The following is a 97,169-nucleotide window of genomic DNA, read 5'->3' as shown; positions in this document are numbered from 1 at the left end:
CAGACAGGCCCAGCTTCCAGGCCACCAGCGCTTTGACCGAGCGCGCCCCGGTGATACCCCACGACCGCTCACGTTCAATCTGAGCAACGATGTCCACGATGCGCCCATCGATGGCGTTGCGTTGACCGGCCAACTCCTCGAGCGCAGCGAACTGCGCCCCCAGGCGCTCATCGGGCGAGAGCTCCTCAGCCTCACAAGGCGCGGCGGTCAACGTCATAACCGCATCATCACACCCACCACCGACAAATTCCGGCCCCCCAAAGTCCACCTCGCCAAGATTGTGCACAAAATGCCGAAAACTGCTGCAGTCGAGTCGATTCCCGACAAAAGATGGTCAGTCGAGGCGCGGACCCTAGCTCGCGGTGCTCAAACCCGCGAGCTTCTGGATGAAGCGAATCTCGTTATCGTCGTGCGCCCGACCGTCGGGGTGGATCAGATCGCTGAACCACGTCTCCGGAAGCGTCGTGTACGGATCGTTCCAGGAGTCCCACGGAAGGTACGTCTGCGTCCGCCCGGCGACGAAGCCCCAATTGTAGGCACCGACGTTGCGCCGCTTGGCAATCGGCAGGATGCCCTCGACCGTGCTGCCGAGGTTGCGGGCGAGGTACTCGGTGCACAGGATCGGCCGGCCCAGCGGGACGAGCTCGTCAATGCGGTTCTCAAACTCGGACGGCTCGGCGTAGCTGTGGAAGCTGATGATGTCGGAGAGCTCGAGCTGCAGGCTGACGATTTCACTGCGGCTGCCGGGGTCGCGCCAATGGCCCTGCCACACGCCACTGGTCAACGGTTGGATCGGCTTCACCGCTCGCACCCACTGGAACACGTGTGGCAGGAACGCCGCGACCAGCTTCAGCTTGTCTGCGTGCTCGACCTTGCGGTAGTCCTTCGCGGGGTTGTCCGGCTCGTTCCACACGTCCCACCCCAGAACCCGCGGATCGTTTCGGAACTGGCCGACCACGCCGGTGACATAGCTCTGCAGCACGCGGGTGTAGGCCGGATCCTCCAGGCGGTGAGCGCCGGGACTTTGCACCCAGCCCGAGTTATGCACTCCCTTGATCGGCGCGCGTTGAGGGCCGGCCTTGGGCAACGGATCCCAGCACGAATCGAACAGCACGAACAGCGGTTTGATGTTGTGGCTCGCCGCGATGGAGACGAACTGGGAAAGCCGCTGGCTGAATCCGGCCCGGTCCGTCGCCCACAGCTGGTCGTGCAGGAACACCCGCATGGTGTTCATCCCGATCCGCCTGGCAACGCTGAGCTCACCGGAGATGCGGCGTGGATCGTAGGTGCCCGCCTGGAACATTTCGAGCTGGTTGACTGCGTTCGAGGTGACATAGTTGGCGCCCAGCAGCCAGCCCTGCTCCCCGTACCAGGCATTGGCGCGGTCAGCCGACCACCGCCCCGTCTCGGCCGCAGCGGCGGACGGCAGCTTGGTCAGCGCCGCGGCGGCTGCAAAGTACAGCGGGAGTTTGAGGGCGGTTCGCCGGCGCACCTTGTGAACATAGTGTTCACAGCTGACCTGTTTGGTCCTCGTGTCTCATCTTGCAACGCAACAGGTTTCGAATCGTTATCAACCAGGTGACGCAAGTCACGCCTGACGAGACAGGCTCAGACCGTCAGGCCGTCGGCGACCCGCGGCACCCGCTCGGCCTCCGCGCCGTCGAGCACCATCGCCGCAACCCGGTCCCTGTGCTCCTCGGTGCTGCCCAGCAAAACCGCGTTCGTCGCGGCGCGCTTGTAGTAGAGATGCGCCTGGTGTTCCCAGGTGAACCCGATGCCACCGTGCACCTGAATGGTGTCGTTGGCGACGTGGGTCAGGGCGCCCGAGCAGACCGCCTGGGCGATGCTGGTGGCCAGTGCCGGATCGTCGGATCCGTCCGCCAGCGCCCAGATCGCGTGATAGGCAGCCGACCTCGCGTGCTCGACGTCGACGAGCAGGTTCGCGAGCCGGTGCTTGACCGCCTGGAACGACCCGATCGGCCTGCCGAACTGCAACCGCGACTTCGCATAATCCACTGACAGGTCGAGCAGATGCTGAGCGGCGCCCACCTGCTCCACCGCAAGCAGCGCCGCACCGACCTGCAGCGCATGGTCGATCACCCGGCTGGCTTCCTCGGCCCCGGCGATCACGCGGGCAGGCGCATCGGTGAACGTCACGTTCGCCTCGGAGCGGGTGAGGTCGAGCGTGGCCAGCGGTGTGCGCTGCACTCCGTCGGCGGTGCCGTCGACGGCATACAGGACGACGCCGTCACCGTCACGTGCGCCGACCAACAGGACATCGGCGATGCCGCCGTCAACAACCTGAGTCACCGTGCCCGACAACGTATCTCCGGAAGCCGACACCGAGACGATATCCGGATCGAACGCGCCGGCGCGGTCCACCACGGCGAACGCAGCTGTGCGCCGACCCTCGACGAGGTCATTGAGAAGCTCGTCGCGCACCGGCCCTGATGAGGCGGCCACCAGGGCCGGGATCGCCAGGTACACCGTGCCGAACAGCGGCCCACACGCCAACCGTGCCCCGAGCTCCTCGATGGCCACAGCCTGATCGATGACCGTTCCGCCGACTCCGCCGTCGGCCTCGGGCACCGACAGACCCAGCACGCCGAGCTCGCCGCCGAGTCGGGCCCAGACCTTGGGATCGAACGGCGGGTCGGACTCCATCAACCCGCGGACGGTCTCCTCGGAGAAGTGTTCGGCGCTGAACTTGCGCACCGCATCGCGCAATTGGCCCTGTTCCTCGGTGAATTTGTACTCGGCCTGCGAGGCTGGGCTGTCAACCACGGGGAATCTCCTTCCACGGCATGCCGGCGTCGGCACGCAGGTCACCGGGCAGCCCGAGGATGCGTTCGCCGAGAATATTCCGCATCACCTCAGACGTCCCGCCTTCGATGGTGTTGGCGCGGCTGCGCAGGTACCGCTGCTGGATGGGCCCCTGCCAGTCGCTGTCCCTTTTTGCGACCAGGTGCCCGCTACCCTGCTTATAGCCGTGATACAGAATCCCTTCTGGCCCAAGGAAATCCATACACCACTGGTAGATGTCCTGGTTGAGCTCGGCGCCGACCAACTTGCCGACCGACCCTTCCGGGCCGGGTCCGCCGACCGTCGCGGCTGCGCGTGAGCGTTCGGAGGTGAGCCGTTGCGCCTCCGAGCGCAGCCACAGCTGTGTGAGCCGGTCCCGCAGCACCGGGGTGTGGCGCTCGGGTCGCGACGCCCACAGCCCGGTCGCATCGGCGATGGTGCCTGCGCCGCGCCTGCTGCCGCTGCCGCCGAGTGCGGTGCGTTCGTTCATCAGCGTCGTCATCGCCACGGCCCAGCCGTTGTCGACCTCGCCGAGGCGGTGCTTGTCCGGGATGCGGGCGTCGCTGAAGTAGACCTCGTTGAACTCGGCCTGGCCCGTCATCTGGCGCAGCGGTCGCGTCTCGACGCCGGCCCCGTGCATGTCGATAACGAAGTACGTCAGGCCCTTGTGCTTGGGCACATCGGGATTGGTGCGCGCGAGCAGCAGCCCCCAGCGCGCTCGGTGCGCGAGGCTCGTCCACACCTTCTGGCCGTTGATGACCCAGTCGTCTCCGTCGCGCACGGCCGATGTGGCGAGCCCGGCCAGATCGGAGCCTGCGCCCGGCTCGGAGAACAGTTGGCACCACAGATCGTCGGTGGTTGCCAACGGGCGCAACCAATTTCGTTTGACGTCATCGGTCTGGGCGTGTTCGCGGATCGTGGGCGCGGCCATGCCGTAGCCCATCGGGTTGAGCCCGAGGGGCACCGGGCCGCCCGCGCCCTGCAGGATGCGGTCCGCGACGGCCTGCAGACCGCGGGACACCCCGAGCCCACCGAGGCCTTCGGGAAAGTGCACCCAGGTCAGACCGGCGTCGTAGCAGGCGCCGAGGAATTCGGGAATCGGCACGCTCTTCGGGTCGTGGTCGGCGACGACCCCACGCGCCAGTTCGGCGACCCGACCGGCATCAGCGTCATTGCTCATGCAGTCACGATAGAAACTCGACGCGCGTCGAGAATCGGCGGGCTCCTCAATTCGGGCTCTGCTTGCGCGCTTGACGTGTACGAGCGACCGCCTTTGTACGTCTTTTTACGGCGTGTCGCCGTACAGACGCGGTCGCTCGCGCTGACTTGGCTCGCGCTGAATTAGCCGCGCTGACTTAGCCGCGGTACTTGGCGACCTTGTCGGCGTAGTCGTCGAGCAGTCGCAGCGACTCGTCGCGCGGTTTGGTGGGTAGCAGCAGGTTCGCCTGCCGGTAGCCGAGGTCCTCGAGCGCGCGCCAGTAGTCCGGATTCGCAGGCGTTCCGAACGTCGTCAACGGGACGTCATGGCCCGCACCCTCGCGCATCTGGTCGATGCGTTTGGCCAGCCTCTCGACCGGCAGTGGATTGGAGATCCAGCCTGCTTTATGACGGATCACCCGCTTGACCGTGGCATCGGAGTCGCCGCCGACCACGATGGGCGGATGCGGTTTCTGCACCGGCTTCGGACGCAGGAACGAGGAGTCGAAGTCGACGAAGCGCCCGTGATACTCGGCGGGTTCCTCGGTCCACAGCGCTTTGATCGCCTCGATACGTTCGTCCAGCAGCGCACCGCGGGTCTTGGGGTCGGTGCCGTGGTGGCGCAACTCCTCGATGTTCCACCCCGCGCCCACACCGAACACGAACCGGCCGTCCGAGATCACGTCGATACTGGCCGCTTCCTTGGCGGTGGTGATCGGATCGCGCTGGATCAGCAGCGCAATCCCGGTGACCAGCTGGATCGTCGTGGTCACCGCCGCCGCCGCGGCCAGGGTCACGAACGGATCCAGGGTCCGGTAGTAGACCTTCGGCAGGTCCCCGCCCATCGGATACGGCGACTGCCTGCTGGCCGGGATATGGGTGTGCTCGGCGACCACGAGTGCGTGAAAGCCCCGCTCCTCGATGGCGCGGGCCAACGACACGGTGTCGATCGTGTCGTCATTGACGAAGGTCGAAATCCCGAAGTCCATGCCGCTCTCGCTTCCGTCGATGCGCATGCCAACGCCGGCGAACGACGCGGCTATTCCTCAGGCCAGCGGTTCACCGAACTTGGTCAGCACATGCCATTCCCCGCCGAACATGTCGAGTCCCTGCCCGTTGGCGTCCCTGTCGGTCTGATCGCCCGCATACCGGTAGAGGGGATGGCCGCGGTACGTCACCTGCTCGCGGCCGTCGCGACGCGGCACCGTCCTGGCCGATGCCACGTCGATACCGACACCGCCGGCCGGATCGGCATCCGCCAACAGCGGCAGCCAGGTGTCGGCGCATTCGCCGTAGCAGGTCGGTTCGTTCGGAGCGTCCTGGGAGAAGACGTACAGCGTGCGGCCGGTGCTGTCGACGATGATCTGCCCCAGGTCACCGCGGTCGTCGATCCCGAGCGAGACGTCCCCTATCGGCAGCTTCCGATCGACCGACGGGGGCGGATTCGGCGCCGGGGTACGCGGCTCGGTGCGCGGTGCGGCCAACGGCGTCTGGGTGCCGGACTCTGCCGTCGCCGTACTGTGGGTCTCCTTGTTCTCGAGCGCGGCGCAACCGGTCAGTGCCATCAGGCTGACCATCAGGATCGACGCGCACGTCGGCGACGTTCGTGGCGTGGGCATGATCAATCCATTTCCTTCGGTGTCAGCGCTCAAACGTGTCAGCGGCCCGCGCTGCGCGCCAACTCGATCACGTACTGGTTGACGAAGTCACCGGCGGGCGGGTCGCCCTTGCCGCATGTCCCGTCGGATTCGCCGGGTCGCTTGATCCACAGGTAGGCGTCGGCGTGCGGACCCGCGGTGGCCGTGGTGGGCGCGACACCGAGGGCCCGTCCGCTGGGGTTGCACCAGTAGAGCTCGCCCTCGGCCGGACCGTTCCCGTTGCGGGAGGTGTCGATCACGTAGTGCTTGCCGTTCGTCAGGCCCGAGATCGCTTCGCCGTAACCGATTTCATCTTCGGTGGTGAAGAAGTTCGCGACGTTGAGGCTGAACCCCCGCGCCCCGGCGACACCGGCCTGGTTGAGCCGAGACGCCATCTCCTCCGCGCTGTGCCAGCGCAGGTGGCCCGCGTCGACGTACACCGCGGTCGACGGGTTACGGGTCAAGGTGTCCACTGCGTAGCGGATCAGGTCGAAGCGTTCCTGACGCTGATCCCCGGACAGGCAGTCGGCCATGGCGAGCGCGTCGGGTTCCACGATGACCGCCGCGGGCACCGGGCCGATGTCGGCGGCGATGCCGTCGATCCACTGGCGATACGCCTCACCGGATCCGTGGCCTCCCGCGGCGAAACTTCCGCAGTCGCGGTGGGGAATCCCGTAGATGGCGAACACCGGTAGGGCACCGGCGGCCTGCGCATCGCCCGCATACTTCGCCACCGTCGACGCCGACGAACCCGGCACCAGCCAGTAGGCCTGCGGGGTGTTGGCGACCGCGGACAGTTCGGGGCTGGGCGGGTCCGCAGCTTGCGCGGCGCGCATCGCCTTGGACGTCGGGTTGACGTAGAAGGGCTTGCCCGCCAACGGGTTGCCCTCGCTGGCCAACCGCACCGTCGGCGCCGGACCCGGCGATACCGGGCCGGCGAGGAGCCCCGCTGAGGCGACGACCACCAGGGTGACGACGGGTGCGGTCATTCGCGAGACGGCGCGAACAGCTGAGGACATCACCCCAGGGAAATTAATGGCTCACGGTCGGCCCCGCCAATCCGGCCCTGGTAACCGACCGTGCAGCCTGCGGCCATGCTCGGCGAGGGCTCGAGGTTTGCGCGCGTTAGTGTGCTGGGGTCGGCCTTACCGACAAACCGGCAGAAATGATGAGCAGATCTATGACCGCAGCACCTGAGACGTCGGCTATCGAAGCGCGGGTCGGCCATTGGTACCGGATGGCCGACCCCTATCTCGTCGGCCGCGAGAAGGTGCGCGAGTACGCCCGCGCGGTGCAGGACTACCACCCCGCGCACTGGGACGTGGCAGCCGCCGCTGAGCTGGGATATCCGGGTCTGGTGGCACCGCTGACGTTCACGTCGGCGCCGGGTATGTCCTGCAATCGCCAAATGTTCGAGCAGGTCGTGGTCGGTTACGACACTTACCTGCAGACTGAGGAAGTCTTCGAGCAGCACCGCCCGATCGTTGCCGGTGACGAACTGAATGTCGACGTCGAGCTGACATCGGTGCGCAGGATCGCCGGCAGGGACATGATCACCGTCACCAACACCTTTACCGATATGGCCGGCGAGCGGGTCCACACGCTGCACACCACCGTGGTCGGCGTCACCGCCGAAGACCTCGACCCGGAAGTGAAGACGGCAGTACAAAAGGCGATGATGCACGACGTCGACTTCTCCGGGATCGGCACCTTGGATGGTGAATACCACAAGACTGTCCGGCCCGAGGGCGAGGCCCGGATCGCCGACGGTTCGGACCGCCCACCGGGGACACCGTCGTTCGACGAGGTGAAGGTCGGCGACGAGCTCCCGGTGCGCCATACCCGGTTGTCCCGCGGGGATCTGGTCAACTACGCCGGCGTCGCCGGGGACGCCAACCCGATCCACTGGGACGAGGACATCGCCAAGCTGGCCGGGCTTCCCGACGTCATCGCCCACGGCATGCTCACCATGGGCCTCGGTGCCGGATTCGTCTCGGCCTGGTCCGGTGACCCGGGCGCGGTGACCCGCTACGCGGTGCGGCTGTCCGCACCCGCGATCGTCTCCGCCGAGGAAGGCGCCGACATCGAGTTCACCGGGAGGATCAAGTCGCTGGATCCCGCGACCCGATCGGGTGTGATCGTGGTGGCGGCGCGATCCGCGGGGAAGAAGATCTTCGGCCTGGCGACGATGAACATCCGCTTCCGCTGAGGCTCGGCGCGGCTCAGCTGTCGGCCCGCGCGTCGCGCCCCTGCGGCCTACGCAATCCGAGGGTGCGGCGACCGGCAGCGATCAGCTTCTCGCGCAGTGCCTCGTCGGGGATGTCGCCGTAGTCGAGGCCGGCCGCGGAGGCGATCCCGGACATCAGGACCGCGGCCTTCACCTGGCCCCCGAGACCGGGTTCGACGCCGGCGAGCAACGCCATCTGCCGCTCGACCACCTCGCGCCATTCGGCGCGTGCGCGCAACAACTCGGTGACTCCGGGGTCGCCGGTGAGCAGGGGCAGGAGTTCGCGGTTCGAGGCGGCGATCGCGGCGTAACCGACGAGCATGTGGTCGGCGCGAGCGCGCGGACCGCGGTGCGCCTCGGCTGCTTCGACGAGTGCGGCCACCTCGTGCACAACCGGTTCCATCACGGCGCTCAACAGTTCGTCACGGGTTCGGAAGTGGTGGTAGATCGCGGACTTGGTGAGCCCGAGCTCGTCAGAGATCATCTGTAGCGATGTGCCTGCGACGCTGTGCCGCTTGAACAGCTCGATCGCTACGTCGATGAGCCGTTGCCGGGTCGGGCCGCCGGTTTCCGTCGGATGGTCACTCACACGGGTCTCTCTGTCGGACTGCTTACAGCCGCCCACTCTAGCTGACCAACCGTACAGGAGTGTGCTGTACGGTTGGTCAGGGGCTAGCTTTACGCTTGGTCAGGAAACCTAAGGCTTACGGAAGCTGTCGCGAGCGCCGCGCAAAAGAGGAGAACCATGTCAACTGATTTCGATCGCCCAGATCGCACGGCGTTCGACCTGTCCGGCAAGGTCGTCGTGGTCGTGGGTGCGGGGCAGAGCGCAGGCCCCGGCATGGGGAACGGACGCGCCATCTCGATTCTGGCCGCGCGCCACGGCGCAGAGATCGTGGCTGTCGACCTCAACCCCGCGGCGATGCAGGAGACGGTCGAGATGATCACCGCAGAAGGCGGTCGCGCCTACGCCGTCGAAGCCGACGTCGCCGACAAAGGTGACTGCCAGAACATCTTCGACACGGCGATGGCGACCAGCGGCCGCGTAGACGGGATGGTCTACAGCGCGGCCACCAATCCCCCGTTCGATTTCGACTCGAACTCGATGACCGTCGAGAACTTCAACTACGGCATCAACGTCAACATGCTCGGCTGCTACCACTGCAATCTCTTTGCCGCCCAATGCATGGAGAAGAATCCCGGCGACACCACCGGGAGCATCGTCAACATCTCGTCGATCGCCAGCGTCAAGAACGAGCTCGGGCTGAACATCGGCATCATGCCCTACGCACTGGGCAAAAGCGGTCTGAACCACATCACCGAACTGGCCGCCGTCCAGTTCGCCGAAGCCGGAATCCGGGTCAACACATTGATGTTGGGTCCCATCGACTCCGTACTGGCCAACCGGGAGTCGCAATCGTTGTTCGGATTGAACGCCGACGAGGCGACCGAAAGGCACAGCGAGGTCGTCAAGCTGAAAATGGGCCGCGGCAGCGTATGGGAATCCGCCTACGCCGCCCTCTATCTGCTCGCCGACGAATCACGGTTCATGACCGGACAACAGATCCGCCTCGACGGTGGAGCCACCCTGGTGCGGTGACGCGGGACCGCGCGTTTCAGCAGAGCCGGAGTAGCGCGCGGCTGACGATGTCCATCGCCGCGCCGGTCGAGATGCCGAGGTCCGCGCTGATCATGTTGACCATATCCGGCGCCAGCACACCGACGCTGCTGGCCGCGCAGGCCCGGTAGCCCTGTGTGAGCAGCTCTTCGGACGTCAGGAAGGAATACCGGGATTGGAGCTCGCGCAGGAACTCGTCCTCGGTCGCTCCGGCGGGTGCGGCCAGGACGACTGCGAGGGTGGCGACTCCGACCCCGAGACGCATCACGGGAAACATGTCGAACCTCCATCGGATCGGGTGTTTCCACCATCGACGGATCCCATTCGTCAGGCAGGTCGATGGTATGCCCGCGACGATGCGCCCGGGGCGCTTTCAGCAAACCTCCTTCAGGGTCGCGGCCGGCTACGCGAAACCGTCAGGGCAGGACCACCCGATCCCACACCCGGTGTTGGCCGAGCGCATTGAGCAGTGACTGAACCAGCGTCGCCGTATCGGAACCGGAGAACAGCCCGGGCCCGTCGGTCGGAACCGCTACGGTGCCAGCAAGCTCAGTTCCTTCCGGCAACATCGCGATCGCCTTATGGTGCCGGTACATTTCGTCGACGATCGTCTTCGCCTTGGCGTTCGCCGGCGATCCCGCGATGAGAATCGCGTCGAACTCCACCGAGCGGGCGGTCGCATAGGTGCGCGACACCGGGATGGCGCCGCCGTCGTGCTCGAGGGTGCCGCCGTGCGTGGCGACCACGAACGGCACGTTCTTGGCGTTCGCGATCGCCATGACAGCGGCCGCGACGCCGGCGAGGTCGGACTCCGGACCCGTGAGGATGCCGATCTGGCGGCCCTCGACGGGCCACTCCTGTCCGACTTGCGACAACGCGGGACTGAGCACCTCAGGGTCCGCGGGGACGACCGTGGGGGCAGGCGCCGCGAGGCCCAACCCCTCGGCCACCGTCGCGCACAGGTCCGGGTCGATGTTCGCCAGCGCCACCAGTTGGCGCTCCTTGATCGCCTGCTCGTAGCACTTGCCGAGTTCGAACGTGTACGCCTCGGCGACGTGCTCCTGTTCGGCCGCACTCAGGCTGCGGTAGAACAAGGTCACCTGGCTGAAGTGGTCGTCGTAGGTGGCCGGTGCGTCGCGCCGTTTCGTCGATTCGGGAACGACGGTGGGCACCTCGATGAACGCGCCGGTGTCCGCTCCAGCGAGGAACGGGCAGCCGCCGTCGAGGGAGTTCGGCTTGTACGGAGCCACGCCGGGATGCACACCGTGCTGGTGGAACCCGTCGCGGAACATGTCGTTGACCGGAGCGTGCGGGCGGTTGATCGGGATGTGGCTGAAGTTCGGACCCGCCAGCCGGGTGATCTGCGTGTCGAGGTATGAGAACAGCCGCGCCTGAAGCAGCGGGTCGTCGGTGATGTCGATACCGGGCACCAGATGGCCGGGATGAAAGGCGACCTGCTCGGTCTCGGCGAAGAAGTTCGTCACGTTGCGGTTGAGCTGCATCGTTCCGATGACCTCCACCGGCGCCAGTTCCTCGGGCACGATCTTCGTCGGGTCGAGGAGGTCAATGCCCTCGAACATCTGCTCCGGGGTGTCCGGGAACACCTGCACCCCGAGGTCCCACTCCGGGTAGACGCCCTTCTCGATCGCGTCGGCGAGGTCGCGTCGATGGAAGTCGGGATCGACCCCGGCGGTGATCTGCGCTTCTTCCCAAACCTGGGAGTGCACCCCGAGGCGCGGCTTCCAGTGGAACTTCACCAGCGACGTCGATCCGTCCGGCCCGATCAGCCGGAACGTGTGCACGCCGAACCCCTCCATCATCCGGTACGACCGCGGAATACCGCGATCGGACATGTTCCACATGGTGTGCGCCTGGGCTTCGGTGTGCAGCGACACGAAATCCCAGAAGGTGTCGTGTGCGCTTTGCGCCTGCGGGATCTCGCGGTCCGGATGCGGCTTGGCGGCGTGCACGACGTCGGGGAACTTGATGCCATCCTGGATGAAGAACACCGGGATGTTGTTGGCGACGAGGTCGAAGGTGCCTTGCTGCGTATAGAACTTGGTGGCGAACCCGCGGGTGTCACGCACCGTATCGGCCGAGCCGCGATTGCCGAGCACCGTCGAGAAGCGGACGAAGACCTCGGTTTCCTCGCCGGACTTCAAAAACTGTGCCTTGCAGATTTTCTCGGCGGCGCCATTGCCGCGGAAGACACCGTGCGCGCCGGCGCCGCGGGCGTGCACCACCCGCTCCGGGATGCGTTCGTGGTCGAAGTGCGTGATCTTCTCGCGAAGGTGATGGTCCTGCAACAGGGTCGGCCCGCGCTCACCGGCCTTCAGCGAGTGGTCGGTGTCGTACAGCCTCGCGCCTTGTGCGGTGGTGAGGTACGCGCCCTGCTGTCCGCGGGCGGTCAGTGGTCCGTCGGCGATAGTGCCCGTCGCGGTCCGCAGTTTGGGCGCCGTCTGATCGGGCTTCGGCGGCAGCGGGTCGCGCGAGGCCGTCGGCTCGTCGACCGACGGCGCCTCCGGACCGGGCGCGCCGGGAATGTAGGACGGATTGTGCTGTTCAGCCTGGCCTTCGCGCTTGAGTTCTTCGTTGCCGAGCAGCGTCCCGGCCGCTTCCTTGGCCTTGCCCTTGGCCTCCTCGACCATGCCCTTAACGGCTTCCTTGGGTGCGCGGTCATCCGCCATCGATCTCTCCCTATCGCGACTGTTCGGTGCCGATAACCGTCATCGACGACGGCAGGCTTCCTCGCGGCGGCGGGTTTCCCATGCACGGCCACTTGAAACGTGCACGAGGCCCGGATGGCCGACACCGGCGGAAACCCACAGGCTTTCCATGAGCCCGGACAGTGCGCAGCGACGGTCGTGTCGGAGCCCGGCTACAGCTGGGTCCTCACAGTGGGACTGTCGGGTGAATCGGGTAGAGGCGCGCTGCCCGCGGGCGAGGCAAGATGCCACGTGTCGAACGCCATCGCCAACATCGCGTAGGTGCCGACGACGAAGATGAGTTCCATCGCCTGATGCGTTCCGAGTTCCTCGGTGAGGCGCCGCCACGTCGATTCGTCGGCGCGGCCTTGACGGAGCAGTTCGTCGGTGGCGTCGAGCACCAACCGGTCGGCACCGGCGAAGCCGTCGTTGCCCTTGACGAGGCGGGCGAGGTCTTCCTCAGGGACACCGCCTTCCGTCGCAACCTTGAAGTGCTCTCCCCAGAAGAACGCGGACCGCCGGGTGATCGCCACCCGCAGCACCGCGAGTTCGCGTAGGCGCAGGGGCAATTCGCCGCGCTGGAGCAGCCAGCCGTTGAAGGTCAGGAACCGCCGGGCCATCTTCGGGTGGCGGGCGAGCAACCCGATGATGTCGAACATGAGTGGGTCGGCGGCATGACCCGACCCGGCGCGCGGCACCTTCTCGCCCGGCAAGCCCATCAACGCACCGAATGCGGAGTACTCGTCGTCTCCCCATTCCTCGGCAGTCAGCGGTGCGAGGAGCGGCCGCGAATCATCCGTGCCACTCACGTTCGCCGGCCCCCGTTGACAGGGATGATTTGACCAGTGATGTAGGAGGACTCGTCTTGGCACAAGAAGATCGCCGCGTTGGCGATGTCCTCGGGTCTACCCGCCCGCCGGACCGGCGTGATCTTGGCGAAATGCTCCAGCGATGCGGTGAACCGACCCTCCGCAATCGCCTTTTCGAGCATCGGGGTGACCACCATGCCGGGCGGAATCGTGTTGACGGTGATGCCTTTTGGGCCCAACTCCAACGCCAGGCTTTTGGTGAACCCGATCACGCCGGCCTTGGAACTGACGTAGGCCGCCATCCGGGACTGTCCACCCTGTGCACTAGAAGATGAAATGTTCACGATCCGGCCCCACTGTGCGTCGAGCATGTCGGGCAGCACGACCTGGGTGCAGATGAACGGTCCGCGCAGGTTCACCGCCATCACGCGGTCCCACTGCTCGTCGGTGATCTCGGCGAACTTGCCGAACTGCTCGATGCCTGCGTTGTTGATCAGCATCAGCACCGGGCCGAGGTCCGCGCGAACCTGCGCGACGGCGGTTTCTACCGCGACACGGTTCGAAACGTCCACGACATAGCCGGCGACCTTCGCGCCTTCGCGACGCAGGCGGTCGACTTGTGTTTCGATCTCGTCGGCGGTGATATCGAATATCGCGACCTTTGCACCACGCGAAGCGAGCGCCTCGGTGATGGCCAGGCCAAGACCTGCGGCACCGCCGGTGACGATGGCGGTGGTGTCTTCGAAGGGCATGTCCGGGGAACCCCTATGAGAACTCGATGTGCAGGCGGGTCAGCCCGCGCAGAATGAAGGTCGGCAGGTAGGAGTAGCGGCGGTTGTCCGCGGGGCCGTGCTTCTCTTCGTCGATCCGGATGTCGGTGGTTCGGTCGAAGAGTCGCTCGAGGCTGATGCGGCCTTCGGCACGGGCCAGCGGGGCGCCCGGGCAGGCATGCGGACCGCGACCGAACGCCACATGGCTGCGTGCGTTCGTCCGACCGATGTCGAAGGTGTCGGGTTCGGGAAACCTGCGCGGGTCTCGGTTCATCGCGGCGTTCAGCAACATGACGGTTGTACCGGCGGGCAGGTCAACCCCCCCGACGGTGACGGGACATTTCGACATCCGAAAGTCGCCACGCACAGGGCTTTCGAGACGCAACGCCTCTTCGATGAAGCCAGGGATCAGGTCCCTGTTCGCGCGCAGCTTCGCCTGCAGCTCAGCGTCTTCCGCGATCAGCATCACCGCAGCGCTCAACAGCCGAACCGTCGTCTCCTGTCCGGCGGCGAACAGGTTCGCAGCGACCCGCACCGCGTCGATCACCTCTGGGACGCTGCCGTCCGGAAACGTCGCCGCGGCAATCCCGTTCAGCACATCGTCGCGTGGCTCATTCCGGCGGCTCTGGATGTATTCACTGAACTTGCCGTAGAGATACTCCAACGGCGAGTGATGCATCTCCTCGCCTTCGCTGCTGCCGATCGTGCCAGCTGAGGTCAGCAGGGCATCGCGGAACTCGTCGTGATCGGACTCCGGGACGCCTAGGAGATCGGCGATGACCAGCATCGCGAACGGCGACGCGAAATCGGCGATGAATTCACAGCGGCCACCGGTGAGCGCGTGGCCGAGTTGGCGGTCGGCCAGCCGCCACATGAAGTCCTCGTTCTCCTTGAGCCGCTTCGGGGTGAGCATCCTCGACAGCAACGCACGGTGCGCGGTGTGCACCGGCGGATCGAAGGTCGGCAGCTGATCGCTGAACGGCATCTCGTCGCGGTGCCGGGCGATCAGCTCGGACACCTGATCTTCTTCCAAGTCATCTTCCAGCGGCACAGGAAACCCCGGGAATGGCCCGGTGACCGAGATACACGACGAGAACCGCGCGGTGTCGTTGTAGATGGCGACACCCTCGTCGTACCCGGTGACCATGACCACGTCGTGGTGGGGTTCACGGCGCAGCGGGCACTCCTCGCGCAGTGCGGCGAGGTAATCGTATGGGTCGTGCAATAACTCGTTGTCGTTGAAGAAGTCCACGGCGTCCAGGTCAACGCCGCCGGTCGTTGTCTCCGGCTTGGTCACCCCTCTGCCCCACCGTCGTCGAAGCTAGGCATAGGTGCGCCGCTGGACATCTCCATCTGTAGATAGACGGCGATGCGCCGCACCTTGTCGTCGGCGTCGAACTCGTAGACCGACACAGTGTTGACCACGCTGCTGAAGTCACCGATGCGGCTACGTTCTTCGAGTTCGAGGAACACCAGATCCGTTGTCTCTGTGATCCTTTGGAACGAACAGTCCCAGTCCGATGACATGGCCCAGTTCGTCAGGAACTCGGTGTACTGGTTCCAGTCCATCACCTCCTTGAACGGACCGACGCGGACGAACTCGTCGATGGCGATCAGTTCTCCGAGCGGTGCCCAGCTTTCGACGGTGAAGCCGGGCTGCTTGGCACTGTCGACCAATCGCTTGGTGATCTGGCTGTACTCGAGCACGGTCCGGGACCGCCCCGTCGCTGTCGCAAGGACCTCTGCGATCGTCAATTCTTCCTTCTTTCAACAGGTCCGGGTTGCTGCCGCAAGTCACTTGCTCGCGGCGTCGGCCATATAGCGGTCGATCACCGAGTGGAAGTGCGCAATCACGACTTCCTCCTTGACCAACGACATGTGGTCGAGGCGATCGTTGCGCAGACCCTTCTGCTGGCGCGGCATCTGCTCGTAGTCCTGCTGGAGCGCCTCGAAGTACTTGTGGCTGCCGGGCGTGTCCACCACGATCGCCTCGGCGCGCACGGCGTCACGGAACTCCTCCGGCACGTACATGTAGCTGGCCACATGCCAGATGCAGCGGTTCGGGTCACCGTCGGGGTGTGGTCTCGACATGATGACGTGGCATTCGCCCGCCCGAACGGTCATGAAGTAGTTGGGGAACAGCACCCAGCCCTGGTTGTCGACCATCTGGCTGTCTGTCAGACCGCTGACGTCGAGGCCCATGCCGGTCAACACCTCTCGGGTGGCCTGTTGCAGCAGGAGGCGAGGGGTGACGTCGTCCGGGAACGTGACCTTTCCGTCCTCGTCCTGATATGGCGCGAGGAGTTCCTGGAACCGCGGGATCACCGCGACGGTCCCCGGGAAGGTCTCCGGCAGCGCCAGCATTCCTTCGACCTGCTCCTGTGCGCTGGCACCGGTGACCTCGAACGGCGCCATTGCGACACTGTGGTTTTCGAAGAACCGATAACGCGCCGTCCTGGGATTGATGTGCAGCACCTGCAACAACTGGGGATGGATGCCGTTGATGTGGTAGCCCTCCTCGAAGGCGTCCATCACGACCTTCCAGTTGCACTCGATGGCCTCTGTGACATCCATGACGGTGGTGAACTTGTCGATGTTGTAGGGCTCGAGCAACGTGACCACGTCCTCGCCCAGGTACTCCCGCAGCGGCTGCGCCTCGGGATCGGGGTTGAGGAAGACGAAGCCGGCGAAGGTGTCGACCGACACCGAAAGCAGGGAGTTCTCGGTCTTGTCGATCGGCCCGGCGAGGTTCTCCCGCAGCAATCCCTTGAGCCTGCCCTCGAGGTCATACGACCAGAGGTGGTACTGACACAGGAAGCCGCGCTTGGCGTTTCCGGTCTCGGCGATGCACAGCGCGTTGCCGCGGTGCCTGCACGCGTTGACGAAACCGCGGAGTCTCTCGTCCTTTCCGCGCACGATGATGAACGACTGATCCATGATCTCGTACTTTTTCCAGTCGCCGGGTTTCGGCAGATCTTCGACGCGTCCCGCGATCTGCCACGCCCGCATCCAGATCGCCTCCCGCTCACCCGCGGCGTAGGCGGGACAGGTGTAGCGGTCGGTGCTGATCGTCGTGTTGAACGTGTCCGGCTGGATGTCTTCCAGTCCGAGACCCAGCCCGGAGTCCGGGTCGAGCCATTCTCCTGGTCGCGTCGCTGGCATCAAGGGAGTCCTCCTCATTCGGCGAGAGCACGCGGGGTGCCGGTATCCGATGCCCGACGGGGCTTCGACGGCCCCGTCTTGGCTGTGGCATGAATCCGAGCGGCCACCGCATGTGACGTGATTCACCATATACACGAACGTATTGGAGATACAACCATGTATAAAGGTGGTCGGGATCACACCTCGGGAGCGACCAAGGAGGCTGGGACGTGAGCAACTACCGACTTGACGTAGTCAGCGCCACCGTCGCCGACGCGGTGCGCCACGCCGGCGGACTGATGTTCGACCGCGTTCGTGCGGGATGGCGGGTCGTCGTTGTCACCAATGACTCGGCTGACTCAACAGCGTTGACCATCCTCGGAACCCACACCCAATCCCCTGGGGAGCCCGAGGAAATACCGGCGAAGTCGGGTCGGGTGGTCCGCACCCGAATCATGCCTGCCGATTCACTTTTTGTGGACCGGCGCCCTGCAGGGGTGCCGCTAAACCGGGCCGAGCCGGGTTCACAGCTTCTGTTCTGGGGACCGCGCGTCAACTGCGAACCGGCTGGGCCCGTGTACCCCGTCCGCCATGAGCTGAGCCCCGCGGCCCGAAGATTCAAAGCCCATGCACTCCACGCCGCTGGACTTGCCACTCACGTCGAGCCATCGGAAGAGTTCTGGTCGAACGAGGTCGTCGATGCAGATCTCCTCGTCGACGTCTGGCTCGACTCGCGAATCCACGCTGTCGAGTCGGTTGCGCGGTCTCCCTCGCCCGACTTGGTGGGAGGATGACCCCGTGGCCGAGCGGTGGACGAAAGAGCGGCGTGCCGAGCACACCCGGCAGATCCTGTTGGACGCCGCGGAGGAGGTCTTTGCCCGCAAGGGTCTGACCGGTGCTGCGTTGGAGGAGATCGCCGACGCCGCCGGATTCACTCGCGGCGCCATCTACTCGCAGTTCGGCGCCAAGGAAAAGCTGTTCCTGGCGGTCGTGGACCGTCAGCGGCAACGCTTCCTCGACGGGTTCATCGAGGTGATGATGTCGTTCCATCGCCTCGATGACGTCGATGTCGACGAGTTGGCCGACCGGTGGCGTCAGCTGAGCAGCGGAACGGACCGGGCGGCACTGGGATTGGAGTTGAAGCTGTTCCTGCTGCGCAATCCCGAGGCTCTCGAACGCGTCGCCGCTCAGCGGCTCGAAACGATTCGTGCGCTTGGCGATTTCATCAGCAAGAACGTCGCCCGCATCGGCGGGACCATGACCATGGAGGCCGAGACGCTGGCCCGAGTTATCCTGGCCGCCAATGACGGGATCACCCTGGACAGCCATCTGGACGGCGAAGACCTCTACCGCCCGTATCTGCAATTGGTGATGTCGAGCATCGAGACCTCACAGTAGCCGTGCCCGGGACGAAAGCTGACGAGTTCAACCGCCACGGAAACCGACTCGTTAGCCTCCGAGTGAGCGCGCTACTCGCCCGCGGCGCCGGGATCCGGAGGAACACTTGTGAGCACTTACCTGCCGGATCGCGCCGTCGAAGACAGGACGCTGACCAAGGTCACCTGGCGCCTCATCCCGTTCCTCTTCTTGCTCTACGTCGTCAACTATCTCGACCGGGTCAACATCGCGTTCGCCGGACCCAACGGCATGAACGACGACCTCGCGATGAGCGCCAAGACGTTCGGCTTCGCCTCGGGGATCTTCTTCCTCGGCTACCTGTTGCTCGAAGTGCCCAGCAACATCGCCCTGAACAAGTTCGGCGGCCGGCGTTGGCTGGCGCGGATCATGGTGAGTTGGGGAATCATCAGCGCGGCAATCGCTTTCGTACCGAATGCGCAGACGTTGATCGTCCTGCGCTTCCTTCTCGGCGTGGCCGAGGCCGGCTTTTTCCCCGGCATCATCTTGTACCTCACGTTCTGGTTCCCCGAGAAGCAGCGGTCGAGGGCGGTTTCGCTGTTCATGGTCGCCGTACCCGTCTCGACCGCGGTCGGATCGACGATCTCGTCGTTGATCATCGACTGGGGACACGGCTTCTTCGGGTTGGCCGGCTGGCGTTTCATGTTCCTGGTCGAGGGGCTTCCCGCGGTCATACTGGGCGTGATCTGCTGGTTCTATCTCACTGATCGGCCCGGTACCGCGGGCTGGCTGCATAACGACGAAAAGGATTGGCTGCAAACGACATTGAACCAGGAGCGGGCCGCTGCCGAGCGCAGTGGTCACTGGCCGCTGAAGAACGCGCTGACCCATCCGCGCATTCTGGCCCTGGCGTTCATCTACTTCGGGATCACCTACGGGCTGTACGCGGTCGGGTTCTTCCTGCCCACCATCGTCGCCGGCTTCCAGGAGGAGTACGGCGTACATCTGGGGGTCATCCAGCGCGGACTGGTCACGTCGATTCCGTATGCCGTGGCCGCGATCGTGATGGTGCCATGGGCCTGGCACTCGGACCGGACCGGCGAGCGAGTCTGGCACGTCGCGATCCCGGCGATCGTGGGCGGTGTCACCATCCCGGCAGCCCTGTACATGACCGACGTCTACCTTGCGATGCTGGCCGTCACGCTGTGCACGTGTGCCGTCATGTGCGCGTTACCCGTGTTCTGGTCTCTGCCATCGTCTTTCCTCACCGGAGCGGCCGCCGCCGGCGGTATCGCACTGATCAACTCGCTGGGAAACCTGAGCGGGTTCGGTGGCCCCTACATCACCGGCTGGCTCACTGACCTGACCGGTAACAGCAAGGTCGCGCTGTGGGTGGTCGGCACGCTGTCGTTGACGGCGGCCGCTCTGGTCGTCGCCTTGGGCAGCAGGCCACGATCCGCCGACAAGGAATGAGGCCCGAGATCAGCAGTCGGTTGCAGGAAGGCCGGCGAGCACCCCGTCGATGATCTCCGCTGCGGTCCGCGCGGCCCGGTCGGCGTCACCGGCGGCGATGTGGTCAAGCAGCACACCGTGATCGACGACCTCCACGGCCGCGTCCTGGCCGCTGGCGACGCTGGCGGCGATGGCTTCCATCAATCCCCGATACAGCTCCGTCAGCGTCGCGTTGTGCGAACTGCGGACCACCGCGAGGTGAAATTCGGCGTCGGCGCGGGCGAATTCGTCGGTGTCCCCGTCGGCCAGACAGGCGTCTCGACGCGCCAACAATGCGCGCAGCTCGCCCAGATCGTCCTCGGTTCGGCGGCGCGCCGCGGCCCTGGCGCCCTCGACCTCCAGCGCGCGCCGGACCGCAAGCACGTCGCGCCACTCGGCGCCGCAGAGCCGGCGCAGCGCACCCGACACCTCACTGGTGGCCCGGACATAGGTGCCGTCACCCTGCCGCACCTCGAGGATGCCGGCGTGGGCCAGCGCCCTGACGGCCTCGCGCACGGTGTTGCGGCCGACGCCCAGCGACGTGACCAGGACCGTCTCATTGGGTATGCGCTCCCCGACCGGCCATTCGCCGCGCGCGACCGAGTCCCGCAACTGCTCGATGACCTGGTCGACGAGGCCCGACCGGCGCGCGGTGACCAACGGCACAGGGACATCCTTTCAACCAATCATGGGATGTATGGCAGATTAGCAGGATGCGTGTCGGGCGGCGGGATGATGAAGCAGACCTGTCGCCGACGCAGCTCAACGTGGGCGTCGAGGACTCCGCCGAGGCTGACCGCGCCCCCATTTCGGTGGTCGCTGGCGGTGCGTTGCTCGCGCTTGCCGTGATTTTGACCGCGCTCAACCTGCGCCCGGCCGTGACCAGTGTGGCCCCCCTGCTCGGGGAGATGCGCGCAGAACTCGGCGTCTCAGCGACGTGGGCCGGTCTCCTCACCACGGTCCCCGCATTGTGTTTCGCGGTCGCGGGGCTCACCGCGCCCCGGCTCGCCGCGCGCATCGGGCTCGGTCGCACCATCTCCGCCGCGTTGGTTGCGCTCACCGTTGGTCTGCTCGCCCGCACCGTCGGCGGTCCCCACACCGTGATCGCCGCGACGTTGATCGCCTGCGCGGGGATCGCGTTGGCCAACGTGTTGATCCCCGTGGTGATCAAGGGGTCGTTCCCCGCGCGGGTCGGGCTGATGACCGGGATCTACACCGCTGCACTGCAAGGCGGTGGTGCGTTGGGGTCGGCGGTGACTCCCGGGCTCGAGGACCCGCTGGGAGGGTGGCGCGCCGCGCTCGCGGCGTGGGCGGCGGTTTCCTTCGTCGCGCTCGTGGCGTGGCTGCCCACGTCGCGACGACACGCAGGCACGTGGGCGGCGAACACCGCCCCCGCCGGGGGCAGACGCTCACTGCTGCGAAACCGGTTGGCGTGGACGGTGACGCTGTTCTTCGGCTGCCAGTCGCTGATGGCGTATATCGTGATGGGTTGGCTGCCAGAGGTTTTCATCGACAACGGCGTCGACAAGACCCAGGCCGGTCTGCTCGTCGGGGTCACATCGCTGGTCGGTGTGCCTATCGCGTTGGTGATCGCGCCGCTGGCCGCGCGCAGCCGCGGACAGAGCGCATGGATCGTGGGTCTGGGCGCCGTGGGCCTGGTCGGCACGGTCGGCCTGATGCTCGCCCCCGGCGCGCAGCCGTTGCTGTGGAGCGTGCTGATCGGAGTCGGTATGGGTGTGTTCGCCCTGGCGCTCGCCGTCATCGCACTGCGGGCCCGAAACGCCGAGGACACCGCGCAATTGTCCGGTATGGCACAGGGATTCGGCTATTTGATCGCGGGCGTGGGCCCGTTCCTGTTCGGGTTGCTGCACGACCTCACACACGGGTGGACGGTGCCGTGGATGATGTTCCTCGGTGTCTACGTGGTGCAGATCGCGCTCGGTGCGCTGGCCGGTCGCCCGCGCTACGTCTGATCCCCGCGCTTCAAGGCCGCGTCGAAGAACGCCAACTCCAGCCGCATCGCGCGCCGGTAGGCAACCCGGGCGGCGGACACATCGACGGCCTGCCGATCGAGCAGCCGCTCCAACAGTGAGGCCACCTCGTCGAAACCCGGATCGGCGTACGTCTGCACCCACTGCGCATACGGGCCCGCGGTGTCGGCGTCGAGCGTGACCCCGACGTGCGCGTACAGCCGCATGCACGGCGTCATCGCCGCGCACACCACGCCGACGTCGGCGGTGGCGGCGGTGGCCAGCAGGAACTCGGTGTAGGCCAGCGTCGCCGCAGCGGGTTCGACGCCCGCCATGTCGATCCCCCACGACGCGGCATAGGACGCGTGCAACCCGAGCTCTTCGCGCACGCCTGCGAGCAGATCGGCGAAGGTCAACAGGGTGGCGGTATCCGGACTCCTGGAAAGCGCCAGACCGTATGCACGAGCGAACGATTCGAGGAAGAACGCATCCTGCGCGATGTAGCCGGCGAACAGATCTCGATCCAGCGAGCCGTCTCCGATTCCCCGAACGAACGGGTTGGCGAGCACCTCGGCCACCACATCGGCGTTCTCCGTCCACAACTGCGCTGCCAGTGACATGCCCACGGACTCTAGTCGCGGCCCGCTCGGCATTGGTCGGCACCAGCCCTTGGCGAGGCCGTCGGGTAGTCCGCGGCGCGGATGGGTACTCCGCAACCCATGACAGACAGGGAATCTCGCGGCGACAAATCCGACGGCGGCTCCGCCGTCGTCATCTTCGCCCCGCTGCCCGTGCTCACCGTGACGGTCGAGAACCGCTCCGGTGAGGCCGACATCCACGTCCACGCCGGAGGCCAGGGTGTCTGGCAGTCACGCATGATGTCCTCGCTCGGCGTGCCGGTCGTGTTGTGCTCGGCGCTCGGCGGCGAAACGGGCGACGTCCTCGGCCACCTTCTGCCCGCACCGAACATCACCGTGCAGACCGTGCCGGTCAGCGCGCGCAACGGAGCGTACGTGCACGACCGCCGATCCGGCGGCCGCGAGGTGATCGCGGAGGCTGAAGGCAGCCCGCTCGACCGCCACGAACTGGACTCCCTCTACGAGCTCACCCTCACCGAGGGTTTGACGCATGGCCGGGTGCTGCTGTCGGGCCCGCAGGAAGACGATGTACTGCCCGCCGACCTGTACCGCCGCCTGTCCACTGATCTCGGCGCCAACGGCTGCAAGGTGGCGGCGGACCTGTCCGGTGAGCGGCTTGAGGCGGTGCTCGCCGGCGGACCGGACCTCATCAAGGTCAGCCACGAAGAGCTGCTCGACGACGGCCGGGCGAAATCGGAGGACGCGAAGGATCTGGTCGCCGCCATGCACAAGATGCGTGACGAAGGTGCGAACATCGTCGTCGTGTCCCGCTCCGGCGACGCTCCTGCCCTGGCCCTGCTCGGTGAGGACGACGACGACGACGTCGTGGAGATCACGATGCCCACGTTGGAACCGGCCGATTCGGCGGGTGCCGGAGACTCGATGACCGCGGGCATCGTCGCCGCGCTGACCAGCGGCCGGCCGCTGCGGGAGGCTCTGCAGATCGGGGCGGCGTGCGGTGCGCTCAACGTCGTGCGGCACGGGCTGGGCACCGGCGGTGCGCGCGCCGTGGAGACGCTCGCCGAACGGGTGGAGTTGCGCCCGTTGAAGTAGCGGGCATCGCACTGGAGGAGGTTGACGCGTGCCGCGCGCACTGGTGACCAACGACGACGGGATCGACTCGCCCGGCCTGCATGCGCTGGCGAATGCGGCGCTCGACGCCGGGCTGGAGGTGATCGTCGCCGCCCCCGCCGAGCAGGCCAGCGGGGCGAGCGCCGCGCTGAGCGCCGTGCGCCGCGACGGCCGAACGGTGGTAGAGCCCCGAGAAATACCCGCCCTCGACGGTGTCGAGGCGTGGGCGGTGCAGGCCCAGCCCGGACACATCGTCGCCGCCGCACTCAACGGCTGGTTCGACCCGCGACCGGACCTCGTGCTGTCCGGAATCAACCACGGCGCCAACGTCGGCCGGGCCATCCTGCACTCCGGCACGATCGGTGCGGCGCTCACCGCGAAGATCAGCGACACCCGCGCCCTGGCGGTGTCGCTGGACGTCGCGCTGCATCCCACGGGCGAGCGGTACTGGGAGACCGCCGCAGGTCTGCTGGCGCCGGTGCTGGAACTGTTGCTCGACGCACCCGACGGCACCGTCCTGTCACTGAACGTCCCCGACCGGCCCGCCGACGAGGTCGGTCCGCTCCGCCACGCGCGGCTGGCCCGGGGCGGGGCGGTGCAGACGCGCGTCGAAGAGGTCCGCGACGGCGGTGTGCGCCTGAGCGAGGTGGAGGTACCAGATGATCCGGAGGAGGACACCGACAGCGCGCTGCTGGACGCCGGTCATCCGACGCTGACCGAGCTGCGATCGGTCGAGGCACACGACGGTGAACTCGTGCGCAAGTGGTTGGCCGACGGACCCTAGGCCGGCGGCATCAGGTCCGGTCCGACCACCGGAACAACGCAAGGCAGCCGATCAGCCCGGCGATGCTCCACGCCGCCAACACGACGAAGATGCGCCAGTGCTCCCAGCTGCCTGCCGGTTCGAACGCGACCATCTCGGCGGGCAGCAGCACCGACCGGAAACCTTGGGCCATCCACTTGACCGGGAAGAGGGAGCCGATCACCAGCATCCACGCCGGCAGGATCATAAGTGGCACGTACGTGCCCGAAACGAACTGCAGCGCAACCGATGGGCCATTGGTGATGACAGCGGCGGACACGGCGTTGCTCGCCAGGTTGCTGATGAAGATGCCCAGCAGTGAACAGCTGACGATGCCCAGGACCGATACCCACGCGAGCGTGAACCACCCGTAGGCGTCGGTCGGCAGGCGCAGTCCGAAGACCAGCACCCCCACCCCCAGCAGCAGGACGGCCTCGGCGAGGCTGACCACCGCGACGAGCACGATCTTGCCGACGAAGTACGACGACGCCGTTGTCGGCGTACCCCGAAGCCGCCGCAACGCGCCGGTGTCGCGGTCGGCGGCGATGCTGGTGCCGAGGTTGACAAACGACGTCGACAGGATGCCGTAGGCGAGCATGCTCGCCGCGATCACCGCACCGGTGCTGGTCTGACTCCCGGGCAGTTCCGCGGAGAAGATCGAACCCAGCAGCAGGCAGATCACCGCGGGCATGGAGAACGTCAGCACCACCTGTTCGGGCCGCCGGTAGAACATCTTCAGTTCGGGAACGACCCGCGACAACCCGATGCGCAGCGGCGACGGGAGCGCAGCTCGTGCGGTGGCGCGGTGTCGCGGCGGCGATGGGACGATGACGTGTTCGATATCGGTCATGGCTGGCCGATCAGGTGGAGGTACGCGTCTTCGAGTGTCGGCCTACTGATCGTCAGCTGCGCCAGTTCCGCACCATCCCTGCTGTGTCGACGGACGAACTCAGTCGGGAAATCCGTTGTCTCCACCCGGATTTGACCGCCCTCCATCCATCGCACCGTGGCCGCCGAGCTGACGTGCTCGGTCAATCGCGTCGGCGAGTCGACGGCCACCACCCTGCCGTCCGCGATCACCGCGACACGGTCGGCCAGAGCGGCGGCCTCTTCGAGGTAGTGGGTGGTCAGCACGATCGTGGTGCCGTCGGCGGCCAGCAACTTGATCAGCTGCCAGAACTGCCGCCGCGCTTCGGGGTCGAAACCCGTTGTGGGTTCGTCCAGGAACAGCAGTTCGGGCTTGCCGATGATGCCGAGCGCGACGTCGAGGCGGCGGCGTTGACCGCCGGACAGCGCCCGCACCCGGGAGTCCGCGACGGCGTCCAGGCCGACGAGCTCGAGCACGTCGGCGGGTTCTCGAGCGGTGCCGTAACAGCTCGCGAACATCTGCACGGTCTCGTGCACCGACAGCATCCCGGCGTCGCTGACCTCCTGCAGCACGATGCCGATCCTGGCCCGCCAGCTTCGTCCCGCCGTCCCGGGGTCCTCACCCAGTACTTGCACAAGCCCGGCGTCGCGAGTTCTGTTGCCCTCCAGGATCTCTATCGTGGTGGACTTGCCTGCGCCGTTGGGACCGAGGATGGCGAAGACCTCGCCGGAGGCGACGTCGAGGTCGAGGTTTGCAACGGCCTGGGTCGGTCCGTAGGCCTTGTCGAGTCCCCGCACGTGCACCGCCGTCGAAGCCGCCTCGGTCACGGCGCAGCGCCGCCTTCGAGTTCGGTGAGGAGTTCGCGCAGATCGGCTTCTGACATATCGTCGATCAACCGATCGACGTCATCGCCCATGGGCGGCTCGGTCGGGGGCGCGGCTGCCGCGGCGGGTGCCTCACCGTGGATTGTGCGCAGTTCGTCGAGCACCCGGGCGGCCAGCGAGTCGACGCTGACGCCCTTGAGAATCTCCAGCACCGGAAGGTCGATCGAGAACGTGGTGTTGATCCTGACCCTGAAGTCCATCGCCATCATCGAGTCCAGCCCGATGTCGTCGAGCATGTCGTCATTCGCGAAATCGGTAACCGCACAGTCGAACACCGCAGCTACGAGGCGCTCGATCTGATCGGTGATCACGTTGAGACGCTCCGCTTCCGGGGTCTTCGACAGCACGTCGAGCAACGACCCGTCCGCTCCGGCCTCCGCCGGCGAGGCGATGGCGGCGTCGAGGTCGGCGAACATCTTGGGAAGGTGTCCGCCGAGAAGCTGGCGGGCACGGTTCCAGTCGGCGCTGATGGCGATGACGTTCGGAGCGGTCTGGTTGATCAGGCGGTCGAGGATCAACGCGCCCGTCGCCGGGGTGATCAATTCGATTCCGCGCATGGCGTAGACGTTTTCGAGGTTGAGGTCCTCGACCATCCCCACCGACCAGGGCCCCCACCCCACGGTGAGGGCCGGCAGTCCCTGTGCCTGCCTCTGATGAGCGAACGCGTCGAGAAACGCGTTGGCGGCGGCGTAGTTTCCCTGCCCGGGTGAGGCGATGACCGACCCGGCGGAGCCGAACATCACGAAGAAGTCGAGTTCTTCGGCGGCGAAGGCGGTGTGCAGCGCCCGCGTCCCGGTGACCTTGGGCCCCAGCACTTTGAGGAAATCGTCTTCGCTGACATTGACGAGTAGTTGGTCGTGGACTGCGCCTGCGGCGTGGATGACTCCGCGGACCGGCCGGTCTCCGGTGCGGTCGTGGTCGGCCAGCCAGGCCGCCACCGCATCGGCGTCGGTGATGTCGACGCTCGCCGCACTGACCTGTGCCCCGAGGCGTTCGACGGCCCGGACGGTGTCAACGGCGGTGAACTGCGGGTCGTCGCGAGTGATGTTCGGCCACCGGTCGCGTGGTGGCAGCCCGCTTCTGCTCAGCAGCGCGATGTGTCGCGCACCGTGCTCGGCCAGATAGGTGGCGACCGTGCGGCCGAGCGCGCCGGTGCCGCCGGTGACGACGTAGGTGGCGGTGGGAGAAAGCTTGGTGGGAAACGGTTTTGTGAGGTTCGCGGTGTGTCGCAATCGCGGGACCAGCGTCACCTCGCCGCGGAAAGCCACCTGATCCTCGGACGTGGAATCGAGGATGTGCCGACAGACCCGCGCAGCGGTGTCACCGACGTCGTCGGTGTCGTCGATGTCGATCAGGCCGCCCCAACGTTCGACGAACTCCTGATGACCGACGACCCTGCCGAGCCCCCAGACCGTGGACTGATCGACGGCCAGCGGTTCGGTGCCCAGCGCCGGCTGAGCGTTGGCGGTGACGACGTACATGCGCGGCCTCACGCTGTCATGTGCGGCCAGCGCTTTGGCGATGCGCAGCAGCGTGAGGACGCCGAGGTGGTTGGCACTGTTTCCGTCGGACGCCTGCGGCTCAACGACGAGATCCATTGACCAGCAGTCGATGACGCCGGTGAGTTCGCTGTGTTCGTTAAGGTGTTGGTCGAACAGCTGGCCGACGTGCTCGGGGCGCCGTTCGTCGATGGCGTATCCGCCCTCGACCGCGGTGACGGTGTCGACAGGGCGGTGTGCGACGGTGCACACGCGATGGCCGCCGTGGCGCAATCGATCGGCGAGCACCGAGCCGAACCCGGTTTCGTCGACAAACACCAGCCATGAACCGTGGCCGGCCGGCTCCGCACCGTCCTCACCGCTCGGGTCCGTCGCGGGAACCCACTGGAGTTCGTAGAGCCCCTTGTCGATTCGTTCCGGCGACATGCGGGTCGAGGCGCTCAGCGATCGCACCGTGAAGCCCTCGAAGACGGCGAGCCGCTCACCGCGATGGTCGCAGATCGTGATGTCGCTTTCGATCTCCTCGGCGGTCGCGGACCTGACGGCCAGTCGTACGGTCATGTCGCCTTTGGGTGTGCCGTACACGGCGCTGCGCCGGATCCGGGTGGGCAGGTACGGGCTTTCGGCGGCACTCCCGCCGGGAAGCGGTGCGCCGAACAGAGTTTGGAAGGCACCGTCGATCAGCGTCGGGTGGAACCGATAGTCGTCGAGCTCGGCTGCGATCGGCGCCGGAATCTCCATCTCGGCGACCACCCAGCCGTCGCCTGCGGTGAGGCCGGTGACGACCCGGAACGCCGCCCCGTAGTCGAATCCGATGGCTTCGGTGAGGGCGTAGAACTCGTCGCCGCTGAGAGCGTTCGCGGGCGCCGCCTCGGCCATCGGAGGCGGGGCACCCGCCGATTTCGGCAGCGTGGTGAGTTCGGCCGTGGCGGTGATCGTCCACTTGAGCTCACCGTCGGGGGTCGCGGTGTGAGCGGCGAACTCCAGGGCGCCGGTGTCCTGGTTGAGGGTGGTCCGCAGGAGGGGGTCGCAGGTGTCGTCGAGGATGAGCGCGCGGTGCAGCACCAAGTTGTCGACGGTGAGGTTCACGCCGTAGGTTTCCGTCGCCGCGGCCAGCGACAGCTCGATGTAGACCGCGCCGGGTACGACGACGCTGCCTTGGACCCGGTGGTCGTCGAGGAACGGCACGAGCGCGGTGCTCAATTCGATTTCCCACGTGGGATGCACGGCACTGATCGGCTGGCCCAGCAGCGGGTGCACCGGGTGATAGTGCAGCGATTCGGTGGCCTCCTGGGTCTCGTTCCAGTAGCGCCGGGTCTGCCAGGGGTAGCGGGGCAGCTTGAGCAAGCGCGCTTCACCGCGCGGATACATCGCCTCCCAGTCGATGTCGTGGCCGTGGTCGTGAAGCGCGCCGAGGCCGGTCATGAACGTACGCACGTCGTCGTCGTTACGTCGCTGGGTGGCCTGAACGAGGGTCTTCTGCGCGCCGGCGATTTCGAAAATCGACGAGGCCAGCACCGGATGCGGTCCCAGTTCGACGAAGTGCGTGTAGCCGTCATCGAGCATGCGGCGAATCGCCGGCTCGAAAAGAACTGTCGCGCGGGTGTTCTGCCACCAGTAGGCGGCACCGGAGCGGTACCCGTCCAACACGTCGCCGGTGACCGTCGAGTAGAGCGGGAGCGTCGCAGGCTGTGACGACATCCCGTGGAGGGCGTCCTGCAGATCGTTCTTGATCGCATCCATGTAATGGGTGTGATAGGGCACTTTGCCGGTCAGGTACCGGGTGAAGACCTCGGCCTCGTCCAACCGGCGGGCGATGTCGTCGAGGACCTCACCGTCCCCGGCGATGGTCACAGCGGACGGGCTGTTGACCGCAGCAACCGAAACCCGCCGACCGAATTCGTCGCGCATCCCGTCGTCGAGCGCGGCCATCAGCGAGTCGGTGTCCAGGCCGACGGCCAGCATGCGGCCCTGTCCGCTGGTCCGCTGTTGGAGCCTGCTGCGGTGGTAGATGACCTCGGTCGCCTGCTCGAAGGTGAGGAGCCCGGCGAGCTGGTGGGCGGCGACTTCGCCTGCGCTGTGGCCGATCACGGCATCGGGTCGGATGCCGAACTGTTCGAGTTGTGCGGCCAGGGCAATCTGGATCGCGAAATTGGCCGGCTGGGCGAACTCGGTCTCACCCATGCGGGAATCCGCTTCGTCGCGGCGGAGTTCCTCGATCAGGGACCAGTCGGTGTGACGCGCCAGCTCGCGATCACTTCGCGCGATGCTCTCGGTGAACGCGGGCAGGACGTCGAGCAGTCCGCGGCACATCCTCCACCATTGCGGGCCCATCCCGGTGCAGACGAACACCAGCTTGGGCGCAGTCGACGAGGTGCGCGCCGAGGCGACCTGGCCGCCGTCGGCGAGGGCGCGCAGTTGCTCACGTGCATCCAAGACGCCGTCGCTGACCAGGGTGTGGCGGTGGCTGAGGTGCGAGCGCCGTTGGGACAGGGTGAATCTCAGGTCAGAGATGTCGATGTTCGGCTCGGCATCCAGGTGGTCGGCCAACTGGCGCGCCGTGGCTACCAGGGCCTCCTCGCTGCGCGCCGAGATCGGCAGCAGCGTGACAGGGAGGTGCTCGGCGATGCTCGATGCGGGCGTGTCGGTCGGAGTCGGTGGTTCGGCGAGCACGGCGTGGGCGTTGGTGCCGCCGAAACCGAACGAGTTGACCCCGGCGATCCGTCGCCCGGCGGGGAAGGGGCGGCCCGCGCGCGGCACGTCGAGCTTGAGCTCGGTGAGAGAGACTTGGCTGGTGGGGTTTTGGAGATGTAGGTGCGCGGGGATATAGCCGTGCTTGAGCACCAACGCCGTCTTGATCAGTCCGGCGACCCCCGCGCCCGCTTCGAGGTGACCGATGTTGGTCTTGACCGATCCGATCAGCAGCGGATCGGTCCGGTCCGACGTGAGCGTCGCGGCCAGCGCGCGCATCTCGACCGGGTCGCCGACGGGTGTCCCGGTGCCGTGCGCTTCGACGTAGCCGACATCGGTCGCCCGGACACCGGCCCGACGCAGCGCCGAGGTGATCGCCGCGGCCTGAGCCTGCGCGCGGGGCACCGTGATGCCGTCGGTGCGGCCGTCCTGAGACACCGCGGTCCCGAGGATCTGGGCGTAGATCTCGTCGCCGTCGCGCAACGCCTGCTCGAGCGGTTTGATGACGACGACGGCCCCGCCCTCGCCGCGCGCATAGCCGTCGGCCGACTCGTCGAAGGCCTTGCAGCGCCCGTCAGGGCTGAGGAACCCGCTCTTGGACTCCGCGATCGCCGTGTTGGGTCCGATCATGATGTTGACGCCGCCGGCCAGCGCGAGGTCGCTCTCACCGTTCCAGATGCTCTGCGCCGCAAGGTGCACCGCGACGAGCGAGCTCGAACACGCCGTGTCGATCGTCATGCTCGGTCCGCGGAAGTCGAAGGCGAATGAGATCCGGTTCGCCAGCATCGTCATCATCATCCCGGCGGCGGAATGCGTCTTGAACTGGTAGCGGCTGCCGCGGCCCTGGTTCTGCAGCAACTGGTAGTCCAGCGTGAAGCCGCCGATGAACACCCCGACATCGGTTCCGGCGAGGTGGTCGGGCCGGATGCCCCCGTCCTCCAGTGCCTCCCAGGTGGTCTGCAGCATCAGGCGCTGCTGCGGGTCGATCGAATGCGCCTCCCGCGGCGAGATGCCGAAGAACTGCGGATCGAACTGGTCGATGTCGTCGAGGAATCCGCCACGGCGGGTGACCATCTTGCCGACCTTCTTGGGGTTGGCGTCGTGGAATCGGCCCGCGTTCCAGCGTGATTCGGGGACCTCGCGGGTGGCGTCGACGCCGTCGGTCAACAGACGCCAGTAGTCCTCGGCGGTGGTGACGCCGCCCGGTAGGCGGCATCCGATCCCGACGATCGCCAAGGGCGCCGGCCGGTCCAAGATATCGTGCGTCTTCATACCTGCAACTCACGGATAGCGGTGTGGATCCAGCCCGAGCTGACCGGATTGTCCTGTTGTTCACGGCGATACACGGAGCGAAGCTCCCTCAACAAGGGGTCGCGCTGCCACGCCTGCACCTGCGTGACGGCGGCGTCGTCGTCGAACAGCGCGGACTTGTCGGCGAGCACGGTCTCGGCCAGCTGACCCGCGAGCTGACGCAACAACCGGCCGTTGGCCTCGAAAACGTCGGCGAAGTCGGCCGCCGGTTCCATCATCGCCACGTGCAGCGTCTCCATGAAGTTCAGCGGCACGTACAGATCGACGAACCGTACCGGCGATTCGCGGCCCTCCACGGCGGCCCACTCGCGGAAGAACCGCTGCACCCGGTTGCTCAGTGCGATCAGGCCTTCCAGGTGCGGGACGACCGCGGGATCGTCGGCGACGCTGACGAAGCGGCCGTTGCGGTAGAGCAATCCGATGAAGCCCCAGTAGAACGCGATGTCCCAGACGACCTTCGCCGCCATCACCGTCGGTGTGCCCATGAGCGGGTACTGCTTCTCGTACACCGCGAGCCACATGTCGGCCAGCGACCGGAACAGGGAGTCGCTGATCCCCGCACGGGCCACAACGTCTTCACCGTCGAGTTCGCGTGTGATCATGTCGGTGATGAGGCCGTTGCCGATCGCCACCAGGTCCAGCCCCGAGGAGTACAGCGGGTCAAGAAAGACACCCGCGTCGCCGGTAAGGCACCATCGCGCGGCGCCGTCGAAGACCTTCGTGGCGGCGTGGCTGTAGTGCTTCATGACGCGGAAGTCCATGATCAGGTCTTCGTGTCGGGCGACTTCGTCGGCGCACTGCGGTTCGTGTCGCCGGATCCACGCCTTGGCCTTGTCCAGCGTGTTGAACTCGTCGAACGCGTGGAACTCGGGATCGGCGACGATGCCGACGCTGGTGGCGCCGGAGGCCAGCCGGATGAGCCAGACCCAATAGCCCTCGCCCATCAGATGATTGGTTGACAGCGCGCGGTCCCCTTCGACCAGTCGCGCGTGCCAGTCCTGGTCATCGGTCCACTGTCCGATGTCGAGTTCGGCCTTGACGCGGAACCATGCGGCGTTGCAGTGGTGTTCGGTGGCCAGCTTCAGGTCCAGCTGGCGCGACAGCGCCCGGTTGCGACCGGAGGCGTCGACCACCCAGCGTGCCGTTGTGCGGGTGGTCTCGTCGTCGCCCTGGTATGCCACGGTGTGCGCGTCGACGCCGAAGTCCACGGTTCTGACGCGGCCGCGGGCGATGCGTATCCCGGCGGCTTGGCATCGGGTGGTGAGTTCGTTCTCGAGCCGGCCCCGGTCGATCTGATAGGTCACCTGCGGCACGAAGGCAGAGCTGCCGACTTCGACGCGGCTTGCGATGTCGGTGTTGCCGTCGTGTGAGAAGAACATTCGCAAGCCCATCTTGCGGATCTGCTCGGTGCTCAAGTGGTCGGCCAGGCCGAGGCGTTCCCGGAGGTAGTGTGCGGACACCTCGACCGTCGATTCGCCCACCGTGTGGGTGATCTCGGCGACCGGACGCGCGGTCGGCTCGATGATCAGGACCCGGGTCCTGCGCCGCGCGGAGCGAAGCTCCAACGCCAACGTCAGGGCCGCTGCTCCCCCTCCGATGATGACCACATCGTGGTCGGTCGGCACAGAACCGTTGGAAGACAGTTGGTTCCGGATCTTGCGGGCAAGGGCGGCGCGAGCCTCGGGGTCGAGGTGGGACAGCTGCGATCGCACGTGCGTTACCTTCCCTCGGTCACCGGAACGGCGGACGTCGCATCGGCGAGGTCTGCTTCCGGCGGCGTGGTATCCACCGGAGGCCGGTGTCGGCCGTAGACGAATTCGAAGATCGGGGCGGCCATCAACGTGGTGACGATGGCGACCAGCACCAGGATGGTGAACAGCGTCGGGGTGATGATGCCGGCCTCCAGACCGATGTTGAGAAGGATGAGCTCGATCAACCCGCGTGCGTTCATCAACGAACCGAGCGCGACCGATTCGCGCAGCGGCACCTTGCTCAGCCTGGCCGCCGCGGCGCACGCGACGCCCTTGCCCGCGATCGCCACGATGAGCACGCCGAGCGTCAGCGCCCAGAGTCCTGGCGTGTTCACCAACCCGATCTCGGTATTGAGTCCGGAGTACACGAAGAACAGCGGCAGCAGCAGCCTCGTGGTGAGTGGCTCGATGGTCTCGGTGAGGCGCCGGGCGAACAGACCCGTCGGCATGGTGACACCGATGATGAAAGCGCCGAAGATCGCGTGGATTCCGATGGTGTCGGTGAGCCAGGCGCCGCTCATCAAGACGATCAGGACAGTGCTCAGCACCCATCCGGGAATCGTCCGCTGCTCTTCGGATTTCGCGCCGAGCACCCGCGCCGCTCGTCGCCCGAGGGTCAGCACCACCACGGTGTAGAGCAGTCCGCCCACGATCGCCGTGATGGCCGTCGTCGGGGTGCCGCGGTGCACGGCGACGACGACCGCCAGGATGCACCAGGAGATCGCGTCGGCGGTGGCGCCACACGCGAGCGCCAAAGTGCCGAGAGATGTTCCGGTGAGCCGCTTTTCGAAGATGATTCGGGCGAGCATGGGGAACGCGGTGATCGCGATGGCCGCGCCCATGAACATCATCGCCATGGCGGGACTGACGTCTTCGCCGAAGAATCCACCCGAGGACAGCAGCGGCACCGCGATGACCGCGCCCAACACCAGCGGAGCCAGGGTCCCTGCCGTGGAGACTGCGACGGCGGTGCGGGCGCGCTGTTTGACGTGCTCGACGTCGAAGTTCAGCCCCACGACGAACATGTAGAGCACGAGGCCGATCTGCGCGGCGGTGTAGAGCACGACGTTGGACGTGCCTGTTGGAAACAGGTCTTCCTGCACACCGGGCGCGATTCTGCCCAGCAGGGAGGGACCCAGGACGACCCCGGCGATCATCTCGCCGACGACCGGTGGCTGGCCCACGCGTTGCGCCAGCAGGCCGGCGAGGCGGCACGCCGCAAGGATGACCGCCAGCGCGAGAAAGAAGTGAACTGCCGTTGCCGCGGGCATGTCAGGTCCTACGTTCTGCAGTGCAGACCGTAGAGGTCCTGTGGGGTTCGGAGCGCAGCGCTGCGCGGGCGGGCTCCCCTAGTCCGTCTATGACTCACCTCATCGCTTCCGACCCGACGTGTGCACGTCTCGCCGGAGACGATGCATCTTCGATGCGGTGGTATTGACAGATTGAGCGGCCGCTAACCGTGGGAATTCTTTCCGATTGGTGACGCGCGCTGATCGGTCGCCCGACCTGCGGTGTCAGGCGCCCGACTCGGCACCGTTCGACTCGCCCTCGGCCCGCTCATCAATTTGCTCGTTGATGTAGCGAACGAGCACCGTGAGCATCGCGACCGTCGGTACAGCAAGGAAGGCGCCGACGATCCCGTACAGCGCGCCGCCCGCGGTCACCGCGAGCAGTACCACCGCCGCGTGCAACTTCATCACGCGACTCTGCAGCAACGGCTGCAGCACATTTCCCTCGATCTGCTGTACGGCGATGATGACGGCGAGCACCAGCAGCGCATTGACGAACCCGTTGGCCACCAAGGCGATCAGCACCGCGAGCGCACCGGCGACGAAGGCGCCGATGAACGGAACGAACGCACCGATGAACGTCAGCACCGCCAGCGCAGGCGCAAGCGGGACACCGAGTACCACCAGGCCGGCGCCGATGAATACCGCGTCGATCAGAGCCACTCCCGTCTGCGCACGGATGAAGCCGCCGAGGTTGTCCCACATCCGGCCGAGCACCGTTTCCAGATGCCGGCCTGCGCGCCGCCCGGTCAGTCCGACAAGCCAGGGTGAGAACTTGCGGCCGTCCTTTAGGACGAAGAACGACAGCACGACGGTGAGCACCAGTGTCACCAGGACGCTGCCGACCGTGCTGACCCCGCTGACGACACCGGTCGCGATCGCCGAAGACCTTTCCCGCATCGCGTTGACCAGTGAGTCGGCGAAGCGCTCCAACTGCTCTTGTCGGAGGTTGAGCGGGGGTCCGGCGGTCCAGTCCTGCAGCCGAGTGATGCCCTCGGTCGCCTGGTCGATCAGCGCAGGTATCTGGTTCAGCAGTGGCGGGATGATCAGCGCGATGAGACCCGACGCGATGGCCAGGAACAGCAGCAGCGTCGTCAGCGCCGCGGCGGCAGGCGGCAGACCGGCGCGGTCCATCAGCACGCGCGCCGGCGGCCACAGGACCGTACACAGGATGACGGCGAGCAGGGCCGGCAGGAAGATCACCCACAGCTGGGCCACGAGCCAACCGAGCACCACCGCGCCCGCAGCGATCGCCACGATGACCAACGACCACTTCGCCATCCATAACGCGCCGCTGCCGATCAGGGCTCCACGATCCCGCCGGGGTGCTGCGCCGGGGCTGTGTTCGCTCACGAGCATCCCCTTCTCAGCGTCCACCCCGGTCGACAGGACCGAGGTCGTCTACCCCGGCCCGTTGCATCGAAAACCGCACCGCTTCCACGCCGGGTCTCGCTGATCCGGCAGGTTGAGGAACTATCGCCCGGGGTTGTCGAATTCCACTCCGTCGGCACCCGCGCTGCGCGACGCGGTGGACCCGGCCGGTGCGAGGATGCGCCGGAGGAAGGCAACCTGATCGTTGACGACCCGCTCATGCCAGCCCTCACCGGGATATACGTCGAAATGGTCGCAGGGGTAGTGATGAACCGTCGCGCGCATCCGTGTCGCAGCCGCGGTGGCCGCTGCAGGCGGGGCGGTACGGTCCTGATCACCGATCTGCACGAGGGCCGGGCAGGTGACTCGAGCGGCGCTCGCGATCGGTCGATGAGCACCGATGACCAACACCAATCGGGCGGCGAATTCATTGCGCCAGGTGGGTCCCGCGATGCGACGCATGCCTTCGAGGGACCCGTCGGCGCTCAGACCGGCCACCTCCCCCGGTGCACCCACCACCGGGATGAGCACCGGCGAGCGGCCACGCACCTTCGCCGTCACATCCCTTATGCCGTGGGCCATCACGCGCAGGACGTAGCGCGGCCCGAGTGTGCGCAGCATGTGTGCCACCACGGGTAGCCCGTCGGTGGCCGGCGTCAGCGAGATGATTCCTGCGAGGTGCGAGTCGTCGGCCGCAACCTTGATGACGTGCCCACCCGACAGCGACACACCCCAGGCCACGATCCGCGCCGGGTCCACATTCTCGAACCGCCGGGCGTGGTCGATTACCGCGTGATAGTCGGCGACCTGCCCAGACAGCGAGATCAATTGCCTTGGCTGTCCCGAGGATTCGGCGAAATGCCGGTAATCGAACGTGACGACTTCGGCGCCGGCACCGGCCAGCGCTTCGGCGAACGCGAACAGCCCGCAATCCTGGGTGGCGCCGAGACCGTGCGCCATGACGACGCAGGGGCGGCCCGCCCGGCCTGTCAGCGCGTCCGTCGTCGCGGCGAAGCGCCGCGCCGCGATGATGTCGCCGCCGACCGGAATCTGAATCCGCGTGCCTGTCATTGCGCCGTTCCCTTCAACGACGCTGTCCCTCCGACCGGCGCTGTCCCCTTCAAAGACGCTGTCCCCTTCAACGACGCTGTCCCCTTCAACGACGCCGTCCCTCCGAACAGCGCCGTGTGCCATACGTGAATGACCGCCGCGAGAAGCGGACCGGCGGCCTCCGGCCCGTCATCGGAGCGCACGTGACGGTCGAGGACCCGCTCGTTCATCGAGATCAGCGCGTGCGCAAGCGGTCCGGGATCTCCGACGTCGATGGCGGGCTGGGTGGTGATGAACTCGCAGACGAACTCCTCGTACCGCTGTAGCCACTGGTCCCAGATCGCCCGTGCCTCAGGGTCGGAGTCGCGGGCGTCGAGCATCGCCCGGAACAGGGTCCGGTGGGCGTGCCACGACTCGAACGTCCGCGTCATCGCGTCGGCCACCGACGCGCGCGGGTCGCCGCCGCCGGCCAGGAAACCGCCGATGGTGAAGACGTCGTCCTGGAAGATGTCGGTGAGCAGTTCGGTGACGACTTCGTGCTTACCGGCGAAGTAGAAGTAGAACGCAGGCCGCTTCAGACCCGCTGCCCGCGCCACCTCGGCGACGCTGATCTCGGCGAGCGACTGGGTCTGCAGTTGCTCCTCGAAAGCCTCGAGTAGCCGCAGTCGGCTTTCGTCCCCGCGCGGTTGCGGCCGGCGCGCGTTGCGGCGGGACGTCTGCGTCGACTCAGGCGGCACCGGCTGCCTCGCGTGCCCGGCCGGCCAGCTGGACCGGACCGAACTTCTCGACGCGGCGCCTACCTGCCGGCAGCTCACGCTTGCGCATGTCGCGTTCGTAATCCCAGTAGTCCACCTGCTGGGTGTGTCGCGGTTTGTCGGCGAAGTGACCGACGTACTTGCGTTCGTCGGCGGCGATGACGCGCCACATCTCGGCTTCGGACGGCGGCCGGTACGTACCGGCGAGATACGCGGCGGCCAACCGGGCCTGGCACTCCACGAAGGGGAACAGCGTGGGCACCGCCTGCGCGAAGCCGAGGAAGAGCAGGTCGTCGATCCCCGGTTTGAGGATCCGCTTGTACAGCGGGAGCCGGTTGTCGGGAGCCTCGATGAAACTGCGGTCGAAGAACGGGAACGTGATGTTGTATCCCGTCGCGTAGATGATCACGTCGGCTTCCACGGTCGAACCGTCGACGAACACTACCGAATTCCCGTCCAGGCGTTCGATATTCGGTTTCGCGGTCGCGTCGCCGGACCCCAGCCGCATGAGCAGTTCGGCGGATTGGGTCGGGTGCGCCTCGAGGAACCGATGGTTGGGTTTGGGCAGGCCGTAGTTCTCGGGATCTCCGAACATGAACCGCGCGAACGGCTGCATCGCTCGCCGCTGCCACGACAACGGGATCACCGGCAACGAGCGCGCGACCTTGTCGGCGGTCTTCCCGAAGATGTACTTGGGCACGATCCACGCACCCGAGCGGGTGGAGAGATAAACCGTGTTGCGCCAAGACTTCTGGGAGAGCTCGGAGACCAGGTCGGCTGCCGAGTTGCCGATGCCGACGACGACGATGCGCTTGCCGCGCAGATCGAGCGGTTCGGTGGGGTCGATGTAGTGGTGGGCGTGGATGCTCTCGCCGGTGAACTCGCCGGGAAAGTCGGGTGTGCGCGGATCCCAGTGATGCCCGTTCGCAACCACCAGCGCGTCGTACCGTCGCGTGTGCCCGTCCGCGGTGTCGAGTTCCCAACCGCCGTGGGGCAAACGCCGCGCGTGCTTGACCTCGTTCTGGAACTGAATGCGGTCCAACAGGCCGAAGGTTTCGGCGTAGTCGTCCAGGTACTCCTTGATCTGGGAGTGATGCGGGAAGTCGGGAAGGTCGTCGCGCATCGGAAAGTCGCGGAACGACAGGCATTCACGTGAGGTGTCGATGTGCAGCGACCGGTACGCGCTGGAGTGGCCGTTCGGATTGCGGAACGCCCAGTTCCCGCCGATCCGGTCGGAGGACTCGAAGCAGTCGTACTCGATGCCGGCGTCTGCGAGGTTTTTACCCGTGGTCAAACCGCTGATGCCTGCGCCGATGATCGCCGTCGTGGGTGATGAAGCCATGTTGCCTACCGTTGTCGTGAATTCCGTCACTGGCAACACTACCGATTTTCTGACAGCTGTCAAAGAATGGGTGGGCCTCGCCCGCGCCGACGGTGCGGTCGGCGTGCCTAGACGGTGAAGCCCCCGTCGACGTTCCAGTTCGCGCCGGTCACGAACCCGGACTCGGAGCCCGCCAGAAAGCTCACGACGGCAGCGACATCGCCGACGTGTCCGTAGCGGCCTTGTGCCGTCACCTTCTTCAAGCTCTCGGGAAAGTCGCCGCTGTTGTCGGGATTCGCATCGGTGTCGATCGGCCCCGGTTGGACGTTGTTGACGGTGATGCCGCGCGGGCCGAGTTCGCGGGCCAATCCGCGGGTGAAGGACGAGACCGCGCCCTTGGTCATGGCGTAGACCGAAAGCCCCGGTCCCGGAACGCGGTCGGCGTTGATACTGCCGATGTTGATGATCCGCGCGCCCTCATCCAGGTACTTCACCGCTGTGCGGACTGCCCAGAACATTCCGCCGATGTTGGTCGCGACCAGACGGTCGAATTGCTCGGCCGGGAAGTCGTCGATCGACGCCAGGTGGGCGACGCCGGCATTGTTCACCAGCACGTCCAGACCGCCGAGATCGGCCACGGTCTGGTTGACCGCCGCGGCAACTTGAGCGGGGTCGGCGGCGTCGGCCTGGATGGCCACGGCCCGCCCGCCGCGCTCGGCGACTTGGGCCACGAGCTTTTCGGCATCCGTCGCCGATGCCGAGTACGTGAAAGCGACCGCGGCGCCGTCGGATGCCAAACGACGCACGATTTCCGCGCCGATCCCGCGTGAACCACCGGTGACAAGCGCTCGCCGTCCGGCCAAGGGTGTGGTGCTCATGTCTTCTACCTCTCCGGGGAGTTACGAACTCAGTACGTTTGACGTCAAGTCCCGGAGGGCGTGCCGCATTCCCGATACAGGGGGCCGCGAAGAGTTGGGCTAAGTAGTAATCCGCATCTCGGCATCCGGGTGCGAGCTGAGCGTGACGACGATCGTGCCGCTGCCCGTCGGGAACGTGGTGTTCGCATATCCGATGAAGCCGTAATGCCCGTCGATGGTCGAAACGGCTGTGATGTCGCTGCTTCCCGAGGCGCCGGTGTCGAGGTTCACCCAATCGGCCGTGACGGTGAGAGAACAGGAGCCGTCGTAGGTGCCGGCGTCGTAGCTGATCGCGACGCGAACCCCGTTCTCGACGCGATCGCCGACCTGAACCGGGGTCAACTGAGCCTCGGCGCTGACGCTGCCGCCGCATGTCGGCGAGGCCACCACGGGAACGCGATCGAGTTGTGCGAAGGCGTCGGCGCGGGAGGTCGCCACTCCCACCAACGACAGTGCACTCAGCGCACCGGCGAGCGCGACGACGACAACACGGAACGGCGTCATGCCTCTTCCATCGACTGCCGGGCGCGTGGCGTTAGCACCTTGTCGCCGGTGGCGATGCAATCCGCCGCGGCATCGGCGATTGAGTCGGCTGACACGCTTGGGGATCTCCTCCCGTCGGTGTTTGAACTCACATTCGGCGGGTTATCCCGGCGCAGGGAGCTGATGATCGGCGCGGTGGCCATCTCGTCGAGTCAGGTGGTGAGAAGGGGGATCATGGCGGAACGCGGTGCCGAACCCCCCGTTCCTCGGGGTCGCCGCTTCTTCTTGCGCGCGGTGCGCCACCTGTTCAGCCCTTTACGTCCCGACGACTACCTCGAGATGGTCAACCCGCTGTGGACCACCAAGGAGTTGCGCGGCAAGGTCGAGCGAGTCGAGCCGCAGGGCTCCGAAGCCGCCAGCGTGCTGATCCGGCCGGGATATGAGTGGCCGGGTCACAAACCCGGCCAGTACGTGCGACTCGGCCTCGTCATTGACGGCCGCTACCACTGGCGGGCGTACTCACTCACGTCAGATCCCCAACCTCAGGACGGTCTGATCAGCATCACTCCCAAGAAAGTCGACAGCGGAGTGGTGTCGCCGTACCTGGTGCACAAGATCCAGCCGGGAGAGCTGGTACGGCTGGGCGAGATAGAAGGCGTCTTTACCCTGCCGGAGCCGTTGCCCGCGAAAATGCTTTTCATCAGCGCGGGTAGTGGCATCACACCGATCATCAGCATGTTGCGCAGCCTTGATCACCGGGGCGAGCTCGACGACGTGGTGGTGATTCATTCGGCTCGCACGCGCGACCAGGTGATGTTTCTGTCGGATCTCGAGGATCTCGACCGCCGCCACGACGGAGTGCGGCTGGACCTGCGGATTACGGCGGAACGGGGCCGCATGTCGGCGGACGATCTGGACGAGGTGTGCCCGGACTGGCGTGGCCGCGAGGCGTTCTGTTCCGGTCCGAGCGATCTGCTCGACGCGATGATCGAGCATTGGGAGCGCGAAGGCGACCCGGACCGGCTGCACTTCGAGCGCTTCCAGCCGAAGATCGGCGGCAACGCCGGTGAAGGCGAAGGCGGTCAGATCACGTTCCTGGACAGCGACGAGACGACCGAATGTGACGGCGGCACACCAATTTTAGAAGCCGGCGAGCAAGCCGGTCTGAACCTCGCCTACGGCTGCCGGATCGGAATCTGCCACACCTGCGTCGGCACGCTGAAGTCCGGCAAAGTGCGCGACCTGCGATCCGGGGATGTAACCGAGCCGACCGGGCAAGACGTGCGGATCTGTATTCACGCTCCTGAAGGTGACGTGGAATTCGCACTGTGAACATACGAGGAATCAAGTGACTACATACATCGAAAGCCCGCTCAACCGCCTCAGCGAGCAGGAACTGGAGAAACTCGCCAAAGAGTTCGACGCGATACACGACGAGGTCTTCGCCGAACTGGGCGACCGCGACCGTAACTACATCAAGGCCGTGATCTCGGCGCAGCGCCAGATCGTCGTCGTCGGACGAGTGCTGCTGCTGGCCTCCCGGTCACGCACGGCGTGGGTACTCGGCACGGGCTGTCTCGGGATGGCCAAGATCCTGGAGAACATGGAACTCGGTCACAACATCCTGCACGGCCAATGGGATTGGATGAATGATCCCGACATCCATTCGTCCGTCTGGGACTGGGACACCGCGTCGACGGCGAAGTCGTGGAAGCATTCCCACAATTACATTCATCACACCTACACCAACATTCTGGGCAAGGATCGCGATCTCGGTTACGAGATCATGCGCATCGACCCTCGTCAGCCGTGGCATCCGGTCTGGTTGGCGCAGCCGTTGTTCAACTTCCTGCTGACGGTTCTCTTCGAGTGGGGGGTGGCAGTCCACGATATCGACTTCAGAGCCGCACAGCGGGGCGAGAAGCCGTGGTCGGAGGTGCGTCAAGAATTGAAGGGCATTAGCGGCAAGGCGCGCGCACAGATCCTCAAGGACTACATCGGCTGGCCGGCCGTCAGCGCGGGCGCATTCGCGTTGACCAAGCTGGCTCTGGGGAGCCGGGTCGAGCAACCGGCGCAGTCACGCATCGGGCGCCGACTCCGCAAAATTTCAGGCAAGGGCCGAGTCGCCTCCGTGGCCAACACTTTCGACCGCGTGCTGCCCGGTGTCGAAAGCACGTTCCTGCGTACCTTGGCTGCCGACGCACTGGCCAATCTCATCCGCAATGTCTGGGCGCACGCCATCATCTTCTGCGGGCACTTCCCGGACCAGACCTACACGTTCACAGAAGAGGAAGTCGAGAACGAAACCCGTGGCGGCTGGTACGTCCGGCAGTTGATCGGCGCAGCCAACATCGAGGGCAGCCCCCTGTTCCACATCATCAGTGGCAACCTCGGCTATCAGGTCGAACACCACCTGTATCCGGATATGCCCAGCAGCCGGTACTCCGAGATCGCCCCGAAGGTCAAAGACATCTGCGAGCGCTACGAACTGCCGTACAACTCCGGACGATTCGGAAAGCAGTGGTTCACGGTGCACCGCACCATCTTCCGGCTGGCCTTTCCCGGCGGTCAGCCACGGGCCAAGCCTGGGCCCTACCGCAGCGAAGAGCGGCAGAAGCACCCGCAGGGGCCGAGCGAAGCCAGTCGCTTCCGTGAGCGGGTTCCCGCAGAACATCCCGACGCCGGCCCTGAGCACGAATCAAGCGGTGTCGCAGTGCAACCGCCCCCGCGCGGTAACGACTGACACCGGCACCTGCGATGCGTGGTGTCTCGGCCTTTTCCTCATACTCGTGGCCGATTCTCGAATAGATGTGGCGTCCATTCCGCATTATTGAACCCTGCGAAACCATGCGGTCATGTCCATCGACTCGATCAGCACCCTCCGGCGCTGGTCGATGCTCGTCATGGCTCTCACTGCGACATTGTGCGCCAACGTGTTCATCAACGGCGCCGCGTTCCTGATCCCTGAGCTGCACCTCGACGACGAGCTTCATCTTGCACAGGCCGGTCTGCTGTCCGCGATGCCCAGCTTCGGAGTGGCGACGACGATGTACGCGTGGGGCCACGTGGTGGACCGGGTGGGCGAACGGATCGTGCTCACAGCAGGTTTGGCACTCACCGCGGCGGCGGCGTTCGCAGCCGCAGCAGTCGATTCTCTGGTGGCGACGGGGGCGTTTCTACTCCTGGGCGGGATGGCCGCGGCGAGCAACAGTGCCGCCAGCGGCAGACTCGTGGTGGGGTGGTTTCCGCCGAACCGGCGTGGCTTGGCGATGGGGATTCGGCATACGGCATCCCCGTTGGGCGTAGGACTGGGGGCGCTGGTGATCCCCCAACTCGCCCAGCACCACGGTGTCGCCGCGGCGCTGTTGTTTCCCGCGGTCCTGTGCGCGGCGTCGGCGTTGATCAGCGCGACCGGCGTGGTGGATCCGCCGAGGCCACCGCGGTCGGAGGCGCCGACCGAGCATCTGGCCAATCCCTATCGAGGCTCGACGGTGCTGTTGCGGATCCACGCCGTATCGATGCTGTTGGTGGTGCCGCAGAGCGTGGTGTGGACATTCACCCTGGTCTGGTTGATGGCCGACCGCGGGTGGTCGGCCGCGTCGGCGGGGGTCGTGGTGACTGTCGCACAACTGCTCGGCGCAGTCGGCCGGGTCGCTGCCGGGCACTGGTCGGACCGTCTCGGTGCGCGGCTGCGCCCGATCCAGATCATCAGTGTCGCCGCCGCGCTCGCCATGTTGGTGTTGGCGGTGACCGACGAGCTGGGCTCTCCGGTGAGCGTCGCCGTGATCGTGATCGCGTCGATGATCACCGTGACCGACAACGGGTTGGCCTACACCGCGATCGCCGAATTCGCCGGACCGTTCTGGAGTGGGCGCGCTCTCGGCGTCCAGTACACCGGTCAGATGGTGACGATGGGCGCTACGCCGCCGGTGTTCGGCGCGCTGATCGCGGCCGTCGGCTATCCGGTGGCCTTCGCGGCGTCGGCCATCTTCCCGCTCGTCGCGCCACTTCTGGTTCCCGTCCATGCCGACCGGGAGATCGCGGACCGCGGTTGACCCGGGACATCCCAGCGGACGCCACGATGCCGGAACCCCTGTAACAGAAGAGGTTCCGGCACCGTGGCCTTTCCGGCGTCAGCTCGCGAGCAGTTCGTCGATCTGATTGATCGCCTGCGCCGTGCCCTCTTCGACACCCATCTCGAGCACCTTCTGCAGGCCTTCGGCCGACTCGTACGTGCTGACGTAGGTGGCTCTGGTCGCACCGTCGCCGATCGCCTCGAAGGTGTAGACACTGTGCGCGACGGGCATATCGGTTGCCGGCTTGAGGTCGTCATCGGCGAACCCGTCTTCGAAACTGAAGCTGCGCGGCTCATCGACGGCCGTGACCTTCCAGTACCGCCGTACTTCTCGCCTTCGGGTCCAGTCATGTAGTAGGTGACCGTGCCGCCTGGCGTCAGCGCATGCTCGACCACGGTCGCGGGGTAACCCGGTGGGCCCCAGACCTTCTCGAGCTGCCGCGGATCGGCGTAGATCTGCCAGACCCGCTCGACGGGCGCCGCGAACTCCGCGCTGATCGTCAGGGTACGGTCGTCGATGTTCTTGCTGATGTTGGTGACAGGCATGGTTATTCCTCGCTGAGTAGGTCGTCAATGCGAGCGATGCGACCGCGCCAGACGTCCTCGAGCTCAGTGAGCATCGAGGCGACTGACCGCACCGCCTCCACATCACCACTCGCCAGTTGCTCTCGCCCCTGGCGACGCTTGGAGATCAGGCCTGCCTTCTCCAGCACGGCGACGTGCTTCTGCACCGCGGCGAAGCTCATGTCGTACTGCGCCGCGAGCGCCGTGACCGAATGCTCCCCGGCCATCACCCGACGAAGAATGTCTCGCCGAGTCCGGTCGGCCAGGGCGTGGAAGAACGCGTCCGCTCTGTCCTCGTCCTGATCGGTCACCATCAGAATATACAACTGATTGGTTGTATGTTGTCAACCGTGTTAGCGCCGATGCCCGGCGTGCGCCGCGGTCGGCGACGTTGCGACAAAATGGGGTGGTGAATCCGCTGGAGCAGTTGACCGTCGAGCAACTGCGCCGGCGGACCAGCATGAAGTGGCGGGCGCATCCTGCAGATGTGTTGCCACTATGGGTCGCGGAGATGGACGTGCCCTTGGCCGAACCCATCGCCGATGCGCTGAATACGGCAATCGCCCTGGGGGACACCGGGTATCCGAGCGGAGCGCGCGCCTATGCCGAGGCCTTGTCTGGGTTTGCGGCGCGTCGTTGGGGCTGGGACGGACTGGCGGTGCAACGCACCGCGCTCGTCCCAGACGTGATGCTGGGCATCGTCGAGGTCCTCAAGCTGATCACCGAACCCGGCGACGTCGTGATCGTCAACGCGCCCGTCTATCCGCCGTTCTACGCCTTCGTCACGCACGCTGGCCGCCGCGTCATCGAGGCGCGCCTCGGTATGGACGGTCGTATCGACCTGGCGTCGTTGGATGCGGCGTTCGGCACGGCCGCGACGGTGAGCGATCGGGTGGTCTACCTGTTGTGCAGTCCCCACAATCCGACCGGCGCCGTGCACTCGGCCGACGAGCTCGCACGCATCGCGACGCTCTCCCGCGATCGTGGCGTGCGCGTTGTTTCCGATGAGATTCATGCGCCATTGGTGTTGGCGGGAGCGGACTTTACGCCGTATCTGAGCGTGGCGGGCGCCGAGGACGCCTTCGCTGTCACGTCGGCCTCCAAGGCGTGGAACCTCGCCGGCCTCAAGGCGGCAGTGGTGGTCGCCGGCCCCGAGGCGGCGGCAGACCTCGACCGGATGCCCGAGGAAGTCAGCCACGGCCCCAGCCACCTCGGCGTCATGGCACACACGGTGGCGTTCAACGAGGGAGAGGCATGGCTCGATGCGCTGCTGGCCGGCCTGTCGGCGAACCGCGACCTGCTAGGCCAACTGATCGCCGAACACCTGCCCCTCGTCGACTACATCCGGCCGCAAGGCACGTACCTGGCCTGGCTCGATTGCCGCCGACTCGACCTTGAGGAGCCCGGTAGTGTCGACGGCCCCGGCATCGTCTCCGACCTGGCCGGCCCGGCGCGGGCGTTTCTCGACCAGGCGCGGGTGGCGCTCAGTTCCGGGCATGTCTTCGGCTCCGGCGGCGCCGGTCACGTCCGGTTGAACTTCGCCACCTCGCAAGCCGTCCTCGCCGAGGCGGTCAAGCGGATGGGCGCGCTCAGCCGGTAAACCCCTCGCCCTTCGTCGATAGGTCGTGGCTCGTGAAGGTCAGCGGGATCTGCCGTCCGCGGGCGATCTTGTTCAGCATCGCGATCCGCTCGCGCGCAGCCGCGCCGGTCTTCTTTCTCTGCTCGCGGATCGGGTTGGACCACGGCAGCTTGTCGGCCACCATCGCGACGCGGACGTTGAGTTTGGCGATCTCGGTGAAGATCCGGACTCGGCGTTCGTAGTTGTAACCCAGCGGCTCGAAGAAACTGCCGGCCACCATCGCCTCGATCTGCCGGTAACCGAACACCGCGCCCGCCGGAACGAGTGCGAGGGTTGCAGTGAGCTGGTTGGCATGGCGAGCCACCAACTTCTTGACGACGCCCGGGAGGGTTTCGGTCAGCGTCGTCAGGTGCGCGGGACCCGCGATCGCGTCGACGAGTTCAGCGCGCCACGGCGACGGGTCGCCGCCCCTGGCCAGCACGTAGTTCAACGACTTGATCAGCTCCAGACCGGTCGGGGAGTAGAGCCGTTCGGGCGCACCCCACAGCCGCCCCGAGTACGACGAGTACTCGGCGAGGTCCTCGAGTTCCTGGCTGGTCAGCTTGCGTCCGAACGCGTGGTCGACAAGGCGTCCGAGCAACATGCCGCTGCCGAATCCCAGCAGTGACGTCACCGGGATCGGCTCACCGAACTTGAGATAGACGTCGTCGCCCCACTTGCGGCGCAACCCGCGACTGGCCAAGCCGTGCATCAACCGCACCCGGATCACATCCTGGAAGGCCTCCGAGTGCCGGTCGAAGATGTCGGGCAGCGTGAACTCCGCGAACACCCGCGCGGTCTCGATGAAGCGACGCGGGCCGTCGTCGGCGAAGCGCCCGGTGGCACCGGTGGATGCCGAGATGTCGCCGGTCATCGCGGTCTCGTAGAACGCCCACCCCTGGATGATCATGGTGGCGGTCTTGGTGGCCGACATCGCCAGCATGCGGCCGCGTTCGGCGGCCTCCAGGTCGAACCGGCTCGGCAGCTGATCGATGTGCTCGAAGAATTCGACGAACTCCCGGGGTGGGTCCTCGAGTGAGTCGATGCCCTGAGTCAGCGCCTGTTCGTACAGTGCGCGGCCCTTCTCGTAGCCCAGCCGCTCGAACGCGTCGACCACGCCGATGATGTGCTCGTCGCCCTGCCAGAAGTAGTCGTCGCGTAGCCGGGTGAGCTCGTTGGGTTCGACCTCTTTGTCGATGTCGATCCACTTGCCGAACATGAACTCGCGCATCTGCCGCCACTGGGCGGCGAAGTGGTCTCGGCCCGGCGGGATGGGGCGCAAGGGCCGATCCGGGTGATCGCGCCGGTTGAATTCGACGTCGTCGAGCCGGATCTCTTGCCGCTCGCCAGTCACAGTCATGTAGCCGAATCCAATCTCATAAGTACAGGACACTGATTTCGACGTTATCGCACGACCTCGAATATGTGAATCGCGATTCCGCGCTCACCGCCCCGAAGAGGTCCGACACGCAGCGGTAGGCGTGCGTCTGGCGGAGTTCATCACGTTGTGTCGACACCGTGATCACCGCACGCTCCCAGGTTCCGCGGAGATGTCGGTGGCCCCGTCTACGATTCCTGCGGCCCCCTTCTCGGCATCGACACAAAGGACCTGCAGTGAGTTACACCGCCGCCGACATCACCGAACTCGATGATGTCCAGCACACACGCCTGCGGCCGGCGGTGAACCTGGGGCTCGACGTGCTCAACACCGCGTTGCGTGAGTTGATCGACAACGCCGTCGAGGAGGTCGCCGATCCGGGAAACGGTGGATCCACCGTGACGATCACCCTGCACGCGGACGGATCGGTCAGCGTCGCCGACGACGGCCGCGGCCTGCCCGTCGACACCGATCCGACGACAGGAAAGAACGGCATCGTCAAGACGCTCGGCACCGCGCGGGCCGGCGGGAAGTTCTCTGTCCATACCGACGCGGCGAGCACGGGGGCCGGTCTGAACGGAATCGGCGCCGCCGCTGCGGTATTCATTTCCGCACGCACCGACGTGACGGTGCATCGGGGCGGCAAGACCTACGTGCAAAGCTTCGGGCGCGGTTACCCGGGAACGTTCGAAGGCAAGGAGTTCGACCCGAACGCCCCGTTCACCCGGGCCGACACCCAGAAACTGCGCGGCACCGCAAATCGGAAGCCCGCCATGCAGGGCACCACCGTTCGCATCCTGTTCGACCCGGCGGTGGTCCCCGACACCAGCGTCGACATCGGCGAAGTGCTGCTGCGGGCGCATGCCGCGGCCCGGATGTCCCCCGGTGTGAACCTGCTCGTAATCGACGAGAGCTGGCCCGGCGAGGAGGTGCCGCAGGCGTTTCTCGAGCCGTTCAGCGGCCCTTGGGGCACAGACACGCTGCTCGATCTCATGTGCACCGCCGCGGGCGCTCCCGCGCCGGACGTTCGCGCAGCGGTCGAGGGTCGCGGCGAGTACACCACCGGCCGCGGACCGACGCCGTTCCGCTGGTCGCTGACCGCGGGTCCGGCCGAACCGGCGACGGTGGCCGCGTTCTGCAACACCGTGCGAACCCCCGGCGGCGGATCACATCTGACGGCCGCGATGAAGGGCCTGTCCGAAGCGCTGGCCGATCGTGCGTCGCGGATGCGTGATCTGGGCCTGGCCAAGGGCGAAGAAGGCCCTGAACCACAGGATTTCGCGGCCGTCACCGCTCTTGCAGTGGACACCCGTGCGCCGGACGTCGCCTGGGACTCTCAGGCCAAGACGGCGGTGTCGTCGCGGTCGTTGAACGTTGCGATGGCCCCTGACGTCGCGCGCAGCGTCACGGTGTGGGCGGCCAACCCGGCCAACAGCGATGCGGTGACCCTGTGGACCAAGCTGGCGCTGGAGTCCGCGCGTGCGCGGCGCAGCGCGGAAGGGGCGAAGGCGCGATCGCGCGCGGCTTCGAAGGCCAAAGGGCTTGGCACCAACCTGTCGCTGCCACCAAAGCTGCTTCCCAGCCGCGAGACCGGCCGCGGGTCGGGCGCCGAGTTGTTCCTGTGCGAGGGCGATTCGGCGCTGGGCACCATCAAGGCCGCGCGCGACGCCGCCTTCCAGGCGGCGTTCCCGCTGAAGGGCAAGCCGCCCAACGTGTATGGGTTCGCGTTGAGCAAGGCGCGATCCAAAGACGAGTTCGACTCCATCGAGCGCATCCTGGGCTGCGGTGTGCGGGACAACTGCGACCCGGAACTGTGCCGCTACGACCGGATTCTGTTCGCCTCCGACGCCGACCCCGACGGTGGCAACATCAACTCCAGCCTGATCTCGATGTTCCTCGATTTCTACCGTCCGCTGGTCGAGGCCGGGATGGTGTACGTGACGCTGCCGCCCTTGTTCGTGGTCAAGACCGCCAGCGAGCGCATTTACTGCCAGGACGAATCCGAGCGCGATGCGGCCGTGGCCAAGCTGAAGGCCGCTTCGAAGGGCCGGGTCGAGGTGCAGCGCAACAAGGGGCTCGGCGAGATGGACGCCGACGACTTCTGGAACACCGTACTGGATCCGCAGCGACGCACCGTGATTCGCGTCCACCCCGACGACGGTGAGAAGAATTTGCACCACACGTTGTTCGGCGGGCCGCCCGAGGGCCGGCGCACGTGGATGGCCGAGATCGCCGCCCGCGTCGACACCAATTCCCTCGACCTCGACTAAGACCTAGGCAGATACCGTGACCGCCACCCTGGACATTCCCGAGCAGAACCCGGACCTGGTCGTCGACCAGACCGCCGACGACTACTGGAACCTCTATCAACTGACGTTCGCGCTCTACAGCGTCAGCGACCGTGCGATCCCGTCGGCCTACGACGGTCTCAAGCCGGGTCAGCGTCGTCTGCTCTACCAGATGCACGAGTCGAAACTGCAGCCCGGCAACAAGCCGCAGAAATCGTCGAAGATCTGTTCCGCGGTCACAGGCAACCTGCACCCGCATGGTGGCACTTCGATGTACGGCGCTGCGGCGCTGATGGCCGCCGAATTCCAGCGTGTGAAAGTCATTGACGGACAAGGTGCTTTCCCCCGTATCCAGGGCGACATCCCCGCCGCCGACCGCTACACCGAGATGCGGTTGTCGGCACCAGGTGCCGCGCTGACCGCCGAACTCGACAGCCATGCAGTGCCCATGGTGTCGACGTTCGACGGCGAGTGGATCGAGCCGACCGTGCTGCCGGCCCAGTGGCCGGTGCTGTTGTGCAACGGGGCGGTCGGCATCGCCGAGGGGTGGGCCACCAAGGTGCCTGCCCACAATCCGCGCGAGATCATGTCCGCTTGCCGGGCGCTGTTGAAAACGCCGAACATGACCGACGACCGGCTGGTCAAGTTGATCCCGGGCCCAGACTGGGGTTGCGGAGCGTCCGTGGTCGGCACCGCCGGCCTGCGCGAGTACCTCACCACCGGGCGGGGCCAGTTCACCGTGCGGGGCACGCTCTCGGTCGACGGGAAGAACGTCCTCATCACCGAACTGCCGCCTGGCGTGGCGAGCAACACTGTGCAGGAACGGATTCGGGCCCTGGTCGAGTCCGGGGAGCTCGCTGGTGTGGCGGACATGTCCGATCTGACCGATCGCCGCAACGGGCTGCGCATCGTCGTCACCGCCAAACGCGGCCACAGCGCCGAGCAGATCCGCGATCAGCTGCTGGCGCTGACCCCGCTGGAGTCGACCTTCGCCGCCAGCCTCGTCGCCCTCGATGAGAACCGCGTTCCGCGGTGGTGGTCGGTGCGCGAGTTGATCAAAGCCTTTCTCTCGCTGCGTGATTCGGTGGTGTTGCACCGCAGTGAGTACCGGCTGGAGAAGGTAACGGCGCGACGTCATCTGGTGGCCGGGCTGATGACCATCCACCTCGACATCGACGCGGCCGTGGCGGTGATCCGCGCCTCCGAAACCGTCGACGAAGCCCGACAGGGTCTGCAGGACCGGTTCAAGATCGATGCCGTTCAGGCTGACTACGTACTGGCGTTGCAATTGCGCCGCCTGACCAAGCTCGACGTCATCGAGCTGCGGGCCGAGGCCGAGAAGCTGGATGCGGAGTTCGCCGAACTCACTGAGCTGGTGTCGAATCCGGATGCGCGTCGGAAGGTGATCGACAACGAACTGGTGGAGACGGCGAAGCTGTTCAAGGGTCCTGAGTTCGATCGTCGCACCGTACTCGACTTCGACGCCACACCGGTCACGTCCGGCGGAGGCGACGACGGACCTCGCGAACGCAAGCTGAACGCCTCCTGGCGCCTCGACGACCGCGGCGTGTTCTCCGACAGCCACGGCGAGTTGCTCACCTCAGGGCTGGGTTGGGCAGTGTGGACCGACGGCCGGGTGAAATTCACCGCCGGTGGGGGTCTGCCGTACAAGGTTCGCGACATCCCCGTCGCCCCGGATATCACCGGGCTGGTGCGCTCGGGTGTGCTGCCGGACGGTTACCACCTGGCGTTGGTGACCCGACGAGGAAAAGTCCTGCGCATCGACCCAACGGCGGTCAACCCTCAGGGCGTTGCCGGCAACGGTGTGGCCGGGGTGAAGTTGGCGGGTGACGACGACGAGGTCATCGCCGCGCTGCCCGTCTCGTGCGCCAACGGTGAGGCCATCCTGTCGTTGGCCGAAAAGAGTTGGAAGGTCACCGAAGTCGCCGATATTCCGGTGAAGGGCCGCGGGGGCGCCGGCGTCGGGTTCCATCCGTTCGTCAAGGGTGAGAGCGCGCTGCTTGCGGCGTCGATCTCGGCAACGGGGTTCGTGCGCGGAAAGAGGGCGGTCCGAGCCGAGAATCGGGCCAAGGCGTCCATCAAGGGCTCGGGTCTGGATGTGACCCCGGCCGGATAGCCGAGGGTCACTTTCCGTTGCGTGAGCTGCGCGACGTGTTTCGCGCGGCCGTGGCTCGGCAGACCAATGCCACCAGGGAGTCGATCTCCTGGGATGTCAGCGCTCGTCCCTCGAAGAGCGAGACCGACACGGCCGGTGCCAGCATCATGTGCAGCACCATCGCCGGATCCACGTCAGCGCTCACCTCGCCGCGACCAACGCCCCGCTCGATCATCGCGAGCCATTGCGAGCGATCGTTTCGGAACCAGCCCATCATCGCGTCGTTCAACGACGGATACCGCCCCGAGATCACCGTGGCCATGATGGCGCGCTCCACGGGGTCGGCTGCGAGCGAGGTGAGCTCGGCGATCAGGGACCGGACATCGCTCTCCCATGCCCCGGTGTCCGGTGCGTCGGTGCGATGACGGGTGTGGAACACGAGGGCGTCGTCCAGCAGTGCGGCCGAGGTGGGCCACCACCGATAAATGGTTCCTCTGTTCACCCCCGACCGTGCCGCTACCTCCGCGATCGGAAGCTCCACCTTGCCCTCGGTCAGCAGCTCCAGACATGCGCGCAGCACTGATTCGCGCACGCGCTCGCTGCGTCCGCCGGGGCGGACCCGTTGCCTACCTGCGGGATTCGCGCGCTTGCGGTGCGTTGGCGAACTCACGGTCCTCAACCCCCGATAACCTTAAATAAACAATCTGTTGCTATTATGCCTGCTGTCCATCGTCGATGTGTTTGGAGGAATGCTGCACATGTCACGAATAGCGGTGCGCCGCGCAGACGTCGCGTGCCGCTGTGCCCGACGCCTCGGAAGGAGCGGCGTTGAGCTCTGATGCCGGATTGAAGATCTCCATGGGTCTGCCGACACTCTTCCCGCACGGGCGCGAGACGGAGCTCGCCTGGTATCGCAAGATCGACGAAGGCCCGTGGTACGGACTCGTCACCTACGAACGGCTCGTGTACCCGCACAGCTGGTCGGTCGTACCGCAGCTTGCCGCCGCAGCGGCGATGACGGAGCGCGTGCGGTTGTGGACCGACGTCGTCGCATTGCCCCTGCGAAATCCGGTCCTGTTCGCCAAGGACCTGGCGACCGTAGACGTCCTGTCGAACGGGCGCCTGACGCTGGGGGTCGGCATCGGCGCGTGGGATGAGGATTACCTCGCGGTCGACAGCCCGCTCGAGCGAAAGCGGCAACGCATGGACAGCGCGGTCGCGGCGATGCGCAGCGTGTGGGCCCAGAAGCCCCCCGTCGAGGGACACTTCCCAGTCGGCCCCGCGCCCATCCAGAACGGCGGTATCCCGCTCGTCGCCGGTGTGATCGGCCCGAAGGCACTCGCTCGAGCCGCGCAATGGGCTGTCGGGGTGACCGACCCGGCTCACTCACTGCATTTCGACGCCGAAGCGTTGGCCGCGCAGCGCGAGCGTGTCATTCAGGCGTGGCAGGCCGCGGGCAGGACGGATCGGCCACACTTCTCCGCGCCGGTGTGGTTCGCGCTCGGCCCTGACCCGGAGCACCAACTCCAGGAGCACGTGAAGGACTTCTGGGAGCAAGAGGTCGGCTCCATCGGAGACGACGCCTCCACATACTTGACGGCTCCAGGCGCAGGGACGTTCAACTGCGGAGCGTCCGGACTGCTCGCCGCCGTCAACGGCGCACGAGAGGCGGGGCTCGACGAGCTCAGGCTCATCCCGTCCACCACCGACCCCGAGGAAATCGACCGGGCACGCGATGTGCTTGGGATCTGATCCGGCCGCGCGTTCGACGGGACATGTCAAGAATCCGGGCTGGCCGGTAACGGCGGAGCATCGAATTTGACACTGCCCCTGCGTGCCTCCCGAATCACAGGCGTCTCATAGTTAACATCACGCCGTGCAGGTATCCCGGCGTGACGCACTGCGCTACGCCGCCACGGTGTCCGCACTGGCCGGACTCGGTGCGGCATCAGCGGGCACGCACGCGCCGAGGGCCGAGGCCGCCCGCCCCACGCTGATCGACTATGCGATGCGCCAGATTCCGGCGCAGGACATCCGGGCCGCCGGCCACTCCGGCGTCATCAACTACGTGTCGACCTCACGACCCGGATCCTCATTCGGCGCCAAGCCGATCACCCTGCCTTACGCCAAGACGCTGGCCGCGGCCGGTTTGGTGATCGTCAGCAACTACCAGTACGGCAAACCGGGCGGGACCGCGCCATCGGACTTCACCCGCGGCTACGCCGGTGGCGTCGCCGACGCGAAAACCGGTTGGAACCTGCACACCGCCGCCGGTGGCGGACGCACCGCGCCGATCTTCTTCAGCGTCGACGACGACATCGACCGCCAGACCTGGAACGACCTGGCGCTGCCGTGGTTCCGCGGCATCAACTCGGTCATCGGTGTGCAGCGCACCGGCATCTACGCCGGTATCCGCCCGTGCCAGTGGGCCGCCGCCGACGGAGTCATCGGCAGATCGGGCTCCGCCGGCCACGTCTGGGCCTGGCAGACCAGGTCCTGGTCCAACGGACAGCTTTACCCCGCCGCGGTTCTCTACCAACGCATCATCGACACGGCCTCGAACCCCGGACCGGTGGTCGGCGGTATCCGCGTCGACGTCAACGACGTGCTGGCCCAGGACTGCGGCCAGTGGAACCTGCACCCGTGACCGATGGCGGTCAGCGGCGTGGTGTCGTGGTGACGTGCACGTGGTCGTAGTGGCCGTAGCCTGAGCCCGCCGGACCGCTCGGCGTGTAATACGTGCCGCGCCAGATCACGTCCTGTAACCCGAATCGGCTCGAGTTGCTCAACATGAAGTCGCGGATCGCGTCGCCGAGCGCGATGCCCTCGGCGCTCTCGGGGTTGGGGATCATGATGTCGATCGCCAAGCCGCTCGGATGCCACGGCTTGGAGTCGGGCCGAACGCCGTCGATGTCGGCGATCTGGGGGAATCTTGCGCTGATGGCGCGGGCGGCGAGGACGGTGTTGACCTGTAGGCCCGCCTCGTTCGCGACTCCGGCGGGCAGCGCCTCCGGGACGTCGACGCGGGCAGCCGCCAGAGCTTGAGCAGGGTCCACGGGAGGCTGGCCGGGCATCGCGAGGATCGCCGGGTCCGGCGGGGCGGGTGCGGCGGGCGGCGGAGGTGGTGGTGCTGCTGGCGGGACGGCGTTGTCGATGACCGCTTGCTGCTGCGGTGTCAACGCTGCGTACTGCGCCTCCGCGGCGGCGATCTTGCGCAGGAGGTCGTTCCATTTGGTCTGCAGGTCCGCGCGCACCGCGGCGGCCTGCTCGGTGGCGGCGCGGGCGTCGGCGGCCGACTTCTCGGACGCCTGTGCGGCCGACCCCGCGCGCTCGCGCGCCGCATGAAACGCCTTCATCTCGTCGGCCAGCGTGGCGCCGACCACACGCTGCAGCGACAGCTTGTCGAGCAACTGCTGCGGCGAAGACGCGGTCAGCAGCGCGGCAGCCTGACCGTTGCGGCCACTCATGTAGTCCATCGCCGCGATGCGGTCGACCGCCGCCTGGTAGGGCGCCAGTTGGGCGTTCGCGGTGGCGAGGGCGTCGAGGTCGGCGCGGTGGCGGTCCTCGGCGGCTTTCTGGTCAGCCAGTTTGGAGTCGACGTCGCGTTGGGCGGCGGTGACGGCCTCGCGCGTTTGCAGCGCCTGAGCCGACAACTCGTTGAGCTTGGCCAGCGCGTCGTCCGCCGGGTCCGCATTGACGGCGCCGATCGAGGCGACCAGCACGAGAACTGCGGTTGCAGCACCGCACACCGTTCGTCGGAGTGAGTGGCGCATGCCGGTCACGCGGATTGTCACGATCCTTTGGATTGCAGGGACCAGCACTTGGGCCGGCCACGTGTGTCTCGGACAGGTTAGAAACTGGCGTCGACAATGTCTACTCGGCCGTCAGTGTGAGTCCTTCCCGCCGACTTCCGACTCGCGACTGGGGTTCCCCGGCGGGCTCATCGATCCCTCGGTGTTGGGCGCGATCGCCCGAGCCGGGATGCCCCTTCAACCGTCGTTCCCGGTATGCCGTCGTCGGCAGGCCCGCGGAGTGCACCTTCCCAACGCAATAGATGCCGCGGGTGTGGAGATGCCTCGACTTTGCTGATCGTGTTTATACAGCGTGGGAGGGGGCATGGGGTTCACCATGGGTCACGCCCCAACTCAACGTCCGGCGATGGCTTTCTGAACAACACCTGGAGAAACGCCTGATGTGCTCGAGGGCAGGTTCCCGAGACAGCCGGTGCCCGATCGCACCGGCGGCTACTGACCCTGCTAGCCAGAAGCCAACCATGCAGGCCCGAGAACCGGAGCACACGAGATGAACGTCCGAAAGATTCTGCTTCTTGTAGCCACCTGCCTGGCCGCCACACTCCTCTTGGCACCGGGTGCCGCAGCAGTACCACGCCCGACGATCCCCGGAGCCGATGCCGCCATCGCCAAGGCCGAAAGCCTCCTCGGGACAGACCAATTCGGTCAGTATGGGTGTGAAGCTCTGGTGGCTCACGCATTCGGGGTACCGCAAGAGCGATACGGTTGGGACGGCGCTTCTGAGACCATGTACCAAACGCTTCTCGAACAGGGAAAAATCCATACCGACCCGAACCCCCCGCGTGGGGCACTCGTCTTCAGCGTGGGATCCATCGGCCCACATATCGACATTGCGCGCGGGGACGGGACCTACATATCCGGCGGTGTTCAGGGTCTCTCACCGGGATACGGAGACGTGCACAACATCCAAATCCTGCCCAGCCCGAATGTGGCAAGCGACTGGACCTACCGGGGCTGGAGTCTGGGCTACCCGGAGTAAGCCAGGCTTCTGGGAACAGGATGCCGTGCGATCGGGACGATGAATCGCTCAATCGTCGAGAATCGCGACGGCCCGTGTCCACCCGGCCGACGCAGCGTGCACCTTCACCGGGAAACAGCTGATCTGAAATCCGCTGTCCGGAAGCGACTCCAGATTGTGGAGCTTCTCCAGATGGCAGTACCCGATCTCGCGTCCCGCGCGGTGCCCCTCCCAGATGATCGAGGGATCCCGCTCACGGGAATACCGTTGTGCCGTGTAGACAAACGGCGCATCCCAGCTCCAGGCGTCGGTGCCGGTCAGGCGCACACCTCGCTCCAACAACCACAACGTCGCCTCACGACCCATGCCGCAGCCGGACGAGACGTAATCCGCCTGGCCGTAGCGGGCTCCGGCCGCGGTATTGACCACAACGATGTCGAGAGGCTGTAGCTGGTGGCCGATGCGATCGAGTTCGTCTGCTACGTCAGCGGCGGTGACCACGTAGCCCGCTTCGATGTGCCGGAAGTCAAGCTTTACCGCTGGTTGCAAACACCATTCGAGCGGAACCTGGTCAATGGTGATCGCCGGCGCGCCACCGTCCATCGTTGACGCGTAGTGGTAGGGAGCATCGAGATGGGTGCCGTTGTGGGTGGTGATCCGGACCCGTTCGATCGCCCAGCCCTCGCGATCGGGTAGGTCATCGACCATCGCGCCAGGGAAGAACGCGACGACCTCAGCCGCCGTGTCGGCGTGGCTGTAATAGTCGATCTCCGGAAGATGTCCCGGCGGATCAGATGCGATCCCCGCCTGTAGGGGCACCGAGATATCCACGAATCTACGCATCTGGTTCTCTCCCAATCACTTCTGTCGATCACCGTCTGTCACGCGACGTTGCTTCGGCGACAATTCTCAATCCGGTGCGCTGCCGATGAACTCGACACCGGCGCGAATCGCGGGACGATGCCTCAAGATCCGGAAATGCGCCAGCCGGCCGAGGCCCTTGGTGGTCAGCAAGCGTGCACCCGGCCATGCCGCGACGATCTTTTCGCTTGTCACATAGGGAGTCTCGGGGTCGTCGGGGTCGTGGATGAGCAGCATCGGCGGATAGTCGGTTCGGCCGGCAATCCGGACCATGTTGGTGTCCTCCAGCGGCATCCCGATCCGGCGTTCAAGACGTCGATGTAGGCCGGCGCGTATCCGTCGGCCGAAGCCGTGGCGCGCGGCGAACAGATCCAGATAGATCGGGAACTCGCCCATCGGCGCGAGAAACACCAACCGCCCGACCGTCGTGCCCCATGCCGCCGCGAGTGCGGTCGCGTTGGCCCCGAGGGAGTGGGCGACAACCGCGCGGGCAGGCCCGTGTGTCTCGATCATGGCTGCAACCGCTTCTGCACATTCAATGGCGGTGGTGCGACCGGGTGCGAGCGCGCCCGCATCGGACTCGTTGTGGCTGGGCAGGTCGAATGCGATGACACGATGTCCGGACTCGACGAGAGGTTTGACGAACATGCCGAGGTGGTGGCGGCGCCCGCCCCACCCGTGCACCAGATAAACCGGTGGCCCATCGCCCCAGGCCTCGCCCACGATCCGGTGTCCGCTCCAGTGTGCTTCCAATGGTTGACCGGGCGGGACACCGGGCGGCATACGGAGGCTGGACTCGATGACCGGTGGCGTGCACCACAACTCGGTCGCCCACCGCGCCCCGATTGCTGGCGCGACTCGCTCCAGCAGCCAGAAGATCCGGCGCACCCGGGTGGCGACCGGGGGTTGCACACCGGAACCCTTCACATCGAGAACGGTCGGGCTTGGGGCACCGCCGCCACTTGAAGCAATGGTGTTCACCTTGGGCGCTCTGATGTGCGGGGCACCACCGCAGTCTTCAGAAGTAGCTCGACCTCGGCGAGCGGGCGGGCGGTTTGTCGGGTCCGGCACACGTCGAGGTTAGCGAGACGATGCAGCCGGGCGACATCTCTTTGTCCAACGGCGTGGCCGGGCGGTGACGAGAAAAGGCCGTTGGGACGATGCCGAACAGCTTGACCACCGATGCTCGGGGAGAAGATTGCTCGGCAGGCTCGCGGCTGACCGCCCTGTCAGACCCTTGGAGGACGCTGAACTCACAACAGTTAGCGCCATCAGCGAAAGGAGTTCTGCCGTGTGCTGGCAGTGCGACCACCCCGAGGCCACCCGGGCCGACTATCACGATGTACTCCGGCGGACGATTCTCGAGCACGGCTGGGCCGTGCAGTTTGTCGAGAGCGACCGGAACCCGTTCGCCTACACCGTAGGACTGCATTCAGCCGGTCTGCCCGAACTGCTGGTGACCGGTGTTTCACCCGAATGGGCGGTGAGGCTCCTCAACACCGTTGCCAACTACCTGATCCGGGAGCGGGTCCCGGCTCCCGGCGACACGATGCAACTACCGGACGGCTGGCAGGCCGAGTTCGTTGCGGTCGCGCAGCCGGACGCGCATTTGAATCTAGCGGTGGAGTTGTACGGCCCCGAGGTGCGCGCGCTGCAGCTCGTGTGGCGAGACGATGCTGGACATTCGGCCTGGTGCCCGGACTTCAACAAGGGCGGCTGCCGACAACCGGTGCTCGGCGTTCGCGGTCCGCACCCTTAGCGGCGTGCTTCATCGTGGCCGTCACAGCCGAGTCGAGACTGCCGTCATCCTGTCGCGCTACGGAACCAGCACCAGCCTGATGGGATCGCCGTCTTTGGTCTCGAGCTGGCGCACCGCCTCGTGAGCGTGTTCCAGCGGCAACACGGCAGAGACCGAGTCGCGCAGATCCAAGCGACCCCAGTGAACCAACCGGACAAGCTGTTCGACGTCCGCCGGTAGGTATCCGTAGTGCCCGAGTATGCGCTGCTGGTGCACGATCAGGGCCACACTGTTCTCGACGGTGAAGGGGTTGCCGCTGAGGCCGGCGATCGTCAGCCGACCGCCAGGACTGAGGAGCGGCAAGATCTGCTCATCGATGCCGGGAAACCCCGCGAAGTTGAACGCCGTGTCGACGCCCCGGTTTCCGAGGAATGCGTGGAGTTCCTCGACGAAGGTCGGTTGCGTCGGATCGAATGCCGCGTCGGCCCCGCGCCGAAGTGCGTTCTCCCGCGGCCCCGGCAGCGGATCGACGGCGATGATGGGTGCAGCCCCACTCATCCGCAGGATCTGAATGGCGTGGATACCGAGACCCCCGACACCCAAAACAACCGCAGCCTCACCGGGTTTGACTTTGGCGGTGTGCTGGATGGCGGCCCACGGAGTCGAAACGGCGTCGGGGATGATGCAGGCTTGCTCGAACGGCAAGCTGTCCGGTATCGCCACGAGGACCCCGTGAGGAACGACGACGTACTCCGCCCATCCGCCGTCGTAGTCGACGCCCATCGTGTCGACACCCCACGGCTTTGCGACGAGGGCCTGCAGAGCGACTCGATCTCCCTCAGTCCACCCTTCGACGCCGCCTCCCACCGCGTCGACCGTCCCGGCGACCTCGTGTCCCAGGGTGCGTTCGGCGTCCCCGTTCCTCAGCGGACGGACCAGCCCTCTGATGAGGTGGACATCCGAAAGGCAGACGCCCGCGGCGTTGACCTTGACTCGAACCTCGCCGTGCCCGGGGCTGGGCACCGCAACATCCTGAACGTGGAATTCCCCAGTGCCGAAGTTCATTCGGCCGGCCTTCATCGTCGGCATGCGCGCTCCTTCCTATGGCAGAACCGACGCCTTCGGCGCCACGGACCGTCCCGCACGGATCGCGGTCTGCCTGCCGTCGCTTGTGATCAAAACAACTTTGTGACACTATGTCAATTATTGTTGACTGACCGTCTACAGCCGCGCGTGGCGGCCCGGACTCTAACCAACCGGAGGGTTCGCCCCGGCCCTTCAGAGGAGCAGACCAGATGCATGCTTGGCAATTCGATTCCCCCGCAACAGGTCTTGAGTGCGTCGAATATCAGGCACCCGCACTCGGGCCCGGCCAAGTTCTCATCGACGTCGAAGCTGCCGGCATGTGTCAGTCCGACGTACACATCATCAACGGACACGGTAATGCGTGGTTGCGCAAGCGCCCCATCATCCTCGGACATGAGGTCGCGGGCACCGTCCGCACGCCCGGTCCAGGAGTCACCGACCTCGCCGTGGGCGAACGCGTCGCAGTCGCATTGATCGCCCACCCAATCGAGTTGGCCGACTTCGCCAACGGCATCGGACTCGGATTCGACGGGGGTTACGCACCGCAAGCGGTCGTACCCCGTGCCACTCTCGTTGCGATCCCCGAAGGTGTGCCTTTCACGCTTGCCGCGGTGGCCACCGATTCGATCGCCACCGCCTATCACGCGGTCGTCGCAGAATCCGGTACCGGCCCCGGATCGACCCTCGTGGTCGTCGGTGTCGGTGGACTAGGACTCAACGCAGTGCAGATCGCGAAACATCGCGGAACCACCGTCTACGGCGTCGACATCGATCCCGGCGCCCTGGAGACGGCACGTGCACACGGTGCCGCAGATTGTTTCCCCGACATCAGCGATGTCCCCGACGCGGTCGATGCCGTGATCGACTTCGCGGGTATGGGGACCACGACCGCCGATGCGCTGGCAGCAGTGAAGCCGGGCGGTCGCGTGGTCGTCGTCGGCCTCGGCTCTCCGGAAGCGACGATTCCGACCCATCTGCTCGTCACCCACAACATCTCGCTTCGCGGTTCACTCGGTGCGAGTCTCGAGGATCTCGAGGCCGTTCTCGGTCTCATCGCCGCAGGCGAACTCACTCCCGTAATCGAAGAGGTTCCGTTCGCTGATGTCCCTGTTGCCTTGAAACGGCTCGAAGCGGGGCAGGTTCGAGGGCGCCTCGTGACGCGTCCTCGCGTCTGACCTACGCAGCCTCGAGGGGCTTGCGACTAGAATGGGGCACTATGCCGGACCGAATAACCGGGGTGGACAGGGAAGATGTTGTCCTGCTTGGTGATCGGCGACTACCAAGTAAGGGCGAGCGCCAGCGCCGTGCCATTCTCGACTGTCTGCCCGGCTTGCTGGCAACTCGTCCGATCACCGAGCTGACCGTCGGCGAGATCGCCGCGGCAGCCCGAGTCCAGCGCTCAGGCTTCTACTTCTACTTCGAGTCCAAGTACGCGGCACTGGCGGTGATCACCTCCGAGATCTGGTCGGAACTGATGGACAGGGCCCGGTTCTTCAGCCGATCGGATGACGAGTCCGCCGCCGACTTCATCGGCCGCACTGCGGATATCGCGCTGGAATTGTGGCGCGACCACGAGGGCGTCCTCATGGCCTCAGTGCAGGCGATCCCACTCGACGAACAGCTGGCCGACCTGTGGCAGGACTGGATCCTGCGACTTGCCGACGGCATCGCCGGCCAGGTGCTCGAAGATCAAAAGCAAGGTCTCGCACATCCAGTCTCTTCCGACGTGCCGACGCTCACCTCGACCTTGCTGGAAATGACCATGCACATCTTCTACGTGAATCGGCTGCGGCAGCAGGACCAACGTCAGACCGCGAAAGTGCGCGAGATGGTGCGGTCGATCTGGCTCGCATCCGCATGGGGCATCACAGAGCCGCAGGGCGATTCACCGGCCAGCCGGCCGGCACCGCGTCGGCGGCGGCGCTGACCTTCGTCGGCGCCGCAACCGGTGCAGTGCGTACTGTCGTCAGAACCTGATCAAGCCGCGAAGGTTGCGCCCGTCCTTGAGATCCTCATAGCCCTGGTTGACGTCGTCGAGGGTGTACTGGCGGGTGACGAGTTCGTCGAGCTTCAGCAGGCCGGACTGATACAAGTCGAGCATCCGGAAGATGTCATGCCGCGGGTTGGAAGAGCCGAACAGGCAACCGCGCACCTGCTTTTCGTAGAGCGTGAGGTCGAAGAGCGACATGTCTACGCTGGTATCCGTCGGGTGCGGGATTGCGGTCATGACCACCCGGCCTCGTTTACCGACCAGGCTCAGCCCCTGCCCGACGTGGACTCCTTCTGCGTTGTCGGTGGTCACCACACACACATCAGCCATCCGCCCACGGGTCAGGTCCGTGACGATGGCTTGGGCTTCTTCGACATCAGCAGCGGCGTGGGTGGCACCGAATTCCGTGGCTAGTTCACGTTTGTACGCGACCGGGTCCAGCGCCACGATGTGCCGCGCGCCGGCGATACGGGCGCCCTGGACTGCATTCATGCCGAGGCCGCCGACGCCCATCACGACCACCGTGTCACCGTCCTGGGTCTCTCCGGTGCGCACCGCGGCACCATAGCCGGTGGTCACGCCGCAGCCCACCAGGGCGGCCTTGTCGAGTGGAATGTCCTTGTCCACCTTGACGACTGACGCCGCCGGCACCACCGTGTACTCCGAGAACGTGCCCAGCACGCACATCTGCCCGAGTCCCTGGCCGCGAGCATGGAACCGGTGGGTGCCATCGAGTTGGGGGCCGAGCACAATCGCTGCACCCAACTCGCAGAGGTTGCTCATACCGCGGGCACATTCGCGGCATCGCCCACATGCGGGGATGAAGCTCAGCACCACGTGATCGCCGACCTCGATCTCGCCGACACCGGGCCCCACCTCCACGACGACACCGGCGCCTTCGTGGCCGCCCACCGCGGGCAGCTGCATCGGCATGTCGCCGGTCACCAGGTGGTCGTCGGAGTGACACAGTCCGCTGGCCACCAACTTCACCAGGACTTCGCGCTCCTTCGGGCCGTCGAGTTCGACCTCTTCGATCTCCCACTTCTGGTTCAGGCCCCACAGCACAGCGGCTTTCGTTTTCATTGAGTCTCCTCCTGTGATTTCAGTTGACGTCCGAGCTTCGGCCTGGCACCGGGAATGCGCCCTGCGCGCCATCCACGGGCCCGGCGAAGTCGAGCACGGTCCGCGCGACGAGGCGGGTGTCGTCATACATCGGTACGTGCCCCACGTCGGGCAACGTGACGAAATGCGCGTCGGGCAACACCTCTGGAAATCGCGCGCCGTAGGGCTCGTAGGGAATCAGTGCGTCGCGTTCGGACCACGCGATCTGCACCGGACACGAGATGGGACCGAGCTCATGCCTTCCGGCCAGTATGTCGCCCATCAGCTCGAAGTAGATCTCGCAGCGCAGGTTGTCCTGCACGAAGGCCGCGGCGTCCTGTGGACGCATCCGGTCCGTATGTGCGACCGCAGCGCCGAGTGCCAGCCGGCGTATCGGCCTCAGCCTAAGAGCCTGCGGCGCAATGGGAGCCATCGCGGCAAAGAGGCGCCGTGCCATCACGAGTTTGAGCTTCAGGGTTCGCATGTGGGACCTGGCAGGAGCCCAACCCATTGCCGGCGACAGCGCGGTGACTGACAACCCACGCCCTCGTGCCGCCAATTCGAGCGCCAACCAACCGCCCAGTGAGTTGCCCAGCAGATGCGCCGTGCCGACACCACGGTCGTCGAGGGCACGCTCGAGATGGTCGGCCAAGATTGTCACGGTGGCCTTCTCGCCTGTGCGCAACCGCGGTCCGTCCGCATGGCCTGCCAGCGGCAGGTTGTGAACCTCGTAATGGCTCTCCAGCATTGGGATGACGGGCAGCCAGTTTCGCCAGCTACCGCTGAAGCCGTGGATGCACACCAGCGGCGAACGATTCGATTCCGAATCCGGGACTTTCATATCGATCACCTGCGCCCTACTGCTGAACCTGCAGGCCAGCCGACTGCAACCGCAGGCCCTCGAATTCCTGGTCCTCCCACCACTTGTCGATCATGTCCCAGAATTCGACCTCGCTGCCCTGATAGACGTCATTCCAGAAGCCGCGCTCGAGATCGCCTTGGCCGTTGTAGTAGCCGGGGGTACACGTCGACAGATAGAACATCCTAGCCAGGAATGACTCTCGGGTGCGTTGAACCCATTCCGCCTGCGCCGCCTCCTCGGGTTCCATGGCCGCAACGCTGCGGTCAAGAGCGTGGGCAATGACCCGTGCGGCATGCCTGGCCTTCCGATCGAGCATGAACGTGAAGTTGACGACGTACGCGTTCTGGCTGACTCCCAGTTCGACGAAGTTCGGGAAACCGACCGAGAAGAACCCGTGCAACGTCTTGGCCCCGTCGGCGAATACTTCCCGCATCGAGCGCCCGCCGCGTCCGACGATGTCGTAGCCGTAACGATCAGCCGTGGCGGATCCGGTCTCGAAGCCGGTCGCGAAGATGATGCAGTCCACGTCGTAATGAGTGCCGTCGACCACCAGTCCAGTCTCGGTGAATCTTTCGACGCCTTTCGGCGAGGCGACGAGGTGCACCGAAGGGTTGTTGAAAGACTGCAGGTATTCGTCGTTGAAGGTGGGCCGCTTGCACACCGCACCGAACCACGGCTTGAGTGCCTCGGCGGTATCGGGGTCTTCGACGATGCTGTCAATGCGCTCGTGCACGCCACGCATGAGTTGCATGTCTGCGACCTCGGCGAGCACCATCTGGTCCTCGACTTCGAGTGCGTTCAAAGGCGTCTCGACAAGGTGCTGCCCGGTGATGGAGGACATAATCGTCGTCCAGATGTCGCCGACGAGGTTCTCGTCCTGGGGATGGCCGTTGACCAACGAGTTGAAGTTGCGGTGGCGCCGCTGCTGCCAGCCCGGTTCCAGGCTCGCCGCCCACGCCGGGTCGGTCGGCCTGTTGTCGCGGGGGCCGACGACGCTAGGTGTGCGCTGGATGACGAACAGCTCGGCAGCGTCGTCAGCCAGGAACGGAATGGCCTGAACCCCGGTGGCGCCGGTGCCGATGATGGCCACTCGCTTGTCTCGGAGGTTGCTCATTCCGCCGTGTTGGTCACCGCCGGTGTAGCCGTAATCCCAACGGCTGGTGTGGAACATCGCGCCCTTGAAATCCGCGATGCCGGCCACCCGCGGGAACTGCGGCTTGTTCAGCGGCCCATTGGCGCGAACGACGAACCGGGCCCTCAGCATGTCACCACGGTTGGTGCGGACCTCCCAACGCTGAGTTCTCTCCGACCAGGTCACCGCGGTCGCTGAGGTCTGGAACAGCGCGGCGCGGTAGAGGTCGAAGTGCCGGCCGATACGTTGAGCATGCTCGAAAATCTCGTCGCCGTCGGCGTAACGCTGACTCGGGACGAACCCGGTCTCCTCCAGCAGCGGCAGGTAGATGTAGGACTCGACATCGCACTGCACGCCGGGATAGCGGTTCCAGTACCACGTTCCGCCGAAGTCGCCGCCCTGCTCGACGATGCGGAAGTCCCGCACCCCCTGTTTCGTCAGATAGGCGCCGGCCAGCAGCCCGCCGAACCCGCCGCCGAGGATGACGACGTCGCAGTCCTCCTGCACTGCGGCTCGTTCAATCGGCTCACTGTAGGGATCGACGTCGTAGATCTCGCGGAGGTCGGCGATTCCTTGGAACTGGCCGAGGTTGTCGTCGCGAAGACGCTTGGACCGCTCGTCGACATAGCGCGCCCGCATCGGCGCCGGATCGAAGTCGATGTCGATCTCGATTCCGGACTTCGGTAGCGAGATGGTCATGGCGCGTCCTCCTGGGCGATGGTCGGCATAGTTGACACAGTGTCAGTTCTTAGCGACACTATGTCATATTGTTGTGCGGCTCACAAGTAGCTCGCTAAGTTGGTGCAGCCATAGGGAGAAAAGCGATGACCGATGCCGCAGTGTCTTATGCCCGTGGGGACATCAGCACTCCCCTGCTCACGGACACGATCGGTCAGAACCTCGACCGGACAGCAGCCAAGTACCCCGACCGGGAGGCGCTGATCGAGGTCGTCAGCGACCGCCGGTGGACGTACCGCGAATTCCAAGCGGCCACCCGGCGACTGGCCGGCGGACTTCTCACGTTGGGTATCGGCCCCGGCGATCGAGTCGGGCTCTGGTCTCCGAACACCGCGGAGTGGACCCTCGTGCAGTACGCGACGGCCAGACTCGGCGCCATCCTCGTCACCATCAACCCGGCGTACCGTCTCGACGAACTCGACTACGTGCTCAAGCAGGCCGGAGTCCGGACCGTCATCGCCGCCCCGTCCTTCAAGGGCTCTGATTACGCAGCGATGCTCGCCGGCGTGACAGACCGCTGTCCCTCGGTGCAGGACGTGATCATCGTCGGATCCGATGCCTGGCAGCGTCTTTCATCGGCGTCTTTGGATGACGCCGCGATCGATGCCATCTCGGCGAAGTTGCAGCCAAGCGATGCGATCAACATCCAATACACTTCGGGAACAACGGGTTTCCCGAAGGGCGCCACACTCACGCATACGAACATCCTGAACAACGGCTACTTCGTGGGAGAGGGCCTCGGGTACACCGAACAGGACCGGGTGTGCATCCCCGTGCCCTTCTACCACTGCTTCGGGATGGTGATGGGCAACCTGGCATGCACGTCGCACGGTTCGGCGATGGTCATTCCGGCTCCCGGGTTCGACCCGTCCGCCACCTTGGCTGCCGTCGCCAAAGAACGGTGCACCTCGCTCTACGGCGTGCCGACGATGTTCATCGCCGAGCTGGACCTCAAAGACCTCGCATCATTCGACCTGAGCAACCTGCGCACCGGGATCATGGCCGGGTCGCCCTGCCCGGAACAGGTGATGCGACAGGTCATCGACACGATGAACATGCGAGAGGTCGCCATCTGCTACGGCATGACCGAGACGTCACCGGTGTCGACCCAGACCCGGCCCTCCGACACGCTGGCCCAGCGCGTCGGTTCCGTCGGAACGGTGGGGCCACACCTGGAAGTCAAGATCATCGCCCCGGACTCGGACCGGACGGTGCCGCGCGGAGAACCCGGCGAATTGTGCACCCGGGGATACAGCGTGATGTCCGGCTATTGGAATGAACCGGAGAAGACAGCAGAAGCCATCGATGCCGACGGATGGATGCACACCGGAGACATCGCGGTCATGGACGACGCCGGCTACATATCGATCACGGGCCGGATCAAGGACATGGTGATCCGCGGCGGTGAAAACGTCTATCCCCGCGAGATCGAAGAGTTCCTGTTCGGACATCCCGACATCATCGACGCGCAGGTGGTCGGCGTCCCTGATCAGCGTTACGGCGAGGAACTGATGGCGTGGCTGCGCATCCGGGAGGGCGCACCGCACCCGACCGCAGACACCATCCGCGAATTCTGCACCGGCCGGATCGCGCACTACAAGATCCCAAGGTACGTCGTCGTGGTCGACGACTATCCCATGACCGTCACCGGTAAGGTTCGCAAGATCGAGCTTCGTGAACGAGGCCGCGAAATCGCGCAAAGCGCAGTGACGCAACCGATCTGAAATCTATCCGCTCTGCGGGTCCGCACCTGCTATCTCAACCCTTTGGAGGAACCATGCCCACAACCTCATCGCCCCCGGTCGACCAGGCGGAAAGGTTCTTCATCGGCGGCCAGTGGGTGGCCCCCACCGGGACGGAGTCGATCGACGTCGTCGACGCCAGCTCCGGGCGAAACATCGGCACCGTCGCAGGCGCCCGTCCCGACGACATCGACGCGGCGGTAGCGGCGGCTCGACGCGCCTTCGACCACTCCGACTGGCCCACTCTGGCACCGGTCGAACGAGCGGCGAAGATGCGCTCGCTGGCGCGCGAACTGCGCACAAGGTCCGACGACACCGCTCGCCTGGTGAGCTCGCAAAACGGCATGCCCATCACCATCTCCTCGGCTACCGAGGCCGTCGTCCCGGCCGTGTTGCTGGACTACTACGCCGGCCTGATCACCGACCGGCCCGACGAGGAGATGCGCGCGGGAATCACCAATGCGCGCACCATGATCCGTCGTGAGCCGGTCGGCGTGGTCGCCGCGATCATTCCCTGGAACTTTCCCCAGACACTCACCTTCTTCAAGCTCGCGCCTCTGCTGGCGGCCGGCTGCACCGTGGTGATCAAGCCGTCTCCGGAAACGGTGCTTGATGCGCAGGTGCTCGCCGATGCTGTCCGTGCGTCCGACATACCGGACGGTGTCGTCAACATCGTCCCTGGAGGTGCCGAGGCCGGTGCCTATCTCGTTGGGCATCCCGGAATCGACAAGGTCGCGTTCACCGGTTCGACGGCGGCGGGTAGAGCCATCGGTGAAGTCTGCGGGCGGCTGATCCGCCCGGTCACCCTCGAACTCGGTGGCAAATCGGCATCGGTCATCCTCGACGACGCGGACCTTCCTGCGCTTCTCGGACAGTTCTTCGAGGCCACGCTGATGAACAACGGCCAAACCTGCTACCTGGGGACCCGTGTGCTCGCCCCGAGCCACCGCTACGGCGAAATCGTCGATACGCTCACGGATTTCGCGCGCGCCCTGGTCGTGGGAGACGCTCTCGACAGCGCCACCCAGATAGGTCCGCTCGCCTCTGCGCGCCAACAGCAGCGCGTGCAGGGCTACATCGACAAGGGCGTCGCGGAAGGCGGGCGGGTGACCACCGGCGGTGGCCGACCAGCCGAGCTGGAGCAGGGATGGTTCGTCGCGCCGACCATCTTCGCCGATGTCGACAACTCGCACACCATTGCGCGCGAGGAGATCTTCGGGCCGGTCCTGGCCGTCATCCCCTACCGAGACATCGACGAGGCCGTCCAGATCGCCAACGATTCGGAGTTCGGACTCGGTGGCAGCGTTTGGACTGCCGACGAACAACGCGGTTTGGAAGTCGCCCGATGCATCCGCACAGGGTCCATCGGCATCAACCACTACTCCCTGGACTTCGGCGCGCCGTTCGGCGGCATCAAGGCCAGCGGGTTGGGCCGCGAACTCGGCCCGGAGGGACTCGCCGCCTACCAGAGCACCAAGACCATCTACCTGCCACCAGCCGGATAGGGATCGAGAAATCAACCGTCGCCCGGCGCGTACGGAGACTTCAACCCGCTCACGGGCCTGACCGCTGCGCCGCAGAAAGCGGAGTTTGTGATTGCCCTGTAGCGGTTAGCCTGCACGGATGCCGTCGACGCCTCTTCCCGTAGTGCTGGCCACGCCCGCCCTGCGACGGCGCCTCAAGCAGCTGGCAGACCGTTTGGTGCCGCCGCAGATCGCGATGCTGGATCTCGGCGAGGGTGTCGGCGGTGTCCAGATTGCCGCGGCCATCGCCGAACTCGGAATTGCCGACGTACTCGCCGACGGGCCGATGACCGCGCCGCAGATCGCCGCGCGAATCGCCTGCGATGAAGACACCACCCATCGCCTGATGCGCGGCGCGGTCGGTAGCGGTCTCTGCACAATGAATCGGCGAACGGGCGCGGTGAAGCTGACCCGTACCGGAGCCGTTTTGCGCAGCGACCATCCCGCTTCGCTGCGGGCCTGGATGCGCTACAAGGGGATGCGGTCGACCGTGGATGCCTGGGGCGGCCTGGCGGCCAGCGTGCGCAGCGGCCGAAGCGCTTTCGAGCTCGTGCACGGGATGTCGGTGTGGGAGTGGTTCGCCGCGCATCCCGACGAGCAACGGATCTTCGCCTCGACGATGCGGCAGGCCACCGAGATCGCCGGCCGGGCCATTGCTCGGGTTTACCCGTGGCCGGACGGTGCTGTGGTGTGCGATGTGGCCGGCGGGATCGGCACGCTGCTGTCGGTGATCGTGGCCGAGTCACGCGCGGACCTGCGTGGGATTTTGGTCGACAGTGCGGGAATGATCGCCGAAGCCGAAGGGTTCCTCGCCGAGCGTGGTCTATCTGATCGCATCAATCGCGTCGAGGGCGATATCTTCCACGCCATCAATGCCACCGCCGATGTGTACGTGCTCAAGGATGTGCTGCACGACTGGGACGATGAACGCTGCGAAAGGATTCTCGCCGCGGTGGCGGCGAGCATGCCCCGTGGCAGCATGCTGGTGATCGTCGAGTATCTGCAGGAACCCAATCGCCCGAACCCGTTCTCACCGCTTCTCGACCTCCACACGCTGACCCAGCGAGACGGCGGGCGTCTGCGCTCGGTCGAGGAGCTGTCGGCGCTACTCACCGGCGCCGGCCTACGACCGACCGGGCGCAGGTTCTCGGTCGTACCGCACGACCTCATCGAAGCCGAGAAGATCTGAAGGGCTCGGGTGGGATGGCTTCGCAGTACTAGCTAACGTTGCGCGGCCATGAAACCGCCGGCACTGCAGTCGTTTTCCTTCGGTCATGCGCCCGCGCGGCTACGACAGACAGCCTCAGTTGATGATCTCAGCATGTTCGCTGGAGACGAGCGCGGACAGGCGTTCCCGCCAGGTTCGCAGCTGCTCGGGTGTCAGTCGTCTCCACTCGGATACTTCGCCGACGATCCGCAGCGGTGCGGTACTGCGGTAGGACCGCATCGGGTTACCTTGGAACTTCTTGTCGGTCACGTTCGGGTCGTCTTCGAACTCTCCGGTCGGTTCTACCTGGTAGACCCTCGGAAGGGCTTGGCCCTCGGCGAGTTCTGCGGCGATTTCGGCAGCAAGGCCGGCCCCGTCGACGAGAGCGGTGAAATAGATGTGGTTCATCACAATCTCCGGACGGTAGTTCGATCGATAACCCGCGCTGAGAAGATCACCGACACTCAAATCCGCGATGGTGCCATGGAAAAACGGACCCTTGTCAAACGATTCGGACACGTAGCATCCCTCTGACTAACTGCTGGGATCCGCCAGTATGCAGTACCACTCGGCCCTTGCGGCAAGACTCCAGTTGTGTTTTATCCTGAAGGTGGAACGCGGGTAATTTCGCCACCCCGCCGCTCTCCAGACATTTCACCAGCTCGATCCGGCCAACTCTCGCCTACTACGCCATCTACGTAGGAGCACCCGAGTGTTGGACACTTGATCGGACTCGTCGCCTCTGAGCGGCAACTCTTCTCGCCGATGATGGCGCTAATACCGGCTATGCGGTGTGGCTTTTGGTCGCGGCACCTCTCCGGCGGTGGCGCAGAGGTGAGCCGCTCTGGCACCTGCATGCTGCCGTGAGAGGGCTGCTGCGCTATTGCTTGGCCATGTTCGCGAAGCGCGACAAATGCAGTTGATGCGCAACGGTAATCGTCTTCGTCGGGCCGTTACGATGTTTCGCGATGATGAGGTCGGCTTCACCGCCTCGAGGGTCGTCGCGTTCGAAGGCATCAGGGCGATGCAGCAAAATCACCATGTCGCTATCCTGTTCGATCGCACCGGATTCACGTAGATCAGCTAACATTGGCTTCTTGTCGGTGCGCTGTTCGGGCCCGCGGTTCAACTGACTCATCGCGACTACTGGGACTTCAAGCTCTTTGGCTAAAAGCTTGATCTGACGGGAGAATTCGGATACTTCTTGCTGCCTTGACTCGACCTTCTTACCTGATGTCATCAGCTGCAAGTAATCGAGGACGATCAGACGGAGGTCTGACTTTTGCTTGAGCCGCCGAGCTTTCGCCCGGATCTCCATCATCGTAAGGTTGGGTGAGTCGTCGATATACAAAGGCGCTTCGCTGATTTCACTCATGCGTCTTGCCAGACGGGTCCAGTCGTCATCATTCATCCGACCTGACCGCATGTCGGCGAGCTTGATCTTTGCCTCGGCCGACAGCAGGCGCATGACAATCTCGGACTTGCTCATCTCGAGCGAGAAGATGACGCTCGACATGTGGTGCTTGATCGAGCACGACCTCAGAAAATCCAGTCCTAGGGTGGATTTGCCCATACCCGGTCTCGCCGCGATGACGATCATCTGTCCGGGATGCAAGCCGTTGGTGAGGTCGTCGAGCTCCACGAACCCCGTCGGCACGCCGCGAGAGACGCCACCCTGCGATGCGATAGCGTCGATCTCGTCCATCGTCGGCTGAAGGATCTCCTCCAGGATTACGAAGTCCTCGGCCGTGCGCCGCTCGGTGACGTCGTAGATCTCCGACTGCGCCCGGTCCACGATCTCGTTGACGTCGGCACCCTCGGCACCCGCGTAGCCGTACTGGACGACACGGGTTCCGGCTTCGACGAGCCGCCGCAGCAGCGCCTTCTCCGCGACGATGCCCGCATAGAACCCCGCATTCGCGGCCGTCGGCACCGTCGAGATCAGCGTGTGCAGATACGGCGCCCCGCCGATGCGGCGCAGCAGCCCGCGCCGATCCAGCTCGGCCGCCACCGTCACCGCGTCGGCGGGCTCGCCGCGGCCGTAGAGGTCGAGGATCGCGTCGTAGACGTTCTGGTGCGCAGGACGGTAGAAGTCACCCGGGCGCAGCTTCTCGAGCACGTCGGCGACGGCGTCCTTGCTCAGCAGCATCCCGCCCAGCACTGCCTGCTCGGCGGCCTGGTCCTGAGGGGGTTGGCGCCCGAAGTCCTCGCTCGGCGGCGGGGTATCCATCCCGTGATGACCAAGGTCGTCCACGACGGCCACGAAGCGCGTCACCCCCTTTATTCGCTATCGAACGTAGGTTCGATAGCCGCTATTCGCGACTGTAAGCCAGACATCCGACAGGCCGCCTAAGCGGCTCCGGATCCGCCCCGCCGACGGCTTACGCTAGACGTTGCTGGCGGGGGCGCAACCCGGCCCTGTTCATAGACCTGTGGATGGGGTGTGGATAGGTCTGGACAACCATGTTGAGTCGTTGGGGAGAACCTGTTAATCAACCGCTTCGCTCATTGCATCTGCGCAGATAGCCGCACCATAAGCCGAGTGCGATCTTGTGGATGGGAAATGCCTCGGCGTGTCGTGCCAGGTTGCCAACTCGGGCGTGTTGTGTTGCCGCCAGGGACCGTCCAGGTTAACGGCCGGTTATCTTCGCTACGGCTATCCGTCGCGCGAAGTTCGCCAGCGCGCACAGCAACGGCCGGGTGAAGATCGATCTCGTCTCCACCCGGCCGTATCTGACGCTGTGGTTACTGCCCGGCGACGACTTCCAGCGAAACCGTCGCGGCGATCTCCGGATGGAGCCGAACCGCGATCGGATGCGTGCCGGTCGTCTTGATGTGCGCCTTGGGCAACTGGACGGTGCGCTTGTCCAGATTGGGGCCGCCGGCGTTCTTGATCGCCGCGACCACGTCGGCCGTCGTCACGGAGCCGAACAGCTTGCCACTGTCGGGCGCCGCCTTCACCTGCAGCTGCACCGGACCGAGGTTCTCGATCGCGGCCTTCAGCTCGACGGCGTGCTCGCGGCCCTGAATGGCCTTCTGCTCGCGGGCCCGACGAATCTCTTCGGCCTGGCGCTCGGCGCCGCGCGACGCGACGACCGCGAGCCGGCGGGGCACCAGATAGTTGCGGCCGTAGCCGTCCTTGACCTCGACGATGTCGCCCTGGACGCCGAGATGCTCGACGTCGGCGGTGAGAATCAGTTTCATCTTCTTGTCCTGCCTATCGCGTCGACGAGGTGAACGGCAGCAGCGCAACCTCACGCGCGTTCTTCACGGCGATCGCGATGTCACGCTGGTGCTGAACGCAGTTGCCGGTGACGCGGCGGGCGCGAATCTTGCCGCGCTCGCTGATGTACGTGCGCAGCAGCGCGGTGTCCTTGTAATCGATGTCCTGCCCCTTCTTGGAGCAGAACACGCACTTGCGGGTCTTGACCGGCTTCTCGGGAGCCGGCCGACGCTTGGTGGCCTTGGCCATGTGTCTATCTCTTTCTTGCTTCTTTGTTGATCAGTTGTGGATCAGAAGGGTGGCTCGTCGTCGGCACCGGAGAACGAACCCGACGCCGGGGCGCTGCCCCACGGGTCTTCCTTCGGCTGCTCGGCTGGGCGCGAACCTCCGCCGCCTCCGCCGCCGAAGCCGCCGCCACCGCCGCCGCTGCGGCTGGCTTTGTTCACCTTGGCGGTCGCGTACCGCAGCGACGGGCCGATCTCATCGACCTCGAGCTCGACCACGGTGCGCTTCTCACCCTCGCGGGTCTCGAACGAACGCTGCTTGAGCCGGCCCTGCACGATCACCCGCGAACCGCGAGTGAGGCTTTCGGCCACGTTCTCGGCGGCCTCACGCCAGATGTTGCAGCGCAGGAACAGCGCCTCGCCGTCCTTCCACTCCCCGCTCTGGCGGTCGTAGATGCGCGGTGTCGACGCCACGGTGAAGTTGGCGACGGCCGCACCCGACGGCGTGAAGCGCAGTTCGGGATCGGCGGTCAGGTTTCCGACGACGGTGATGATGGTGTCACCAGCCACGGTGTCCTCCTGGGATTGGCGGTGTAAGTCTGGGAGCGGTCGCAGGCGAGCCTACGGAAGCGCTCCGACGCTTACAGCCTGTTCTTCGGGACTAGTGCTTGTCCGTCCGCATGACCTTGGTCCGCAGCACGGACTCGTTCAGGTTGAGCTGACGGTCCAGCTCGGTCACCGTGGCGGGCTCTGCCTTCACATCGATGACGGCGTAGATGCCCTCGGCGTGCTTGGCGATCTCGTATGCCAGCCGACGCCGACCCCAGATGTCGACCTTGTCGACACTGCCGCCGTCCTTGCGGATGACGTTGAGGAACGTTTCCAGCGACGGAGCTACGGTGCGCTCGTCAAGGGTGGGGTCGAGAATGACCATGATTTCGTATGGACGCATGAAGACCTCATCACCTCCTACGGTCTGATCGGCCGCGGACTATCCGCGGCAGGAGGGTCGCCTGCGTCGGCAACCGGCCCAGGCTACAGGAAACCGCGCTGATCTGCGAAATCGTCCTGCGCGGGTGTGACCTGGCGCGGGAGTTGCCCTCCTGACCACTTCGCCGAATGTGCAACCAGCTGCGCTTCTGCAGCCCCTAGCGCAGCTAGTTTCACAATCGAGGCGGCACCGAGGCGGCGACTACCTCGAGACCGCATCCAGGTCGCGCTCTTCCACCGAATCCCGTTCTGTACGCAGCCTCGACGCATCGGGCCGCAACCAGTCGGGCAGCCACCGCGGCGGCGCGTCCTGCGCCCGATCGAACACCCCGCCCGCCGGGTCGTCGACCACTCCGCGAGTCCGGACCAGGTCGAGTTCGGGCCGATACATCTGACGAATCACCAACGCGCACAACGCCACCACGGCGATATCGCGCAGCAGTACGGTGATGGTGAACGGCTGTTCCGGCAACCCCATGTTGGCCTCGCCGTAGAGGTACAACATCCGTGGCACCCACACCAGCGCGTCGATCGTCATCCACGCCAACAGGATCCGCCGGTGCGGCAACGCCAACACCGCCAGCGGCACCAGCCATAGGGAGAACTGCGGGCTCCACACCTTGTTGGTCAACAGGAACGCCGCGACGACCAGGAACGCGATCTGCGCCACCCGCGGCCGCCGCCTCGCCGTCAGAGCGATGTACCCGATTGCGATACAACAGGACACGAACAGCAGCGCCGAGACGGTGTTGGTCACCGTCGGTGGTTCCCAGAAACCCAGATCGGGGTCGAACCCGCGCCAGCCGGTGAACGACTTGATGACGTTGTAGATCGAGTCCATGTCGTCGCCGCGACGCGTGTTGAGCCGGAAGAACTCCGACCATCCCCGCGGGAAGAGCACCATGATCGGCAGGTTCACCACCAGCCATGCCGCCACCGCCGCCGCGGCCGTCTTGCCGACCTCCCGCAGCTTGCCGGTTCGCACCGCCAGCACCGCAAGCGGCGCCAACAGCAAGAGCGGATACAACTTCGCCGCCACACCAAGACCGATCAGCGCGCCGGCCAGCACCGGTTTTCGTCGCGCCCACGCGAGCAGCGCACCCGTCGCGAAAGCCGTTGCCAGCGCGTCGAAGTTCGTGAAGATCTGGAAGATCACCAACGGAGACGCCGCCACCAACGCCGCGTCCCAGACCCGCCGCGGGCCGGCCAAGCGCGACGTCGCCCACACCGTGGCCAGCCACGCCAACGCCAGCCCCAGCGCCGCGATGTTGAAGAACATCACCACCTCGGCGATCACCGGCACCGACACCAGCTTCGTCAGCGCGGTGTAGGTCTTGGCCAACGACATCGCCACATACTGGTAGATGCCGGTCAGCACCGGATACTCCATGTAGCGCACCGCGATGTTGCCGTCGTACTGGATGTGCGGCTGGCCGGTGGCGTCCTTCTCGATCCAGCTCGACTTGTACGGGAACTTGCCGAGGTTTAGCAGTTCGGCGGTGTACAGCGGGACCGTGTCGGAGTAACAGAGTTGGAAGTAGGCCCGCTGGTTGCTCCAGTCGGCCACCCGCTGATCGGCGGTTCCCGTGCCGGTGGTCTGCAGGCACGCGGCCTTCGTCGAATAGCCGAGCGCCAGGAACACCAGCGCGATGATCAGCATGACGCGCAGCGGGGTCAGGAACCGTTGCCTGCCGATCAGCGCATGCCTGCCGACCGGCCCGCCGACGACATCGGAGAGCGCGGCGCCGATGACGTCGGTGCGGCTCGGGAGGTCGCGCTCGTCGAAGCTTCGGGTGTCGGCCGCCGGCGGAGCCGGCGATACCACTTCGGCCGGCGGAGCCGGCGATACCACTTCGGCCAGCCGCGCAGGCGACCCGGTGTGCGGCGAGGTCGTCGACGGCTCGCCGGTTTCCTCGCCCCCCACTTCGGTCACGGAGGCGGTAGCGGCGCGCCTGGCGCCGGGGGTGCTCCAACGGGTGCGGGCGGCGGCGCTCCGACGGGTGCCGGCGCTGGGACGCCGGGGGCGGGACCACCCGGTACCGGGGCCCCGGGTACGGTGCCGCCCGGCGGCGGAGCCACCGGGACCGTCGTCGGCGGACCCCACGGAATCGTGATGCCGGGCGCCACTTCGATCGTCGGCTGGATGACGGTCTGCGACGGCGGAGTGACCTCCGTCGAGGGAGCCGTCGTCGACGGCGGCGGCGGCGCCTGCGGAACACCGGCATAGCCGCCGATCTCCTCGGGCTTGGGGAACGACTCGTTCTCGGTGTCCTCCAACGCGCCGTCCATCGTCGCCTTCCAGATGTCCGACGGCAGACCGGAGCCGTAAACCGGTGAGCCCCACTTGTTTTCCAGCGGCTTGGTGCCGTCGGTGGTGCCGACCCACACCGCGGTGGACAGCGACGGCGTGTAGCCGACCATCCACGCGTCGCGGTTGTTGTCGGTGTCGCCCAGCTGGTTGGTGCCCGTCTTGGCCGCCGACGGGCGACCGCCGGCCAGCGCATGACCGTTGGAGTAAGCGGCGATCGGCTGCATCGCCGAGGTCACGTTGTCGGCGACCTTCTTCTCGATCCTCTGCTCACCCGAGTTGTCCTGCTGCGACGCGTCGAACAGCACCTCGCCCTCGGAGTTGACGACCTTCTGCACGAAATGCGGCTTGTGGTACACGCCGGAGGCGGCCAGCGTGGCGTACGCCGACGCCATGTCGATCACGCGGGACTGGTACTGGCCCAGCACGATTCCGTTGTTCGGCGGACCGCCCTGCCCGTCCTCAGACAGGGTGTGCTCGACGCCGGGGAAGCTCTCGGCGATGCCGGCCTGGTGCGCGGCGTCGGCGACGTCCTGCGGACCGTTCTTCAGCTTCAGCATGAGCCGGTAGTAGCTGGTGTTCAGTGAACGCTTCAGCGCCTCGGCGATGTTGCACGTGCCGCAGCCGCCGCCCTCGACATTGGTGATCTTGATGCCGTTAACTTCCAGCGGCGAGCTGTCGACCTGGGTGCCCAGGCCCATGCCCTGCTGCAGCGCCGCGACCAACGCGAACACCTTGAACGACGAGCCCGTCGGCAGACCGGCCTGGGCGAAGTCGAAACCGTTGGCGTCGGTGCCGCCGTAGTAGGCCTTCACCCCACCGGTGCGGGGGTCTATCGACACGATCGCGGTGCGCATGTCGGGGTCCTGGCCCTCGAGGTACTCCGAAGCCGCCTCCTCCGCCGCCCGCTGCGCGTTCGGGTCGATGGTCGTGGTGATCTGCAGGCCTTCGGTGTTCAACGTCTGCTCGTTGATGTCGAAGAGCTCGAGCAGTTCCTTCTGCACCTGCCGTTCGATCAGGCCGTTGGGCCCCGTGGTCTGGTTCTGCGAGCGCGCCAGGTCGGGCGGGACCGTCGCCGGGAACACCTGCGCCGCCCGCTCCTCGGGGGACAGGGCGCCGATCTCGACCATGCCGTCGAGCACCCAGTTCCAGCGCGCCGTGGCGCCCTCGGGGTTAACCGCCGGGTCGAGCGCCGACGGCCGCTGGATCAGCGCGGCCAGCAGCGCGCCCTCGGCGACGTTGAGCTGTTCGACCGGTTTGTTGAAGTACGCCTTGGAGGCAGCGGCGATGCCGTAGGACCCGCGACCGAAGTAGATGATGTTCAGGTACGACTGCAGCACTTGGTCTTTGGACCACTCGCCGGACATCTTCGTCGAGATGACCAGCTCCTTGGCTTTTCGGATCAAGCCCCCGATGCCGGAGCGCTCGGAGCCGACCAGCGCGTTCTTGACGTACTGCTGGGTGATCGTCGAGCCGCCCTGCAGGTCGCCGCCGAACAGATTGTTCTTGATGGCGCGCGCGAAACCGGTGAACGAGAAGCCCGGGTTCGAGTAAAAGTCGCGATCCTCGGCCGCCATCACCGCGTTGCGCGCCTGCACCGGGATTTGGTCGATGTTGACGTCGACACGGTTGCCTTCAGGCGGAACGATTTTCGCGAGCTCGCTACCGTCGCTGGCCAGGATCGTCGACACCTGGTTGGTGCGGATGTCCCCGGGTTTGGGGACGTCGACGATCATGTAAGCCATTCCGAACGTGATGAGCGGCAACACGATGAACACCGCCGCCGCGATAAGGCCGCCGCGACGCACCCACGTCCAGTTGATCTGGCTGGGCAGCCCGCGCCGCGGACCCGACGGGCCGCTCGGAGGCCCACCCCCGCCCGGCGGTCGGGGCGGCGGAGGTGGCGGAGTCGGGGGTCTACGCGTCGGAGTGCCGTCCAGCGCCGCCTTGACGACGTCGACGGGATCGCGCAGGTGCGGCGGTCGCGCCTCGCGCACCGGCGGCAGCACCGAGGTGTGCCGGTCGTCGGGCGGCATCGGCCGTGTCCGGGAATCCGCCGGCGGACGGTGTTGCGGTGCGTCGGCGGACGGGCGTTGCGGGGGTGCGTCGGCGGCGGGGCGCTGTTGCGGTGCCTCCCCGGGAGGCCGGCGTCGGCCGCCGTCGCCGGTGTTGGGTTTCGGCGCGCTCACGCCATCAGCCCCGTGTCCTGAACGGACATCGTTGACTGACCGGTCGTGGCGCCCTTCGCTATTCACTGGCCGTGCGCGCCCGTGAGCGCGCGGTTCGAGTGCCGGGCTTTCCCTTTGGTGGTGGGACCGCCCCGAGCACGTACGACTTGACCAGGTGATTCCAGCTGCAGGTGCGGCATACCTCCACCACGTGTACGGAGAACTCGTCGTATCGGGACGCCAGCAGGACCAACTCCTCGGCCGTTCGTGCGGAACCCGATACCGGGCCAAGATGGTCGCCGAATACCCACGACACCAGGGTGAGCTGTTCTTTCCGGCAGATCGGACACGTCACCGAACTGGGTTTGCCGTGGAATTTGGCGGCGCGCAGCAGATAGGGATTGGCGTCGCAGACCTCGGAGACGCCGGTGCGTCCCGAATAGACCTCGGCCAGCAGGGACCGTCGCCGAAGTGCGTAGTCCACCACCTGTCGCTGCAATCGCACGAGGACCAGAGTACGTCGGCGATGCGACTACCGGAGCGTGACGGCACGGTCACGCCCCTCTCTAAGGTGTTTGATCTGGACCGACGGCAACAGCAATCGGCCGTGTGCGGCGAACTTGAGGAGACTCGATGTTGGACGGGCGCGACTTCGCCCTCGACGGTGGGCCCTCCGGTGAAGGCTCGAGCCGATTCACCCGCGACCTCGGCGAACAGTGGTGCTTTGACGGTCGGGCCTTCGGCGGCTATACCTCCGCACTGGCGCTGGCCGCGATGTTCGCGCACAGCGGTCGGCCGGCGGCGGCGTCGCTGTCGGTGACCTTCGTCGACGCCGGGGCGCCTGGCCCGCTCGAGATCTACGTCCACAGCATCCGCGGCGGACGTACCGCCGCGGCCGTCGAGGCCACCATCCGCCAGCGGGAGCGCACCATTCTCATCGCGAACAGCTGGTTCGCCGACGGTTGGCTCGGACCACCGTCGGTTGATGCACCCGTCCCCTTCGAGCGCTACAGCGCTCCGCTGCCCGAACCGGAGTCCGCTCCCCCGCTGGACTGGATCGGCCAGGAGTACCGGTCGCTGCGATTCGCCCATCGGCGCGGCCTGGACTATCCGACCAGCCTGACCCGCTTCGCCGACCGCCGGCCCGAGGTGGCGCTCTGGGTGAGCGCCGACAGCGATTCGCCCGGGGACCCGCTCACCCATCCCCAGATCGCCGACGTCCTGCACGCGGACGCCCACCTCTTCGATGCGCCGGGCAAGGTCAGCGGATTCGTCGACGCCTGGCTGCTGAGTCTGGACCTCAGCCTGGTGTGGCAGCCCGGGGCGCACCTGGTGCCGTCCACCGCATGGCGGCTGCTCGAGGCGCGGGGTTCGGTCGCCAGCGGAGGTGTCTCGGCCTACGGTTCGCTGCGCGGCTCGGACGGATCGCTGCTGGCCGTGATGACTTCACAGGGACTCATCCGCTGACTTTTGCTTCTACGATCATCGGCGTGGCAACCCGGCAGACATCGGCGACGCGGGCCAAAGACAGCGACCGCAACGACACGTGCCAGATTCTCGACAGCGCCTTGGCCGAGGGCCAACTGTCGATGACCGAGCACGGCGAGCGAGTCAAGGCGGCGACGACCGCGACCACGCTCGGCGAGCTGCAGGCGTTGGTGGCCGACCTTCAAACCAACAACGCACCGGTGCAACTGCCCACGCTGAAAAAGCCGCGGGCACTGCCCATGGCCGGCAGCGGCTGGGGTCTGCGTCTCGCGGTGGCCGGTGTGCTGGTGGTGCTCGGCATCGCGATCGGATGGGGTCTCTACGGCAACACCCCGTCGCCGCTGAACTTCACCTCCGACCCGGGTGCGAAGTCCGACGGCATCACCCCGGTGGTGCTGACCCCGCCCAAGCAGTTGCACTCGCTCGGCGGGCTGACGGGTCTGCTCGAACAGATGAAGCAGCGGTTCGGCGACACCAACGGCTACCGGCTCATCGTCTATCCGGACTACGCGTCGTTGACCCGGCCGGATCCGAACGAGGAGCGCCGCGAGCTGATCTACACCTACCGCGGCGGTTGGGACGATCCCTCGTCGTCCTCGAAGTCCAGCGATGCCGTCGAGGTCGACCTGGGCAAGTTCGACGCCAAGGCGGTCGTCGGCGTTCTGCGCGGTGCCCCGGAGACGCTCGGCATGAAACCCGAGGACGTCACGAGCACCTATCTGTCCATCGATACGGCCACCGATCCGACGACCCCGGGTGCGCTGTCGATCGACGTCTACGTGTCCAGCGACTACGGCAGCGGCTACATCGAGCTGGCCGGTGACGGCACGGTCAAGCAGGTCAACTACCCCGGCTGAGGCCCGCAGCGTTCGCGCGACGGTTACCCAACGTTCGCGCCGAATATATCGGCGCGATACTATGGTGCGAGGTGTCGAACCGCCGTAACGGACCAGCAAAGGGGGTGTCTTCAGTGTTGGAACTCGCCATCCTGGGACTCCTGCTGGAATCGCCGATGCACGGCTACGAACTTCGCAAGAGATTGACGGGGTTGCTTGGCGCCTTCCGCGCATTTTCGTACGGATCGCTTTATCCCGCCTTGCGGCGCATGCAGAACGACGGGCTGATCGTCGAGGATGCAGCGCCGGACGGCACCCCGAAGATGCGCCGGGCGCGACGCGTCTACCAGCTCACCGAGAAGGGCAAGCAGCGCTTCTCCGAACTGGTGGCCGACACGGGCCCACAGAACTTCTCCGACGACGGATTCGGTGTCCATCTCGCCTTCTTCAACCGCACCCCGGCCGAGGCCCGGATGCGGATCCTGGAGGGGCGCCGTCGTCAGGTGGAGGAACGCCGCGAGGGTCTGCGTGAAGCCGTTGCGCGGGCCAGCAGCTCCATCGACAGGTACACCCGGCAGCTTCATCAGCTGGGGTTGGAGTCGAGCGAGCGCGAGGTGAAGTGGCTCAACGAGCTGATTGCGGCGGAACGTCTGAGCCAGGGGCGCTCAGACAACACTGTGCAGCCCTAGGCAGAACCGAACCAACTACGACAGGGATTACGAAGGGAAGAGACGTCATGTCATCCAACGGAGAGGTGCGGGTCGCGATTGTCGGCGTGGGCAACTGCGCGTCCTCGCTCGTACAGGGCGTGCAGTACTACCACGATGCCGACGAGACGGCGACCGTGCCCGGCCTGATGCATGTGCGCCTCGGCCCCTACCACGTGCGCGACGTCAAGTTCGTCGCCGCCTTCGACGTCGACGCCAAGAAGGTCGGCTTCGACCTGTCCGAGGCGATCTTCGCGTCGGAGAACAACACCATCAAGATCGCCGACGTGCCGCCGCTGAACGTCACCGTGCAGCGCGGCCCGACACTCGACGGCATCGGCAAGTACTACGCCGACACCATCGAGGTCTCCGACTCCGACCCCGTCGACGTCGTCAAGGCGCTCAAGGACGCCGAGGTCGACGTCCTGGTGTCCTACCTTCCGGTCGGCTCGGACGAGGCCGACAAGTTCTATGCCCAGTGCGCGATCGACGCCGGCGTGGCGTTCGTCAACGCACTGCCGGTGTTCATCGCCTCCGACCCGGAGTGGGCCAAGAAGTTCGCCGACGCCGGTGTCCCGATCGTCGGCGACGACATCAAGAGCCAGATCGGTGCGACGATCACCCACCGCGTGATGGCCAAGCTGTTCGAGGACCGCGGCGTGCAGCTCGACCGCACCATGCAGCTCAACGTCGGCGGCAACATGGATTTCCTCAACATGCTCGAGCGCGAGCGGCTGGAGTCGAAGAAGATCTCCAAGACTCAGGCCGTCACCTCCAACCTGCAGCGTGAGTTCAAGACCAAGGACGTGCACATCGGCCCGTCCGATCACGTCGGCTGGCTCGACGACCGCAAGTGGGCCTACGTGCGGCTCGAGGGCCGCGCGTTCGGTGACGTGCCGCTAAACCTGGAGTACAAGCTCGAGGTGTGGGATTCGCCGAACTCGGCCGGTGTCATCATCGACGCCGTTCGCGCGGCGAAGATCGCGCTCGATCGCGGAATCGGCGGCCCCGTCGAGGCGGCCTCGGCCTACCTGATGAAGAGCCCGCCCAAGCAGCTGCCCGACGATGTGGCCCGGGCGCAGCTCGAAACCTTCATCGAGGGCTGAGGCTCCTTCGTCGATACCGAAACCGACGTTTTGGCGGATTTGTGCGAGTGCGGACCGCCACTGCGTCGGTTTCGGCGTTTTGTAGGGTCACCTGATGACCGACATCTCGCCTGACGACGAACTGGCTGCGCTCGACGAGTTCACCTTCCTGCGGGAAAACGCGCGCCAGGCCGGTGTCGAGGCGGTGCCGCCGGTGAAGCGTATCGACGCCGGGCCGATCAGCTCCCTGAAGTTCGGCGACGCCTCGCCGCGGGTGGTCTTCCTGCACGGCGGCGGACAGAACGCGCACACCTGGGACACCGTGATCGTCGGGCTGGGCGAGTCGGCGCTGGCCATCGACCTGCCCGGGCACGGCCGGTCGGCATGGCGCGAGGATGGTGACTACGGTCCGAAGAACAACGCCGTCGCCATCGAACCCGTCGTCCGCTCGCTGGCTTCCGACGCCGATCTCGTGGTGGGCATGTCGTTGGGCGGCTTGACGGCGTTGCGTCTGGCCGTCGCGGCGCCCGACCTGGTGCGCAGGCTGGTGCTGGTCGATGTGACGCCGTCGGCGCCCGAGCGGCACACCCAGATGACCGAGGCGCAGAAGGGCACCGTCGCTCTGGTGCAGGGCGACCGCATCTTCCCCTCGTTCGAGGCGATGCTGGAGAAGACGGTCGCTGCGGCGCCGCACCGCGACCGGGAATCGTTGCGCCGCGGCGTGTTCCACAACGCCAAGCGGCTCGACGACGGCACCTGGACCTGGCGCTACGACGAGATGCGCAAGGGCGAGGGCTTCGAAGGGCTGTGGGATGACGTCCCGCGGCTGCAGGTGACGACGACGTTGGTTCGCGGCGCCAACTCGTTCTTCGTCAACGACGACGACGCCGCCGAGTTCGCCCGTCGTGCACCGGGATTCAAGGATATACAGATCGTCGAGGATTCCGGACACTCGGTGCAGAGCGATCAGCCGGGCAAGTTGATTCAGATCCTGCGGGCCGTTCTGGCCGAGTAGGTGGTTCGCGCGGCGCGAGCGACCGCGATTGTTCGCGGATCGGCGGCGCGTCGCGTACAGACACGGCCGCTCGCGAGTCGGGCGCAGGATGCTGCGTACGGTTGAAGCGTGAGCTATCCGATCCGTGTCGGCGTGCAACTGCAGCCGCAGCACTCCCCGAAGTACAGCCATATCCGCGACGCGGTCCGACGCTGCGAGGACCTCGGTGTCGACGTCGCGTTCAACTGGGACCACTTCTTCCCGCTCTACGGCGATCCCGACGGTGCCCACTACGAATGCTGGACCATGCTGGGCGCCTGGGCCGAGCAAACGTCGCGCATCGAGATCGGTGCGCTGGTGACCTGCAACTCGTACCGCAACCCCGAGCTGCTGGCAGACATGGCGCGCACCGTCGACCACATCAGCGACGGCCGCCTGATCCTGGGCATCGGTTCGGGTTGGAAGCAGAAGGATTACGACGAGTACGGCTACGAGTTCGGCACCGCAGGCAGCCGGCTCGACGACCTCGCCGAGGCGATGCCGCGCATCACGTCGCGTCTTTCCAAGCTCAATCCGCAGCCCACCCGCGACATCCCCGTCCTGATCGGCGGCGGTGGTGAGAAGAAGACGCTGCGTCTGGTCGCCGAGTACGGCGACATCTGGCACAGCTTCTCCGACAGCGGCGAATATCCGCGCAAGGCCGAGGTTTTGGCGGGCCACTGCGCCGATGTGGGCCGCGATCCGAACGCCATCGAGCGGTCGGCCGGCGTATCGGGCAAGACCGCCGAGGCCCTGACCGGTGAGGCCGACGCGCTCGCCGACCTCGGCGTCACGATGCTGACCGTCGGGGTCAACGGACCCGACTACGACCTGTCCGAAGCCGAGGCGCTGGTCCGGTGGCGCGACCGTCGTCGAAACGAAGGCGGCTGAACCGGCGTAACCCCTCCCGGCGAGGCGTGGTGCGTGAGAGACTGTCGCCGCCATGCCCAAAAAGTATGGGGTCAAGGAAAAAGACCTTGTGGTCGCGCACGTCGTGAACCTGGTCCTGACCGGCAAGCTCCGGTCGGGTGATCGGATCGACCGCAACGAGATCGCACAAGACCTCGGTTTGTCGCGCGTGCCGATTCAAGAGGCCGTCGTGCAGATGGAACACGACGGCATCTTGTCCACCCGGTACCACCGCGGTGCCTTCGTAGAACGCTTCGACGAGGCGTTCGTGCGTGAGCACCATGAGCTGCACGGGTTCCTTACCGGCATCGCGTCGGCGCGCGCCGCCGCCGAACCGGATCCCGGCGTTCTCGACCGGCTGGGCGCGCTGACCGACACGCTGCGCGGCACCCGGGAGTCGCGCGCCTTCTACGACGCCGCATGGCAGTACCGCACCGTGATCACCGACGCGTACGCAGGCCCGCGGCTGACGGCGTTGATCCGATCGGTCCAGGCCTTCACGCCTCGAGCGTTCTGGGTGACATATCTGAGCGATCACGACGAGATGCTGCCGTTCTACGAGGACGAGACCGCCGCAATCCGCGGCGGCGACGAGGAGGCCGCCCGCAACGCGTGCGTCACCCGCAGCGAGGCGATGGGTCGCATCATGGTCACCGAACTGGTCCGACGGGGTGTGTTGCGCGGGGCGGGCGCCTCGCCGGTGACGTTCTGATCGAGCCCAACCCGGCGAACGTGCGGCCCAGACCGATACGTTGCACAGATGACCACGTTCGCGCGGTTCGGCAAGATCTTCGTGGTGGCGCTCGCCGCGATGCTAATGACCGGCGTCGGCGTAGCCGGGCCCGCGCACGCCAACGTGGACCAGTGCACACCCCCCGGCGTCGAGAGCGCCAGCGCCCTTCCGACCAACCTGGTCGCGGCGGCGACCGGGCCCGACGAGGACCGGTACACCACGCCATCCGTGGTGCCGCTCGCGGCGGTGGACGTGAACGCATTGGGACTGATCCAGCCGGGCACGCTGACCGTCGGCACCTTGTCGGACGCGCCACCGAGCATCTGCATCAACTCGGCCGGTCAGTTCACCGGGTTCGACAACGAGGTGCTGCGCGCGATCGCCGACAAGCTGGGCCTGCGGATCAACTTCGTCGGCACCGAATTCTCCGGGCTGCTCGCGCAGGTGGCGGCGCGACGCTTCGATGTCGGGTCCTCGTCGATCACCACGACCGAGGAGCGCCGCCGCACGGTCGGTTTCACCAACGGCTATGACTTCGGCTACTTTTCGCTCGTCGTGCCCACCGGGTCGCCGATCACCGGTTTCGACAAACTGGCGCCCGGACAGCGCATCGGCGTGGTGCAGGGCACCGTGCAGGAGTCCTACGTCGTCGACACCCTGGGCCTGCAGCCGGTCAAGTACCCCGACTACAACACCGTCTACGCCAGCCTGAAGACCCGGCAGATCGATGCCTGGGTCGCCCCGTCTCAGCAGGCGTCGGGGACGGTGCAGCCCGGCGATCCAGCCGAGATCATCGAAAACACCTTCAGTTTGGACAATTTCATCGCATGGGCGGTGGCCACTGAGAACCGCCCGCTCATCGACGCGTTGAACTCCGGGCTGGACGCCGTGATCGCCGACGGCACCTGGGCGCGGCTGTACTCCGAATGGGTACCGCGGGCGCTGCCGCCTGGGTGGAAGCCAGGCTCCAAGGCGGCTCCGCCACCACAACTACCGGACTTTAACGCGATCGCTGCCGAGAACCAGGAGCCTTCGGCCGGGCCCGCGGTGCCGAAATCGACTCTGGCGCAGCTCAAGGACTCGTTCCTCAACTGGGACCTGTACCGGCAGGCGGTGCCCGACCTGTTGAAAACCGGCCTGCCGAACACGTTGATCCTGACCGTCAGCGCAGCCGTCATCGGCCTGGTGCTGGGGATGCTGCTGGCGGTCGCGGGAATCTCGCGGCACCGCTGGCTGCGGTGGCCGGCGCGGGTGTACACCGACATCTTCCGCGGCCTGCCCGAGGTGGTCATCATCTTGTTGATCGGCCTCGGCGTCGGGCCGATCGTGGGCGGCCTGACCGGCAACAACCCGTTCCCGCTGGGCATCGCCGCGCTGGGCCTGATGGCTGCGGCCTACGTCGGCGAGATCTTCCGTTCCGGCATCCAAAGCGTCGAGCCCGGACAGATGGAAGCATCACGCGCACTGGGATTTTCGTACACAGCATCGATGCAGCTGGTGGTGATACCCCAGGGTGTGCGGCGCGTGCTGCCCGCGCTGATGAACCAGTTCATCTCGCTGTTGAAGGCCTCGTCGCTGGTCTACTTCCTCGGGCTGGTCGCCGATCAACGTGAGCTGTTCCAGGTCGGGCGCGACCTCAACGCGCAGACCGGCAACCTGTCACCGCTGGTGGCCGCGGGCTTCTTCTACCTGATGCTCACCGTGCCGCTGACGCATCTGGTCAACTACATCGACAACCGGTTGCGCCGTGGGCGAAAGCCTTCCGAGGAGGATCCGCTCCCCATGGCGACATCTCAGGAGATGATCTGATGCGCACGTCCGGTTTCGATCCGGTGTCGTTGAGCGCCAACGACATCCACCTATCGTTCGGTCCGAACCCGGTGCTGCGCGGGGTGGACATCGACGTGCGCGCGGGCAGCACCACCGCGGTGATCGGGCCGTCGGGGTCAGGCAAGTCCACCCTGCTGCGCACGCTGAACCGGCTCTACGAGCCCGACCGCGGCGACATCCTGCTCGACGGCCGCTCGGTGCTCGCCGACAATCCCGACCAGTTGCGCCAACGCATCGGGATGGTCTTCCAGAACTTCAACCTGTTCCCGCACCGCAGCGTGCTGGACAACGTGACGCTCGCGCCGCGCAAGCTCAAGCGGCTCAGCGCCGAGGAAGCCCGCGAGCTCGGGTTGGCGCACCTGGAGCGCGTCGGCCTGCGCAACAAGGCCGACGTGCGGCCTACGACGCTGTCCGGTGGCCAGCAGCAGCGGGTGGCGATCGCGCGGGCGTTGGCGATGGCGCCGCAGGTGATGTTCTTCGACGAGGCGACCTCGGCGCTCGACCCCGAATTGGTCAAGGGCATCCTCGCGCTGATCGCCGACCTCGGCGCCGACGGCATGACCATGGTGGTGGTGACTCACGAGATGGGCTTCGCCCGATCGACCTCGGATGCCGTGGTGTTCATGGATCACGGCAAGGTCGTCGAGGCCGGACCGCCGGAGCAGATCTTCGATGCGGCCGAAACCGAACGTCTGCAGCGGTTCCTCTCGCAGGTGCTGTGACCGGGCCCTTCGACGACTTTGAACTAACGCGTCCGTCACGCAACCTGGCATCGCCTGACAGGTTAGACTGCCGAAATTATGGCGGAAGTCGTCGAACCGCAGGTCGTGGAGCTGTCGGGGGAGCTGCAGCGGGTCCTGTCCCGCGTGTTCTCCGTGCTGCGTCGCAGCGACACGAGCCGGACAGACGCGGGAGACCTTACGTTGGCCCAGCTGTCGATCCTGCTCACGCTGCTGGAGCAGGGCCCGATGCGGATGACCGATCTGGCCGCCCACGAGCGTGTTCGCACGCCCACGACCACGGTGGCGATCCGCCGACTGGAGAAGCTGGGCCTCGTCAAGCGCTCGCGCGACCCGTCCGACCTGCGGGCGGTGCTCGTCGACATCACCCCGGAGGGTCGCGCTCAGCACCAGGAGGCACTCGAGGTTCGGCGCGCGCATCTGGCCAGCCTGTTGTCCAGGTTGACCCCGGAGGACATCGAGACGCTGACCAAGGCCATCGACCCGCTCGAGCGGCTGGCCGAGTAGCGGATCAACCCAGCCAGTCCAGGACCGCTGCCGCCGTCCACGACTGCTGCATGCTGCCCAGCGGCTCGCCGGTGAAGGGTTCGTAGTATTCGGCAAACGTCCCGTCGCTGGCCTGGCGCAGTCCCTCCTGGCGAAGCAGACGTGCGCGTTCGGCCCAGCCGCGGCGCGCGAAGCACCACGAGAACAGCCACGTCATCACCGGCCAGACCGGGCCGCGCCAGTATTCGCGCGGCCGGAATTCGCGTGACACCGGCGAGGTGGACGGAATGCAGGCGTACTTGAGGTCGGGATGAGCGCAGAAGCGCGGGCCCTCCAGCAGCTTTACCAGCGAGCGTTCCTTGTCGTGGGGCAGACCGCCGCACAACAGCGGGGCGAACTGCGCGACCGTTTCGGTGGCCACCCACTTGCCCGTTCGCACGTCGAAATCCCTCGCTGCGCCGCTTCTTTCGTCAGTGGTGTCGATGACGCCGTCACGGAACCGCTGGCCCCACGCATAGAGGTCGCGGACGTCGGCGCGGGGGCGGCCGTATTCCTCACCGATCTCGGCGAGCACGTCGCAGGCGACCGCGAGGATGGCCGAGACGAACACGTCCTCGACCGCGAAACTCATGACCTTGGGCAGCAATTCGTCGTCGTAGCGGGCCGACTTCATCTCCTCGAGCAACCAGAGGTAGCGGTCGTACTCGAGGTCGGACGGGCGCTGGGTGGCGTCGGTGACGATCGTGTTGTCCTCGCGCTGGTACTCGGGCACGTTGCCCGGAATCACGTTGGCATAGGCGCTGTCCCAGCGCGGGGAGTTGTCCATACCCGACTCCCAGCCGTGGTACAGCGTGACGCGGCCGTGTTCGTTCGGGTCACGGGCCTCGGCGAGCCAGCGGTGCCACTTGACGAGGTCGGACCAGCGGCGGTCCAGGAACGCCTCGGCCACAGCGCGGGTGGAGCGGCCGCGGGTGCGGGCGTGATCGAGGATGCGCTGCACGGCGATCGCGTGCACCGGCGGCTGGGTGATACCGGACGTGTGCCGGCTGCGGGGTGCGTGCGCGGCCAGTGCGGACGTGGCCCAGCGCGCCGGGCCGGGAAAGTAACCGTCGACACCGTTGGCGAAGACGATGTGCGGGATCATCCCGTTGGTCCACTGCGCCGAGAGCAGGGTGTCGAGTTCGACGACCGCGCGCTCGACGCTCAGCGGGGCCAGCCCGATCGCCACGAACGCCGCGTCCCAGCTCCACATGTGCGGGTACAGCAGCGGTGCCGCGGTGGTCATGGTGCCCAGGTCGTTACCCCGCAGCAGGTACGCGGCGCGGGCCGCGAGCTGGGTGGGCGCAAAGCTGTGGTCGGGTGGCATCCGTTCCATGATGCGACGCTTCGCCGCCGAACGCAGGTCGGTAGGGTTTCGACATGCCGACCGCGATGATCACGGGCGCCTCACGGGGGCTCGGGACGGCGATCGCCACGGCGCTGGCCGACAGTCACACACTGTTTCTGGCCGGGCGACCGTCGGCGGCGCTCGACGAGGTCGCCGCGCAGTTCGGCGCGACCACGTGGCCGATCGACCTGGCTGACGTCTCCGGTATCGAGGCCGCGGTCGAGCCGATCATCGAGCTCGACGTACTGATCCACAACGCGGGCGTGGCGTTCCCTGGCCGGGTCGCCGAGTCCACCGTCGACGAGTGGCGCACCTCCATGGAGGTCAATGTCATTGGCGCGGTTGCCCTTACACTCGCGCTGTTGCCGGCGTTGCGGGCCGCGGGCGGACACGTGCTGTTCGTGAACTCGGGGTCGGGGATCAACGCGTCGCCGGGATTGGCGTCGTATTCGGCCAGCAAGTTCGCCTTGCGGTCGTTCGCCGACTCACTGCGGGCCGATGAGCCGTCGCTGCGGGTGACGTCGGTGCACCCGGGCCGGATCGCCACGGAAATGCAGGAGGGTCTGGTCGCCTACGAGGGCGGCGAGTACGACCCGTCGCGGTTCCTGAGCCCGCAGAGTGTGGCGAAGGTGATCGCCGATGCGGTGCACACCCCGCCCGACGCCCACATGCACGAGGTCATCGTCCGCCCCCGCTAATAGTTCGGTGATTTCGGTGTAGTTTGTCGCGGCAGGCGCAACCAGTTACACCGAAATCGCCGATTTGATGAGCGCTATCACGCGGTCGGGGTACTCCGTGATGTCGAGCCACGTGAAGCGCAGCACCTGCCACCCCAGAAGGGTTATGTCGTTCTGTCGCACCCGATCCTGATGGAACTCGTCAGAACCGATATGGAACGCCAAGCCGTCAACTTCGATGGCGACCTTCGGGCCCTTGAATCCCACATCGACGCGATATTTGCCCACCGGGTAGTTCGCTTGCCACCCGGTGATCCCGGCTTCCCGGAGCAGCCTGAGCAGCAGCCGCTCGGCCGTCGACCGCGCGCCGTCCGACGCCGCCTGCAGAAGTACGCGCGCCGCCGGTGAACCGTAGCGGCCCTTGTTGCGGAGTTGGGCGCGCCACAGATCCCGCAGCGCTACATCCGCCTGGAGCGCGCGATCCATGATCTTTGCGCCATCGCGTGTCCGGACGGCGGCCTCAAGAACGGTCAATGGTCGGGAGGTGACGCGTAGCCCCTTGCATTCGACGATGTCCTCGGATGCAAGGTTCCGGCGGCGCAACCTCACACCGCTGGGAGCTCGGCCGCTGCCGTTGCGAGGCATGGTGACGTCAACGAGATTCGGCGCGAAGCGGGTGAGGCTTTGCCACCACGCAGCTGTCAAGCCGCTCGCGACGGCAGTCTCCCCGCAACTCCACACCCCGACGCGTATACGCGCGGCGTCACTGAATGGCCGGTCGTCGACGAAGTAGACGCCGCGTGCGCACTGCCGCCACTGTCCGGACCGCACGCGCCTGTGAACGGCGGACCTGCTCATCCCCATGAGGCGAGCCTGGCCGAGCGTCAGCACACCATCGTGCCGACGGAGATGAGCGTTGAGCACTTAGTGATGGACGCGACAGCCGCTCCTCCGGTTCCCTGTGCCGCTGTTTCGGTGTCAATGGTTGCGCCAGTCACAACCAACTACGCCGAAATCGCGCGTTAGACGACGATGTTGACGAGGCGGCCGGCCACCACGATGACCTTCTTCGGCGTTGCGCCGTTGATGAACGCCTGAACCTTCTCGTCGGCCAACGCGGCGGCTTCCAGCGCGTCGGCGTCCGCGTCCGCGGCGACCGTCACCCGGCCGCGCACCTTCCCGTTGACCTGCACGGGGTACTCGACGGTGTCCTCGACCAGATACTGCGGGTCGGCCACCGGGAAGGGGCCCTGCGCCAGCGACGATTCGTGACCCAGCCGACGCCACAACTCCTCGGCCAGATGCGGGGCCAGCGGCGCGACCATCAACACCAGCGGCTCCAACGCCGCGCGTGCCGTCACCCCCTCCTTGGTCAGGTGGTTGGTGTACTCGATCAGCTTGGCCGCCGCGGTGTTGTTGCGCAGGCTCGTGTAATCGTCGGACACTCCGGCGATGGTGCGGTGCAACAACTTCAGCGTCGGCTCGTCGATCGCCTCGTGTTCGGCGACGCGGTTGGCGCCGGTCTCCTCGTCGACCACCAGGCGCCACACCCGCTGCAGAAACCGGTGTGCGCCCACGACGTCCTTGGTGGCCCACGGCCGCGACGCCTCCAGTGGCCCCATCGACATCTCGTAAACCCGCAGCGTGTCCGCACCGTAGTTGTCGCAGATCTCGTCGGGGGACACCGAGTTCTTCAGGCTCTTGCCGATCTTCCCGAACTCCTGGAAGACCTCTATTTCACCGTCGGGTCCAGGCAAGTAGAACTTGCCCTCCCGCTCAACCACTTCCGCCGCGGGCACGTATGCGCCGCGGGAGTCGGTGTAGGCGAACGCCTGGATGTAGCCCTGGTTCACCAGCCGGCGGTACGGCTCAGAGGAGCTGACGTGGCCGAGGTCGTAGAGCACCTTGTGCCAGAACCGCGCGTACAGCAGGTGCAGCACCGCGTGCTCGACGCCGCCGACGTACAGGTCGACACCACCCGGGTCGTCGGCTCCGTGTTCGAGGGGCCGCGGCCCCATCCAGTAGGCCTCGTTCTCCTTGGCGCACAACTCCTCTGAGTTGTGCGGATCGGTGTAGCGCAGCTCGTACCAGGAGCTGGCGGCCCACTGCGGCATCACGTTGGTGTCGCGGGTGTAGCGCTTGAGTCCGTCGCCGAGATCCAGCTCGACGTTCACCCAGTCGGTGGCCTTACCCAGCGGCGGCGACGGCTCGCTGTCGGCGTCGTCGGGGTCGAAGAGCACCGGCGAGTAGTCGGGTACGTCGGGCAGCTCGACCGGCAGCGCGGACTCCGGCAGCGCGTGCGCGCGGCCGTCCTCGTCGTAGACAATCGGGAACGGCTCGCCCCAGTACCGCTGACGCGCGAAAAGCCAATCCCGCAGCTTGTATTCGACGCGCTCACGGGCGCGGCCCTCTGCCGCCAACCGCGCGGTGATGGCCTCCTTCGCCGAAGCCACGCTCAGCCCGTTGAGGTAGTCGGAGTTGACGATCTCGCCTTCTCCGGTGTACGCGTCCTGCGAGACATCGCCGCCGGCAACGACTTCCACGATCGGCAGCCCGAACTCGTTCGCAAATTCCCAGTCGCGCGGGTCGTGTCCCGGCACCGCCATGATGGCTCCGGTGCCGTAACCCAGCAGAACGTAGTCGGCGATGAAGATCGGCACGCGTTGACCGTTGGCGGGATTCGTCGCATACGCGCCGACGAACACACCGGTCTTGGTCCTGTTCTCCTGCCGCTCCAGGTCCGACTTGGCCGCGATCGCCGCGCGGTAGGCGGCGACGGCTTCGGCGGGCGTCGCCGCCCCGTACGTCCATCGCTCGTCGACACCGGAGGGCCACTGGTCGGCGACCACCTTGTCGACCAGTTCGTGCTCGGGCGCCAGCACCATGTACGTCGCGCCGAACAGTGTGTCGGGGCGGGTGGTGAACACCTCGATGTCCCCGACCTCGGTGCCGAACAAGACGGATGCCCCCGTCGACCGGCCGATCCAGTTGCGCTGCATGGCCTTGACCTTCTCCGGCCAGTCCAGCAGTTCGAGGTCGTCGAGCAGGCGATCGGAGTACGCGGTAATCCGCATCATCCACTGCCGCAACCGTTTACGGAACACTGGGAAGTTCCCGCGCTCGCTGCGGCCGTCGGAGGTGACCTCCTCGTTGGCCAGTACCGTGCCCAACCCCGGACACCAGTTCACCAGCGAGTCGGACTGATATACCAGCCGATACGAGTCGATGACGTCGGCGCGCTCACCCTTCGACAGATCCGTCCACGACCGGCCGTCGTCGAGGCTGCGCGCACCCGACTCGAACTGCTCGACCAACTCCGCGATCGGCCGGGCCTTCTGTGCGGTCGGGTCGAACCACGCGTTGTAGATCTGCAGGAAGATCCACTGCGTCCACTTGTAGTAGTCGACGTCGGTGGTGGCGAAGCTGCGGCGCGAGTCGTGACCGAACCCCAACCGGCCCAGCTGGCGCCTGAAGTTGACGATGTTGGCCTCGGTGCGAATCCGGGGATGCGTCCCGGTCTGGATGGCGTACTGCTCGGCAGGCAGACCGAACGCGTCAAACCCCAAGGCGTGCAACACATTATGCCCGGTCATCCGGAAGTACCTGGCGTAGACGTCGGTCGCGATGTAACCGAGCGGGTGCCCGACGTGCAGGCCTTCACCCGACGGATACGGGAACATGTCCAAGACGAACATCTTGTCGGGGGGCACCGGCGAACCGTCGGCGGGCGCCAGCGACCCGACGGGGTTCGGCACGTGGAAGGTCCCCGCGTCGGCCCACCGCTGCTGCCAGGTGCGCTCGATCTGCCCGGCCAGCTCCGCGGTGTAGCGGTGCTGCGGGGTGTCTGTGGTCGGCGCGTCTGTCACGTGAACAGGGTATAAGCACCGATATTCGCGGTGCTTCGGCCACGGGTCGGTCTCGGTTGCATTGCGGGGAAGTCAGAACACGGTTGCAGGTCGATTCCGACGCTGGTCGCCGTGCTTCGCGGGTCGATACAGTCAGCGCCTGACCTCTTCCCGTGCAGCTCGGAAGGACCGACGCAGATGATCGAGATCGCCCCTCGCTGGCGGATATTGGCCGCAAGTGTGGCCACCGCCACCGCCGGCGTCCTCGGCTTTGCGGGCACGACCGCATCGGCCGAACCTCTCGTTCCGCAGCCACCCCAGCCCGCGTTGCCCACGGTCACGCAGACCGTCACGGTCACACCGAACGCCCAGCCCCTCACCCAACAGGGGGTGACCGCACCGGGTGTGACGTCTGCCACCGCGGGGACCCCGGCCGGCGCGGCAGCCCAAGCCGGCGCAGCGACTCCGGCGGGCGCGGCGACTCCGGCGGGCGCGGCCACTCCGGCGGGCGCGGCGACACCGGCCGGTACCTCGGCCCCGGGCCTGGCCGCCCAACCCGTCCCCCCGGCGCCGGTCGCGACGATCATGCCCACCACCTCCGGCACGCTCACCGAGTTCTTCGCCGACAAGGGGGTCAAACTCGAGCCCCAGAACAGCCGCGACTTCAAGGCGCTCACCATCGTGCTGCCGATGCCGCGCGGCTGGGAGCACGTCCCGGACCCGAACGTCCCCGATGCCTTCGCGGTGATCGCGGACCGGGTCGGCGGCAACGGGTTGTACACCTCGAACGCTCAGGTCGTGGTGTACAAGCTCGTCGGCGACTTCGACCCCAAAGAGGCGATCAGCCACGGCTTCATCGACAGCCAGCAGCTGCCCGCATGGCGCAGCACCGACGCGTCGCTGGCCGAGTTCGGCGGCATGCCGTCGGCGTTGATCGAGGGAACCTACCGCGAGAACAACATGACGCTGAACACCTCGCGGCGTCACGTCATCGCCGCGGCCGGACCGGACAAGTATCTGGTGTCGCTGTCCGTCACCACGAGCGTCGACCAGGTTGTCCCGGCCGCTGAGGCCACGGACGCAATCGTCAACGGTTTCCGGGTGACGGTCCCCGGGGCGCCCGCCCTTTCTCTTTTACACATCTCCTAGCCCACTCTACTATTCCTTATCTCCTTTTCCGTCTTCTGCTTTATATTTTCTTTTTCTTTTTCCTTTTTTTTCTTTTTCTTTTTTCTTCTCTTTTCTTTTTTCTTTCTTTTTTTTTTTTTTCTTTTTTTCTCTTTTTTT

84 protein-coding genes and 1 pseudogene are annotated in these 97,169 nt (G+C 66.1%); 33 read left to right on the top strand and 52 right to left on the bottom strand.

Going from position 1 to position 97,169, the window contains the following annotated elements; translation table 11 throughout:
- The 7 genes from CEX88_RS20405 to CEX88_RS20375 form a co-directional block, all read right to left on the bottom strand.
- On the bottom strand, positions 1–217 hold a 217-nt coding region (locus CEX88_RS20405), incomplete at its 3' end, for a DUF222 domain-containing protein (RefSeq protein ID WP_141209852.1).
- A 135-nt stretch (positions 218–352) separates the two neighbouring features.
- Positions 353–1,492: a glycoside hydrolase 5 family protein gene (locus CEX88_RS20400; RefSeq protein WP_094294861.1), complete on the bottom strand. Its 1,140-nt coding sequence runs from the start codon at positions 1,490–1,492 to the stop codon at positions 353–355.
- Positions 1,493–1,608: 116 nt separating this feature from the next.
- A complete protein-coding gene (locus CEX88_RS20395; protein WP_202931584.1) occupies positions 1,609–2,784 on the bottom strand; it encodes an acyl-CoA dehydrogenase family protein in 1,176 nt (391 codons plus the stop codon).
- Positions 2,777–3,982, bottom strand: a complete 1,206-nt coding sequence (locus tag CEX88_RS20390; RefSeq protein ID WP_094294859.1) for an acyl-CoA dehydrogenase family protein — start codon at positions 3,980–3,982, stop codon at positions 2,777–2,779. The genes CEX88_RS20395 and CEX88_RS20390 overlap by 8 nt, the downstream gene beginning before the upstream one ends.
- 175 nt (positions 3,983–4,157) lie before the next feature.
- Positions 4,158–4,988, bottom strand: coding sequence for an LLM class F420-dependent oxidoreductase (locus CEX88_RS20385; RefSeq protein WP_094294871.1), 831 nt, complete (start codon positions 4,986–4,988; stop codon positions 4,158–4,160).
- Between the two features lie 57 nt (positions 4,989–5,045).
- Positions 5,046–5,618 (bottom strand): COG4315 family predicted lipoprotein, encoded by a 573-nt coding sequence (locus tag CEX88_RS20380; protein ID WP_066843385.1) that lies wholly within the window; start codon positions 5,616–5,618, stop codon positions 5,046–5,048.
- A 38-nt stretch (positions 5,619–5,656) separates the two neighbouring features.
- Positions 5,657–6,655, bottom strand: a complete 999-nt coding sequence (locus CEX88_RS20375) for a glycoside hydrolase family 6 protein (RefSeq protein WP_094294858.1) — start codon at positions 6,653–6,655, stop codon at positions 5,657–5,659.
- A 161-nt stretch (positions 6,656–6,816) separates the two neighbouring features.
- Between CEX88_RS20375 and CEX88_RS20370 the strand changes: the two genes are divergently transcribed.
- Positions 6,817–7,845, top strand: a complete 1,029-nt coding sequence (locus tag CEX88_RS20370; protein WP_094294857.1) for a fused (3R)-hydroxyacyl-ACP dehydratase subunits HadA/HadB — start codon at positions 6,817–6,819, stop codon at positions 7,843–7,845.
- A gap of 13 nt (positions 7,846–7,858) precedes the next feature.
- Here CEX88_RS20370 and CEX88_RS20365 read toward each other — a convergent pair whose 3' ends face one another.
- Entirely contained in the window at positions 7,859–8,452 is a 594-nt protein-coding gene (locus CEX88_RS20365) for a TetR/AcrR family transcriptional regulator (protein ID WP_094294856.1), read from the bottom strand.
- Between the two features lie 156 nt (positions 8,453–8,608).
- On the opposite strand from CEX88_RS20365, the gene CEX88_RS20360 reads away from it, so the two are divergent.
- Positions 8,609–9,463, top strand: coding sequence for an SDR family NAD(P)-dependent oxidoreductase (locus tag CEX88_RS20360; RefSeq protein WP_094294855.1), 855 nt, complete (start codon positions 8,609–8,611; stop codon positions 9,461–9,463).
- Between the two features lie 16 nt (positions 9,464–9,479).
- Here CEX88_RS20360 and CEX88_RS20355 read toward each other — a convergent pair whose 3' ends face one another.
- The 8 genes from CEX88_RS20355 to CEX88_RS25930 form a co-directional block, all read right to left on the bottom strand.
- Positions 9,480–9,758, bottom strand: coding sequence for a DUF732 domain-containing protein (locus tag CEX88_RS20355; RefSeq protein ID WP_094294854.1), 279 nt, complete (start codon positions 9,756–9,758; stop codon positions 9,480–9,482).
- A gap of 139 nt (positions 9,759–9,897) precedes the next feature.
- On the bottom strand, positions 9,898–12,168 hold the full coding sequence (locus CEX88_RS20350) for a catalase (protein ID WP_094294853.1): 2,271 nt from the start codon (positions 12,166–12,168) through the stop codon (positions 9,898–9,900).
- A gap of 191 nt (positions 12,169–12,359) precedes the next feature.
- Positions 12,360–12,995, bottom strand: a complete 636-nt coding sequence (locus CEX88_RS20345; protein ID WP_094294852.1) for a carboxymuconolactone decarboxylase family protein — start codon at positions 12,993–12,995, stop codon at positions 12,360–12,362.
- Positions 12,992–13,747 (bottom strand): SDR family NAD(P)-dependent oxidoreductase, encoded by a 756-nt coding sequence (locus tag CEX88_RS20340; protein ID WP_094294851.1) that lies wholly within the window; start codon positions 13,745–13,747, stop codon positions 12,992–12,994. The genes CEX88_RS20345 and CEX88_RS20340 overlap by 4 nt, the downstream gene beginning before the upstream one ends.
- Positions 13,748–13,760: 13 nt before the next feature.
- Positions 13,761–15,062 carry a cytochrome P450 gene (locus tag CEX88_RS20335; RefSeq protein WP_238382125.1) on the bottom strand — a complete coding sequence of 434 codons (1,302 nt, stop codon included), beginning with the start codon at positions 15,060–15,062 and terminating at the stop codon, positions 13,761–13,763.
- A complete protein-coding gene (locus CEX88_RS20330) occupies positions 15,059–15,520 on the bottom strand; it encodes a hypothetical protein (protein WP_094294850.1) in 462 nt (153 codons plus the stop codon). Before CEX88_RS20330 ends, CEX88_RS20335 begins: the two co-directional genes overlap by 4 nt.
- A gap of 39 nt (positions 15,521–15,559) precedes the next feature.
- Positions 15,560–16,927: an aromatic ring-hydroxylating oxygenase subunit alpha gene (locus CEX88_RS20325; protein WP_094294849.1), complete on the bottom strand. Its 1,368-nt coding sequence runs from the start codon at positions 16,925–16,927 to the stop codon at positions 15,560–15,562.
- Positions 16,928–17,430: 503 nt separating this feature from the next.
- Positions 17,431–17,649, bottom strand: coding sequence for a hypothetical protein (locus tag CEX88_RS25930; RefSeq protein ID WP_126315915.1), 219 nt, complete (start codon positions 17,647–17,649; stop codon positions 17,431–17,433).
- A 55-nt stretch (positions 17,650–17,704) separates the two neighbouring features.
- On the opposite strand from CEX88_RS25930, the gene CEX88_RS20315 reads away from it, so the two are divergent.
- Together CEX88_RS20315 and CEX88_RS20310 are read left to right on the top strand one after the other, a co-directional pair.
- A complete protein-coding gene (locus CEX88_RS20315) occupies positions 17,705–18,304 on the top strand; it encodes a TetR/AcrR family transcriptional regulator (RefSeq protein WP_094294847.1) in 600 nt (199 codons plus the stop codon).
- A gap of 108 nt (positions 18,305–18,412) precedes the next feature.
- Positions 18,413–19,735: an MFS transporter gene (locus CEX88_RS20310; protein ID WP_094294846.1), complete on the top strand. Its 1,323-nt coding sequence runs from the start codon at positions 18,413–18,415 to the stop codon at positions 19,733–19,735.
- Positions 19,736–19,744: 9 nt separating this feature from the next.
- On the opposite strand, the gene CEX88_RS20305 is transcribed toward CEX88_RS20310, so the two are convergent.
- The gene (locus tag CEX88_RS20305; RefSeq protein WP_094294845.1) at positions 19,745–20,419 is read right to left on the bottom strand and encodes a FadR/GntR family transcriptional regulator; all 675 of its coding nucleotides are present in this window, start codon (positions 20,417–20,419) and stop codon (positions 19,745–19,747) included.
- A 47-nt stretch (positions 20,420–20,466) separates the two neighbouring features.
- Between CEX88_RS20305 and CEX88_RS20300 the strand changes: the two genes are divergently transcribed.
- Positions 20,467–21,726 (top strand): CynX/NimT family MFS transporter, encoded by a 1,260-nt coding sequence (locus tag CEX88_RS20300; RefSeq protein WP_094294844.1) that lies wholly within the window; start codon positions 20,467–20,469, stop codon positions 21,724–21,726.
- Here CEX88_RS20300 and CEX88_RS20295 read toward each other — a convergent pair.
- The gene (locus CEX88_RS20295; protein ID WP_094294869.1) at positions 21,717–22,343 is read right to left on the bottom strand and encodes a TenA family protein; all 627 of its coding nucleotides are present in this window, start codon (positions 22,341–22,343) and stop codon (positions 21,717–21,719) included. The genes CEX88_RS20300 and CEX88_RS20295 overlap by 10 nt on opposite strands.
- A 99-nt stretch (positions 22,344–22,442) precedes the next feature.
- Here CEX88_RS20295 and CEX88_RS20290 point away from each other — a divergent pair, with 99 nt between their 5' ends.
- Together CEX88_RS20290 and surE are read left to right on the top strand one after the other, a co-directional pair.
- The gene (locus tag CEX88_RS20290) at positions 22,443–23,414 is read left to right on the top strand and encodes a 1-phosphofructokinase family hexose kinase (protein WP_094294843.1); all 972 of its coding nucleotides are present in this window, start codon (positions 22,443–22,445) and stop codon (positions 23,412–23,414) included.
- Between the two features lie 28 nt (positions 23,415–23,442).
- Positions 23,443–24,216, top strand: a complete 774-nt coding sequence (gene surE, locus CEX88_RS20285) for a 5'/3'-nucleotidase SurE (protein WP_094294842.1) — start codon at positions 23,443–23,445, stop codon at positions 24,214–24,216.
- A 10-nt stretch (positions 24,217–24,226) separates the two neighbouring features.
- Here surE and CEX88_RS20280 read toward each other — a convergent pair whose 3' ends face one another.
- The 11 genes from CEX88_RS20280 to CEX88_RS20230 form a co-directional block, all read right to left on the bottom strand.
- Positions 24,227–25,084 (bottom strand): ABC transporter permease, encoded by an 858-nt coding sequence (locus CEX88_RS20280; protein ID WP_068194952.1) that lies wholly within the window; start codon positions 25,082–25,084, stop codon positions 24,227–24,229.
- On the bottom strand, positions 25,081–25,929 hold the full coding sequence (locus CEX88_RS20275) for an ABC transporter ATP-binding protein (protein ID WP_094294841.1): 849 nt from the start codon (positions 25,927–25,929) through the stop codon (positions 25,081–25,083). Before CEX88_RS20275 ends, CEX88_RS20280 begins: the two co-directional genes overlap by 4 nt.
- A complete protein-coding gene (locus CEX88_RS20270; protein ID WP_094294840.1) occupies positions 25,926–31,448 on the bottom strand; it encodes a type I polyketide synthase in 5,523 nt (1,840 codons plus the stop codon). Before CEX88_RS20270 ends, CEX88_RS20275 begins: the two co-directional genes overlap by 4 nt.
- Positions 31,445–33,199 (bottom strand): NAD(P)/FAD-dependent oxidoreductase, encoded by a 1,755-nt coding sequence (locus CEX88_RS20265; RefSeq protein ID WP_094294839.1) that lies wholly within the window; start codon positions 33,197–33,199, stop codon positions 31,445–31,447. The genes CEX88_RS20270 and CEX88_RS20265 overlap by 4 nt, the downstream gene beginning before the upstream one ends.
- A gap of 5 nt (positions 33,200–33,204) precedes the next feature.
- Entirely contained in the window at positions 33,205–34,509 is a 1,305-nt protein-coding gene (locus CEX88_RS20260) for a cation:proton antiporter (protein ID WP_094294838.1), read from the bottom strand.
- 243 nt (positions 34,510–34,752) lie between these two features.
- Positions 34,753–35,808: an AI-2E family transporter gene (locus tag CEX88_RS20255; protein WP_238382127.1), complete on the bottom strand. Its 1,056-nt coding sequence runs from the start codon at positions 35,806–35,808 to the stop codon at positions 34,753–34,755.
- 192 nt (positions 35,809–36,000) lie between these two features.
- Positions 36,001–36,969: an alpha/beta hydrolase gene (locus CEX88_RS20250; RefSeq protein WP_094294836.1), complete on the bottom strand. Its 969-nt coding sequence runs from the start codon at positions 36,967–36,969 to the stop codon at positions 36,001–36,003.
- A complete protein-coding gene (locus tag CEX88_RS20245) occupies positions 36,966–37,685 on the bottom strand; it encodes a TetR/AcrR family transcriptional regulator (protein ID WP_094294835.1) in 720 nt (239 codons plus the stop codon). Before CEX88_RS20245 ends, CEX88_RS20250 begins: the two co-directional genes overlap by 4 nt.
- Positions 37,675–39,045 (bottom strand): flavin-containing monooxygenase, encoded by a 1,371-nt coding sequence (locus CEX88_RS20240; RefSeq protein WP_094294868.1) that lies wholly within the window; start codon positions 39,043–39,045, stop codon positions 37,675–37,677. Before CEX88_RS20240 ends, CEX88_RS20245 begins: the two co-directional genes overlap by 11 nt.
- A gap of 107 nt (positions 39,046–39,152) precedes the next feature.
- On the bottom strand, positions 39,153–39,902 hold the full coding sequence (locus CEX88_RS20235) for an SDR family oxidoreductase (RefSeq protein WP_094294834.1): 750 nt from the start codon (positions 39,900–39,902) through the stop codon (positions 39,153–39,155).
- Between the two features lie 99 nt (positions 39,903–40,001).
- Positions 40,002–40,445 (bottom strand): hypothetical protein, encoded by a 444-nt coding sequence (locus CEX88_RS20230; RefSeq protein ID WP_094294833.1) that lies wholly within the window; start codon positions 40,443–40,445, stop codon positions 40,002–40,004.
- Between the two features lie 213 nt (positions 40,446–40,658).
- Between CEX88_RS20230 and CEX88_RS20225 the strand changes: the two genes are divergently transcribed.
- From CEX88_RS20225 to CEX88_RS20215, 3 genes are all read left to right on the top strand, one after another.
- The gene (locus CEX88_RS20225; protein WP_094294867.1) at positions 40,659–41,756 is read left to right on the top strand and encodes a ferredoxin reductase; all 1,098 of its coding nucleotides are present in this window, start codon (positions 40,659–40,661) and stop codon (positions 41,754–41,756) included.
- A 16-nt stretch (positions 41,757–41,772) separates the two neighbouring features.
- The gene (locus CEX88_RS20220) at positions 41,773–43,167 is read left to right on the top strand and encodes a fatty acid desaturase family protein (protein ID WP_094294832.1); all 1,395 of its coding nucleotides are present in this window, start codon (positions 41,773–41,775) and stop codon (positions 43,165–43,167) included.
- A gap of 112 nt (positions 43,168–43,279) precedes the next feature.
- Complete coding sequence (locus CEX88_RS20215) at positions 43,280–44,479, top strand: MFS transporter (RefSeq protein ID WP_094294831.1); 1,200 nt, start codon at positions 43,280–43,282, stop codon at positions 44,477–44,479.
- 78 nt (positions 44,480–44,557) lie between these two features.
- On the opposite strand, the pseudogene CEX88_RS20210 reads toward CEX88_RS20215, so the two are convergent.
- Positions 44,558–45,045 (bottom strand): annotated as a pseudogene (locus CEX88_RS20210) (SRPBCC family protein).
- A 2-nt stretch (positions 45,046–45,047) separates the two neighbouring features.
- A complete protein-coding gene (locus tag CEX88_RS20205; protein ID WP_094294830.1) occupies positions 45,048–45,377 on the bottom strand; it encodes an ArsR/SmtB family transcription factor in 330 nt (109 codons plus the stop codon).
- 146 nt (positions 45,378–45,523) lie between these two features.
- Here CEX88_RS20205 and CEX88_RS20200 point away from each other — a divergent pair, with 146 nt between their 5' ends.
- Complete coding sequence (locus tag CEX88_RS20200; RefSeq protein ID WP_094294866.1) at positions 45,524–46,663, top strand: MalY/PatB family protein; 1,140 nt, start codon at positions 45,524–45,526, stop codon at positions 46,661–46,663.
- Here CEX88_RS20200 and CEX88_RS20195 read toward each other — a convergent pair.
- Positions 46,653–48,041: an oxygenase MpaB family protein gene (locus tag CEX88_RS20195; RefSeq protein ID WP_094294829.1), complete on the bottom strand. Its 1,389-nt coding sequence runs from the start codon at positions 48,039–48,041 to the stop codon at positions 46,653–46,655. The two genes, CEX88_RS20200 and CEX88_RS20195, sit on opposite strands and share 11 nt — an antisense overlap.
- A 254-nt stretch (positions 48,042–48,295) precedes the next feature.
- On the opposite strand from CEX88_RS20195, the gene CEX88_RS20190 reads away from it, so the two are divergent.
- Together CEX88_RS20190 and CEX88_RS20185 are read left to right on the top strand one after the other, a co-directional pair.
- A complete protein-coding gene (locus tag CEX88_RS20190) occupies positions 48,296–50,329 on the top strand; it encodes a toprim domain-containing protein (protein WP_094294828.1) in 2,034 nt (677 codons plus the stop codon).
- Positions 50,330–50,345: 16 nt separating this feature from the next.
- Positions 50,346–52,484 carry a DNA gyrase subunit A gene (locus tag CEX88_RS20185; RefSeq protein WP_094294827.1) on the top strand — a complete coding sequence of 713 codons (2,139 nt, stop codon included), beginning with the start codon at positions 50,346–50,348 and terminating at the stop codon, positions 52,482–52,484.
- Between the two features lie 7 nt (positions 52,485–52,491).
- On the opposite strand, the gene CEX88_RS20180 is transcribed toward CEX88_RS20185, so the two are convergent.
- Positions 52,492–53,133 (bottom strand): TetR/AcrR family transcriptional regulator, encoded by a 642-nt coding sequence (locus tag CEX88_RS20180; protein WP_202931582.1) that lies wholly within the window; start codon positions 53,131–53,133, stop codon positions 52,492–52,494.
- Positions 53,134–53,291: 158 nt separating this feature from the next.
- Between CEX88_RS20180 and CEX88_RS20175 the strand changes: the two genes are divergently transcribed.
- Positions 53,292–54,215 carry an LLM class flavin-dependent oxidoreductase gene (locus CEX88_RS20175; protein ID WP_126315916.1) on the top strand — a complete coding sequence of 308 codons (924 nt, stop codon included), beginning with the start codon at positions 53,292–53,294 and terminating at the stop codon, positions 54,213–54,215.
- 124 nt (positions 54,216–54,339) lie between these two features.
- Positions 54,340–55,110 carry a DUF1906 domain-containing protein gene (locus tag CEX88_RS20170; RefSeq protein WP_094294824.1) on the top strand — a complete coding sequence of 257 codons (771 nt, stop codon included), beginning with the start codon at positions 54,340–54,342 and terminating at the stop codon, positions 55,108–55,110.
- Between the two features lie 10 nt (positions 55,111–55,120).
- On the opposite strand, the gene CEX88_RS20165 is transcribed toward CEX88_RS20170, so the two are convergent.
- From CEX88_RS20165 to CEX88_RS20150, 3 genes are all read right to left on the bottom strand, one after another.
- Complete coding sequence (locus tag CEX88_RS20165) at positions 55,121–56,245, bottom strand: coiled-coil domain-containing protein (protein WP_094294823.1); 1,125 nt, start codon at positions 56,243–56,245, stop codon at positions 55,121–55,123.
- A gap of 1,057 nt (positions 56,246–57,302) precedes the next feature.
- Positions 57,303–58,076 (bottom strand): cyclase family protein, encoded by a 774-nt coding sequence (locus CEX88_RS20155; RefSeq protein WP_094294821.1) that lies wholly within the window; start codon positions 58,074–58,076, stop codon positions 57,303–57,305.
- A gap of 66 nt (positions 58,077–58,142) precedes the next feature.
- Positions 58,143–59,075, bottom strand: coding sequence for an alpha/beta fold hydrolase (locus CEX88_RS20150; protein ID WP_094294820.1), 933 nt, complete (start codon positions 59,073–59,075; stop codon positions 58,143–58,145).
- Positions 59,076–59,385: 310 nt separating this feature from the next.
- Here CEX88_RS20150 and CEX88_RS20145 point away from each other — a divergent pair, with 310 nt between their 5' ends.
- Positions 59,386–59,853 (top strand): DUF4262 domain-containing protein, encoded by a 468-nt coding sequence (locus tag CEX88_RS20145; protein WP_094294819.1) that lies wholly within the window; start codon positions 59,386–59,388, stop codon positions 59,851–59,853.
- A 57-nt stretch (positions 59,854–59,910) separates the two neighbouring features.
- Here CEX88_RS20145 and CEX88_RS20140 read toward each other — a convergent pair whose 3' ends face one another.
- Positions 59,911–60,921, bottom strand: coding sequence for a zinc-binding dehydrogenase (locus CEX88_RS20140; RefSeq protein WP_094294818.1), 1,011 nt, complete (start codon positions 60,919–60,921; stop codon positions 59,911–59,913).
- Between the two features lie 206 nt (positions 60,922–61,127).
- Between CEX88_RS20140 and CEX88_RS20135 the strand changes: the two genes are divergently transcribed.
- On the top strand, positions 61,128–62,093 hold the full coding sequence (locus tag CEX88_RS20135) for a zinc-binding dehydrogenase (RefSeq protein WP_094294817.1): 966 nt from the start codon (positions 61,128–61,130) through the stop codon (positions 62,091–62,093).
- 41 nt (positions 62,094–62,134) lie between these two features.
- On the top strand, positions 62,135–62,845 hold the full coding sequence (locus tag CEX88_RS20130; protein WP_094294816.1) for a TetR/AcrR family transcriptional regulator: 711 nt from the start codon (positions 62,135–62,137) through the stop codon (positions 62,843–62,845).
- Between the two features lie 39 nt (positions 62,846–62,884).
- Here CEX88_RS20130 and CEX88_RS20125 read toward each other — a convergent pair whose 3' ends face one another.
- Genes CEX88_RS20125 through CEX88_RS20115 form a run of 3 tightly spaced genes read right to left on the bottom strand, consistent with a single transcriptional unit; the run spans position 62,885 to position 66,702 of the window.
- Positions 62,885–63,991: an NDMA-dependent alcohol dehydrogenase gene (locus tag CEX88_RS20125; RefSeq protein ID WP_094294815.1), complete on the bottom strand. Its 1,107-nt coding sequence runs from the start codon at positions 63,989–63,991 to the stop codon at positions 62,885–62,887.
- A gap of 19 nt (positions 63,992–64,010) precedes the next feature.
- Entirely contained in the window at positions 64,011–64,850 is an 840-nt protein-coding gene (locus CEX88_RS20120) for an alpha/beta fold hydrolase (RefSeq protein WP_094294814.1), read from the bottom strand.
- A 16-nt stretch (positions 64,851–64,866) separates the two neighbouring features.
- The gene (locus CEX88_RS20115; protein WP_094294813.1) at positions 64,867–66,702 is read right to left on the bottom strand and encodes a flavin-containing monooxygenase; all 1,836 of its coding nucleotides are present in this window, start codon (positions 66,700–66,702) and stop codon (positions 64,867–64,869) included.
- Between the two features lie 125 nt (positions 66,703–66,827).
- On the opposite strand from CEX88_RS20115, the gene CEX88_RS20110 reads away from it, so the two are divergent.
- The 3 genes from CEX88_RS20110 (at position 66,828) to CEX88_RS20100 (ending at position 71,195) form a co-directional block, all read left to right on the top strand.
- Entirely contained in the window at positions 66,828–68,465 is a 1,638-nt protein-coding gene (locus tag CEX88_RS20110) for an AMP-binding protein (RefSeq protein WP_094294812.1), read from the top strand.
- A gap of 53 nt (positions 68,466–68,518) precedes the next feature.
- Positions 68,519–69,988 (top strand): aldehyde dehydrogenase, encoded by a 1,470-nt coding sequence (locus CEX88_RS20105; protein ID WP_094294811.1) that lies wholly within the window; start codon positions 68,519–68,521, stop codon positions 69,986–69,988.
- A gap of 118 nt (positions 69,989–70,106) precedes the next feature.
- Entirely contained in the window at positions 70,107–71,195 is a 1,089-nt protein-coding gene (locus tag CEX88_RS20100; RefSeq protein ID WP_094294810.1) for a methyltransferase, read from the top strand.
- 114 nt (positions 71,196–71,309) lie between these two features.
- On the opposite strand, the gene arr is transcribed toward CEX88_RS20100, so the two are convergent.
- The 9 genes from arr to CEX88_RS20055 all read right to left on the bottom strand — a co-directional run bounded on the left by arr (position 71,310) and on the right by CEX88_RS20055 (position 80,631).
- Positions 71,310–71,732 (bottom strand): NAD(+)--rifampin ADP-ribosyltransferase, encoded by a 423-nt coding sequence (gene arr, locus CEX88_RS20095; protein ID WP_094294809.1) that lies wholly within the window; start codon positions 71,730–71,732, stop codon positions 71,310–71,312.
- A 361-nt stretch (positions 71,733–72,093) separates the two neighbouring features.
- Complete coding sequence (gene dnaB / locus CEX88_RS20090; RefSeq protein ID WP_094294865.1) at positions 72,094–73,476, bottom strand: replicative DNA helicase; 1,383 nt, start codon at positions 73,474–73,476, stop codon at positions 72,094–72,096.
- A gap of 482 nt (positions 73,477–73,958) precedes the next feature.
- The gene (rplI, locus tag CEX88_RS20085; protein ID WP_066843307.1) at positions 73,959–74,417 is read right to left on the bottom strand and encodes a 50S ribosomal protein L9; all 459 of its coding nucleotides are present in this window, start codon (positions 74,415–74,417) and stop codon (positions 73,959–73,961) included.
- Between the two features lie 13 nt (positions 74,418–74,430).
- Positions 74,431–74,685, bottom strand: a complete 255-nt coding sequence (rpsR, locus tag CEX88_RS20080; RefSeq protein WP_064395138.1) for a 30S ribosomal protein S18 — start codon at positions 74,683–74,685, stop codon at positions 74,431–74,433.
- Between the two features lie 41 nt (positions 74,686–74,726).
- Positions 74,727–75,230, bottom strand: a complete 504-nt coding sequence (locus tag CEX88_RS20075; RefSeq protein WP_068195153.1) for a single-stranded DNA-binding protein — start codon at positions 75,228–75,230, stop codon at positions 74,727–74,729.
- Between the two features lie 91 nt (positions 75,231–75,321).
- On the bottom strand, positions 75,322–75,612 hold the full coding sequence (gene rpsF, locus CEX88_RS20070; RefSeq protein WP_064395157.1) for a 30S ribosomal protein S6: 291 nt from the start codon (positions 75,610–75,612) through the stop codon (positions 75,322–75,324).
- Positions 75,613–75,852: 240 nt separating this feature from the next.
- The gene (locus CEX88_RS20065) at positions 75,853–77,502 is read right to left on the bottom strand and encodes a glycosyltransferase family 87 protein (protein WP_094294864.1); all 1,650 of its coding nucleotides are present in this window, start codon (positions 77,500–77,502) and stop codon (positions 75,853–75,855) included.
- Positions 77,503–77,579: 77 nt separating this feature from the next.
- Positions 77,580–79,994, bottom strand: coding sequence for a transglycosylase domain-containing protein (locus CEX88_RS20060; protein WP_094294808.1), 2,415 nt, complete (start codon positions 79,992–79,994; stop codon positions 77,580–77,582).
- Between the two features lie 211 nt (positions 79,995–80,205).
- Positions 80,206–80,631, bottom strand: a complete 426-nt coding sequence (locus CEX88_RS20055; protein ID WP_064346105.1) for a DUF5318 domain-containing protein — start codon at positions 80,629–80,631, stop codon at positions 80,206–80,208.
- Positions 80,632–80,759: 128 nt separating this feature from the next.
- On the opposite strand from CEX88_RS20055, the gene CEX88_RS20050 reads away from it, so the two are divergent.
- The 10 genes from CEX88_RS20050 (at position 80,760) to CEX88_RS20005 (ending at position 89,994) form a co-directional block, all read left to right on the top strand.
- Positions 80,760–81,593: a thioesterase family protein gene (locus tag CEX88_RS20050; RefSeq protein ID WP_094294807.1), complete on the top strand. Its 834-nt coding sequence runs from the start codon at positions 80,760–80,762 to the stop codon at positions 81,591–81,593.
- Between the two features lie 23 nt (positions 81,594–81,616).
- Positions 81,617–82,471, top strand: a complete 855-nt coding sequence (locus CEX88_RS20045; RefSeq protein WP_094294806.1) for a DUF1707 SHOCT-like domain-containing protein — start codon at positions 81,617–81,619, stop codon at positions 82,469–82,471.
- 113 nt (positions 82,472–82,584) lie between these two features.
- The gene (locus CEX88_RS20040; protein ID WP_064346166.1) at positions 82,585–83,139 is read left to right on the top strand and encodes a PadR family transcriptional regulator; all 555 of its coding nucleotides are present in this window, start codon (positions 82,585–82,587) and stop codon (positions 83,137–83,139) included.
- 47 nt (positions 83,140–83,186) lie between these two features.
- Complete coding sequence (locus CEX88_RS20035; RefSeq protein ID WP_064395143.1) at positions 83,187–84,263, top strand: inositol-3-phosphate synthase; 1,077 nt, start codon at positions 83,187–83,189, stop codon at positions 84,261–84,263.
- 94 nt (positions 84,264–84,357) lie between these two features.
- The gene (locus CEX88_RS20030; RefSeq protein ID WP_094294804.1) at positions 84,358–85,257 is read left to right on the top strand and encodes an alpha/beta fold hydrolase; all 900 of its coding nucleotides are present in this window, start codon (positions 84,358–84,360) and stop codon (positions 85,255–85,257) included.
- 108 nt (positions 85,258–85,365) lie between these two features.
- Positions 85,366–86,166, top strand: coding sequence for an LLM class F420-dependent oxidoreductase (locus CEX88_RS20025; protein WP_094294803.1), 801 nt, complete (start codon positions 85,366–85,368; stop codon positions 86,164–86,166).
- A 52-nt stretch (positions 86,167–86,218) separates the two neighbouring features.
- Entirely contained in the window at positions 86,219–86,896 is a 678-nt protein-coding gene (locus tag CEX88_RS20020; protein WP_094294802.1) for a GntR family transcriptional regulator, read from the top strand.
- 99 nt (positions 86,897–86,995) lie between these two features.
- Complete coding sequence (locus CEX88_RS20015) at positions 86,996–88,726, top strand: ABC transporter substrate-binding protein/permease (protein ID WP_238382126.1); 1,731 nt, start codon at positions 86,996–86,998, stop codon at positions 88,724–88,726.
- Positions 88,726–89,469, top strand: a complete 744-nt coding sequence (locus tag CEX88_RS20010; protein WP_094294801.1) for an amino acid ABC transporter ATP-binding protein — start codon at positions 88,726–88,728, stop codon at positions 89,467–89,469. Before CEX88_RS20015 ends, CEX88_RS20010 begins: the two co-directional genes overlap by 1 nt.
- 78 nt (positions 89,470–89,547) lie before the next feature.
- Positions 89,548–89,994 carry a MarR family winged helix-turn-helix transcriptional regulator gene (locus tag CEX88_RS20005; RefSeq protein ID WP_094294800.1) on the top strand — a complete coding sequence of 149 codons (447 nt, stop codon included), beginning with the start codon at positions 89,548–89,550 and terminating at the stop codon, positions 89,992–89,994.
- Between the two features lie 4 nt (positions 89,995–89,998).
- On the opposite strand, the gene ggh is transcribed toward CEX88_RS20005, so the two are convergent.
- Entirely contained in the window at positions 89,999–91,339 is a 1,341-nt protein-coding gene (gene ggh / locus CEX88_RS20000) for a glucosylglycerate hydrolase (RefSeq protein ID WP_094294862.1), read from the bottom strand.
- Between the two features lie 53 nt (positions 91,340–91,392).
- On the opposite strand from ggh, the gene CEX88_RS19995 reads away from it, so the two are divergent.
- The gene (locus tag CEX88_RS19995) at positions 91,393–92,058 is read left to right on the top strand and encodes an SDR family oxidoreductase (RefSeq protein WP_066843287.1); all 666 of its coding nucleotides are present in this window, start codon (positions 91,393–91,395) and stop codon (positions 92,056–92,058) included.
- A gap of 45 nt (positions 92,059–92,103) precedes the next feature.
- Here CEX88_RS19995 and CEX88_RS19990 read toward each other — a convergent pair whose 3' ends face one another.
- Both CEX88_RS19990 and leuS read right to left on the bottom strand, forming a co-directional pair.
- A complete protein-coding gene (locus CEX88_RS19990; RefSeq protein ID WP_094294799.1) occupies positions 92,104–92,961 on the bottom strand; it encodes a type IV toxin-antitoxin system AbiEi family antitoxin domain-containing protein in 858 nt (285 codons plus the stop codon).
- 98 nt (positions 92,962–93,059) lie between these two features.
- The gene (gene leuS, locus CEX88_RS19985) at positions 93,060–95,903 is read right to left on the bottom strand and encodes a leucine--tRNA ligase (RefSeq protein ID WP_094294798.1); all 2,844 of its coding nucleotides are present in this window, start codon (positions 95,901–95,903) and stop codon (positions 93,060–93,062) included.
- Positions 95,904–96,080: 177 nt separating this feature from the next.
- Between leuS and CEX88_RS19980 the strand changes: the two genes are divergently transcribed.
- Positions 96,081–97,031, top strand: a complete 951-nt coding sequence (locus tag CEX88_RS19980; RefSeq protein ID WP_094294797.1) for an LpqN/LpqT family lipoprotein — start codon at positions 96,081–96,083, stop codon at positions 97,029–97,031.
- Positions 97,032–97,169 lie beyond the last annotated feature (138 nt).

The sequence above is a fragment of the Mycobacterium neumannii genome, assembly GCF_002245615.1.
In the GTDB taxonomy this organism is placed as follows: domain Bacteria; phylum Actinomycetota; class Actinomycetes; order Mycobacteriales; family Mycobacteriaceae; genus Mycobacterium; species Mycobacterium neumannii_A.
This window is presented reverse-complemented; position numbering and strand designations above follow the sequence as displayed.

Excerpts from the sequence above, each read along its gene's own strand:
- CEX88_RS20390 (WP_094294859.1), bottom strand. The coding sequence starts at position 3,982 with ATGAGCAATGACGCTGATGCCGGTCGGGTCGCCGAACTGGCGCGTGGG.
- CEX88_RS20385 (WP_094294871.1), bottom strand. The coding sequence starts at position 4,988 with ATGGACTTCGGGATTTCGACCTTCGTCAATGACGACACGATCGACACC.
- CEX88_RS20380 (WP_066843385.1), bottom strand. The coding sequence starts at position 5,618 with ATGCCCACGCCACGAACGTCGCCGACGTGCGCGTCGATCCTGATGGTC.
- CEX88_RS20375 (WP_094294858.1), bottom strand. The coding sequence starts at position 6,655 with ATGTCCTCAGCTGTTCGCGCCGTCTCGCGAATGACCGCACCCGTCGTC.
- CEX88_RS20370 (WP_094294857.1), top strand. The coding sequence starts at position 6,817 with ATGACCGCAGCACCTGAGACGTCGGCTATCGAAGCGCGGGTCGGCCAT.
- CEX88_RS20360 (WP_094294855.1), top strand. The coding sequence starts at position 8,609 with ATGTCAACTGATTTCGATCGCCCAGATCGCACGGCGTTCGACCTGTCC.
- CEX88_RS20355 (WP_094294854.1), bottom strand. The coding sequence starts at position 9,758 with ATGTTTCCCGTGATGCGTCTCGGGGTCGGAGTCGCCACCCTCGCAGTC.
- CEX88_RS20350 (WP_094294853.1), bottom strand. The coding sequence starts at position 12,168 with ATGGCGGATGACCGCGCACCCAAGGAAGCCGTTAAGGGCATGGTCGAG.
- CEX88_RS20340 (WP_094294851.1), bottom strand. The coding sequence starts at position 13,747 with ATGCCCTTCGAAGACACCACCGCCATCGTCACCGGCGGTGCCGCAGGT.
- CEX88_RS20325 (WP_094294849.1), bottom strand. The coding sequence starts at position 16,927 with ATGCCAGCGACGCGACCAGGAGAATGGCTCGACCCGGACTCCGGGCTG.
- CEX88_RS20300 (WP_094294844.1), top strand. The coding sequence starts at position 20,467 with ATGCGTGTCGGGCGGCGGGATGATGAAGCAGACCTGTCGCCGACGCAG.
- CEX88_RS20295 (WP_094294869.1), bottom strand. The coding sequence starts at position 22,343 with ATGTCACTGGCAGCGCAGTTGTGGACGGAGAACGCCGATGTGGTGGCC.
- CEX88_RS20290 (WP_094294843.1), top strand. The coding sequence starts at position 22,443 with ATGACAGACAGGGAATCTCGCGGCGACAAATCCGACGGCGGCTCCGCC.
- CEX88_RS20280 (WP_068194952.1), bottom strand. The coding sequence starts at position 25,084 with ATGACCGATATCGAACACGTCATCGTCCCATCGCCGCCGCGACACCGC.
- CEX88_RS20270 (WP_094294840.1), bottom strand. The coding sequence starts at position 31,448 with ATGAAGACGCACGATATCTTGGACCGGCCGGCGCCCTTGGCGATCGTC.
- CEX88_RS20260 (WP_094294838.1), bottom strand. The coding sequence starts at position 34,509 with ATGCCCGCGGCAACGGCAGTTCACTTCTTTCTCGCGCTGGCGGTCATC.
- CEX88_RS20255 (WP_238382127.1), bottom strand. The coding sequence starts at position 35,808 with ATGGCGAAGTGGTCGTTGGTCATCGTGGCGATCGCTGCGGGCGCGGTG.
- CEX88_RS20250 (WP_094294836.1), bottom strand. The coding sequence starts at position 36,969 with ATGACAGGCACGCGGATTCAGATTCCGGTCGGCGGCGACATCATCGCG.
- CEX88_RS20240 (WP_094294868.1), bottom strand. The coding sequence starts at position 39,045 with ATGGCTTCATCACCCACGACGGCGATCATCGGCGCAGGCATCAGCGGT.
- CEX88_RS20235 (WP_094294834.1), bottom strand. The coding sequence starts at position 39,902 with ATGAGCACCACACCCTTGGCCGGACGGCGAGCGCTTGTCACCGGTGGT.
- CEX88_RS20230 (WP_094294833.1), bottom strand. The coding sequence starts at position 40,445 with ATGACGCCGTTCCGTGTTGTCGTCGTCGCGCTCGCCGGTGCGCTGAGT.
- CEX88_RS20225 (WP_094294867.1), top strand. The coding sequence starts at position 40,659 with ATGGCGGAACGCGGTGCCGAACCCCCCGTTCCTCGGGGTCGCCGCTTC.
- CEX88_RS20215 (WP_094294831.1), top strand. The coding sequence starts at position 43,280 with ATGTCCATCGACTCGATCAGCACCCTCCGGCGCTGGTCGATGCTCGTC.
- CEX88_RS20205 (WP_094294830.1), bottom strand. The coding sequence starts at position 45,377 with ATGGTGACCGATCAGGACGAGGACAGAGCGGACGCGTTCTTCCACGCC.
- CEX88_RS20200 (WP_094294866.1), top strand. The coding sequence starts at position 45,524 with ATGAAGTGGCGGGCGCATCCTGCAGATGTGTTGCCACTATGGGTCGCG.
- CEX88_RS20195 (WP_094294829.1), bottom strand. The coding sequence starts at position 48,041 with ATGACTGTGACTGGCGAGCGGCAAGAGATCCGGCTCGACGACGTCGAA.
- CEX88_RS20155 (WP_094294821.1), bottom strand. The coding sequence starts at position 58,076 with ATGCGTAGATTCGTGGATATCTCGGTGCCCCTACAGGCGGGGATCGCA.
- CEX88_RS20140 (WP_094294818.1), bottom strand. The coding sequence starts at position 60,921 with ATGCCGACGATGAAGGCCGGCCGAATGAACTTCGGCACTGGGGAATTC.
- CEX88_RS20135 (WP_094294817.1), top strand. The coding sequence starts at position 61,128 with ATGCATGCTTGGCAATTCGATTCCCCCGCAACAGGTCTTGAGTGCGTC.
- CEX88_RS20130 (WP_094294816.1), top strand. The coding sequence starts at position 62,135 with ATGCCGGACCGAATAACCGGGGTGGACAGGGAAGATGTTGTCCTGCTT.
- CEX88_RS20125 (WP_094294815.1), bottom strand. The coding sequence starts at position 63,991 with ATGAAAACGAAAGCCGCTGTGCTGTGGGGCCTGAACCAGAAGTGGGAG.
- CEX88_RS20120 (WP_094294814.1), bottom strand. The coding sequence starts at position 64,850 with ATGAAAGTCCCGGATTCGGAATCGAATCGTTCGCCGCTGGTGTGCATC.
- CEX88_RS20115 (WP_094294813.1), bottom strand. The coding sequence starts at position 66,702 with ATGACCATCTCGCTACCGAAGTCCGGAATCGAGATCGACATCGACTTC.
- CEX88_RS20110 (WP_094294812.1), top strand. The coding sequence starts at position 66,828 with ATGACCGATGCCGCAGTGTCTTATGCCCGTGGGGACATCAGCACTCCC.
- CEX88_RS20105 (WP_094294811.1), top strand. The coding sequence starts at position 68,519 with ATGCCCACAACCTCATCGCCCCCGGTCGACCAGGCGGAAAGGTTCTTC.
- CEX88_RS20100 (WP_094294810.1), top strand. The coding sequence starts at position 70,107 with ATGCCGTCGACGCCTCTTCCCGTAGTGCTGGCCACGCCCGCCCTGCGA.
- rplI (WP_066843307.1), bottom strand. The coding sequence starts at position 74,417 with ATGAAACTGATTCTCACCGCCGACGTCGAGCATCTCGGCGTCCAGGGC.
- rpsR (WP_064395138.1), bottom strand. The coding sequence starts at position 74,685 with ATGGCCAAGGCCACCAAGCGTCGGCCGGCTCCCGAGAAGCCGGTCAAG.
- rpsF (WP_064395157.1), bottom strand. The coding sequence starts at position 75,612 with ATGCGTCCATACGAAATCATGGTCATTCTCGACCCCACCCTTGACGAG.
- CEX88_RS20060 (WP_094294808.1), bottom strand. The coding sequence starts at position 79,994 with ATGCCGCCCGACGACCGGCACACCTCGGTGCTGCCGCCGGTGCGCGAG.
- CEX88_RS20050 (WP_094294807.1), top strand. The coding sequence starts at position 80,760 with ATGTTGGACGGGCGCGACTTCGCCCTCGACGGTGGGCCCTCCGGTGAA.
- CEX88_RS20035 (WP_064395143.1), top strand. The coding sequence starts at position 83,187 with ATGTCATCCAACGGAGAGGTGCGGGTCGCGATTGTCGGCGTGGGCAAC.
- CEX88_RS20030 (WP_094294804.1), top strand. The coding sequence starts at position 84,358 with ATGACCGACATCTCGCCTGACGACGAACTGGCTGCGCTCGACGAGTTC.
- CEX88_RS20020 (WP_094294802.1), top strand. The coding sequence starts at position 86,219 with ATGCCCAAAAAGTATGGGGTCAAGGAAAAAGACCTTGTGGTCGCGCAC.
- CEX88_RS20015 (WP_238382126.1), top strand. The coding sequence starts at position 86,996 with ATGCTAATGACCGGCGTCGGCGTAGCCGGGCCCGCGCACGCCAACGTG.
- CEX88_RS20010 (WP_094294801.1), top strand. The coding sequence starts at position 88,726 with ATGCGCACGTCCGGTTTCGATCCGGTGTCGTTGAGCGCCAACGACATC.
- CEX88_RS20005 (WP_094294800.1), top strand. The coding sequence starts at position 89,548 with ATGGCGGAAGTCGTCGAACCGCAGGTCGTGGAGCTGTCGGGGGAGCTG.
- ggh (WP_094294862.1), bottom strand. The coding sequence starts at position 91,339 with ATGCCACCCGACCACAGCTTTGCGCCCACCCAGCTCGCGGCCCGCGCC.
- CEX88_RS19995 (WP_066843287.1), top strand. The coding sequence starts at position 91,393 with ATGCCGACCGCGATGATCACGGGCGCCTCACGGGGGCTCGGGACGGCG.
- CEX88_RS19980 (WP_094294797.1), top strand. The coding sequence starts at position 96,081 with ATGATCGAGATCGCCCCTCGCTGGCGGATATTGGCCGCAAGTGTGGCC.